Genomic DNA, 115343 nt, shown 5'->3' on the forward strand with positions numbered 1-115343 from the left:
AACATCGAAGAGGCCGAGGACGCCGACCCGGTGACCGAGGACATTCTGATCGGCCACGCCGCCGAGCTCGAGAAGTTCCAGTGGTTCGTCCGCGCACACCTGGAGAACGCCGGTGGCCAGCTGGCCAACGAGGGTGCGAGGACGGAGAAGTCGGCCGCCAGCCAGGCGAAGAAGAAGTCCTCGGGTAAGTAAGGCTTCCGGCGGAGGTGACCGGCGTCAGCCGGCACCGCGTTGCGCCCGCGCGGTTTCGCGGTCGAGACGCTGAGCCTGGTAGATCGACACGTCGGTGCGCGACACCAGCATGTAGGCGATTCCGACCGCCACCATCGCGCACGGGATCACCGAGAACGAGCCGGTCATCTCCGCCACCATGATCATCACAGCCAACGGGGCGTGCGAGACGCTGCCGAAACACGCCATCATGCCGACAACGACGAACGTGGCTGGGCTGTCGGGGATTCCGGGAGCGTCGACCAGATCGCCGAGTCGCCACAGAGCGGCGCCGACGAATGCGCCCACCACGACACCGGGTCCGAAGATACCGCCGGATCCGCCGGTGCCGATCGACAGCGACGTCGCCACGATCTTGGCCAGCGGCAGGATCAGTACGATCCACAGCGGTATCGCCATCAAAGTGTCGGTGGCCGTGGCCTTCTGTGCCCATCCGTACCCGCTGGCCAACACCTGCGGGATCGCGAGCGCCAGCAACCCCACCGCCAGCCCGCCCACCGCGGGTTTGAGCACCTTGTGACCCGGCAGTCGCGCGGTCAGCGCGACGGTGCCGTAGAAGATGCGCGCGTAGAGGTATCCGACGCCGGCCGCGACGACACCGAGCACGACGAACCAACTCAGATCCAGCGGGCTCTCGAACCGGTAGTCGGCGGCGACGAACCCGAACAGCGGGTCGAAGCCGAGGATCGAACCGAGCACCGAGTAGGCGGTCGCCGAGGTGATGAATCCCGGTATCAGCGCCTGATAGTCGAAGTCCCGGCGGTACACGATCGATGCCGCCAGCACCGCTCCGCCCAGCGGGGCGCCGAAGATCGCCCCGATGCCCGATCCGATGCCCAGCGACACCGCGATCCGTCCGTCCTCGTCGGACAGGTTCAGCCACTTCGTCAACAGGGATCCGAAGCCCGCGGAGATCTGCGCCGCGGGGCCCTCGCGCCCGCCCGAGCCGCCCGACCCGATGGTCAACGCGCTGGCGATGGTCTTGATCACGATGGCTCGTCCCCGGATGGCGCGGGGATCGGTGTGCACGGCCTCGATCGCGCTGTCGGTGCCGTGTCCTTCGGCCTCCGGAGCGAACTTCGCGACCAGCCATGCCGATACGAGTGCGCCGCCGCAGACCACCAGCGGGATGGCCCACGGCCGGTCGAAGCCGGCCGAACCGGGGTCGCCGCCGTCGCCGACCGGTTTGGGGATCCGGTAGCCGGCCAGGTCGCCGAGCAGGAAGTCGCCCGCATAGTCGAGCGCCAGATAGAACACCACCGCGCCGAGGCCGGCGATGACGCCGATCGCGATCCCGAGGATCAGCCACTTACGGATGTAACCGGAGCGCCGAATGAATCCGCCGAGGCCGCCGCCGGTTTCACGGGTCTCGGCCATGGTCTCCAGATGCTAGCGCGACTGTCAGCGGTACGCGGTCAGTCTGGCGATGATCGCCACACCGCCACCGGGCCCGACGGCTTGCCCCTCGGCAACACCCGTCCTGCGCCCGACACGCAAAGCGGTTCCCACATAACGGGATTCGGGTCCGCTGTGGAAGGGCCGCATGAAGTTGACCCGGAGCGACGCGGTCCGCAGCGGCCGGTCGGGGCCGTCGGTGTCGAGTGCGGCGGCCGCGACCAGTTCCAGCGCCATCGCCGTCACCCCGCCGTGCACGATGCCGATCGCGTTGTTCAGCACGGGGTCCTCGTCCTGCAGCAGGACCCGCCCCGCACCGCCGCTCTCGGCGACGCGAACCGCCATTCGGTCGGCGAGCGTCCCGGGCGGCAGCGGGCCGGATGGGCCGTCGGGGAACGGTGCGATGTCGGCGGGCGACTGGATGTAGAACGAGCGCACGGTGGCGGTGGCGAGCACGGTGCCGCGGTGGGTGAGTTCGCACAGCGCCAACGCCACGTCGCTCTTGGCGCCGAACGGCCGGGCGGTCGCGACCACCGATACATCGGGTGCACCGGCGATGATTTCGGCGGCGTGGGGATCTGCTTCAAGGGACAGCTCGCTGGACACGGTCCACTCGTCATCGGCGCGGCGCCGGTGGTTGACGAGGCCGCACGCGTGGTCGACGAGCATCGCCATGGGCGCGATGGTCGGGGCACCGGTCAGCGGGTTCACCATTCCGCCCACCGGTATCGAGGCCACACACTCACCGGGCGCGTCCACGGACGTCGCGATGCCGAACCGGCCCAACGGAGTGTTCAGTGGATGTGACATCGGGATACAGCGTGACCGAACAACCCCTGGCTATATACCCCTAGGGGGTATACGATGGCCGACATGACGCATACCGGCCATGGTGCACAACACCCGGACACGGCCGCGGAGGGTCATTCGGGCCACGACCATCCGGGCGGCCACTCGAACGGCCACTCGGGCGGTCATGACCACTCCGGCCATGTAGCCGAGTTCCGGCGCCTGTTCTGGACCATGCTCGTGCTCGCCGTACCGACGGTCGCGCTGTCCGGGATGTTCGCGATGATCCTCGGCTACTCGCTGCCCGACATCCCCGGGATCCGATGGGTTCCGCCGGTGCTCGGCACCGTGATGTACGTCTGGGGCGGGCGGCCCTTCCTGTCCGGGGCGGTCAGTGAAATCCGTTCCCGCGCACCGGGAATGATGCTGCTGATCGGTCTTGCGATCACGGTGGCGTTCCTGTCGTCCTGGGGCGCCAGCCTCGGCGTGCTGCACCACGAGCTGGACTTCTGGTGGGAACTGGCGCTGCTGATCGTGATCATGCTGCTCGGCCACTGGATCGAGATGCGCTCGCTCGCGCAGACCACGTCCGCGCTCGATTCGCTGGCTGCGCTGCTGCCCGACGAGGCCGAGCGGGTCGTCGACGGCGGCACGGAGACCGTCGCACCGGCGCAGCTGCGGGTCGGCGACGTCGTGCTGGTGCGTCCGGGAGGCAATATCCCCGCTGACGGCGAGATCGTCGACGGCGCCGCGGACGTCGACGAGTCGATGGTCACCGGCGAATCGCGTCCGGTCCGCCGTGAGGCCGGCGACCGCGTCGTGGCCGGCACCGTGGCCACCGACTCGGGATTGCGGGTGCGGGTCAGCGCGGTCGGCGACGACACGACGCTCGCCGGTATCCAGCGGTTGGTGACCGAGGCGCAGAACTCGTCGTCGCGGGCCCAGCGCCTGGCCGACAAGGCGGCGGGCTGGCTGTTCTGGTTCGCGTTGTCGGCGGCCGTCATCACCGCGGTGGTGTGGTCGTTTGCGGGGATGCCCGCAGCGGCCGTCGTCAGGACCATCACGGTGCTGGTGATCGCCTGCCCGCACGCGCTCGGGCTGGCGATACCGCTGGTCGTCTCGATCGCCACCGAACGCGCCGCGCGCGGGGGCGTTCTGGTCAAGGACCGGCTGGCGCTGGAGAGCATGCGGACCGTCGATGCCGTGCTCTTCGACAAGACCGGCACGCTGACCAAGGGGGAGCCGACGGTCACCGCGGTCGCGACCGCACCCGGACAGTCCGCCGAGGACGTGCTGACGTGGGCGGCGGCGGCCGAGGCGTACTCCGAGCATCCGCTGGCCAGGGCGATCGTCGCGGCCGCGCGCGACCGGTCGCTGACGCTGCCGCCGACCACCGACTTCAGCTCGTCTCCGGCGGTGGGCGTCAAGGCCACGGTCGGGGGCCGCAGCGTTCAGGTCGGTGGGCCGCGGATGCTGTCCGAAGCGGGGCTGACCGACCTCCCCGAAACGCGACAGTGGCGAGACGAAGGGGCGATCATCCTGCACGTCGTCGTCGACGGAGACGCCGTGGGTGCGATCAAGCTGGCCGACGAGGTGCGACCCGAGTCCGCGCAGGTGGTCGAGGCGCTGACGAAGCTGGGCATCGAAGTGGTGATGATCACCGGCGACGCGGAGGCCGTTGCGCGATCCGTGGCCGCCGACCTGGGGATCGGGCGCGTCTTCGCCGGCGTACGGCCGGAGGATAAGGCGGCGAAGGTGGCCGAGTTGCAGCGCGAAGGGCGCAAAGTGGCGATGGTCGGGGACGGGGTCAACGACGCGCCCGCACTCGCTGCGGCCGACGTCGGCATCGCGATCGGCGCCGGAACCGACGTGGCGATCGCCTCGGCCGGGGTGATCCTGGCCGGGTCGGATCCGCGCTCGGTGCTGTCGGTGCTGCTGCTGTCGCGGGCCGCGTACCGCAAGATGAAGCAAAACCTTTGGTGGGCAGCGGGATACAACTTGTTGTCGGTGCCATTGGCCGCGGGGGTGCTGGCGCCGATCGGCTTCATCCTGCCGATGTCCGTCGGCGCGATCTTGATGTCGGCGTCGACCGTCGTGGTGGCGCTCAATGCCCAGCTGCTGCGGCGGCTGGACCTCACCCCCGAAGCCAGCCTGAAGGCGGTTTCCTAAGAATCTGGCTAGGCTTTTCGCAAACTTCTATAACGCGGTCTAAGCTGGTAAAAGCGCCGAAACGGCGCGTTTCAGCAAACGTCAGGCGGCGTCGGGAGGGAAGTGTGATGTGTACCGCACTCCGCTGGGGGATCGCTGAATGCCTTGAAAATCCCAGGGCAACAACGGAATTGAGCACCAAACACCGCTGGCGGCGAGCGGCTCGGCCGCCCGTCCCGCCGATCTAGTTAGGTTCTACTAAGTTGGCATGTCACCCGGTGTTTGTCATATCGTTTTCTCCACTCGGGGCAAGTGGAAACAGGCCGGCGTTCGATGCTGCACGAAGGCACTCCATGGCCGGACCGGCTAACCGCCGCTGTCTACGGCTGTCATGCAGAAGCTTCGTAAGACGTGCAGGAAAAGGGTAGGTGGGAATGGCGCCCAGGATGCAAGGGCTGTACAACCCCGCGTTCGAGCACGACGCGTGCGGCGTCGCCATGGTGGCCGATATGCACGGTCGCCGCAGTCGCGACATCGTTGACAAGGCGATCACCGCTCTGGTGAACCTGGAGCACCGCGGTGCGCAGGGCGCCGAGCCGAACACCGGCGATGGTGCGGGCATCATGTTGCAGGTTCCCGACGCTTTCCTGCGCGAGGTGGTCGACTTCGACCTGCCGGAGCCGGGTAGCTACGCCACCGGAATCGCGTTCCTTCCGCAGTCCTCGAAGGATGCGGCGACCGCGTGCGAGGCCGTCGAGAAGATCGCCGAGGCCGAAGGGCTCGAGGTCCTGGGTTGGCGCGAGGTGCCGATCGACGATTCGGCGCTGGGCGCCCTGGCCCGCGACGCGATGCCCACATTCCGGCAGGTGTTCATCGGCGGTGCTTCGGGCATGGAGTTGGAGCGTCGCGCGTACGTGGTGCGCAAGCGCGCCGAACACGAGCTGGGCACCAAGGGGCCGGGCCAGGACGGGCCGGGTCGCGAAACCGTCTACTTCCCAAGTCTTTCCGGGCAGACGTTCGTCTACAAGGGCATGCTGACCACCCCGCAGCTCAAGGCGTTCTACCTCGATCTGCAGGACGACCGGCTCACCAGTGCGCTGGGCATCGTTCACTCGCGCTTCTCGACCAACACGTTCCCGTCCTGGCCGCTGGCCCACCCGTTCCGGCGCATCGCCCACAACGGCGAGATCAACACCGTCACCGGCAACGAGAACTGGATGCGCGCGCGAGAGGCGCTCATCAAGACCGACGTCTTCGGCCCGAATCAGGACCTCGACAAGATCACCCCGGTCTGCACGCCCGGGGCGTCGGACACCGCCAGGTTCGACGAGGTGCTCGAACTCCTGCACCTTGGCGGGCGAAGCCTGCCGCACGCGGTGCTGATGATGATTCCGGAGGCCTGGGAGCGGCACGAGAGTATGGACCCGGCCCGCCGGGCGTTCTATGAGTTCCACGACTCGCTCATGGAGCCGTGGGACGGTCCGGCGTCGGTGTGCTTCACCGACGGCACCATCGTCGGCGCGGTGCTCGACCGCAACGGTCTGCGCCCGTCGCGCATCTGGGTCACCAAGGACGGCCTGGTCGTGATGGCCTCGGAGGCCGGCGTGCTCGACCTCGACCCCTCGACGGTGGTCCGGAAGATGCGCCTGCAACCCGGCCGGATGTTCCTTGTCGACACCGCGCAGGGGCGCATCGTCGACGACGAGGAGATCAAGGCCGAACTGGCCGCCGAGCACCCGTACCAGGAATGGCTCGACGCCGGGTTGTTCGACCTCGACGAGCTTCCGCCCGGCGACTACGTCCGGATGCCGCACCACCGGGTGGTGTTGCGCCAGCAGATCTTCGGGTTCACCTACGAGGAACTCAACCTGCTGGTCGCGCCGATGGCCCGGACCGGCGCCGAGGCGCTCGGCTCGATGGGCACCGACACCCCGATCGCCGTGCTGTCGACCCGCCCGCGGATGCTCTACGACTACTTCCAGCAGCTGTTCGCGCAGGTCACCAACCCGCCGTTGGACGCCATTCGCGAAGAGGTGGTGACCAGCCTGCAGGGGGCCGTGGGGCCCGAGGGCGACCTGCTCAATCCAGGTCCCGATTCGTGTCGGCAGATCGTGCTGCCGCAGCCGATCCTGCGCAACGCGGAGCTGTCCAAGCTGATCTGCGTCGACCCCGACCACGAGATCCGCGGTCACAAGCACGGCATGCGCGCCGCGGTGATCCGCTGTCTTTATCCGGTGAACCGGGGCGGACAGGGCCTCAAGGAAGCCCTGGACAACGTGCGGGCCAAGGCGTCGGCGGCCATCCGCGAGGGCGCCCGCATCATCGTGCTCTCCGACCGCGAGTCCAACGAGCAGATGGCCCCGATCCCGTCGCTGCTGTCCGTGTCGGCCGTGCACCACCACCTGGTTCGCGAGCGGACGCGCACCAAAGTGGGCCTGGTAGTCGAGGCCGGCGACGCCCGCGAGGTGCACCACATGGCCACGCTGTGCGGGTTCGGCGCGGCGGCGATCAACCCGTACATGGCGTTCGAGTCGATCGAGGACATGGTCGACCGCGGTGTGATCACCGGAATCTCGAGCGACCAGGCCAAGGCCAACTACGTCAAGGCCGCCGGCAAGGGCGTGCTGAAGGTGATGTCGAAGATGGGCATCTCCACGCTGGCCTCCTACACCGGCGCCCAGCTGTTCCAGGCCATCGGCATCAACCAGCAGGTGCTCGACGAGTACTTCACCGGGTTGACCTGCCCGGTCGGCGGAATCGACCTCAACGACATCGCCGACGACGTCGCGGCGCGGCACTCGTTAGCCTATCTCGACCGGCCCGACGAGTGGGCGCACCGCGAACTCGAGGTCGGCGGCGAATACCAGTGGCGCCGCGAGGGTGAGTACCACCTGTTCAACCCGGACACGGTGTTCAAACTCCAGCACTCCACCCGCACCGGGCAGTACGAGGTCTTCAAGGAATACACCAAACTCGTCGACGATCAGAGCGAGCGGATGGCCTCGCTGCGCGGGCTGCTCAAGTTCCGCGACGGAGTGCGGCCGCCGGTGCCGCTCGAGGAGGTGGAGCCGGCCAGCGAGATCGTCAAGAGGTTCTCGACCGGCGCGATGAGCTACGGCTCGATCTCCGCCGAGGCACACGAGACGTTGGCCATCGCGATGAATCGCCTTGGCGGACGGTCGAATTCCGGTGAGGGCGGCGAGGACGTCAAACGCTTCGACCGCGACGAGAACGGCGACTGGCGGCGCAGCGCGATCAAGCAGGTGGCGTCGGGCCGGTTCGGCGTGACCAGCCATTACCTGAGCAATTGCACCGACATTCAGATCAAGATGGCCCAGGGCGCGAAACCCGGTGAGGGCGGCCAGCTTCCGGGCGGCAAGGTGTACCCGTGGGTCGCCGAGGTGCGGCACTCGACACCCGGCGTGGGTCTGATCTCACCGCCGCCGCACCACGACATCTACTCGATCGAGGATCTGGCGCAGCTGATTCACGATCTGAAGAACGCCAACCCGCAGGCCCGGGTGCACGTCAAGCTGGTCTCCGAGAACGGTGTGGGAACAGTTGCGGCAGGCGTGTCCAAGGCACATGCCGACGTCGTGCTCATCTCCGGTCACGACGGTGGGACGGGTGCGACACCGCTGACGTCGATGAAGCACGCGGGCGCGCCGTGGGAGCTCGGCCTGGCCGAGACTCAGCAGACGTTGCTGCTCAACGGCCTTCGCGATCGAATCGTGGTTCAGGTCGACGGTCAGCTCAAGACCGGCCGCGACGTGGTGATCGCCGCGCTGCTGGGTGCCGAGGAGTTCGGTTTCGCCACCGCGCCGCTGGTCGTCTCGGGCTGCATCATGATGCGCGTCTGCCACCTCGACACCTGCCCGGTGGGCGTCGCGACCCAGAACCCGGTGCTGCGCGAGCGGTTCACCGGCAAACCGGAATTCGTCGAGAACTTCTTCATGTTCATTGCCGAAGAAGTGCGGGAGACGATGGCCCAGTTGGGCTTCCGCACGGTCAACGAGATGGTCGGACAGGTCGGCGCGCTGGACACCACCAAGGCCGCCGAGCACTGGAAGGCCTACAAGCTGGATCTGGCGCCCGTGCTGCACGAGCCCGAGTCGGCCTTCATGAACCAGGACCTGTACTGCAGTTCGCGTCAGGACCACGGGCTGGACAAGGCGCTCGACCAGCAGTTGATCGTGATGTGCCGCGAAGCGCTGGATTCGGCGACGCCGGTGCGCTTCTCGACGACGATCGCCAACGTCAACCGCACCGTCGGCACGATGCTCGGCCATGAGGTGACCAAAGCTTATGGTGGGCAGGGCCTTCCGGACGGCACCATCGACATCACCTTCGACGGATCGGCGGGCAACAGCTTCGGGGCCTTCGTGCCGAAGGGCATCACGCTGCGGGTCTACGGCGACGCCAACGACTATGTCGGCAAGGGCCTCTCGGGCGGACGGATCGTGGTGCGCCCGTCCGACAGCGCGCCCGAGGACTACGTCGCCGAGGACAACATCATCGCGGGCAACGTGATCCTGTTCGGCGCGACCAGCGGCCAGGCGTTCCTCCGCGGCCAGGTCGGCGAGCGGTTCGCGGTGCGCAACTCCGGTGCGCACGCGGTGGTCGAGGGCGTGGGCGACCACGGTTGTGAGTACATGACCGGCGGCAAGATCGCGATCCTCGGTCCGACGGGGCGCAACTTCGCCGCGGGCATGTCCGGAGGGATCGCCTACGTCTACGACCCCGACGGCGCACTGCCGGACAACCTCAACGCCGAGATGGTGGAACTGGAGGACCTCGACGAGGAGGACCTCGAGTGGCTCGCGGGCATGATCCAGGCCCACGTCGACGCCACCGATTCCGCTGTCGGAGCACGCATCCTCAATGACTGGGACAACAACGTGAAGCACTTCACCAAGGTGATGCCCCGCGATTTCAAGCGGGTGCTCGAGGCGATCGCGGAGGCCGAACGAACCGGCGCCAACGTCGACGAGGCGATCATGGCGGCCGCCAGTGGCTGATCCCCGCGGTTTCCTCAGGTACACCCAGCGCGAGACCCCGCAACGGCGGCCCGTGCCGATTCGGCTGCGCGACTGGAAAGAGGTCTACGAGGACTTCTCCCATGACACCCTGCGCGAGCAGGCGACCCGGTGTATGGACTGCGGGATTCCGTTCTGCCACAACGGGTGTCCTCTCGGGAACCTGATCCCCGAGTGGAACGATTTGGTGCGCAACGACCGCTGGCGTGACGCCATCGAGCGGCTGCATGCGACGAACAACTTCCCCGAGTTCACCGGCCGGCTGTGCCCGGCGCCGTGCGAGGGCTCGTGTGTTCTGGGCATCAACCAGGACCCGGTCACGATCAAGCAGGTCGAGGTCGAAATCATCGACAAGGCGTTCGACGAGGGCTGGGTGACGCCGCTGCCGCCGACGGTCAAGACCGGCAAGAAGGTCGCCGTCGTCGGCTCCGGCCCCGCCGGGCTGGCCGCCGCCCAGCAGCTGACCCGCGCCGGGCACAGCGTCACCTTGTTCGAGCGCGACGATCGCATCGGCGGGCTGCTGCGCTACGGCATCCCCGAGTTCAAGATGGAAAAGCGCCACATCGACCGTCGTCTGGAACAGATGGCGGCCGAGGGCACCGAGTTTCGCACCGGGGTCAACGTCGGCGTCGACATCACCGCGCAGCAGCTGCGCAAGGAGTTCGACGCGGTGGTGCTCGCCGGCGGTGCGACCGAACGGCGCGACCTGCCGATCCCGGGTCGCGAGCTCGACGGTATCCACCAGGCGATGGAGTACCTGCCGTGGGCGAACCGCGTACAGCTCGGCGACCCCGTCACCGACGAAAACGGTCTGCCGCCGATCCACGCGAAGGACAAGAAGGTCATCATCATCGGCGGCGGTGACACCGGCGCCGACTGTCTGGGCACCGCGCACCGTCAGGGCGCCGCCAGCGTGCACCAGTTCGAGATCATGCCGCGCCCGCCGGACACGCGCGCCGACTCGACGCCGTGGCCGGTCTACCCGTTGATGTTCCGGGTGTCCTCGGCGCACGAGGAAGGCGGCGAGCGGGTCTACTCGGTCAACACCGAGGAGTTCATCGGTGAAGACGGGCATGTCACCGGGCTACGTGGCCACGAGGTCAAGATGAACGCGGGCAAGTTCGAGAAGGTCGAGGGCACCGAATTCGAGCTGGAAGCCGATCTCGTGCTGCTCGCGATGGGCTTCACCGGTCCCGAGCGCGAAGGCCTGCTGACCGACCTCGGCGTCGAGATCAACGAACGCGGCAACGTCAGCCGGGACGCAGACTTCGCCTCCTCGGTGCCCGGTGTCTTCGTCGCAGGCGACATGGGACGCGGGCAGTCGTTGATCGTGTGGGCGATCGCGGAGGGCCGCGCGGCCGCGGCGGGTGTGGACCGCTACCTGATGGGCCAGTCGGCGCTGCCCGCGCCGATCAAGCCGACCGCCGTTCCGCAGCGGTAGGTTCCGCCGCGACACGCGGCGCAATGTACGGCTTTTGCGCCTGAGCGCGCGACAGTAATGGCGGTGATCGGCCGCTACCAATCCGTCGGCGCCGGGCGAAGACTCAACCGGCGCAACTTCATCGCGGCGCTGTCCGTCGCCACCGTGGGCGCCGTGGGGCTGAGCCGGTGCGCGACCGGAGAGCAACCGCGAGTCGCCGGTGTAGCCGCCTCGCAAGTCCCGACCGCACCCTCGGCCGGCCTGTTGCCGCCGCCACCGGCGTCGGCGCGGATCGCTCTACCCAGCGGTGGCGTGCTGAGCAGCCTGCCCGGCGAGGGAGATCTGTTGGCGCTGACCGTCGACGACGGGGTGAGCAGTGACGTCGTGCGCGCCTACACCCAATTCGCCAAGGACTCCGGGCTACGGCTGACCTACTTCGTCAACGGGATCTACCGGTCGTGGACCGATCACGCCGACCTGTTGCGGCCGCTGGTCGACGACGGTCAGATCCAACTGGCCAACCACACGTGGTCGCACCCCGACCTCACGAAGCTTCCGCTGGTCGACGTCGCCGAACAGTTCCGGCGCAACCACGATTTCCTGTGGAAGACGTACGGCGTCGACGCACGTCCCTACTTCCGGCCGCCCTACGGCGCGACCAGCCCACACGTCGACAAGGTGTCGGCCGATCTCGGCTACACCGTCGACACGTTGTGGTCGGGCACGCTGGAGGACCACGTGTGGATCCCCCCGGCCGAGGTCGTCGCGATGGCCGAGCGGCACTTCACCGCACAGAAGATCGTGATCGGCCACCTCAATCACCCGCCCGTCACCGAGGTCTTCGGGCAGTTGGTCGACATCGTCCGGGCGCGGGGGCTGCGCACCGTGACGTTGGACGACGTGTTTCTGCGGCCGTGACCGGCGGCGAGCGTGCGGTCTCATACGGTAGGGCCGCGTGTTGCGTACGAAACCACACAATCGCGGATGGAGTGGAACGTCGAATTCGAGTCACATCTGTCACTCCAGCAACTCTAAAAACATCAGACGATTCACCGGCGCGCCTACCGCAGTTTGCCGACGGACGGGTTCTAATGACTTCATGGGGGCACTGCGGTAAGGTTGGGCCCCGGTCAGCTATCGGTTTCGACACAGGAGTCAGTTCCGTGTATGTCAACCCGCTATCCCGGTCTCGGGTGAGCCGAATCGCCTGGTCACTCCTCCGTCATCCGCTCAAGAGCCGTGAGTTCCCGGCCAAGGCAGAGCGCCTCATCACCGCCGACGAGCTCCGTTTGTACGGCGTCTAGCGAACTGGGAAGCGCGAAAACCCTTGCGCAGGCCCCCTTCGGCTATCCGTTTGCCAAATCGTTATATTTTCGTGACCGTCAGAAATGACGCCTAATTCCGTAGACCCGAAGCGGCGATCGCGTCGGCCAGCGGTTCGAGCACCGCGGGATCGTGCGGCGTCGGCAGATAGATGATCGCCAGATCCAGCCCCTCCTGTTCCAGGGCCGCGGCTTCGGACAGCGCCTTTTCGTAATTGCGGTCGGGGTCCAGTCGGACGTGGGCGGAGAGCATGATTTCCGATGGATCCCGCCCGATGTCGGCCAGTGGCGGGCCAGCACGTCGCGCTTGCGGGCGAACTCCTGCGGGGTTCCGCCGACGAAGTTCCAGTGCTGGGCATACCGGGCGGTGATCCGCAACGTGCGCTTTTCGCCGTTGCCGCCGATGCAGATCGGGGGGTGCGGACGCTGCGGGCCCTTCGGCTCGTTGCGGGCGTCCTTGAGTTGGTAGAACTTGCCGTCGAACGACGTGGTCTCTTGGCTGAGCAGGTTGGTGAGCACCTCGCATGCCTCCTCGAAGCGATCGAAGCGTTCACGGATGGACCCCAACTCGATTCCGTACGCCTCGGACTCCTCCTCGTTCCAGCCCGCGCCGATGCCGAGTTCGAGCCGGCCGTCGGACACGATGTCCAACGCGGAGGCCATATTGGCCAGCACCGCGGGGTGGCGGTAGTGGATGCCGGTGACGAGCACACCGACGCGCAACCGCTCGGTCGCCTGCGCGAGCGCGGTGAGCGTGACCCAGCCCTCCAGGCACGGGCCGGTGGAGTCGGAGAAGATCGGATAGAAGTGGTCGAACGTCCAGCCGGACTCGTACACGTCGATCTGGTCGGCCGCCTTCCATACCGCGAGCATGTCGGCCCACGTGGTGTTTTGCGGCGAGGTTTTGAAGGCGAACTTCACCGAACCGAGCTTAGTTCCAAGGGGCTGACAACGAGCTGTGAGCCGAGTCCGCCGCGCGATCAGTCGGTTTCGCCGCTCCGGTCGTCTATTCGGCTTCGCCGAATTCGTCGAACCAGTACGCGAGCTTGCCGCGGCGGCTCACCGCACGCAGCCGGCGTTCGGCCAGGGCGCGTGTCTTGGTGGTGGTGACAATCAGCAGCTCGTCACCGATCGCGATTCGGGTGTCGGGCTGCGGGACGAAGGTGCGCCCGTCGCGGATGATCAACGTGATCACGCACGGATCGGGTAGCCGCAATTCCAGCACGGTGACGTTGTGCAACCGCGACGGCGCCTGCACGGTCATGGTCAGAAGCTCTGCGTCCAGCACGTCGAGGGGAGCCGACTCCACCTGGATCTCCCGCGTCGCGTCCTTCGAGATCAGCCCCAGTCGATGCGCGACGAAGCGCAGGCTGGGACCCTGCACCAGCGTGAACACCACCACGAGGATGAACACGATGTTGAGAAGGCGGACGCTGTCGGGCACACCGCCCACGATGGGGAAGGTTGCCAGCACGATCGGCACGGCACCGCGTAACCCCGCCCAGGATACGAAAACCTGTTCGCGCCAAGGGATTCGGAACCACACCAAGGACAGGAACACGGATAGCGGCCTGGCGACGAGCAGCAACACCAGACCCGTCACGATGCCGGGCACCACCTCCATGGCCAGGTCGCTGGGGTCGACGAGCAAGCCGAGCAGGACGAACAGGCCGATCTGAGCGAGCCAGCCGAGACCCTCGGCGAACGAACGCGTGGCCGAACGGTGCGGCAGGCCGGTGTTGGCGAGCACGACCGCGGCCACGTAGGCGGCGAGGAACCCGCTGGCGTGTGCGGTGCCGCCCGCCGCGAACGCGACCATGCCGAGCCCGAAGGTGGCCAGCGGGTAGAGGCCCGACGCCGGAAGTGCGATGCGGCGCAGCGCCATCGAGCCCAGGTAGCCGACGCCGACGCCGATCACCGCACCGACCACCAGCTCGTAGACCAGTTCGGTGAGCGCGTGCACGGGCGACAGTTCGAGCGGGGCCACGCTGAACATCAGCACGAGGATGACGGCCGGGGCGTCGTTGAACCCGGACTCGGCCTCCAGCAGGCCCGCCACCCGGCGGGGCAGGGGCACCACGCGCAGCACCGAGAACACCGCCGCGGCGTCGGTGACCGAGACGACCGCGCCGAGCAGCAGCGACAACTGCCAGTTGATGCCCAGTAGCAGGTGCGCCCCCGCGGCGGTGATGAGCATGCTGACCGCGACACCGAGGGTCGCGAGAACGCCCGCGGGCGCGAGCACGCGGCGGATGTCGGAGAACCGGGTCGTCAGACCGCCTTCGACGAGGATCACGGCCAGCGCCACCGTGCCCAGATGGTCGGCGAGCAGATAGTTGTCGAAATTCAGGCCGAGCCCGTCTTCGCCGACGATGACGCCGACGAAGAGGAACAGCAGCAGGCTCGGCAGCCCGACCCGGCTGGCGGCCCTGGTGGCGACGATGCTCGCCAGCAGCACCACCCCAGCGATCAGCAGCACGAGATAGAGCTGCTCGAGCGTCATTGCATCCCCGTTCGGGACCGTATGGGCGGTGTGAAAGGCAGTAAAACACCTACCACGGGTGGTGGCCGGGCGCTCCGGGCCCCGAAGCTGCGCGCAAGGCCGCCGCGATGGGTAAGTATGAGTGCGTGATACGGCTGCGCTGGCGCGACTTCGACGCATCGCATCCCGTCGAGGAGCGGACGATGATGCGGGTCGGCATCGCCGGTGCCGGGGCGGTCGGCCGGTCGGTCGCGCAGGAACTGATCGACTATGGCCACAAGGTGTTGTTGATCGAACACGACGTGCGGCACTACGAACCGCGGACGGTCCCCGATGCGGAGTGGCTGCTCGCCGATGCGTGCGAGCTGTCCTCGCTCGAGGAATCCGGCCTGCAGATGTGCGACGTGGTGATCGCGGCGACCGGCGACGACAAGGTGAACCTGGCGGCCGCATTGTTGGCGAAGACGGAGTTCGGTGTCGCGCGCGTGGTGGCTCGGGTCAACGACCTGCGCAACGAGTGGTTGTTCACCGAGGCGTGGGGCGTCGACGTCGCGGTCTCCGCGCCGAGCGCGCTGGTGGCGGCGATCGAGGGCGCCATCGACATCGGTCACGTGGTGCGGTTGATGCAGTTGCGGCACGGGCAGGTGAGCTTGGCGAAACTGACGCTGCCCGAGGGTGATCCGCTGGTCGGTCAACGGATGGGAGACCTGCCGCTGCTGGAGAACACCGCGCTGGCGATCATCATCCGCGACAGCGGGATCGTCCTGCCCCGGCCCGACGACGTGCTGCAAGCCGGCGACGAGATGTTGTTTCTGGCCGGCGGCTCCACCCACGGCGAGGTCGCCGCGCTCGTGCACGGCGCGATCAACCCGGCGAGCGATCGGGTGTCAGGCGGGTGATGTGGGTCCGGGCATGGTCGATCGCCTCGTCGAGTGAGTCCATCAAGTGGTTCTCGTGGCGTAGTGAGTCGAATACGCCGACGTTGGAAAGCAAGCTCATGTGTTCCGGGCGAACACCTTTGATGATCACGGTGATGCCGCGCGCCTCCAGTTCGGTGGCGATCTGCGCCAACGAATTCGCGCCGGTGGCGTCGAGCATGCCCAGTTGACTGAGCCGGATGATCACCACCGACGTGTGCGGGTGGTCGGTATCGGTGATCTCGCTCGAGATGCGCTCGGCCACTCCGAAGAACATCGCTCCGTCCAGGCGCAGTAGCGCGATCCGCTCGTCACCGGGGCGGCGCGGCGCGGGGAGATCTTCTCGGGTCACGCTGCTGCGACGGGCCACTCCGCGCAGCGCGAAGAACGCCGCGACGACGACCCCGATCTGCACGGCTTCGATGAGGTCGAAGCACACCGTGATGGCGGCGGTCAGCGCAAACGTCACAGCATCCGAGCGCGTGGAGCGCAGGATCTTGCGAACGGTGGACAACGAGATCATCCGAAACGAGGTCACCATCAGAACGCCCGCCAATGCCGACAACGGTATTGCGGAAACGGGTCCGGTCGCCAGGTAGACGACTGCGAGCAGGACCAGCGAATGCACGATGGCCGAGACCCGGGTACGCGCGCCGGAACGAACGTTGACGGCGGTACGGGCGATGGCCCCGGTCGCGGGCATACCGCCGAAGGCGCCCGATGCGACCGAAGCGAGTCCCTGGCCCACCAGTTCGCGGTCGGGGTCGTACGGTCCCGTCGGCGCCATGGTGGCGGCGACTCGCGCCGACAGCAGGGACTCGATGGCGGCCAGTGCCGCGATCGCCAAAGCGGCACCGACGAGGGTCCGCATTGCGCCGACGTCCACGTCGGGAATGACGGGCGCGGGGAGGTGGGACGGTAGCTCACCGATGCTCGCTATCGAAATATCAAGAGCCACCACGACTATCGTCACGACTATCACGGCAGCGAGCGATTCCGGGATACCGCGGTGCAGGCGCGGCAGGGTCACCATCAGCGTCGCGACGACCGCCACCACGGCAAGCGTTTTCGCGGCTGATGACCAATCCGCTTGTCTGACAACGTTCCACGCGACCGACAAGGTGCGCCCGCCCGCCGGGCTGTCTTGGCCGAATGCAGCGGGCACCTGCTGAAGGAAGATGATTGCGGCGATGCCCAGGGTGAACCCCTCGATGACGGGCCAGGGGATGAATGTGACCGCACGGCCCAGGCCCGTGACGCCCGCGACGAGCACGAGCAGACCGGCCAGCACGGTGACGAGGGCGATGCTGCCGAGACCGTAGTGAGCCACGATCGGTGCGAGCACGACGGCCATCGCACCGGTAGGCCCGGACACCTGCACATGCGATCCGCCGAACACAGCGGCCACGAAACCCGCGACGACGGCGGTGGCAAGTCCGGCAGCGGCACCGACACCCGAACTGATGCCGAACGCCAGCGCCAGGGGTAGGGCGACGACGCCGACCGTGATTCCGGCCAGGATGTCACGCCGCCACGATCGGGGGAGTTCGCTGTAGTCCCGGCGGTTCGGGAGCAGTCGGGCGAGGTTCACTTGTCGTGCGCCAGCGGAGGCAGCGTCTTGAACGCCTCCAACCGGTCCCGGTTGGTTCCGAGGACGTCGGCGAGGAAGGTTCTGGCGATGACCAGGAGTTCGGAGATCTTCGGGTGGGCGAGTTCGTAGAGAACTGAGTTGCCGACTCGTTGTGCCGAGACCACCTGATGACGCTTGAGCACCGCCAAGTGCTGGGACAGCAGCGTGGGTTCGAGGTCGGTTTCGGCGAGGATCTCGCTGACCAAGGTCGGCTCGCCGTTGGCCGACAGAATTTCCAGGACACGGATGCGTGCCGGGTGAGCCAGCGCCTTGAACAGGTTGGCCTTGATCTCGTAGAGCGGTAGCTCAGGGCTACCGAGGAAGCGGTGGGGCATACATTCCAGCACTTGAGGGATTGAACAAATTCGCAATCCACTATATCGCCCCAGGTCTGGGCGTGCAAAACGGGCACACTGGAGTGATGGACCCCGTCAACGCCCTGCGGCAGATCGCTTACTACAAGGACCGTGCGCGCGAGGATCCGCGTCGGGTGATGGCCTACCGTAACGCCGCCGACATCGTCGAGGCCCTCTCCGACGCCGAACGCGACCGCCACGGCGCCGCCAACAGCTGGCAGTCGCTGCCCCGCATCGGCCCCAAGACCGCGAAGGTCATCGCGCAGGCATGGGCCGGTCGTGAGCCCGAGGTGCTGACCGAGCTACGTTCCAACGCAAAGGATCTCGGAGGCGGCGATATCCGCGCGGCGCTACGCGGAGACCTGCACGTGCATTCGAATTGGTCCGATGGTTCGGCCCCCATCGAGGAAATGATGTCCGCGGCAAGGGATCTGGGTCATGAGTACTGTGCGCTGACCGACCATTCGCCGCGGCTTCGGATCGCCAACGGCCTGTCGTCCGAGCGGCTGCGCCGGCAACTCGATGTCATCGACGAGTTGCGCGAGAAGGTCGCCCCGCTGCGAATTCTCACCGGTATCGAGGTCGACATCCTCGAGGACGGCTCCCTCGACCAGGAGGACGAACTGCTCGAACGGCTCGACATCGTGGTGGCCAGTGTGCATTCGAAGCTGGCGATGGATGCCCCGTCGATGACGCGTCGCATGCTCAAGGCCGTCGCCAACCCGCACACCGATGTGCTGGGCCACTGCACCGGCCGCCTGGTCACCGGGGGTCGTGGGATGCGGCCGGAATCGAAATTCGACGCCGAGAAGGTGTTCACGGCGTGTCGGGACCACGGAACGGCCGTCGAGATCAACTCCCGACCCGAGCGGCGCGATCCGCCGACCCGGCTGCTCAAGCTCGCGCTCGACATCGGTTGCCTGTTCTCGATCGACACCGATTCGCACGCGCCCGGGCAGTTGGAGTTTCTCGGCTACGGAGCGCAGCGTGCGCTCGACGCCGAGGTGCCGGTCGAGCGCATCGTCAACACCTGGCCCGCCGAGGAATTGTTGGTGTGGGCCGGTTCTTGAGAACAGTCCGCGGTTAACTGCCCCGAACGGGGTACAGGGTGACTGTGAGAAAAATTATCGGTGAGACGGCCGCGGCCCTGGGCGCGCGTGCTGCAGAGCTCGCGAACGCGGCGGGCGAGACCGCCGGTCGCCTCGTACGACGCGTCAGCGGCGAGCCCGAAGACCAGGCCGAGCACAGCAAACCGTCGTCGTCGGCGCCACCGAAGAAGGCACCAGCCAAGAAGGCGACCAAGGCTCCGGCGAAGAAGGCACCCGCCAAGAAGGTGACCAAGGTGCCCGCCAAGAAGGCGGCTGCCCAGGCGCCGGTGAAGAAGGCCCCCGCCAAGAAGACGACTGCCAAGAAGGCGGCCACCAAGGCGCCCGCCAAGAAGGCGCCCGCGAAAAAGGCTGTGCCGCCGATGAAGTCGGCGAAGACGGAAGCCGCCAACCCACCGCCGAAGCCGGTCCGGGCAGCCAAGAAGGCACAACCCGCCAAGCGGGCGAAGGCCCAGCCGCGCAAAGGCAAGCCCGGGTCAGTCGGGTAGCTGGGGCATTTCGAGACCGGGGTCGCGGCCAAGTAACACGCCGCGGGTCACCGCGGAATTGCCGTACCGCTGACGCACCTGATCAACGGCTTCGTCGACCGCGGTGGTGTCGTGGCTCTCCTCGAACGGCAGCTCGAGCTGTTGCGCGCCGTCGCGATCGATGTTGGACACTGCGAACCCGACAAGGGTGAGACCACGTTCGGCGATCAACGGCGCCGCCGCGGCCACGAGGCCCCGGGCGGTGTGCAGGATCACCTCGGTCGACGCGGTCGCGCGTGGCATCGTGTGCGACCGGGTGGCGCGGCCGAAGTCGTCGAAGCGCAGCCGCAGAACCACGGTGCGCCCGGTCCGCCCGGCCTTACGCATGCGCCGGGTGATGCGGTCGATCAGGTTGACGACGACGGCGTCGATCTCGCCCAGTGACATCGTGTTGCCGCGCCGGCCCAACGCACGCTGCGCACCGACCGAGCGCCGGCGCACACCGGTGACCACCCGGCGCCGATCGATGTTGCGCGACAACGCGAACAACCGGCTGCCCATCGCCGCGCCGACGAGGGATCCGAGAGTGGACTCGCTCAACTCGGCGACGTCGGCCACCGTCTCGATGCCGTAGGTGTGCAGCTTCTCGGCGGTCTTGGCGCCGACACCCCAGAGTCGGCGCACCGGCAACGGGTGCAGAAACGCCAGCTCGCGATCGGGTGGGACGAGTAGCAACCCGTCGGGTTTGGCTTCCTGGCTGGCGACCTTGGCCAGGAACTTGGTGCGCGCGATGCCGACGGTGATGGGCAGGCCGACCTCCTCACGGACCCGCGCCCGCAACCTGGCCGCGACCTCGACAGGGGTGCCCGAGACCCGCCGCAGCCCCGACACATCGAGAAACGCCTCGTCGACCGACAGCGGTTCGACCACCGGAGTTGTGTCGTGAAAAACCTCGAAGACCGCGCGGCTGGCCTGGGAGTACGCCGACATGCGTGGAGGCACGACGATCGCGTGCGGACAGAGGCGGCGTGCTTCTCGTCCGCCCATCGCGGTGCGCACACCGTATGCCTTGGCCTCGTAGCTGGCTGCCAGCACCACGCCTGCCCCGACGATGACGGGCCGGCCGCGCAGCGACGGCTCGTCACGCTGTTCGACCGAGGCGTAGAACGAATCGAGGTCGGCGTGCAGAATGCTGGCCGAGGCCGCCCCGGAACCAGTGGACACGAACATATGTTCGCATCGAGGACCGACTAGTGGCGAGTGGTGCCGTAGATGCTCGTGACCCAGATGTGGGCGAGGGTGTCGACGAGCTGCTCAGGGCTGACCGCAGGCTGCTCGGATGCGAAGGCTGCAAGCATCGTGCGCTCGTTCATCAGGTTCAGCGACGTCGCGAGATCCTGCGCCGGAATCGTCTCGGGCGCCTCGCCTCGAGCGCGTTCACTCTCGATCGACGCGGTGGTGTGGTCGATCCACTTCTGCATGAAGCGTGACCACAGCGCGCGAACGTCGGGATTGGTGGGCCGGGCGTCGGCCCCCGCGAGCGTGACCGCGCGGTGCGCACCGAATGTCCCGAACAGGGCGTTGATTGCCTTCCACACTCCGGCGGGATCCACCGCGGGATCCATGCCGCCCATCGCGTCGTCGGCATTGCGGTCGGCCTCGGCGATGACTTGCTCGACGAGCGCACGAAGCACCGCGTCCTTCGACGGGAAATAGAAGTAGAACGTCGGACGGGAGATTCCCGCGCCTTTGGCCAGGTCGTCCACCGAGATGTCGGCCAGCGATCGGTCCTCGAGCAGCGCCTCGAGTGTCGAGAGAATCGCCTGTTCACGGTCATCGCCGGAGGGGCGGCCGGAACGGCGTCCCCGCGGTCCGCGGGACTGGCTGACGGCGGTCACATCCAACGACTTTACACGCTGTCGAGATTATCGACACAGTGTTGACTAACTCGACACCCCGTTGATACGCTCCGGTACCATGAGCGAACACCTCGACGTCGTCATCGTGGGCGCCGGTATCTCCGGCATCAGCGCGGCCTGGCATCTGCAGGACCGCTGCCCGAACAAGAGCTACGCGATCCTGGAGCGCCGGGAGAACCTCGGCGGTACCTGGGACCTGTTCAAGTACCCCGGCATCCGCTCCGACTCCGACATGTTCACCCTGGGCTTCCGGTTCAAGCCGTGGACCTCGGAGAAGGCGATCGCCGACGGGCCGTCGATCATGGCGTACCTCGAGGAAACCGTTGCCGAGTACGGCATCGACAAGCACATCCGCTACCGCCATCGCGTGCTGTCGGCGGACTGGTCGGATGAGAACAACCGCTGGACCGTGCGCGTCGAGCGCGACGGACAGGAAGCCGAAATCACCGCGTCGTTCTTGTTCGCCGCGAGCGGTTACTACAACTACGACCAGGGCTACACTCCCGAATTCGTCGGCCGTGACGACTTCGAGGGCACGATCATCCATCCGCAGCACTGGCCCGAGGACCTCGATTACCAGGGCAAGAAGATCGTCGTGATCGGTAGCGGCGCGACCGCGGTCACCCTGATTCCGGCGCTGGCCAACTCCGGCGCCGGCCACGTCACGATGCTGCAGCGCTCACCGACCTATGTCGGTTCGCTGCCCGACGTGGATCCGTTCGCGGTTCGGACGAAGAAGACGCTGCCGGAGAAGCCGGCGTATGTACTGAACCGCTGGAAGAGCATCCTGTTCCAGTCCGCGCAGTATCAGATCAGCAGGCGCTTCCCGAACTTCATGCGCAAGCAGCTGATGACCATGGCGCAGCGCCGGCTGCCCCAAGGCTATGACGTCCAGAAGCACTTCGGGCCGCGCTACAACCCGTGGGACGAGCGGCTGTGCCTGGCACCCAACGGCGATCTGTTCAGGACGATTCGCCACGGCAAGGCCGACGTCGTCACCGACACGATCGAGCGGTTCACCAAGACGGGCATCAAGCTCGCCTCCGGTGAGGAGCTCGAGGCCGACATCATCATCACCGCAACGGGTTTGAACCTGCAGCTGTTCGGCGGTGCGGCGATCATGCGCAACGGCGAGCCGATCGAGCTGAACGAGACCATGGCCTACAAGGGCATGATGCTGACCCACATGCCGAACATGGCATTCACCATCGGCTACACGAACGCGTCATGGACGTTGAAGGCCGACCTGGTCTCGGAGTTCTTCTGCCGGGTGCTGAACTACATGGACGCCAATGGATTCGACCGTGTCGAACCGATGCATCCCGGCAACAGTGTCGACGAACGCCCGCTGATGGACTTCACCCCGGGATACGTCCTGCGCGCGCTGGACTATCTGCCGAAGGCCGGACATGTCGCGCCGTGGCGCCTCAAGCAGAACTATCTGCTCGACCTGCGGCTGATTCGTCGCGGCAAGGTCGACGATGAGGCGCTGGAGTTCACCAAACACCGTGCGTCGGTGAAGGCTTCGGCCTAACCGGCGTCTCGCGTCCGCGACTGTGCATTCTCATACGCCACGGCGGCGTGTCGCGTATGAACCCGCACAGTCGGGCGGGAATTACGGTTCGACCACCACGATGCCGTCGTCGTCGCTGTAGGCGATATGGCCGGGCGTGAAGACCACGCCACCGAACTCGACGTCGATATCGCGGTGGCCTTCACCGGTTTTCGTGCTCTTGCGCGGATTGGTGCCCAGCGCCTTGATGCCGATGTCGAGGGTGCGCAGTGTCGCGGAGTCGCGGACCGCGCCGTTGATGATCAAACCGGCCCAACCATTTTCGACGCCGAGCCCCGCGATGACGTCGCCGACCAACGCCGAGTGCAGGGACCCGTCGCCGTCGATCACGAGCACGCCGCCGTCACCCGGCTCGGACAGCACGGACTTCAGCAAGGCGTTGTCCTGGAAGCACTTCACCGTGACGATCGGCCCGGCGAACTGCGCACGCCCGCCGAATTGGCGGAGCTGCAGATCGCAGCTGCGCACGTCGGGGCCGATGTCGTCGACGAGGTCAGCGGTGGGGCGGGGCTCGATGCTCACCGGTCGATGGTAGGGGAGCCGGTTTCGACGACGGCCAGGGCGTAGGTGATCGCGTCGTCCATACCCATCTGTCTGCCCTCGGCATGAAGCTCTCGAGCGCGTCCATCACCCAGAGCTGCCGCGACGATCCGGCCGGTGTCGTGCATCGCGGTGACGACGAAGTTGGCGTTCGGGCCTGTGGGGGCCGCGGCGTGTCCGCCCGCGTTCCTCGATTCGGCCGCCGCGCGCTGGAAAGTCGCGTAGGCGGCGCCGAGAAGGACACCGGCTGCTTCGGGTTGGTGTTCGGCCAACGCGCGGGCGTATGTCGCGAGACAGGGAGCGACCTGCAACGGCGCCATCACCCAGCGCTCCAATTGCATCGAACGGGCACCGAGCCGCAATGCGAGATTCCAGTCGCCGAGTCGGCCGGCCGCCAACGACGCGGTGAGGACTCCTGATGGACTGGCCTCCCCCGGGTCGGCGCAACGCTCGACACTCTCCCTCAGAAGGGTTCTGGCCCGCGCCGGGTACGTGTCGGTCAGGGCGAGCGCGAGGGAGTTGAGAGCCATAACGATTGCCGCGTGCATCCCGGACCGCCGGGCCAACCGGAGTGCCTCTTCGGCCCGCGCGACTTCCTCGGTGCCGTCACAACCGCCGAGGAGCGCCGCGTTCACCGATACCGCGAGGGCGACGGCGGCCAGAGCTGGATACCCGTCCGCTTCAGCTATTTCGGCGGCCGAACGATATGCCGACACCGCACCCGAGTAGTCACCGGATGCGAGCGCAGCCATCGCGATGAGATTGAAGCCTTCCATCGCCACTCTCGGCCGATGGCTGGTATCCGGATGCGGCGCATCGGCTTCAACGGCCTGCCTGCGCCATTCGTCGGCGCGGTCGAAATCCCCGGATAGATAGGCGTGCCAGGCCGCCGCCATCAGCACGCGAGGATAGCCGGGCTGCTGGTCGGCGCCCGGGAGATCGATCACCCGGGCGGAGGGTCTGCGGATCTCGAAAACCTCGCCGGTTCCGCCGTAACCGTGATGATGCGGATGGTCGGCGACCAGTTGCACGGCCAATCGCGTGTGTCCTTTGTCGATCGCCGTGGCGAGCGCCGTGCGGATGTTCTCGCGTTCGAGATTGATCCTTCTGGACCAACGAATCTGTTCGGGCCCGTAGTAATGTTCTGCCGCCCTCGCGGACAGATCCCCATAGAAATGGGCGTGCTTGAGTAGCAGCGCGTCCGTCTCGCCCCACTCGGCCAGCTTCTCCTCTCCGTACTGACGAACCGTCTCGAGCATGCGGAAACGGGTTCCAGCCGAGCTGTCTTCGGTTACGACGAGTGACCGCGACACCAACGTCGTGACGAGGTCCAGCATGTCCTCGGAGCGCAACGGATCCTCACTGCACACCTCCTCGATCGCCTCCAGGGTGCACCCCGCCGAGAAGATGGCCATCCGGCCGAGCAGCCGCTGTTCATTCGAGTTCAACAGTTCGAAGGACCAGTCGATGGCCGCACGAAGTGTGGCATGCCTTTCGACGGCGCCACGCCTTCCTCCGGCAAGCAGCTGGAATCGGCGGTCGAGGCGCTGGGCGAGTTCTGCGGGGCTCAACGCGATGACTCGCGCCGCTGCCAATTCGATGGCCAGCGGAACCCCGTCGAGTCGCTGACAGATCTCCACCACCGCGCGAGAGTTGTGCTGGGACAGCGTGAAATCGGCGTTGACGGCACGTGCGCGCTCGACGAAAAGCTTGACGGCGTCGGTGTTCAACAGGGTCTCGAGGGCGTCGTCCGGCAGTCCGGCGTTCATCGGCGGTAACGCGATCAATTGCTCACCGTCGACCGCGAGACCTTCGCGGCTGGTGGCCAGTACGACGACATCGGGACAGTCCCGCTCGATCCGAGCCACCAGGCGGGCGGCCGCCCCGATCAGGTGCTCGCAGTTGTCGAGCACCAACAGCAGCCGCTTGTTCTCGAGCATTTCGAGCAACAGTTCGTCGAGCGGCTGTCCGGCCCGGCTGGACAGCCGGAACACCGCCGCTACGGCCGTTGAGATGCCGTCCGGGTCGCGGACCGCCGCCAGGTCGACAAGCCATGCCCCGTCGCGATAGCGGGGCAGTACGTCGGCCGCGACCTGCAACGCCAACCGTGTTTTTCCGACCCCACCCACACCCGTCACCGTCACGACGCGCGAGCCGGCGAGCGCGGCAGTCACGCGGGACACCTCCGTCTGGCGACCGATGAACGAACTGACCTGTGCGGGAAGGTTTCCGGGGAAGGCGTCCAGTGTTCGGAGCGGCGGAAATCCATGGTCGGCCGTATCGGCGGCCAGTTCGAAAATACGCATTGGCCGACCGAGGTCGCGCAGTCGATGCTCGCCGAGGTCGACGAGGTGGGATCCGTCGGGAAGTTCGTCGCGCACAAGCGGTTCGGTGGCACCCGACACCACGGTCTGCCCACCATGAGCGGCCGCCATCAACCGAGAGCAGCGATTGACCGGCTCGCTGACATAGTGGTTCTCGACCACGACCGCCTCGTCGGTGTGTAGTCCGATCCGGGCGCGAAGTGGTTTCGGCGTGTGCCATTCCTCCTCGAGGAGTGAGTTGCGAAATAGCGTCGCTGCGCGCACGGCGTCACCGGCCGTGGGGAACGCGGCGGCCATCCCGTCGCCCATTCGCGCGAACACGAACCCGTTGTGCTCGGCGATCGTCTGCTCCAACAGTTCGTCGTGGCGAACCATGGCGGCCTTCATCGCCTCGGGGTCCTGTTCCCACATGCGCGTGGACCCTTCGAGGTCGGTCATCAGGAACGTCACCGTGCCCGACGGCGGTTGCCCAGTCATGCTCCCCACCCCGTTGACGTCGGGTACCGGAAGCGTAACTTCGCGACGTTCGCGTCGGGTCCAGTTGATCAGCTATCGGCGCTGGCCGCGATGACGTCGTGCACAAATTGCGCGAGCCCCGGCTCGGCGTCGTCGTAGTAGCGCTTGAACCGCTCGTCGGCCAGATACATCTCGGCCAGGCGCACGTGCATCTCGTGATCGCAGTCGTAGAAGCGCTCGATGTTCGCGCGGTGCCAGGCGGCCAACTCGTCCGCACGCTGTGTGCCGGGAGCGACACCGTCGCGGTGAGCATCGGCCAGCGCCGCCAACAGCGCATCGTTGTCGGTCTTGAACTCGATCCAGTCCTGCTTGGTCATCCGCGCCGTCCGCTGCCGCGACTGAGTCCACGCGTCCGAACCGCCCCACCGCTGCTCGGATTCGGCGGCGTACTCGTCGAACACCGCGCTACCGAAGATCTCGACCTGCTCGTCGGCGGTCAGTTGTACGCCATTGCGGTGTGCGCTCATCAGTTCCTCCACTGCCTTGATCGTGTGCTGCAGGTAGTCCGCACGGTCCAGCAGCAGCCGGTGCTGCCGCTCGAGGTGGCCCAGCACATGCCCGTCCCCGTCCAGCAGTGCGCGGATCTCCTCGAGGGGCATGTCGACCGACCGGTACACCAGCACCAGGTGCAGCCGTTCGATATCGGCGTCGGTGTATCCGCGATAGCCCGCCTCGGTACGCACGCTCGGCACCACCAGACCGATGTGGTCGTAATGGTGCAAGGTGCGTACCGAGACACCCGTCAGGGTGGCCACCGCGCCAACGGTCATGGCGTCCATGACGCCACTATCGACCCTGACGCGGCGTGAGGGTCAAGCGATTTGTCAGTCCTCGTCGCTGCCCCGGCGGATCAGCAACACCACGATGATCGCCAGCACACCCGCCGCGATGGCCGCCGCAACCGGCAGCCGTGACGGTTCGGGCCCGATCAAAGGCGTCGGCGGCGGGCCGGCCACCGGATTGCTGGCGGCAGCAACCGTCGACTTTGCCTGTGCGGCAGTCACTTTCGCTGCAGACTCAACATCGTTGCCGGTAGCAGCCCGCTCGGCTGCGGGCGCCTTCTTGGCCGGCGTCTGCTTCGCCGGGCCCTTGGCAGGGGCTTTCTTGGCGGGCGTCTTCTTCGCCGGTGCGGCCTTCTTCACCGCTTTCTTCGCGGGGGTCTTCTTGGCGGCCTTCTTGGCGGGAGTCTTCTTGGCGGGCGTCTTCTTCGCCGGTGGGGGCGGGATCAGCGGGTCTGGCGAGACGCTCGCGGACTCCGCGGCGGCGGGCTGCGGGGTCGACTGATCCGCCGGTGGTGAGCTGTGCGGCTGTTCGTCGGGTCGGCCCTGCTGGTCTGCCATCGGGCTGCTCCTTTGCAGTGTCTCGTCGCCGGGGCCGCCGAGCGTGCGGCCGAAAGTCGATCGGTCCATCATGCCAGGTCGGATATGGCACTAACCCGTGACGGCCAGACCGGCCGCCAGGACCAGCGCGACGAGCATCAGTGCGGTTTCGACCCGCGCCCGCGTCCGGGACACCACCGCCGAGGCGGTATGTGACCGTGCGGCGGGGAGCCACATCGTGCGATTTCGCCAGCCGAGGACGACGAGCGCGACCGTCACCGCGATCTTGGCCGACACCAGCCGGCCGTAACCGGTCGCGTACAGGTCGGCCGGTGCGCCCAACCGGATCGCGGCGCCGACCACCCCGCCGACCAGCAGCACCACCACACAGGCCAGCGACAGCGCAGAGAAGCGCGGCAGCATCCTGGCCCACTGACCGCGGTGGTCGACGGTCAACACCAGCGCTGCCAGCGCACCGACCCACAACGCGGCGGCCAGGGTGTGCACGGTGACCGCCACACCACCCAGCGGGCTGTCCGCGAAGTGCCCCGTCAGTTGGCGTGCGACGACTCCGACCGCCGCCGCGCCGATCACGGCGACATTCCACGACGCCGTCCGCGGTGCGACGAGCGCCGCCACGGCGATGGCCGCCGCGGCGACCAACGCGAGCATGCCCGCCCGCCCCGCCGCGGTCGTCGTCGCGAAGTCGAGGGTGGTCTGCACGCCGAGCCGGAACACCGGCAGCGAGGCGGTCTGTGCCGCCGCGACGATCATCCGGCTCAGCTCGGCGAGCAGCCACAACACCGAGGCGGCCGCCAACGGTCGCGTCGAGCGGGCCAACAACTCGCCGCGGTGCCGTTCGCCGTCGAGCATCGGCACCACGGCCAAGCCCAGCGTGACGACACCCGCGCAGTCGGCCAGGACCCGCACCACTGTCGAACTCAGCGACCCGTGCGGGTAGGCCAGCGCCCAGGACAGGCCGGTCGCGGCGGCCGCGAGCACCGCCCCGACGACCACGGTGCGCTGACGGGTCACGCGCGCCGCCGCACCGCCCATATCGCGCCGATACCGACGATGGCGACCGCTCCCACGAAGAACGGCCACACCGGGATTCCGTCGTCGGCGGGGGTTTCGGCCGGTGCGGCCGCCGACGGCCCCGGTGTCCCGGTTCCCGGCACGCTCAGCTCGAACGTCCAGGACCCGTTGACCACGTGCCCGTCCGCCGACGTCGCCCGGTAGTTCACGGTGTAGAGCCCCGACGGTCCGAGCGGGCGAACGCCGACGCTCAGGACAGCGTCTTGGACCTGCGGTTCGCCGGTCGACCACAAATTGCCGTCGGGGCCGACGACGGTCATTGCCGCGAACTGTGGCTGCAGCGCCTCGCTGAACGTCGCGGACACCGTTTCGGGCGCCTCGGTCAGCCGGGCGTTCTCCGCCGGATCCGACGCGATGCGGGTTGCGTGCGCGGAGGCGGTGCCCGCGGTGGCCAGCACTGCGACCGTCAGCCAGAGGATCAGGGCCACGGTGGTGAGGGCGCGACGGGGCACCCTGGTGATGGTTCTCATCGAAACAAGTCTTTCTCTTGCCGTTGGTATGTCGATCAGCGTGCGGGGCTGACCGGCGGCCCACGATGAGACATGGAAGCGGCCAGAAGCAGCGCGGAGCGCAGCGGTTGTTCGGGCCGCCGCGCGATGGGGCGAGCATGCGGTGCGGGCGGCGGGCACACCACGCGTACCGCCACGCGCATCACGCGCGACACCACCCCGCACAGCCGGTCGCCCGCCGCGATCAGCACCGCACCGACGCCGACCGCCACCGCGTGCGCGGCCACCATCGCCGCGGCCCGCGGCGCGTGATCATGCCCGGAGGCGCCCAGCACGATGTGGCCGACGATCTGGCCGCACGCCAGAACCGCAAGCAACACAAGGGTTTTCGAAGCACCCGACAGCGTGGCCGTCAACGTGCCGACGGTCATCGCGACGATGCCCAGCGCCACGACCGCGGCACCGGTGGGCGGCTCGGCACCGCCGTAACCGTGCGCGGCCACGGCGAGCGCCGCCGTCAGCAGCCCCGACGCCGCGCCACGAAGGCGGGCCGCGAAGCCGGACGGCGACACTTGCGGCTCAGCTCACGCCGAGCCGAGCCATCAGGTCGGCGTCGATTCCGTCGAGTTGACGTTCGATGGCGGCGTGCGCAGAACGTCGCCTCGACGGCGGCATGTGCTCGGCGGCGGCGATCGCGGCGGACAGGTCCCCGAGACGCTCGGTGATCGCCCCGACGAACTGTTTGGTCTCGGCGTCCTTCGGCTTCTTCTCGGAGACCAACCGCAACGACTGCTCGGCGCCGGCTATGCGGGCCGACAACTGGGCGCCGTGGCCGTTGAACTGGCCGACCTGGCTGAGCGGAACCCCGAGCCGCTCCGCCCGGCGTTGGTCGGCATAGCCGCGCGCGGCGATGGCCGCGCGGTAGCCGACGGGCACCACGATCGGCGCGAGCAGTCGCGTCACGGTCAGCACACGACGAATTCGGCCCGGGGCGAACAGCTTGCCCTCGCGGGCGGCCTTCAGTTGCGTCTCCGCGACCTTGAGGGCGGCCCGGTCACTGTCGCGCTGAGCCTTGATCTGCGCCTTGAGCGCCCTGGCCTCGGCCCGATGGGCGGACTTGATGCGACGGGCTTCGTTCTTGGCGGCCAACTTGGCCTCCAGTTTCGCCTTCGCCTTGATCGCGCGGGCCTCGGCCCTGCGGGTGGCGCGGGTTTTGCGTCGCTTGAACGGGCTCATCCCGGCTGCCTCCCGGAGGTCTTTTCGGTTGCTGAGGTCATGGCTGTGCAGGTTGTCGGTGCAGCACAACCCTATCGTTCACGGTGTTGAGGCTGCGGGCGGCTCGGCGCCGGCGAAGCCGTGCCGGATGCGTCTTGGCTGCATGGCGTATTGAGGGCATGCTTATACGGACCGCAAAGTTCGCGAACTGACTGAAGAAGCCGCCCGTCAAGACGGCGGACAGCGCATAGTGGACTGGTCGGAAGGGGGATCCATGCCAGCTAACCGCCGTGTCACCCGCGCGGTCGGGGCCGTGCTCGAACTGGCTCCGCGGCACGGGGAGGTGTCACTTACCCGACTGGTCGAGGCCGTCAGCGAAGACCGCAAGCGACCCATCGAACTCAAGATGGCCGAGCTGCCGCCCGGCGTCTGTGGGCAATGGCGCCAGTACAACGACCACGACGTGTTCCTGATCCAGAAGGGGCTGCCCGCCTGGGACCGGACCCTGGCCCACGAGCTGGGGCATCTGGTGTTGGGCCACGACGGTATCCCTGTCGCGCAGGCCGCCGAACAGAGCACGGAGTTCGCCAGCTCCGATCTGATCAGCTACATGCTCAACCAGCGGACCGGATGTATGGGTCCCGCGGGTGAGGAGGCCGAGCAGGAGGCCGAGGACTTTGCGGCCCTGCTGCTGTACCGCCTGGGCCGGCTTCCGTCGGACCGGTCGTCGATCGTGCAGGTGCGGCTCGGAGAGGCGTTTGGTTGATCGTCTGGGTGATCGCCGGTCTGCTCGGACTGGCCACCGGACTACGCATCGGATGGGCGCTGGTCAACAAGCAGAGCCTGGTGAGCACTGCGATGATCGTCGCGCTGGCGAGCCTGGCGTTGATCGCCGCGCTGAATTGGCAACCCCTGACGCTGCTGATTGATCGGTTGCTGCGCTGGCCCAACATCTCCCTGGGCCTGTCGCAGGTGGCGCTCGTGGCCTGCGCTGCGGGCAGTTGCGTGATGATCACGACCGTGTCGTCGGTGCGTAAACCGGCGACCATCCGCAAAATCGCCTTCGCGCAGTACAGCGTCGCGGCCGTGATCGCCGTGGTGACCGGGGTGGCCTTCTTCTCCGCCGGCCGTCAGCCCGAGATGTCGCCCCAGGAGTATCTGCAGCGCAACCTCAGCGGCGGTGGAAACACGTTGCCGTGGTTGCTGCCGCTGCTCTACGTGCTGCTGGCGTTGTCGCTGGTCTCGTGGGCGGGGCTGCGCTATTCGAACCGCAGCCGCCGCGGGCGCGCGCTGTTCGTGTTCACGATCGGCATCGTGCTGATCGTGGTGGCGTCGGCCTTCTTCTTCCTGCGCGCCCTCGACCGCGACGGACCGGTCGGCGTCGGGGCCGCGGCGACGCTGCTGGGGTGCGCGATGCTGGTCGTGGCCGCGGGCTCGCTGCTGCCCAGCATCGAGGACTGGTTCGGCGCCAGACGCGAACTGCGGGCGATCCAGCCGATCCTCACCGAGCTCGGCCGCAGGCACCCTGACATCGGTATCGGCGTCCGGCCGCGCGGGCCGCTCGTCTTCCGGGTCGCGGAACGGATGTCGTTGATCTCCGACGCGCTCTACCTGGAAGCCACGGCCGCCGAGCACCGGCGCAGACTCCGGGTCGACCCGCGCGGTGCGGTGTCCGGCGATGACGCCGACGCCGACGAGACGGACCTCGAATCCCCACCCGTTCCGCCGCGGGAACAGGCCAGGGCGATCGCCCAGTGGATCCATTCCGGGACCGAGGGCGCTCCGGAGGACAGGCGCGTCGATTTTCCCGGACTGGGATGGTTGAACCAGCCGAGCGAGTACTCCGACCGCGAATGGATCTTGGAGATCGCGGAGCAGTACAGAGCGCTGACCCGTCGCGGCGGCGCGACGGGTCAAGCAGCGTAGCTGGTAGCGCGGCCCCGCTTCGCCAGCTGTGGCGCGGTGGGCCGTACCGGGCTAATCGTCGAGATGCTCGCGGCGACGCAGCTCGTCGACCTTTTGGACGATGTCCTGCTGGGCCTCCGGCGACAAGCCGACGGTGCGTGCGGCAATACGCCGGACACCCTCGTCACGCATGCTGGCGAGCCAGGTCAGTTCCTTGTCGAGCTTCTCGTAGTACTCGTCATCGGTGAAGTAGGCCGGCTTGATCCGGAAGAAGTTGGCAAGAGCGGCCATGGTGGTGGCAGAGGGGTTTGTGCGGTTGCCCGAGCGCAGCTGCGAGAGGTACGGAGCGGACATGGTGACGCCCTCGGCCTTCAGTGCCGCGATCACCTCAGCGGAGGTGTGCGGGCCGCGTCCCGGCGGGTAGACCGTGTCAAACAGCCGGTTCAGGCGAGCGGCGAACGTCGTGCTCATCGATATGACCTCCACATGCATTGGACGAGCGGTGTACAAGCGGCGTATTTGCTGATCATCGTAGCGAGTGTTGTGGCAACAACCAAGTGCAAACCCGGGAAAAGTTGATCCGCCCCCGCGCTCGACGCCCGCTACTGTGCCGGCCGCGACGCATTCCGCGTGCGCCGACGCCTCTACCATACGGTGCGACGAAGCAAACAAAGGCGACTTTGTCGAGCTAGTTTTGCTCGGAGACCGGACAGTGCGCCCACGGCACTCCCCGTGACCGCCGCCGGCAACATCGATTGCATGCATTCGGGCGCAAAGTGGCGTTTGCCAAATTCCGCACGGATGGTCGCGGAGCCGCTGCGAGTCGGGCGCCGAACACGCAGGTCGAGGTCAGGACACCTGGGTCGACGGCTGATCTGTGCCGTCCGGCGCGGCGGCCCGGCGACGGCGGATCAGCCAGACCACCAGCACCGAGACGGTGACGCAGGCCGTGACCGCCACGGCAACCCACCGCAACCCCAGCGCACCGTCGAACAGCAGCCACAGGCCGAAAAGCAGGAACAAGACGCTGGCCAGACCGTGCAGGAACCGCTCAGGCAATCGGCGGTGCATCAGCCTGCCCGCCGCGATCGCGGCGCCGTCGGCCAGGATCATGCCCGCGGTCGCGCCGATCCACACGCCTGTCCAGTTGTGTTCGCTGGCCAGGGCAACGGTGGCCAGCATCGTCTTGTCGCCGAGTTCGGCCAGGACGAACGACGACACGATCGCGGGCACGACGAACCGCGGCTCGGCGATCCGGATCTCGTCGTCGCCGCCGTTCTCGCGCCACGTCCACACGGCGAACAACAGGAAGGCGATGGCGGCGACGAACGCGATCGGGCGTTCGGGCAGCGTCATCCCGAGAAAGTGTCCGATCGCGACGGACAGGCCGTGCACCAGCATCGCGGCGATCCCAACGCCGGAGAGCACAACCCACCACCGGTAGCGCAGCGAGTAGGTCATGGTGATCAGCTGCGACTTGTCGCCGAGTTCAGCGACGAAGACCACGGCCAGACTGACCAGGATGGCGGGGAGCATTCGGACGACCCTTTCGACGCGTCGCCGACGAAGCGGTGCTCACGTCCGCCGGCTTCGGTCGAAGGTCTCGCCCACCACACGTCGGGTGTGGTTCGCCGGCCGGGCTTGCGCCAGTGTGTCGACACGACGATTGGGGGCTACTCCCCTTCGCTTACTGACCCGACCATAGCGCCGGTATCGCGGATGCGCCACTGCCACCTAGGGTTTCGGGGACCCGAAACCACTATTCAGGCGCCCGAATCGAATGCTTCGAAAGCCCTTATGCCGCAAGCAGCATCGCAAGGATCGCGGTGTCGGGATGGCTGATGGGGTCCACGCCGACGCGACTCACCATGGAGGTCACTGTCCCGTCGGATTCGGCTTCCACCCACGCCGCGCGGTGCTCGAGGCCGAGGTGGGGGAGGCCGGGCAGTAATACGCAACCGGAGGCCGCCCCGCTGCACTCCGGCAGCGAGGGTGTGGTTTCCGACGGAGGATGCAACATCAACAGAGCGGGTGGCTGGTGCTCGGCGAAATAGCCTGGCGGTACCGCTGATTCACCGACCACGGTGCCCTCGGCGACAACCAGGCCGACCGTGTTGGGTTCGGGTTCGTCGGGCAGTTCTTCGCGGGCCCCGAAAATGGTTGTCGTGGAGAGCAATCCGGGAAGTGATGCAACGCGCACGGCCACCATCAGCAACTGTGCCCATTCCTTGGTCGAGTCCGGCCAGCGGCCCGAGATGACGAAGCCCTTGAGTGAACCGCGTGAATGAAAGGGGGCGATCTCGATCGCCTTGCCCGACTCCCTCTCCATATCGCCTCCGCGCCATCGGTGTTCGGACGCCGGCCGCTGGCCGACTGATGGCCCGACACGCCAGTGGGTCGATTTTCCCAGCATGCGGCAGAACTTGCCTGGCACGCAAGTGGACACGACTGCTAATCGCCGGAATCTGCGCGGGCAGTCCACAGCACGCGGTACGACCCGGCCGCCGCAATCCAACCGAAGTCGTGGGAGTCGGCGGCACCGGGCGCGCCCGGATTGTCGGAGCGGGCTTCAAAGATCACGTCGCGACCGTCGGTGTAGACGTCGCCGACCCGCTTGACGAGCCACCGCGTCGAACGCCGCGGATCCTGGAACACCCGAAGCTGTCCACGCCGAATGCTCCCGCCCCGCATGGCCAATAGGCCGTCGCCGGGGCCGACCGTGGGGCGCATCGAGTCGTCGACCACGCGGAACAGCCGCAGCGGCCAGCGTCGCGGTGTCTGGTTGCGGCGCACCCCCAAAGGGTAAGTTAGGACCATGCTGCATCGATTGTTCAACAACGCGACCCCTGCCCATGCCCACTGCGATCTGTACTGCGGCGTCTACGACCCCGCGCAGGCCAAAATCGAGGCGCTCTCGTGCCTCAAGACGATCCAGAAGTATCACGACTCAGACGATGACCACTTCCGCGCGCGCGCCATCATCATCAAGGAGCGGCAGGCCGAGGAGGTCAAGCATCACCTGATGGTGCTGTGGGCCGACTTCTTCACCAAGGATCACTTCGAGCAGTTCCCCAACCTGCACCAGTTGTTCTGGGACGGCGTGCACGGTGCCGGCGACGTCAAGAAGTCACTCGATGTCGCCGTCGCCGAGAAGCTGCTCAAGACGATCGACGAGATCGCCGACATCTTTTGGCAGACCGACAAGGGCAAGCAGATGGGCGTCTATCCGCCCGCCTGAGAACCTTCTCGACATCGAAGAGCCGCCGCGTCATCGACCCGGCGGCTCTTTCGTATCCGCGCTCGCAGTAAGCGAGCGGCATGTCGTCAGTACAGGACGATCAGGGCCAGCACGACCAGGAGCACCAGGGCGATCACGCCAGCGCGCAGGCACGCCATCAACTGGCTGCGGGTGTAGGCGGCGGGCGTGGAGGACTGCCACTCCGTGGGGGGCATAGCCGAACCCGACCCCATCGAAGACGTCATGAACCCCTCCTGACCTGCATGTTCTAATCTTCCCCCCCGGTGAGATCTATCACAACCGCTGTATGTGACGCCGATCATAACCCCTCCGGTCGCGCGGCAAAAATCGGCTCGCGTTCACGACGGATACCGGCACCGCCGGCTCAGTCGGCGGTTAGCGGGACTAGGGATTTCGCTCGCCATCCGCCGGCCTGTTGATGGGAACGCCGAAAAGTTCGGCGCTTATCCACAGCAGTCCTCAGGAGAATCACAGATTCAGCGGCTCAAGGCAGGTTGTCCGATGTCGTTGCTTGTGGATGAACCTGTGGAAATTGTGGATAGGTGGGCATTGCTGTCGCCGCAAGCCGGCCGGCGGCATGTCAGCATTGAGGCATGAACGAGGCTGAATTCGGGCAGGTCGACATCGCCGACGTGCCGACCACCTTCGGCCCCGGGGCGATCCTGCTGGACGTACGGGAAGACGACGAGTGGGCACGCGGGCATGCCCCGGAGGCACGACACATCCCGATGGGACAGGTCCCGGCGCGGCTGGCGGAGATCGAGGTTGACGCCCAGGTGTTCGTGATCTGCGCGGCCGGTGGGCGGTCGCAGCGGGTGGCGCAGTATCTGGCCAGGAACGGCTATTCACCGATCAACGTCAACGGCGGCATGTTCGCCTGGGTCGGCGCCGGTCGGCCGGTGGTGACCGACGACGGCGGGCCGGGTGTCGTCTGACGGATCGTCGCTACCCTGGTCGAATGGTCGGGCGAGGAGCGAAGTGATTCCGCGCGCGAGGAGCGAAATGATTCAGGTGTGTTCGGCGTGCGGAACCCGGTGGAACGTGCGCGACCGGCGCCGGACGTGGTGTCCGCGGTGCAACGGTTCGTTGTTGCCGCCGTCGGCTCCCGCGCCGGACGCCGCGAACTCCCAGTGGAGCGCACGGTCCTCGGCCGCAGCGCCCGGTGCGCGGCCGCAACTGCCGCCGGGTTACCGCTGGATCGCCGTGCGGCCCGGCGCACCGCCGTACCCGCGGCGCCCGAAGCGCGCCCTCGGGCCGACGCCCCGTTACGCGACCATCCCGCGATGGGGCCTGGTCGATCAGATCGCGCCGGTCGACCAACAGCAGGAGGCGCCGCGCCGTGGGCCGTCGCCGGGCATGGTGACGGGCACGCTGCTGCTGACGATGGCGATGCTGGGTGCCGCGGCGCTGATTCACCTTGCGCGCTATGTGCTGCTGATCGTCAACCGTTCGGTGTTGCTGCCCCCGTGGATCGCCGCCATCGGGACCTGGTTCGGCGTCGTGCTCAGCGTCGTCGCCGCGTTCATGGTGGTGGCCAGCCTGGTCGTGCTGACCGCCTGGCTGATCGCCAGGCGGGCCGCCGCATACGCCTACCGGGGAACGACCGACCCCCGACCGTCCTGGGTTCTGCAGGCCGGTTGCCTGCTCCCGTTCGTGAACCTGTTCTGGGCGCCGGTGTTCGTCCTCGAACTGGCGGGGGTCGAGGAGCGGCTCAGCTATCTGCGCAGGCCGATCGCGGTGTGGTGGCTCGCGTGGGTGGCCAGCTACGCGGTGTCGATCTGGTCGATCGCGACCAGCTTCACCCGCGATGCGCAGGGAATCGCTGACAACACGATGACCACGATGATCGCCTATCTGCTGGCACTGGCCGCGCTGCTGCTCGCCATGAAGGTCGTTTCCGGCTTCGAACGGCAGCCCGTCGAGCGCCCCAGCAAGCGCTGGGTGATCGTCCCAGACGACGGCACGCCGGCACAGGATCGCGCCGAGTCCAAGGCTCCGGTTGAGTCACACGGGCAGGACCCGGCAGCATAGGCCGTATGACAGGCGACTCCGAAGCCGCCGAAAACGCGACGTCCGGACCGACGCCCGGGGGCCATCCGTTCGTCGTGGCCCACCGAGGTGCGTCGGCCGACCGTCCCGAGCACACGCTCGCGGCGTACGAGCTGGCGCTGCAGCAGGGTGCCGAGGGCGTCGAATGCGATGTGCGGCTCACCCGCGACGGCCACCTGGTGTGTGTGCACGACCGCAGGGTCGACCGCACATCGAACGGAACGGGGATCGTCAGCGACATGACGCTCGCCCAACTGCGGGAACTCGACTTCGGCGGGTGGCATCCCAGCCGGAACGCCCTTGAGCCGCAAGGTGATACAGGTCTGCTCACCCTCGAAGCCCTGATCTCGCTGGTGCTCGATTGGAACCGCCCGGTCAAGCTGTTCATCGAGACCAAGCATCCCGTCCGGTTCGGTGGGCTGGTGGAGAGCAAGGTACTGGCCCTTCTGCACCGGTTCGCAATCGCCTCTCCCGCATCGGCGGACCTGTCGCGAGCCGTGGTGATGTCGTTCTCAGCGGCCGCGGTGTGGCGCATCCGCCGCGCGGCGCCGATGCTGCCGACGGTGTTACTCGGCGAGACGGCGCGCTACCTCGGCGGTAGCGCCGCCACAACGGTGGGCGCCACCGCGGTCGGCCCGTCGATCGCCACACTGCGCGAGCGCCCCGAGTTGGTGGACCGGGCGGCCGCACAAGGCCGCGCGCTGTACTGCTGGACCGTCGACCATTTCGAGGACGTGCAGTACTGTCGCGACCTCGGCGTGGCGTGGGTCGCGACCAACCACCCCGGCCGCACCAAGGATTGGCTGCAGAACGGTTTGGCCGGCGCCGGGCGCGATTAGCCCCGAGTCAGCCCCGCGCGACGATCAGAGGCTTCCGCCCGCGACCTTCGGTGCGCCGTTGTCCTTCGGCGCCTTGCCCAGCTCGCGCGCGACGAAGTCCTCCAGATGGAAGAGGTCGTCGCCGGCCCGGTCGGCGATGCGCACCAACGTCGTCATCTGCGAGACCTCCTCGACCTGCTCACTGAGGAACCACTGCATGAACTGTTCGCCGAGGTAGTCACCCTCGTCGCGGGCGACGCCGGCCAACCGGCCGATCTGCTCGGTGACGGTGCGCTCCAGATCGAGCGCCAGGACGAGCGCGTCGCGCGGAGCGTCGAAGCTGTTGCGCACCGCATCGATCCCGGGAATCTCGCATTCGACGTCGCGGTCGAGCAGGTACTGGACCAGCATCATGGCGTGATTGCGCTCTTCGACGGCCTGGCGGTAGAAGAGCTTGGCCAGCTGCGGAAGGTCGGCTCCGTCGAAGTAAACGGCGATGGCGAGGTATTGCTGCGCAGCGCCGAACTCGTTGCGGATCTGCTCTTGCAGAAGGGCGTGGAATTTGGTGTCGGAAGCCTCAGCAGTGGTCATGAACGCCACGATAGTCCAGCTCAGAGCGCATTGTCAGCGAAGGACGACCTAACGCAGGCGAGGTTTACCTTAATGAGCACACCCTTTGTGACGGCGCTAACATCGGCGGGTAGATGTTTGCTGGAGTCGTGCTAGGGCTGAGCGTCGACGACGTCTTGCGGCACCGTTGAGTCGGTGCGCAGCGCCTCGAACAGTTGGCCGGCCAAGGTCTCGTCCCAGACGACGACCGAGCCGACGTCACCGCTGGAGTACTCACCGATCGGGACCGTGGTGGTGAGGACGTCTCCGTGCATGGCCCACGCGAGCCGGGCCAGATGCCACACGTGATCGTTCTCGTTGACGGTGAACGTCCGGCCGGCAGCCTGCGCCATCGGATACCAGCGCAGCGGGTTGAGCAACACCGACGGGCTGGTGGCGCGGTGCAGCAGCGCGGACATGAACTCCTGCTGGTGAACCATGCGGTCGAGATCTGCGCGCGGAGTGGCCCGGGTGCGGACGAATCCCAGCGCGCTGCGGCCGTCGAGTTTCTGGCACCCGGCAGGCAGGTCGATGCCGGCGAGGGGGTCGCTGATGGGCTCGGCCGGACACATCGTCACCCCGCCGACCGCGTCGACCATGGTGGCGAACCCGTCGAAGCCGATCTCGGCGTAGTGGTCGATCCGGAGGCCCGTCGCCTCCTCGACCGTCTGGGCGAGCAACTGCGGACCGCCCACCGAGTACGCGGCGTTGATCTTGTCGCTGCCGTAGCCCGGGATCGACACGTAGGAGTCCCGAGGTATCGAGACCATCGTCGCCTGGGCGCTCGAGGTGATTCCGGGGATGTGCACCAGCAGGATCGTGTCGGTGCGCCCGTCGCCCATGTCCCCACCGGTGGTCAGCTGCGCTTGTTGTTCGGGGGTCAGGTGCTGGCGGCTGTCGGATCCCACGAGCAGCCATGTGGTGCCCGCACCCGCTGCGGGCCGGTCCGGATAGTCGACCAGTGCGGGGATGCGCCGCAGCGACGAGTCCATCCAGAGCCCACCGGCCACGACTGCCGTCCCGGCCAGCAACAGCACGACCAGCAGCACCCGGCCCCAATGCCGTTTGCGGCGAGCGCGTTTCGGCCTCGTCGGAGCCTGCGGGGGCGGTGGGTGTTGGGGGCGTGGCGCCGGTCGGCGAGCGGCGGCCGGGCGGGGCCCTGCCGATGGCGGCGTAGTGCGGCGGGGCGGGGCGGGTGGCGGCGGAGGAGGTGGAGGTGGCACGCGGGGCGGAGGCATGCGGGGTGGAGGCGGGGCAGGCCGCCCGATCGGCGGGTTCGGTGGGGGCGGCCGGTAGTTGGGATCGCGGCGGATCACCTGTGACGGCTCCCGGTGCGGCCGCCGCGGCGGCTCGAACCCGCGGGGCGGTTGCCGGTTGTCGGTCACCTGAAGAAATGTACGTCGCCGACCCGCATGTTCAGCGCAACCAGCCCAGGTGGCCGGCGGCCAGCGCATAGCCGACGAAGGCCACGGCATCGATCAATGCGTGCGCGATGATCAGCGGCCACAGCCGGCCGGTCCGCAGGTAGACATAGCCGAACACCACGCCCATCGCCAGGTTCCCCAACCCCGCTCCGAAGCCCTGATAGAGGTGGTAGAGCCCGCGCAGGACGCTGGTGACGACGACGGCGGTCGCCGGGCTCACGCGTAGCTGGCGCAGCCTGGTGATCAGGTAGCCGACGACGATGACCTCCTCGGCCCAGCCGTTTGCCAGCGCCGTCAACAGCAGCACCGGTATCCGCCACCAGGTGTCGTACAACTCGGCCGGCTCGACGTCGGCGTTCATGCCGAGGAGCCGGGCAACCTGATACAGCGCCAGACCGGGCAGCCCGATCAGCGCGGCGAGGCCGAGCCCGCCGAGCAGGTCGGCCCGCCAACGGGGCGGCCCCAGGCCGATCGACTTGAGAGAGATTCCGCTGCGCCACAACAGGTATACGGCCAGCGCGCCCCATGCCGACAGTTGGAACACCCAGACGAGGTTGAGGCCGAGGTCGATGAGATCGAAAGGGGAGCGGCGCGGATTGAGCGCGACGACCTGACCGGAGAGGCCGAGGAGCACCGACTCGATCAGGTTCAGCAACGCGCTGTAGGCCGACAGTCCGAACGTCACCGCCAGGACGACGACGATCTCGATGCGCAGGGCCCGGCGGGCGGGATCGGTGAGCTCGTCGGGGGCGCCGGTCACCGGAGCTAGGGTAGTGCCGTCACAACTTCCGTGCGCGCAGCCCGTTGAGGAACGGGCAGCCCATCAGCACCCGGATCGCCTGGCTCAACCCGGTGACGTCGTCGACCGGGCGGGTGAACGGCAGCCGGACATCGTGGTCACCTTCGTCGGTTTCCACCCGCAGTTGCACGCCGTAGCGGTCCAAGCCCAGGGGCCGGACCCGGCCACGGCGCAGCGACATCGGGAGCCGGCTGGCCAGCCTCTCGACGACGTCGCGGTGCGCGGACTCCATGTGCTGCAGCCAGCACGACTCCATCGCGCAGAACGGGTCCGGTCGGGCGTCCAGCAGCGTGCTCACGGTGACCGATTCGGCGCCCGTGGAATCGGCGACGACCACGGAGTCGATCTCCAGCCGCAGAAGTGTGTGTCCCTTGTCGCCGTCGGCGGTCGCCGAGTTCACCTGAAGTAGCGCAGGATTGGGGTCTTCGGAGGCGATCAGATCGAGCAGGGCCGACACCTCACCGGCGGGCACGTCGTGCAGGCGGCCCTGGATCCACACCAGCGAACGCACCGGCTCGCGTAGGGGCAGCGGCGCGTAGTCCGTCATCTCCAGCACCGCCTGCACCCCGCCGGTGCCCGCGCTGACGGCCTTGGCCGCCACCGCGCTGTCGGCGGGAACGGTGATCGCGAACGAGCCGTCGCCGAGCAAGTGGTGGACGGGTGTCTCGGTGGGCGTCCCGTTGTCGCCGCCCTCCACCGCGAGCATCGCGCCGCCCGCCTTGGCGCATGCGCTGCGGATCCGCTCGGCCGTCGTCGGTGCCGTGACAGTTGTCGCCATCCCGCCTCCTCTGAGATAAGGTGAGCCTAACTTAACTAGGCCATGGCGGATCCCGCAAGGCTTTCGTGCAGCGGAACGGCATTACCGCAGTGACCCGATAGTGTTGATCCGTGCTGCGCATCGCCTATCTCGGCCCCGAGGGGACCTTCACCGAAGCGGCGCTGCTCAAAATGTCGAGCAGCGGCATGCTGCCCGGCGGGCCGGGCGCCCGAGAGGTGACACCGGTCGCGTGCGACAGCACCACAGGTGCGCTCGCCGCTGTGCGCGAAGCCACCGCCGACTACGCCTGCGTGCCGATCGAGAACTCGATCGAGGGCTCGGTGCTGCCCACCCTCGACGGCCTGGCCGGTGGCACACCGCTGCAGATCTTCGCCGAGCTCACGCTCGACGTCTCGTTCACGATCGCGGTCCGCGACGGCACGGCCCCCGACGACGTGAAGACCGTCGCCGCGTTCCCCGTCGCCGCCGCGCAGGTGCGGAACTGGCTGGCCGAACATCTGCCGTCGGCGCAGGTGGTGCCCGCCAACTCCAACGCCGCCGCGGCCGCCGACGTCGCCGAGGGCCGCGCCGACGCGGGGGTGAGTACCGCGCTCGCCACCAAGCGCTACGGCCTGGAGTCGCTGGCGTCAGACATCGTCGACGAACCCAACGCGCGCACCCGGTTCGTGCTCGTCGGAGCGCCTGCTCCGCCGCCGGGGCGCACGGGCGCCGACCGTACGTCGGTGGTCCTGCGACTCGACAACGTTCCCGGCGCTCTGGTGTCGGCGCTGACCGAGTTGGCCGTCCGCGACATCGACTTGACCCGGATCGAATCACGGCCCACCCGAACGGGTTTGGGCACCTACATCTTCTTCCTCGACTGCGTCGGGCACATCGACGACGATGCGGTGGCCGAGGCACTCAAGGCGCTGCACCGTCGTTGTTCGGATATGCGATTCCTTGGATCCTGGCCGACCGGAGCGGCCGCAGGCGCGGTCCCTCCCGGACTTGATGAAGCCTCCCGCTGGCTGGCGCGACTCCGGGAGGGACAGCGGTGAGCGGGCGTCTGGTGCTGGTGCGCCACGGACAGTCGCTGGCGAACGTCCACCGTCGCCTCGACACCCGCCCGCCCGGCGCACAACTGACCGACCTCGGCCGCGATCAGGCGCGCTCCTTCGCCAGGGGTCTGCCTGCCGCGCCCGCGATCCTTGCGCATTCGGTGGCCCACCGGGCCCGCCAGACCGCCGAGGAGATCGCCGGTTCGGTGCGGTTGCCGCCCGTGGAACTCGACGGGGTCCACGAGGTCCAGGTGGGCGATCTGGAGGACCGTAACGACGACGAGGCGATCGCGACGTTCGAATCCATCTACCAGAAGTGGCACGACGGTGATCTCGACGTGGCGATGCCCAACGGCGAAACCGGCCACGATGTGCTGGAGCGCTATGTGCCCACCATCACCCAACTGCGGATGCGTCATCTCGACGACGACACCTGGCACGGCGACATCGTGGTGGTCAGCCACGGCGCGGCGATCCGGTTGGTGTCCTCGGTGCTGGCCGGTGTCGAGAGCAGTTTCGCGCTCGACCACCATCTGGGCAACACGGAGGCCGTCGTGCTGGCACCGATCACCGACGGAAGGTGGAGTTGCCTGCAGTGGGGGTCGATGACGCCGCCGTTCTATCCGGAGCCCGACGTGCGCCCGGTCGAGGACGCCCTGCGCTCAGCCGACCCGATGGGCTGACACCACGACCGCGCAAGCGCAGTCGATCGCCTCACAGTCGATCACGAAGGCGTGCGCGACTTCCGGGGTGACGCAATCGGGTTCGGTGCACTCCGGCCGATACGCGGCGTGGTGAATGACGGTGCCGTGGCAGTGCTCGAGGCCCGCCACGCATTCTCGGCACTCGGTCATGGCCCCTTGATAGCACCCATGGGCGACAAAGCGCAGTTGCCGCGCGGTGTCTTCGCCCGCTAACCCCACCCGAGTTCGTGGAGGCGCTCATCGTCGATGCCGAAATGATGTGCGACTTCGTGAATCACCGTGATCGCCACCTCGTCGACGACCTCCTGCTCGCTGTCGCAGTGCTCCAGCAGTGCCTCGCGGTAGATCGTGATGGTGTCGGGCAGCGAACCGGCGTACCACGAATCGCGCTCGGTCAGGGCGACGCCGTGGTACAGGCCCAGCAGGTCGGGCTCTTCGTCGTTGCGGGCCTCGACCAGGACGACGACGTTGTCCAGCGCGTCGGCGAGCTTGGGCGGTATCAGATCGAGCGCCTCGGAGACCAGTTCGTCGAACCGTTGCGGGCTCATCCGTACGGCCACGCGGCTACGGTCCAGGCGGCGCCGGTGCGGGTGCCGGTGGTGGGGCCGGGGCCGGGGCCGGTGCGGGAGGCGGCGGAAGCGGCGCGGGTGCTGGTGGCGGCGGGGGCAGCGGCGCGCCCGGCGGCGGTGGCGGCGCACCCGGCGGTGGTGGCGGGGCGCCGGGAGGCGGCGGGGGCGCGCCGTTGATGAAGGTGTTGCCGGGCGCGGGCTCGGTCGGTGCGCCGCCCTGATGGACATCAGGCGACTGCTGGCCGTGCGTCGACTGCTGTTGGTCGCTGTCGTCGCTCGAGCTGCTGCTGCCGCTGCTGCTGCTGCTGGAGGACTGGCCGCTGGTGGACTGAGAGGTGTTGACGGGCTCGTTGTCGGTGATCGGGATCGGCGGGAAGTTCAGCCGCTCCTCGGGGATGTCCGGCGGCGGCACCGGCGGTTGACCGTTGATCAGCAGCGGGCCCTTGGCGCTGTTGAGCAGCGTCGACCAGCCGCCGTTGCCCAGCGTGGCGCCGATGCTGCAGGACACCTGACGACTGCCGGCCGCCCAGCTCGGCAGCGAAATGGTGCTGTAGATCAGCGTCAGCGTGGTGCTGCGCAACTCGATGGGCGCCAGGTAGGCATCCGTCATCCGGGTGCACGCGTCCTTGATGAAGCTGTCCTGCTCGGGCTCGGGCGGCAGCCCCCCGGGGAACCTCTCGGCGAGGTTCACCGCGCCGGTGACCTCCATCGCGTGCGGCGCAGCACAGTCGACAGGGATGTCGGTGGGCTGGTTGGTGGTGGGGTCGATACCCAGGCAGGTGCCCGGCGGCCACACCTTGGACTGGTCGACCTCGGCGACCTTGCCGGAGAACGGCAGCTGCTGGTTGTTGGGCCCGGGCAGCTGCAGCCCGCACAGCATGCGGCGCTCGCCGGATTGGCTCCAGGCCTTGTCTCCGGACCACAGCATGCTCACGGTGAAGCGGCTGTTCGGGTCGAAGCGCGGGCCCAGGTAGTTCTTCACGGCCGTGGCGCACTGCTCCTGGCTGATCTGCTGGATGCGCGCGCTCGACGGTGGCGCGGCGTCCGGTCCGTATTCGCTGCCGGGGAAGGTTCGCATGTCCACGGACTCGGCGACCTCGAACCGGTGCTCCTGGCCGCAGTCGACGATCTCGGCGGCGTCGGGTGTGCGGTCGGGCCAGTTGAGGCAGTCGCCGGCCTTGGCGTGTTCGAACGTCTCATTGCCCCGCGGGCCGAGGGAGATCGTGCTCGCGGTCAGCCCGCTGGCGCCGTCGGTCTGCGGCAGGGCGGTGATGAGGCCCGCGATCAGCAACCCGCCCAGAGCCGTCAGCACCAGCGCCCGGCGCGTCGGCGTGGCGTGCAGACTGGTCCACCACGCCACCCGCTCCGACGCCTGTGTGTCGCCTTGCTGCGGGTCGGCGGGGTCGTGCTCGCCGAATGGGCGATCGGGTGCCTCCAACATCTGCTCCATTGTGACAGGCGTGTCAGGTGCTGTGACAAGTGATGCAGTTGTAAAGTTATGCGGTTGTGCTGGCCTGGGGAATCGACCAGTAGGGTTGCGCCCGTGATCGACCTCAAGTTGCTGCGCGAAAACCCGGATGCGGTTCGTGCCTCGCAGCGCGCCCGCGGCGAAGACCCGAGCCTCGTCGACGCGTTGCTCTCCTCCGACTCCGCGCGCCGGGCCGCGGTGTCGGCGGCCGACAATCTGCGCGCCGAGCAGAAGGCCGCAAGCAAGAAGGTGGGCAAAGCTTCACCGGAGGAGCGGCCCGCGCTCCTCGAGCAGGCCAAGCAGCTCGCCGAGAAGGTCAAGGCCGCCGAGGCCGCGCAGGCCGACGCGGCGAAGGCGTTCACCGCGGCTCACATGGCGCTCTCGAACGTGATCATCGACGGGGTGCCCGCGGGCGGCGAGGACGACTTCGTCGTGCTCGACACGGTCGGTGAGCCGCCGCGTATCGACGACCCCAAGGATCACGTCGAGCTCGGCGAGTCGCTGGGCCTCATCGATCTCGAACGCGGGGCCAAGGTGTCCGGCGCGCGGTTCTATTTCCTCACCGGGGCAGGCGCTCTCCTGCAACTCGGCCTGCTCCAACTGGCGGTCAGGCTGGCCACCGAGAACGGGTTCACGATGATGATCCCGCCGGTGCTCGTGCGCCCAGAGGTCATGGCGGGCACCGGTTTCCTCGGCGCCCACAGCGAGGAGGTCTACCGGATCGAGTCCGACGACCTGTACCTGGTCGGCACCTCCGAGGTGCCACTTGCCGGATATCACGCCGACGAGATCCTCGACTTGTCCGGCGGACCGCTGCGTTACGCGGGCTGGTCGTCGTGCTTCCGGCGCGAAGCAGGCAGCCACGGCAAGGACACCCGCGGCATCATCCGCGTGCACCAGTTCGACAAGGTCGAAGGCTTCATCTACTGCAAGCCCGAGGACGCCGAGTCCGAACATGAGCGGCTGCTGGACTGGCAGCGCCAGATGTTGGCCGACATCGAGGTGCCGTACCGCGTCATCGACATCGCCGCGGGCGATCTCGGGGCCTCCGCGGCGCGCAAATTCGATTGTGAGGCTTGGGTTCCCACCCAGCAGACTTACCGTGAGCTGACCTCGACGTCGAACTGCACGACTTTTCAGGCGCGCCGGCTGGCGGTGCGGTACCGCGATGAGAACGGCCGCCCGCAGATCGCGGCGACGCTGAACGGAACCTTCGCTACGACGCGGTGGCTGGTGGCGATCCTGGAGAACCATCAGCAGCCCGACGGCAGCGTCCGGGTACCACAGGCGTTGAGGCCCTATGTCGGTACGGACGTGTTGACGCCGGTGCACTAGGGCCGGCGGCCGGATCGGATTTGTTTCGCGCGCGCACACCGGGGTAAAGCATCGCAACCCAACCCTAGGAGGCGCCGTGAAGGCGATGGTTTACCGCGGCCCGTACAAGATACGGGTGGAAGAAAAAGACGTTCCGCCGATCGAGCATCCGAACGACGCGATCGTGCGGGTGACGCTCGCGGCGATCTGCGGTTCGGACCTGCACCTCTATCACGGGATGATGCCCGACACCCGGGTCGGGATGACCTTTGGACACGAATTCATCGGCGTGGTCGAGCAGGTTGGGCCGTCGGTCCAGAACCTCCAGGTCGGCGACCGGGTCATGGTGCCGTTCAACATCTTCTGCGGCTCGTGCTGGTACTGCGCGCGTGGACTGTACTCCAACTGCCACAACGTGAATCCGAACGCGACCGCGGTCGGGGGCATCTACGGGTACTCCCACACGTGCGGCGGATACGACGGCGGGCAGGCCGAATTCGTACGGGTTCCGTTCGCCGACGTCGGCCCGGCGATCATTCCGGACTGGATGGCCGACGAGGACGCGCTGATGTGCACCGACGCGCTGGCCACCGGTTACTTCGGCGCGCAACTGGGCGACATCGTCGAGGGTGACGTCGTGGTGGTGTTCGGCGCCGGTCCGGTCGGGTTGTATGCGGCCAAATCCGCGTGGCTGTTGGGTGCCGGCCGAGTGCTCGTGGTCGACCACCTCGAATACCGGCTGGAGAAGGCCCGCGCCTTCGCCCATGCGGAGACCTTCAACTTCGTCGAGTACGACGACATTGTCGTTGAGATGAAGAAGACCACCGGCTATCTCGGCGCCGACGTCGCAATCGACGCGGTGGGCGCCGAGGCCGACGGCAACCTGCTCCAACACGTGACCGGCGCCAAGCTCAAGATGCAGGGCGGTTCTCCGGTCGCGCTGAACTGGGCGATCGACTCGGTGCGCAAGGGCGGCACGATCTCGGTGGTGGGGGCCTACGGGCCGATCTTCTCCGCGGTCAAGTTCGGCGACGCCTTGAACAAGGGGCTGACGCTGCGGATGAACCAGTGCCCCGTCAAACGGCAGTGGCCGCGGCTGTTCTCCCACATCCAGAACGGCTATCTCAAGCCCAATGACATTGTCACGCACCGTATCCCACTCGAGCACATCGCCGAGGGATACCACATCTTCTCCGCCAAGCTCGACGACTGCATCAAGCCGGTCATCGTGCCCGACGCCGCCTGAGGGGGATCAACATGACCTATACCGCCGACCATCCACCCGTCCCGGCTTCCGACGATCTGCGCGCCCGCATCCCGGGTTGGGGCGCCGACCTCGACCCGGCCGACAGGCCCTCGGTGCCCAAGCTGAAGCCGGTCGAGACCGGAGCCCACTGGGATTTCCCCGAGCGCCAACCCGAGAAGTGGCCGAGGGAGCGGTCCATCGAGCACCAGTTCCTCACACCGGTGTTCGGCACGTCCACGCCGCCGCGGGGGCTCTCGGGTGCGATCCGGCGCTACTCGTATCGCACGTACAGCGAGGGCCGCGCCGCGCACTGGCTGCTGCTGATCCTCGCCGACCGTGTGGACGCCGTCGAGCACCACCTGCGATCGCTGCTCAGCCTGCGCCCGGACAACCCGATCACCGAGACCGGCGTCAAAACCGAGTTCACCCACAACGGCATGGCCGCGCGCGCGAAAAGCAAACGGGCCGACGCCAATCACATGTGGTTGGATCCGCTGATCGTGGGCGGCCCGTGGGTGGCGACGGCAGGGGTGGGGCTGCTGGCGGCGCGCCGGCTGCGCCGCAACCGCGGCTAAGGCTTCAGCAGCTCGTCGAGGACCTCGATGAGCTGGTCGGGGTGTTCGGGCGTGAACGCCGGGCGCCACCGGTTGCCGTCGACGTCGAGGGTGACGAGCGTGTCTTTCAGCGGCCTACGCACGTCCAGCGGCAGCCAGCGGCGCAGATCCGAACTGCCCCAGAACCGGTAGCGGTGCACCCAGTTCAGCGGCGATACGGTGTACCCGCGAATCAACCTCAGCGGAATGATCTTCGACGTGCCCGAGGGGAAGTGGTACCGGCGCAGCGTGACCGCCTCCCGGTCGACCTGGATCATGCCGTCGTCGTAAAGTTGTTGCGGAACCGTCACTTTCGCTTACTCCGCAACTCGTGGCCCTTGGTGGTCAGACACCGCCCGTTCTGCAGATTCCACTGCCACCCGTGCAGGTTGCAGGTCAGCGTCGAACCCTCCACGACGCCGAACTTCGACAGGTCGGCCTTCAGGTGCGGACACCTGCGCTGAATCTCCCAGCCGTCCAGGGTGATCGATGTCGAGTCGTCGTGCGCCTCGGCGAACCAGCCGTCGGCGTATGCGATCCGCTCGTCGGTCAGGCACTTGAAGAAGGTGTACAGGTACTCGTTGTATCCGCCGACCCGCCATGCCCGGAACCGCGTGGACAGGAAGATGGTGTTGACCCAGTCCGGCTCGTTGTCGCGCAACACCGTGCGCACCAACTCCGGCGGAATCGCGAAACCGTAGCGGAACTTCTCTGCGGCAACGGCTTCGCGCACAATGCGTTTGGGGAAGTCGAGGACCACCGTTTCGGAGCCGAGCCTCAACTCGACCGGGTAGCCGATACCGTCGCAGATCTGATCGCTCTGGATCATGATCGGCTCGAATGCCGTGCGCAGCGGCTCCAGTAACGACTCGCCCGCCGCGTCGGCCCAGCTCGCCTTCTCCGCGGCCAGCACCGGCGCCATCCGCTCGGCATAGTCGGCGATGTAGTCGGCCTTGCCGGTGGTGAAGATCGCCTCCACCTCGGCCTCTGGCAGCGGGTGGTTCAGCGAATCCAGTTGTGAGCCGGTGAATTCGGCCGTCGAGCCAGGAATCAGCAGCAGCCCGCCGTCGTGGCCGTGCGTGCGCATCTGGTCCAGGAACACCATCTGGTCGGGGAAGATGTTGGCCGGATCGTCGTGGTCGTCGTTGAGGTCGCGCAACTCCGGATCGAGAAAGCACGGCGGGCCCGCGGACGGGATGACCCAGCTCGCCCCGACCTGCGCGATGTACTGCCGGCAGCGGTCCATCTGACGCTGACGTTTCTGGATCCCGAACGCCTCCTTGGCCCGCGCGGGCATGTCGTAGACCATCGGGTACCAGATGGCGCCCGAGTACTGGAGCATGTGCACATCGACGTGGCCGAAGTCGGCGTGCACGACATCGAGATCGACGGGCCGGGCGTCGTTCATGTTGAACGCCACCGTCTCTGAATCATCGACGATGAGCCCGGAGTCACCGATCGGGCCGTCGGCGGGGGCGCGCAGCGCGATGATCATCACACCCAGATCGCCCTTGGGCCCGGACACGGTGTGGCGCACCGAGTCGGTCGTCTCGAAGAACCGGTGAAAGCCCAGCTTCTCGAGTTCGCGCCGCAGATCGGGCACCGGATAGTCCGGTAGCAGCACAACGGCGTCCTTGTTGACGTGCTCGCGCAGCAGCTTGGGGTCGAAGTGGTCGCGGTGCAGGTGCGACACGTACAGGTAGTCGCAGTCGCCGAGCGCGTCCCAGTCCAGGGCGCTGTTGTCGGGGAACGGGAACCACGATGCGAAGTACGCCGGATTCACCCACGGGTCACACAGGATGCTCCCGGCCGCGGTGTCGATGCGGAAACCCGCGTGGCCGATGCTGGTGACCTGCACAAATACCCTTCCTGCCAAGGTGGCTGCTTGCGGCGATTCTAGCCGCCGCAAGCCCCTGCTCGTCCCACGCGGGGCGGCTCCGGTTCCGAGCGCCGCGTGCGGAGCGCCGTGCAGGTGCAACGTCGACGGGACTCGGCACCGCCGACCTCGAAGGTCGCCCCGCCGCGCGACTAGGCTGCCTGATGTGGAACCGGTATACGGCACCGTCATTGCGCTGGCGCGACTGATCTGGCGCGTGCAGGGGCTCAAATTCACGGTCACCGGTGTGGAGAACCTGCCGAGGACCGGCGGCGCGGTCATCGCCATCAATCACACCAGCTATTTCGACTTCACCTTCGCGGGGCTCCCCGCCTACCGGCAGGGCCTCGGGCGCAAGGTGCGGTTCATGGCGAAGAAAGAGGTCTTCGACCACAAGATCTCCGGGCCGCTCATGCGCAGCCTGCGCCACATCGAGGTGGACCGCGACAGCGGCGCCGACTCGTTCGCCCAGGCGTGCCAGAAGCTCAAGGAGGGTGAGCTGGTCGGCGTCTACCCCGAGGCGACGATCAGCCGAAGCTTCGAGATCAAGGAGTTCAAGTCCGGCGCGGCCCGCATGGCCATCGCCGCCGACGTGCCGATCGTCCCGCACATCGTCTGGGGCGCCCAGCGGATCTGGACCAAGGGACATCCCAAGAAGATGTGGCGGCCCAAGGTGCCGATCACAGTGGCCGTCGGGGAACCGATCCCGCCGACACTGCCGGCCCCGGAGTTGACCGCGCTGCTGCATTCGCGCATGCAACACCTGCTGGAGCAGGTGCAGGACGAGTACGGTGCGCATCCGGCCGGCGAGTTCTGGGTCCCGCACCGGTTGGGCGGTGGCGCGCCGACGCTCGCCGAGGCCAACCGGATGGATACGGAGGAGGCGGCCGAGAAGGCGGCCAGGCGCGCCCAGCGTCCCGACCCCAGCGGAGCGACCGGGTAGCCGCCATGGAGCCGGTCTTCTACACGCTTGAGGTTCTGGTCAAGTCGGCGGTCAGGATCAATGGCTACAAGATCAGCTACCGGGGCCTGGAGAACATCCCCGCCGCCGGGGGTGCGGTGATCGCGATCAACCACACGAGCTACGTCGACTGGCTGCCCGCCGCGCTGGCGGTGCATTACCGCAAGCGGCGCCTGCGGTTCATGATCAAAGAAGAGATGCAGGACGTGAAGGTCGTCAGCTTCCTGATCCGCCACACCGGCACGATCCCGGTGGATCGCCGTGCCGGGGCCGGGGCCTACGCCGTGGCTGTCGAACGCCTGCGCGCCGGTGAGCTCGTCGGCGTCTATCCGGAGGCCACCATCAGCCGAAGCTTCGAGCTCAAGGACTTCAAGACCGGTGCGGCCCGGATGGCCCGCGAAGCCGACGTGCCGATCGTCCCGCTCATCGTGTGGGGCGCGCAGCGGCTGTGGACCAAGGATCATCCCCGGCGTCTGCGTCGCAACAGGATTCCGATCACGGTGCAGGTGGGTAACCCCGTACGGGCCAACGAGACGATGGAGCAGACGTTGCAGGATTTGCGTTCGGCGATGACCGAACTGTTGCACGAGGCGCAGCGCGACTACCCCCACCCCGAAGGGGCGCACTGGGTGCCGCGCCGACTCGGGGGCTCCGCACCCACCCTGGACGAGGCGAAGGCGCTCGACGAGGCCGAACTGGCCGAGCGCGCCCGCAAGCGTGCCCTGCGCGAAGCCAAGAGTCGCCGGTGATCCCCGGCCCGCGGTGGTCAGCACCATGAACACGCCCCTGCTGATCGCCTCCGACGTCGACGGGACGTTGCTCGACGACGACGAGAAGGTCTCTGCGCGCACCAGGGCCGCGGTCACCGCCGCGGTGGAGTCGGGCACGGAGTTCGTGATCGCCACGGGACGGCCGCCGCGATGGGTGCAACCGGTCGTCGACGCGTTGGGCTTCGCCCCGATGGCGGTGTGCGCCAACGGTGCGGTGCTCTACGACCCGGCGAACGACCGCATCGTGTCCGCGCGCACGCTGACCACCGACGTGCTCGCCGAGCTCGCCGAGATCGCGACGCAGGCAATCCCGGGGGCGGGCCTTGCCGTCGAGCGGGTTGGCAACAGCGCCCACGACGCCGCGACCCCGCAATTCGTCAGCTCGCCCGGGTACGAACACGCGTGGCTCAATCCGGACAACACCGAGGTGTCGTTCGAGGACCTGCTCAGCGCGCCTGCGGTCAAACTGCTCATTCGTAAGGCCGGTGCGCGCAGCTCTGACATGGCGGCCACTCTCACCGATCACATCGGCCACGTTGCCGATATCACGTACTCGACCAACAACGGCCTGATCGAGGTCATGCCGGTCGGCATCAGCAAGGCCACCGGGGTCGCCGAAGTGGCTGACCCGCTGGGCATCAGCGCCGACGCGATCGTCACATTCGGCGACATGCCCAACGATGTACCGATGCTGCGCTGGGCCGGCCTGGGGGTCGCCATGGGACACGGCCATCCGGCGGCGCTGGCCGCGGCCGACGAGGTCACCTCGACCAACAACGACGACGGCGTCGCGCGTGTGCTCGAGCGCTGGTGGGCCTAGGTCTCAGGTGCTGATCGGCGGGGTGAATCGCTCGAGTTGCACAGGCGGGGTGTCGAAGTCGGGCTTGGGCAGCTCCACGGGGATCCCATCGAAAACCCTTGTCACCGTGCCCTTCTCGCGGTCGAAGTTCAGCGTGCCGTGCTGGAAGTTCTGCACGATCCACAACGGCTCCTGAATTTCGCCGCTGGTGGGCAGTCCGAGCGCACCGCGTTCGAAACCCAGTGCGCCCCAAGCCTTGTAGATCTCGCCGGTGACAGGCTCGGCGCCGCTCTCCGGTGACCAGTAGATCGCACCGCGTTCGAACGTGACATAGCGCGCGCCGTTCTCGCCGGAGGCCTCCAGCGACGTGGGCCTGCCCAGCGGGCTCTTCATCGCGCCCATGGCTTCCCACTTCGCGAATATCGCGCCCCCGCGCAATGATTCGGACAGGTCGTCGGGCCCCGGCGGCTGGTTGAAGCGTGCGGCGATGTCGCGGATGTGGTCCATCAGCGCGTACGCAGCGTTACCGGGGCACTCGGTGGCGCCGACGTCGCGGTGGGTGAAGATCGCGGGCAGCAGCGGTGTCGCTCCGGTCGGGAACTTCGAGAACGAGCCGCCGCCTGAGGCCAGCACCACGGTGCCGCGGGGGTCGACGTGGTCCAGGCCGAGTCGCCATCCCAGCAGCCGGGCCGTGGTGCGCAGCTGAATCGGGGTCGGGGGCACCATCTCGAAGTTGCCCATCATCGCCACACCCCAGGTGTCGCGGTTGAAGCCTCCGGTGTGCGCACCCTCGACGGGTCGGGTGATACCGCCGGCGCGTCCCTCGAAGACCTGTCCGAACTTGTCGACCAGTGCGTTGTATGCGATGTCGCACCAACCCAACGTGCGGGTGTGGTACTCGTAAATCGAGCGGATGATGCCCGCCGAGTCCTGCGGGGCGTATTCGTTGCTTCCCGCGGTGTGGTGCACCACCCCCGCCCGGACTCCGAAGTCGAGCCGGGGATCTCCACACCGCATCGATTCGTCGGCGCCCCACTGCGCGCGGTTGATGATGTTGGGCGGGACCCCGGGCGCGCTCACCGCCGACGGGGGAGGCAGCGTGTCGATCGGCGGCGCCTGCGGAGGGCTGATCAGCACCGCATTGAGGTTCTGCCCGAAGGAGTGCTCGGTGTTCGCCGGGACGTAACCCAGCTCCGGGGTCGTGGGCGCTGCATCCGGGGTCTTGGGCGCGTCGGGCGGGCGGGTCACCGCGATCTGCACCGTGGTGGTGCGGCCCACGAACACGGGCTCGGTGCCGACAGGCCCCTCGGTCGGAGTGTCCGGCCCGACACCTTCGAGGGGTTCGGCGTCGTACCAGGGGCCCCAGGTGCCGTCGGCCTTCTTGGCGCGCACCCGTGCGGTCGTTCCGGTGAAGTCCTGTGCGGTCAGTGCCACCAAGGAGAACGGTGTGTCCTGGTGGATCTCGCGAATCGTCTCCCCGCCGCCGAGCCCGGTCAGCGGTTGCTGCGCCAGTTGCGGCGCCTCGGCGATCGCTTCGTCGTCACCGTCGCCGGGCAGACCGAATAGCGCCATCGGCAACATCACGACCGTCGCCGCAAGCGCGGTGAACAGCAGCGATGGCGTGGGACGGCGAGTCGGCACGGACTGATGTTACGTATGTGCCAGGTGATGCTGGTGGTGCGACACGGTTCGGAGCAGAACTAATCGACTGCCAAACCTGCACCGGCACCGCAGAGCCGAAGCGGCTTCTGCGGTGCCGTCTGGTGACAGGTATTTAAGCGCCGGGTGCGGGTGCCGGCACGGGGGCCGGAACCGGGGGCACCGCAGGTGCGCCGGGCGGCTTGGCCGCCGACATGATCGCCGGCATCACCATGCCCTTGAGCAGGTCGATCGCCTGCCCCGCGCCGAGCTGATCGGCCATGCTGGACAGCTCGCCGATGATTCCGCCGCTGCCGGAGGTGCCGGTGGCCGCGGGCATCGTCGCCAGCGAGGGATCGCCGAGGATCGGATAGGTGCCTGCGGCCGGATCCAGCCCGATCGGCGCCGCGATCGGCACCTCGCTGGGAGCCGGCAACCCGGTGGCCGACGAGATCGGCGTGGCGCCGAGCGCCGGATCGGTCAGCGCCGGCGGCGTCGACAGTCCGGGCGTGGTCAGTCCCGGCGTGGTCAGGCCGGCGTCACCGGTCGGGCTGGTCAGTGCCGGGCTGGTCAGCGCGGGGTTGGTCAACGCCGGATCGGTCAGTGAAGGTGCGGTCGCGGTGACACCGGGAACCGTCGCGCTCGGGGCCGTCAGGCTCGGAGCCGTCAGGCCGGGCGTGCTGAGCCCGGGCGCGGTCAGGCTGGGCGACGTCAACTCGGGCGTGGTCAGCGCCGGTGTGGTCAGCCCCGGAGACGTCAGCGTGGTGGGCGAACTCGATCCCGTCCCGGTCAGCATTCCGGTCGGCATCGGCGGAAGGTTGATGCCGAACTGCGAGAGGCCCTGGGACAGGGCGGACATCAGCTCGTTCGGAAGATCGGTGATCGTTGCCGCCTGGACGAATTCGCGGTGCTGGGGGGCCGGCTTGGTGGCCTCCGACAGCTCGGTCACGGCGACTACTGCAGCGGGACTCGCGACTGCCAAGGCCAGGACTGCGCTCGTGGCTGTCGACAGCCTGCGTCGACGTCGGTTCGGCACGGAAGTCTCCTCAATACATGGGCTACGACTATTAGTGGTCGCTTTGTGGTTCGGCTAGGCGATTCAGGTGAACAGCCCAGGTCGTGCGCTGTCGGTAGTCGGAACCGACGTGATCGACGGTACTGGTGTGACTTCTGAGGCGAAAGTGACGATATGTAATCGTGAGCCGATCGCAATATTCGGCTCCTGTCGGATTCGGGCGCGACGGTCGCGGTCGGATACCCTTGCTGCCGATGACCACGCCTGTTTCCCCGGTCGTCCCCGGCGCTTCGCGCGGGGGCCCAGCGCTCCAGCCCTCCGGAGCCCGTTTCGACCTCTTTGTCGTCGGCTCCGGATTCTTCGGCCTGACGATTGCCGAGCGCGTGGCAACCCAGCTGGACAAGCGGGTTCTCGTCATCGAGCGCCGCCCGCACATCGGCGGTAACGCCTACTCCGAGGCCGAGCCGCAGACCGGTATCGAGGTGCACAAGTACGGGGCGCACCTGTTCCACACCTCCAACACGCGGGTCTGGGACTACGTGCGTCAGTTCACCGAGTTCACCGGATACCAGCACCGGGTGTACGCCATGCACGGCGGGCAGGCCTACCAGTTCCCGATGGGGCTGGGGCTGGTGTCGCAGTTCTTCGGCAAGTACTTCACTCCCGATGAGGCGCGACAACTGATCAGGGAGCAGGCCGCCGAGATCAAGACCGAGGACGCGCAGAACCTCGAGGAGAAGGCCATCTCGCTGATCGGGCGTCCGCTCTACGAGGCGTTCGTCAAGGGTTATACGGCCAAACAGTGGCAGACCGATCCCAAAGATCTGCCTGCGGCCAACATCACCCGGCTTCCGGTGCGTTACACGTTCGACAACCGCTACTTCAACGACACCTACGAGGGGTTGCCGGTCGACGGCTACACCAAGTGGTTGGAGAACATGGCCGCCGACGACCGCATCGAGGTCCGGTTGGACACCGACTGGTTCGACGTCCGCGACGAACTGCGCGCCCAGAACCCCGATGCGCCGGTCGTTTACACCGGCCCCCTCGACCGGTACTTCGACTATGTCGACGGCCGGCTGGGGTGGCGCACCTTGGACTTCGAGATGGAGGTGCTCGACACCGGGGACTTCCAGGGCACGCCGGTGATGAACTACAACGACCTCGATGTGCCCTACACCCGGATCCACGAGTTTCGCCACTTCCACCCCGAGCGCACGTACCCGACCGACAAGACGGTCATCATGCGCGAGTTCTCCCGGTTCGCCGACAACGACGACGAGCCCTACTATCCGATCAACACTGAAGCCGACCGCGCGTTGCTGGCCGCTTACCGGGCCCGGGCCAAGGCCGAAACCGCTTCTGCGAAGGTGTTGTTCGGGGGCAGGCTGGGGACCTACCAGTACTTGGACATGCACATGGCGATCGCCAGCGCGCTGAGCATGTACGACAACACACTCGCACCGCACCTGCGCGACGGTGCGCCACTGACCGAACCGGGCCCAGAAAGCAGTAGCGCATGAGCGAGATCCCCTCCGGCGCATTGGAATCCGCAGAATCCAAGGCGGTCAGCCTGCTGGCCCGCGTGATTCTGCCGCGTCCAGGCGAACCCCATGACGTCCGCAAGCTCTACATCGAGGAAGCGGAAACCAACGCCAAGCGCGCACACGCGCCCTCGCGCACCGAACTCGAGATCGGCACCGAGTCGCAAGTGTCGTTCGCGACCTATTTCAACGCGTTTCCGGCGAGCTACTGGCGGCGTTGGTCGATCCTGCAATCGGTGGTGCTGCGGGTCGAGCTGACCGGCAGTGCGCGCGTCGACGTCTACCGGTCCAAGGCCACCGGCGCGCGGATCACCGTCGGCGGTGCCCCGATCGTCAGCGAGCGCGACGGCGAACCCGCCCATGTCGAGTTCGAGGTCGAGCTGGGACCGTTCGAGGACGGGGGTTGGATCTGGTTCGACATCGCCACCGACGCCGCCTCGACATTGCACCACGCCGGCTGGTACGCGCCGGTGCCCGCACCGGGCCGGGCCAACATTGCCGTCGGCATTCCGACCTTCAACCGCCCCGCGGACTGTGTCAACGCACTGGCGGCGCTGACGTCGGATCCGTTGGTGGACGAGGTGATCAGTGCCGTGATTGTCTCCGATCAGGGAAACAACAAGGCCAAGGACCATCCGAATTTCGGCGAGGTGGCGGCCGCCCTGGGGAACCGGTTGACCATCCACAATCAGCCCAACCTCGGCGGCTCCGGCGGCTACAGCCGGGTGATGTATGAGGCGCTGAAGAACACCGACTGCGAACAGATCCTGTTCATGGACGACGACATCCGCGTCGAGCCCGACTCGATCCTGCGGGCGTTGGCGATGAACCGATTCGCAAAGACACCGACGCTGGTCGGCGGCCAGATGCTCAACCTGCAGGAGCCCTCGCACCTGCACGTCATGGGCGAGATGGTCGACTCCGAGAACTTCATGTGGACCAACGCGGTCAACACCGAGTACGACCACAACTTCGCCAGACACGCTCTGGCGGACGAGGATTCAGAACGCAGCAAGTTGCTGCACCGGCGCATCGACGTGGACTACAACGGCTGGTGGATGTGCATGATCCCGCGCCAGGTCGCCGAGGAACTCGGCCAGCCGCTGCCGCTGTTCATCAAGTGGGACGACGCCGACTACGGCCTGCGCGCCGGTGAGCACGGCTATCCGACGGTCACGCTTCCCGGCGCGGCGATCTGGCACATGGCGTGGAGCGACAAAGACGACGCGATCGACTGGCAGGCGTACTTCCACTTGCGCAACCGGCTGGTCGTCGCTGCGCTGCACTGGGACGGCAACGTCAGCGGGCTGATCGCAAGCCACCTCAAGGCGACACTCAAACACCTACTGTGCCTTGAGTATTCGACCGTCGCGATTCAGAACAAGGCGATGGACGATTTCCTGGCCGGGCCCGAGCACCTGTTCTCGATCCTGGAGTCGGCGCTGCCCGAGGTGCGCAAGATGCGCCAGGAGTATCCGGATGCGGTGGTACTGCCGAGCGCGGCTGAGCTTCCGACCCCCTCGGACAAGCGCTGGCGCAAAAAGGTGCGGATCCCCACCAATGCGCTGGCCATCTCGACGCGGTTGTCACGCGGCGTCATTCACCAGCTGCGGCCGCATGACCCCGAACACCATCGGCGGCCCCAGATCAACGTCGCCACCCAGGATGCCCGGTGGTTCTCGCTGTGCCGGGTGGACGGCGTCACCGTGACGACCGCCGACGGCCGCGGTGTCGTGTACCGCCAGCGCGACCGCGAGAAGATGTTCGAACTGCTGCGGGAATCGCTCAAGCGCCAGGCGCGGCTCGCGCGCAAGTTCAACCGGATGCGCAAGGTGTATCGCGAGGCGCTGCCGACTCTGACTAGCAAGCAGAAGTGGGAGACGGTCCTTCTGGAGTCGTCTGCACATGGATGAGAGCTCGCTCCTGCGCCCTGCGGGCGAGGACCCGGCTCTTCGCCCGCGAGACCAGCGCGGCGAGGAGGCCGCTCTGGTCGCGGTGCAGTCCGCGCTCGGTGACCGCCCCGCGGTCCTGTCGGTCGCGCGCGCACTGTCCCATTTCGGCGAGCACAGCCTGGGGTGGTTGGCAATCTCCCTGTTGGGAGCGCTCTTTCAGGCCGACCGTCGGCGTGGGTGGCTGACCGCGGGCGCCGGTGCGTTCGCCGCACACGCCGCCGCGGTGCTGATCAAGCGGGTGGTCCGCCGCGAACGACCGCACCACCCCGCGATCTCGGTCAACGTGGGCACGCCGAGCCGATTGAGCTTCCCGTCCGCGCACGCGACGTCGACCACGGCGGCGTCGGTGCTGATGGCCAGGGTCACCGGGCTGCCGCTGCCGGCGCTGCTGGTGCCACCGATGGCGTTGTCGCGGTTGGTGCTCGGCGTGCATTACCCCAGCGACGTGCTCACCGGCATCGCGGTCGGGGCCGTCGTCGCCAAGGCCGTCGGCACGGCGGCCGACCGCGCCGAAGGGAACGCATGAGCATCTCCAGTGACAGCAGCGCAGAGAGCGTACGGCCTATGAGCGAACAACCGGCACCGCAGAAGGGGCCGCCGCGCAACGTCGCGACGGGTCTTATCAAGGCGATCCGCCCACGGCAGTGGGTGAAGAACCTGCTCGTTCTGGCCGCGCCGATCGCCTCCCTCGGCGGCGACGTCCAATACGACTACGGCGGCGTCGCGGTCAACATTCTCATCGCGTTCGTGTCGTTCTCGTTGGCGGCCTCTTCGATCTATCTCGTCAACGACGCGCGCGACGTGGAGGCCGACCGTCAGCATCCCACGAAGCGGTTCCGGCCGATCGCGGCCGGCGTGGTGCCGGAATGGTTGGCCTACACCGCATCTGTTGTGTTGGCGGCTGCGGCGCTCGGTATCTCCGTTCTCGCGTCGCTGAACCTGACGGTGGTCATCGCGGTCTACATCGCGATGCAGTTGGCGTACTGCTTCGGGCTCAAGCACCAGGCGGTGCTCGACATCTGCATCGTGTCGTCGGCATACCTGATCCGCGCCATCGCCGGCGGCGCCGCGGCGGGCATCCCGCTGTCGCAGTGGTTCCTGCTCGTGATGACGTTCGGTTCGCTGTTCATGGTGGCCGGCAAGCGGTACGCCGAACTGCAACTCGCCGAACGCACAGGCGCCAAGATCCGAAAGTCTCTGGAGAGTTATACGGCGTCGTATCTGCGCTTCGTGTGGACGTTGTCGGCCACCGCGATGGTGCTCTGTTACGGCCTGTGGGCCTTCGAACGCGACGGGTCCACCGCGTCGTGGTATGCGGTCACGATCATTCCGATCACCATCGCCATCCTTCGGTACGCGGTCGACGTCGACGGCGGATTGGCCGGGGAGCCCGAGGAGATCGCGCTCAAAGACCGGGTTCTGCAGCTGCTGCTGCTGGCGTGGATCGGGACCATCGGTGCCGCCGTCTTCCTCAGCTGAGACCCTCCGCCCGCCGGCGCCGGGCGGATGGGTCGGTGAGATCGAACGCAGCCTCGCCCGCTGGCCCGCGTTCCGGTACGACAACACGGTCCGGATCAGCCTGTGGCTCAGCGTGCTGGTGGTCGTGGTGCTGTTCGGTTGGGGGGCGTGGCAGCGGCGCTGGATCGCCGACGACGGCCTGATCGTGCTGCGCACCGTCCGAAACCTGTTGGCAGGCAACGGCCCGGTGTTCAACGCCGGTGAGCGCGTCGAGGCCAACACCTCGACCGTGTGGACCTACCTGGTCTACCTCGGCGCGCTGGTCGGCGGCTCCGTGCGGTTGGAGTACGTCGTGCTCGTTTTGGCGCTGGTGCTCAGCCTGGCGGGCGTGGCCCTGGTGATGTTGGGCACCGGACGGTTGTACGCGCCGAGCCTGCAAGGCAGGCGTGCGTTGATGCTGCCTGCCGGCGTACTGGTCTACATCGCGCTTCCGCCCGCGCGCGACTTCGCCACCTCCGGTCTCGAAAACGGTTTGGTGCTGGCGTATCTGGGTCTGCTGTGGTGGATGATGGTGTGCTGGTCCCAGCAGCCGCGCGGCCACCGCACCACCGCGCCTCTCCCGCGCGCAGGCGCACCGACGATCCGCCGACAACCCCTGGCAACCCAGACGTCACGCCCGGACAGTCGAACCTTCGACGTCGCACTGGCTTTCGTTGCCGGCCTGAGCGTGCTGATCCGGCCCGAGCTGGCGTTGATCGGCGGGTCCGCCCTCGTGATGATGCTGATCGCGGCACGCGATTGGCGTCGCCGCGCGGTGATCGTCGTCGCCGGCGGCCTGCTTCCGGTGGCCTACCAGATTTTCCGGATGGGCTACTACGGCCTGGTGGTTCCCAACACCGCGGTGGCCAAGGACGCGAGTGGCGCGAAGTGGTCGCAGGGCTTCGTCTACTTGGCGAACTTCAACCAGCCCTACCTGTTGTGGGCGCCGGCGATCCTGCTCGCCGGGCTCGCTGGGGTCGTGTGGGTCATCCGCGGCCGTCCCCGTCCGAACCGCGGTGCGTTGGCCGCTGGCTCCGGGCGCATGGCGCGGATGGTGCAGAGCCCCGCCGCGGTGGTGATCTTCTTCCTCGTCAGCGGTCTGCTGCAGGCGATCTACTGGATCCGTCAGGGTGGGGACTTCATGCACGGCAGGGTGCTTCTCACACCGCTGTTCGTCATGCTGGCGCCGATCGCGGTGATCCCTGTGGTACTTCCCGACGAGACCCGGATGGCGCGCGGCGCGGGCTATCTGTTCGTCGGCGCCACCGCCGTGTTGTGGCTGGCGGTCGCGGGATGGGCGCTGTGGGCGGCCAATTCGCCGGGAATGGGCCGCGACGCCACCCGCGTCACGTACTCCGGAATCGTCGACGAGCGGCGGTTCTACTCCCAGGCCACCGGCCATGCCCACCCGCTGACCGCCGCGGACTACCTCGACTATCCGCGGATGCGCGCCGTGCTCCAGGCGTTGGAGAACACCCCCGACGGTGCGCTGTTGCTGCCGTCGGGCAACTACGACCAGTGGGACGTGGTGCCCGCGCTGCCGCCGCCACCGGATGCGCCGGACGATTACCGAGGCCCGCACACGGTCTTCTTCACCAATCTCGGCATGCTGGGCATGAACGTCGGGCTCGACGTCCGGGTCATCGACCAGATCGGGCTGGCCAATCCGTTGGCCGCACACACCGAGCGCCTCGAGGACGGCCGAATCGGCCACGACAAGAACTTGTTCCCCGACTGGGCGATCGCGGAGGGGCCGTTTCTCAAAGAGCCGCCGTTCATTCCGGGTTACATCGACGAGGACTGGGTCAGGCAGGCCGAGGTGGCGCTGGAATGCCCGGAGACCGACGCGATGCTGAACTCTGTGCGCGGCCCGATGACGCCGCGGCGGTTCCTGTCCAACCTCGTGCACGCCTACCAGTTCACGCAGTACCGGATCGACCGCGTCCCTCTCTACGAGCTCGCACGCTGCGGGTTGCCGGTGCCGGAACCGGTATCCGAGCCGTACACGGGGATGCCCGCCACGGGTCCGTAACGCCGCGACCCCTCTGCGCCGATAGACAGACGCGAACTGCTCCTTCGCGGGGCCCGAGATACGAACGGATGGACCGACCTGTGCGAACCTGGCTTCGCCGCGCGCTGGCGGTCGGTGCGGTGCCGCACGCCGGCGCGTTCTCCTGTGCGGGACTTCCCAACGAGTACCTGGCGGCCCACCACCCGCATCAGTTCGCTTATGCGGAGTCACTTTCGGGGTTCCTGAACGCGTCGGCGCCGTCGATGCCGCAGGTGATCCGGGACAGGTTGGCGGCCAACAACACTCGGCTGTGGATTCACTGTGCGCCAGGCGGATCCGCGCCACCGGACGCGGGTGCCGACAGCCTGGAATCGATGGCGGTCAAGACCAACAAAGACTTCCAGACGGCCTACCTGACGGGCCGGAGGAAACCACGCCACGTTCGAATTCCCTTCCGGGGGAAAACACGCGTGGCCGTACTGGGGTGCGCAACTGCAAGCCCTGAAACCCGACCTGGTCACCACACTCCGAGGCGGAGCGGCGTGACCAGGGTCGACATCTCTCGAATGGGAAGATCACGCCGACGTGTGGTTGACTGCACGGGTTACGCGGCTTGCCTGAGGGGCGGTTCCGCGTGCGGCATACAACAGATGGGATAGATGAAGCATGAAGTTCGTTGGCAAGATCCGGGGTGCCTGGGTCCGCCGGCTGGCCGGAGCGGCGATGGTCGCCGCCGTGCTGCCCGGCTTGATCAGCGCCATCGGAGGCTCGGCGACTGCGGGGGCTTTCTCTCGTCCGGGTCTGCCGGTCGAGTACCTCATGGTTCCGTCCGCCGGGATGGGCCGTGACATCAAAGTTCAGTTCCAGAATGGCGGTCCGAACGCACCGGGCGTGTATCTGCTCGACGGTCTTCGTGCACGCGATGACTTCAACGGCTGGGACATCGAGACCGCGGCCTTCGAGTGGTACCTGGACTCCGGGCTCGCGGTGATCATGCCGGTGGGTGGCCAGTCCAGCTTCTACAGCGACTGGTACAAGCCGGCCTGCGGTAAGGCCGGATGCCAGACGTACAAGTGGGAGACGTTCCTGACCCAGGAACTGCCCGCGTACCTGGCGGCCAACAAGGGCGTGAACCCGAACCGCAATGCGGCGGTCGGGCTGTCGATGGCCGGTTCGGCCGCGATGACGCTGGCGATCTACTACCCGCAGCAGTTCCAGTACGCCGCTTCGCTGTCGGGCTTCCTGAACCTCTCGGAGGGTTGGTGGCCGATGCTGGTCGGTCTGTCGATGGGCGACGCGGGCGGCTATGAGTCCGAGGACATGTGGGGCCCGTCGAGCGATCCGGCGTGGAAGCGCAACGATCCGATGGTCAATATCGGTCAGCTGGTCGCCAACGGCACCCGGATCTGGGTCTATGCCGGTAACGGCAAGCCGGCCGAGATCAACGGTCGCGTCGCCGGTGACAACTTCAACGCGAAGTTCCTGGAGAGCTTCACGCTGCGCACGAACGAGACGTTCCAGGAGCAGTACCTCGCCGCGGGCGGCAAGAACGGTGTGTTCAACTTCCCGCAGGGCGGTACGCACGACTGGCCGTACTGGGGCCAGCAGCTCCAGCAGATGAAGCCGGACATCCAGCGCGTGCTCGGCGCCACGCCGCAGCCGTCGACCCCGATCGCGACCGAGGCTTCGGTCACGACGACGGACGCCGGTAACTGACGGCAATAGGTTCATAGTTGGCGGCGGCGATCCTGCGGGGTCGCCGCCGTCGGCTTTTTCGGACCACGCCCGCGCCGGTGTGTGATTGACTACCTCGCGCGGGGACAGCAGACCAATGTGAGGTGGGCGAGCCGATGCAGGGGATCTTCCGGGCGATCTTGACCGTGGCGCTGGCCGCCGGCTTGTGGACCGCGGGTACGGCGCTCGCGCCGAAGGCCGAGGCGCAAGTCGAGATGCTGATGGTGCCGTCGGCGGCGATGGGACGCGACATCCCCGTCGCCTTCCAAGGCGGAGGCCCGCACGCGGTCGTGCTGCTCGACGCGTTCAATGCCGCGCCCGACGTCAGCAACTGGGTCACCGCGGGCAACGCGATGAACACCCTCGCGGGTAAGGGCATCTCGGTGGCCGCACCCGCGGGCGGCGCGTGGAGTATGTACACCAACTGGGAGCTCGACGGCAGCAAGCAGTGGGAGACGTTCCTGGCCGACGAGCTGCCGAACTGGTTGGCCGCCAACAAGGGCCTGGCGCCGTCGGGGCACGGCATCGTCGGTGCGGCGCAGGGCGGCTACGGCGCGATGGCGATGGCGACCTTCCATCCGGACCGCTACCGCTTCGCCGGCTCCCTGTCCGGCTTCCTGACCCCCGAACGCACCGGCGTCGACGGCGCCATCACCGCCGGGCTGGCGCAGTTCGGCGGAGTCGAGACCCGCAACATGTGGGGACTGCCACAGCTGGGACGGTGGAAGTGGCATTCGCCCAACGTCCATGTGCAGTTGCTGGCCGACAACAACACCCGGCTGTGGGTGTGGAGCGCGCCGGCCGGCGGGTGCACCGATCCCCCCGCGATGATCGGCTACTGCGACATCGCACAGGGCACCAATCGCGAGTTCTACCAGCACTACCGCTCGGTCGGCGGCAAGAACGGACACTTCGACTTCCCGACCAGCGGGACCCACGACTGGGGTTCGTGGAGCGGTCAGCTCGCGGCCATGAGCGGCGAATTGGCGGCGACGATCGCTTAGCCGGCGACCCGCTGTTCAGAACCGGGCCCGCACGTCGGCAGCCGGTACCTTGGAGGAGTGCAACGCTCGGTACGGACGACTGCGGCAGGGTCGCTGCTGATAGCTTCGGCGACGGCGTTGTTGACCGGTTGTTCGGGTCCCGACGTCATGGCTGCCATGGGTTTGCCGACGTCGGAGGCGGCGCCCGCACCCGGCCAGCCGAGCGAGCCGACGGCCCCACCGTCGGCCACCGGGCACTCCAACACGCTCGTGCTGACCGATCGGCAAAAGGGCTATCTCGACGCGCTCACGTCGGCCGGGGTGACGCCGTCCAGCGATCTGCTTGCGCTGCGCATCGGGTCGTACGTGTGCCAGGCCCGCGCCGCCAGGCACGACGACCAGAAGGTCTGGGATTCGATCTATCCGCTTGTGCGCGGCGATGCGATGGATCACATCTCCGGTAGGAAGCCGACCGTCAACGTGCACGCGGCGACCGCCGATTACATTCGCATCGCAACCGAACGACTCTGCTAGCAGGAGCCCAACCGATACATGGCCACTACCAACCGGCGGAAACGCCACCGTATCCTCGCGCTCGTCGCGGCCGGCGCGATGGCGCTCGTGGTGGTGTTGCTCATCATCATCGTCGTGGTGATCCTGAGGAAGCCCGAGGGCCCGACCGGGGTCCCGCCCACGGCCGTGCCGCCGACCGGGATCAGCCCGACCAAGAAGCCGCGGCCGGAGTTCCAGGATGCGAGCTGCCCCGATGTGCAGATGATCTCGGTTCCGGGCACGTGGGAGTCCTCACCGCAACTCGACCCGTTCAACCCGACTCAGTTCCCGATCGCGCTGCTGCTGGGGGTCACCAACCCGATCCGCGGGCAGTTCGCGACCGACCGGCTCGAGGTGTTCACCGTCCCGTACACGGCGCAGTTTCACAATCCGTTCTCGCAGGACGGCCAGATGACCTACAACGACAGCCGCGCCGAGGGCTTCAACGCGACGGTCAAGGCCATGACGGAGATGAACGAGCGCTGCCCGCTGACCAGTTATGTGATCGTCGGGTTCTCCCAGGGCGCCGTCATCGCCGGTGACATCGCCAGCGATATCGGCAACGGGCGCGGCCCCGTCGACGAGGACCTGGTGCTGGGTGTGACGTTGATCGCCGACGGCCGCCGGCAGACCGGCGTCGGGGTGGACGTGGGACCCAGTCCGCCGGGTCAGGGCGCCGAGATCACGCTGCGCGATGTGCCCATGCTCGACGGTATGGGCCTGGCCATGACGGGCCCGCGGCCCGGCGGGTTCGGCATGCTCAACGATCGCGTCAAGGAGATCTGCGCGCCCGGCGACCTGATCTGCTCGGCGCCGCCGGAGGCGTTCAACATCATGAACCTGCCCAAGACCATCGACATCCTGCTCGGCGGTGCGGGGCAACCGATTCACGCGATGTACGCCACCACGCAGTTCTGGAATCTCGACGGGCTGTCGGCCACCCAGTGGACCCAGCGCTGGGCGCAGGAATTGATCGATAACGCCCCGCAGCCGAAACATGGCTGACCTGTGACCAGACCTGATTTGGACGGCGACAGCACGTCCCCTAACATTAAGAAAAAACTAAGAGCATTTAGTGGATAGCCGACCGGTACGATTTTGCGGGGGTTGGGGGCGGCTCGGGGATCATGCGATTCGGCATCCAGAAGTGTGTGCCGTTGACAGGAGAGTGCGATGGGGTTCCATAACCCGTTCATCAAGGACGGACTGATCAAGTTTCCCGACAACGGGAGCCTGGTCAAACACGTCGAACGATGGGCGAAGGTGCGTGGAGACAAGCTCGCCTACCGGTTCATCGACTTCTCCACCGAGCGTGACGGCGTCGCGTGCGACCTGCGCTGGGCCGACTTCGGCGCCCGCAACCGGGCCGTCGGCGCCCGCCTGCAACAGGTCACCCAGCCCGGCGACCGCGTCGCGATTCTGTGCCCGCAGAACCTCGACTATCTCGTCGCGTTCTTCGGCACGCTGTACTCGGGCCGTATCGCGGTGCCGCTGTTCGACCCGAACGAACCCGGCCACGTTGGCCGCCTGCACGCCGTGCTCGACGATTGCCATCCCTCGGCGATCCTGACCACCACTGCGGCCGCCGAGGGGGTTCGCAAGTTCTTCCGCACCCGCCCGGCCAACCAGCGGCCGCGCGTGATCGCCGTCGATGCGGTGCCCAACGAGGTCGGCGCCACCTGGGAGCCCGTCGATGTCGACGAGCACACCATCGCCTACCTGCAGTACACCTCGGGTTCCACGCGGATCCCGACCGGCGTGCAGATCACCCACCTGAACCTGGCCACCAACGTGGTGCAGGTGATCGAGGCGCTCGACGGCCAGGAAGGCGACCGCGGTGTGTCCTGGCTGCCGTTCTTCCACGACATGGGCCTGATCACCGTGCTGCTGTCACCGATGCTCGGCCACTACATCACGTTCATGACCCCGGCCGCGTTCGTGCGCCGCCCCGGTCGCTGGATCCGTGAAATGGCCCGCAAGGAAGGCGACACCGGCGGCACCATCTCGGTGGCCCCGAACTTCGCGTTCGACCATGCCGCGGCCCGCGGCGTGCCCAAGGACGGCGAACCGCCGCTGGACCTGTCCAACGTCAAGTGCATCCTCAACGGCAGCGAGCCGATCTCGGCGGCAACCGTGCGGCGGTTCAACGAGGCCTTCGGCCCGTTCGGCTTCCAGCCCAAGGCGATCAAGCCCTCCTACGGCCTGGCCGAGGCCACGCTGTTCGTGTCGACGACGCCGATGGACGCCGAACCGACGATCACCCCGGTGGACCGTGACGAGCTCAACGTCGGCCGCTTCGTTCCGGTGTCCGAGGATTCGCCCAAGGCCGTTCCGCAGGCCGGCGCCGGCAAGATCGGCATCGCCGAGTGGGCGGTCATCGTCGACAACGACACCGCCACCGAGCTGCCCGACGGGCAGATCGGCGAGGTTTGGATCAGCGGCCAGAACATGGGCACCGGGTACTGGGGCAAGCCCGAGGAGACGATCGCGACGTTCCAGAACATCCTCAAGTCGCGGACCAACCCGTCACACGCCGAAGGGAACACCGACGACGCGACCTGGGTGCGCACCGGCGACCTCGGCGCCTATTACGACGGCGAGCTCTACATCACCGGCCGCGTCAAGGATCTGGTGATCATCGACGGACGCAACCACTACCCGCAGGACCTGGAGTACTCCGCGCAGGAGGCCACCAAGGCGCTGCGCACCGGCTTCGTCGCGGCGTTCTCGGTGCCCGCCAACCAGTTGCCCGACGAGGTGTTCGAGAACGCCCACTCCGGACTCAAGCGGGATCCCGACGACACCTCCGAACAGCTGGTCATCGTCGGTGAGCGCGCTCCGGGCGCCCACAAGCTCGACATGGGTCCCATCGCCGACGACATCCGCGCGGCGATCGCCGTGCGCCACGGCGTCACCGTGCGCGACGTGCTGCTGACCCCCGCCGGCGCGATCCCGCGCACCTCGAGCGGCAAGATCGGCCGTCGCGCGTGCCGCTCGGCGTACCTGGACGGCAGTCTGCGCAGCGGGAAGATCGCCAACGCGTTCCCCGACGAGACAGACTGAGACTTTCCCCGAATATGGCTGATACACAAGACGATTCGCAGCAACCCGAGATGCCTTCCGGCGACGAGATCCAGCTGGCGCCCGAAAAGCCGCTGGCCGCCCCCAGGACCGATATGACGGTCAACGAGATGCGGGAATGGCTGCGCAACTGGATCGGCAACGCCACCGGGCAATCACCCGACTCGATCAGCGAGAGCGCGCCGATGGTCGAACTCGGGTTGTCCTCGCGCGACGCCGTCGCGATGGCCAGCGACATCGAGGACCTGACCGGCGTCACGTTGACCGCCACCGTGGCGTTCCGCCACCCCACCATCGAATCGCTGGCCACGGTGATCGTCGAGGGCGAGCCGGAACCCGAGGACGCCGGCGATGACGACGAGGACTGGACGCGCACGCGCGACGTCGAGGACATCGCGATCGTGGGCCTGGCCACCCGCTTCCCCGGGGACATGAACACCCCCGACGAGACGTGGCAGGCGCTCATGGAGGGGCGCGACGCGATCACCGATCTGCCGGAGGGCCGCTGGGAGGAGTTCCTCGGTGAGCCCCGCATCGCCGAGCGCGTGGCCAAGGCCCGCACCCGCGGCGGCTACCTCACCGACATCAAGGGGTTTGACGCCGAGTTCTTCGCGCTGTCGAAGATGGAGGCCGACAACATCGATCCGCAGCAGCGGATGGCGCTCGAATTGACCTGGGAGGCACTGGAGAACGCCCGTATCCCCGCGTCGAGCCTGCGCGGCGGCAACGTCGCTGTCTACATCGGCAGCTCGCTGAACGATTACAGCTTCCTGGCGATGTCGGACCCGTCGATCGCGCACCCGTACGCGATCACCGGCACGGCGAGTTCGATCATCGCCAACCGGGTTTCGTACTTCTACGACTTCCGCGGCCCGTCGGTGGCCGTCGACACCGCCTGCTCGAGTTCGCTGGTCGCCGCGCACCAGGGTGTGCAGGCGCTGCGCTCGGGTGAGGCCGACGTCGCCGTCGTGGGTGGGGTCAACGCGTTGATCACCCCGCTGGTGACGGTCGGTTTCGACGAGGTCGGCGGGGTGCTCGCGCCGGACGGCCGCATCAAGTCGTTCTCGCAGGACGCCGACGGTTACGCCCGTTCCGAGGGCGGCGGAATGCTTGTGCTCAAGCGGGTTTCGGATGCCCGCCGCGACGGTGACGAGATCTTGGCCGTGATCGCGGGCAGCGCGGTCAACCATGACGGCCGGTCCAACGGTCTGCTCGCGCCGAACCCGGACGCGCAGGCCGAGGTGCTGCGCAAGGCGTACAAGGACGCCGGCATCAACCCGCGCCTCGTCGACTACATCGAGGCGCACGGCACCGGCACCATCCTCGGTGACCCGATCGAGGCCGACGCACTCGGCCGCGTCGTCGGCAGGGGCCGCGCGGCCGACAAGCCCGCGCTGCTGGGCGCGATCAAATCCAATGTGGGACACCTGGAGTCGGCGGCCGGCGCGGCGAGCCTGGCGAAGATGACGCTGGCCCTGCGCAACGACAAAATCCCGCCGTCGATCAACTACACCGGTCCCAACCCCTACATCGACTTCGACGGTGTGCACCTCAAGGTCGCCGACACCGTCACCGACTGGCCGCGCTACAGCGGCTACGCGATCACCGGCGTCTCGGGGTTCGGTTTCGGCGGCGCCAACGCCCACCTCGTCCTGCGCGAGGTGCTGCCATCGGACCTCGTCGAACCCGAACCGGAGCCCGAACCCGAAACTGCACAAGATGATTCGTCGGATGCGAACGCCGTCTACATCGGCGGGGTGCGGATGGACGAGTACGGCGAATTCGTCGACGAGGACGATGACGACGCTCTGGACCGGCCCGCCCACGCGCAGGTCGACGAGCCCGAGCTGCCTGGGCTGACCGACAAGGCGCTACAGCTGCTCGAGGCCGCGCGCGAGGAGATGGAGGCCGGTGAACAGCCGGCACCGGTTGTGCCGCTGGCGGTTTCGGGCTTTCTGACCTCGCGGAAGAAGGCCACGGCCGCCGAACTGGCCGACTGGATCGACAGCCCCGAGGGACGCGCGTCGTCGCTGGAGTCGATCGGCCGCGCGCTGTCGCGGCGCAACCACGGGCGCTCGCGCGCTGTGGTGCTGGCCCACGATCACGACGAGGCCATCAAGGGATTGCGCGCGGTGGCCGAGGGCAAGCAGCACCCGAGCGTGTTCAGCGCCGACGGCCCGGTGACGAACGGACCCGTCTGGGTGCTCGCGGGTTTCGGTGCGCAGCACCGCAAGATGGGCAAGAACCTGTATCTGCGCAACGAGGTGTTCGCCGAGTGGATCAATAAGGTTGACGCGCTCATCCAGGATGAGCGGGGCTATTCGATCCTCGAGCTGATCCTCGATGATGCCGTCGACTACACCAACGAGACCTGCGAGTACCCCATCGAGGTCGTCCAGACGGTGATCTTCGCCCTGCAGATCGCGCTCGGCGAGTTGCTCAAGCACCACGGCGCCAAACCCGCTGCGGTGGTGGGCCAGTCGCTCGGCGAGGCCGCCGCCGCGTACATCGCGGGCGGCCTGTCTCTTCAGGACGCCACTCGGGCCATCTGTTCGCGTGCTCACCTCATGGGTGAGGGCGAGGCCATGCTGTTCGGCGAATGGATCCGGTTGATGGCGCTCGTCGAGTACTCGGCCGACGAGATCGACACGGTTTTCGCCGATTTCAAGGATCTCGAGGTGTGTGTGTACGCCGCGCCGACGCAGACCGTCATCGGCGGTCCGCCCGATCAGGTCGACGCGATCATCGAGCGCTGCGAGCAAGAGGGCAAATTCGCCCGCAAGATGCAGACCAAGGGCGCCAGCCACACCTCGCAGATGGACCCGCTGCTCGGCGAGCTGGCCGCCGAACTCGTCGGCATCGAACCGCATCCCACCAAGATCGGTTACTTCTCGACGGTGCACGAGGGCCGCTACATCCGGCCCGGTGAGACCATCCACGACGTCGACTACTGGAAGAAGGGGCTGCGCCACAGCGTCTACTTCACCCACGGCATCGGCAACGCCGTCGACAACGGCCACACCACCTTCCTGGAGTTGGCGCCGAATCCCGTGGCGCTCATGCAGGTCGGCTTGACGACGGCGGCGAAAGGACTGCACGACGCCCAACTGATCGCGACGCTGGCGCGCAAGCAGGACGAGGTCGACTCGATGACCGCGGCGATGGCCCAGCTGTTCGTGCACGGTCACGATCTGGACTTCCGCACGCTGTTCCCCCGCCGCTCCAAGGGGTTGGCCGGAGCGCTGGATTTCGCGAACATCCCGCCGACCCGTTTCAAGCGCAAACCGCACTGGCTCGATGCGCGGTTCACCGGCGACAGCTCGGTGATGATGCCCGGCAACCACGTCGCCACCCCGGACGGCAGGCACGTCTGGGAGTACGCACCCAAGGGCGAGCCCGATCTGGCCGGCTTGGTGAAAGCCGCGGCAGCGCAGGTCATTCCCGACGCCAAGCTGGTCGCCTCCGAACAGCGCGCGGTGCCCGGTGAGGGCGCACGGCTGGTGACGACGCTGACCCGCCATCCCGGTGGCGCCAGCGTACAGGTGCACGCACGCATCGACGAGTCCTTCACCCTGGTGTACGACGCCGTGGTGAGCCGCACCGGCACCGCGGCAGCGTTGCCCGTCGCGGTGGCAACCGGAGCGGCCGTCGCCGAACAGGTTTCGGCCGCACCGGCAGACGAGCCCGAGGAAGACGCTCCGGAGATCCTGCAGGACAACCTGACCGCAGGCGCGGGCCTGGCGGCCGGCTTCGCGAAGTGGTCGCCGGACTCCGGTGAGTCGATCCGCGACCGCCTCGGCGCGATCGTCGGTGGGGCGATGGGTTACGAGCCCGAGGACCTGCCGTGGGAGGTGCCGCTGATCGAGCTCGGCCTGGACTCGTTGATGGCCGTGCGGATCAAGAACCGCGTCGAGTACGACTTCGACCTGCCGCCGATCCAGCTGACCGCGGTGCGCGACGCCAACCTGTACGCGGTCGAGAAGCTGATCCAATACGCGATCGAGCACCGCGACGAGGTCGACCAGCTCGCCGAGCACCAGAAGACCAAGACCGCTGAGGAGATCGCGGCCGAACAGGCCGAGCTGATGGGCGGTGCGACCACCGTCGCCGAACTCGAGCAGGTGCTGGCCGAGAAGACCGGCATCGCCTCCGAGGTGACCAGTGCGGGCACCGCAACGGAATCCGACATACCGCCCCCACCCACCGACCCGTCCGGTCCGGCGGCCGACATACCGCCGCCGCCGACCGACCCGTCAGGCCCGGCGATTCCGCCGCCGCCGACCGATCCGAGCGGCCCGTCCCAGTCCACCGTCGCGGCCGCCAGCAAGCTCCTCACCCAGGAGGCGGTCACCGAGGCGCTGGGCTCCGACGTGCCGCCGCGCGACGCCGCGGAACGCGTCACGTTCGCGACCTGGGCGATCGTCACCGGCAAGTCGCCGGGCGGCATCTTCAACGACCTGCCCGATGTCGATGACGCGACCGCGACGAAGATCGCCGAACGGCTGACCGAGCGCGTCGACGAGGGCACCATCACCGTCGAGGACGTCCGCTCCGCTAAAACCATCGAGGAGCTGTCCACCACCGTCCGCGACTACCTCGAGGGCGGCAAGGTCGACGGCTTCGTACGGACGCTGCGGGCCGGCGACGACGCGGACCGGATCCCGGTCTTCGTCTTCCACGCCGCCGGCGGTTCGACGGTGGTCTACGAGCCGCTGCTCAAGCGGTTGCCCCCCGGCACGCCGATGTACGGCATCGAGCGCGTGGAGGGGTCCATCGAGGAGCGCGCCGCGGAGTACGTGCCGAAACTGTTGGAGCTCAACGGCTGGACCGACGGCAAGCGGGGCAAGCCGTTCTTGCTCGCCGGTTGGTCGCTGGGTGGGGTGCTCGCCTACGCGTGCGCGATCGGGCTCAAGCAGGCCGGTGCCGACGTGCGGTTCGTCGGTCTGATCGACGCGGTCCGTCCGAGTGAGGAGATTCCCCAGACGAAGGAGGAGACCCGCGCCCGTTGGGACCGCTACGCCCGCTTTGCCGAGCGCACGTTCAACGTCGAGATCCCCGAGATCCCCTACGAGGAACTCGAGGCGCTCGACGACGAGGGCCAGATCAAGTACGTCCTCGACGTGGTGAGCCAGAGCGGCGTGCAGATTCCTGGCGGCATCATCGAGCACCAGCGCACGTCGTACCTGGATCAGCGGGCCATCGACACCGCCGAGATCAAGCCGTACGACGGCAAGGTCACGCTGTACATGGCCGACCGCTACCACGATGACGCGATCTACTTCGAACCGCGCTACGCCACCCGCCAACCCGACGGCGGCTGGAGTGAGTTCGTCTCGGAGCTCGAGGTTGTGCCGGTCGGGGGTGAGCACATCCAGGTGATCGACGAGCCGTACATTGCGAAGGTCGGCGCGCACATGAGCGAGGCGATCAGCCAGATCGAGGCAGACAACACCGATCAGGAGAAGCAGGGCAAGTGACGACGGAATCTCTCCCGCCCACCCGCACCAAGACCACCGCGGAACTGCTCGCCGAACTCCGCGAGAAGCTGGAGCAGGCGAAGGAGCCCGGTGGGGAGAAGGCGGTCGCCAAGCGGGAGAGGAAGGGCATCCCGAGCGCCCGCGCGCGAATCCACGCCCTGGTCGATCCCGGCAGCTTCCTGGAGATCGGCGCGCTGGCCAAGACGCCCGGCGATCCGAACGCGTTGTTCGGCGACGGGGTGGTGACCGGGCACGCCAGGATCAACGGCAGGCCGGTCGGCGTGTTCAGCCACGACCAGACGGTGTTCCAGGGCTCGGTCGGTGAGATCTTCGGCCGCAAGGTGGCCAAGCTGATGGAGTGGGTGGCCATGGTCGGCTGCCCGATCATCGGTATCAACGATTCGGCGGGCGCGCGGATCCAGGACGCCGTGACGTCGCTGGCGTGGTACGCCGAGCTGGGGCGCCGCCACGAACTGCTTCGCGGGCTGGTTCCCGAGATCTCGATCATCCTCGGCAAATGCGCGGGGGGAGCGGTGTATTCGCCGATCCAGACCGATCTGGTGGTGGCCGTCCGCGACCAGGGCTACATGTTCGTCACCGGACCGGACGTGATCAAGGACGTCACCGGCGAGGACGTCTCGCTCGACGAGCTCGGCGGAGCCGATGCCCAGGCCCGGTACGGCAACATCCACCAGGTGGTGGAGAGCGAGGCCGCGGCCTTCCAGTACGTGCGCGATTACCTGGAGTTCCTGCCCCCCAACACATTCGACGATCCGCCCATCGTCAACCCCGGGCTGGAGCCCGAGCTCACACCGCACGACTACGAGCTCGACTCGATCGTGCCGGACAGCGACAACATGGCCTACGACATGCACGAGATCCTGCTGCGGATCTTCGACGACGGGGACGTGTTCGATGTGGCCGAGCAGCAGGGCCCGGCGATCATCACCGCGTTCGCGCGGGTCGACGGCCGCCCGGTCGGAGTGGTCGCCAACCAGCCGATGCACTTGTCCGGGTCGATCGACAACGAGGCTTCCGACAAGGCGGCGCGGTTCATCCGGTTCTGCGACTCCTACAACCTGCCTTTGGTTTTCGTCGTCGATACGCCGGGCTTCATGCCGGGTGTCCAGCAGGAGAAGGGCGGCATCATCAAGCGCGGTGGCCGCTTCCTGAACGCCGTCGTCGAGGCCGACGTGCCGAAGGTGACCATCACCATCCGCAAGTCCTACGGTGGGGCATACGCGGTGATGGGATCCAAGCAGCTGTCGGCGGACCTGAACTTCGCCTGGCCGACCGCGCGCATCGCGGTGATCGGTGCCGAGGGCGCGGCCCAGCTGCTGGTGAAGCGGTTCCCGGATCCGACGGCGCCGGAGGTGCAGAAGATCCGCGCTGACTTCATCGAGGGTTACAACCTCAACATGGCCACACCGTGGATCGCCGCCGAGCGAGGCTTCATCGACGCGGTGATCCAGCCGCACGAGACCCGGCTGCTACTGCGTAAATCGCTGAACCTGTTGCGCGACAAGCAGATCACCCGTGTGCAACGCAAGCACGGCCTGACCCCCATTTAAATTTGTGCGAGCGTGCGTGTTTGCACACGACACGCCGCAAAATTTCGACGCTTAGCGCACGTTCGTCGCCGCGCGAGCGTGCAGTCAGCGCCGAACCCATCGGACGATGACGGTGCCGTCGTCACCGAGCAGTACATCGCTGCGCCGCATACGGAGCTCGACATGCGCGGGTGTGGCGGCGATCCGGCGCGCAGGACCCGCCACCACCATCGGGCTGGTGGTGAGGCACAACTCGTCGATCTCGTCGTCTGCGACCAGGTGGGAGAACAGCGTCGGCCCGCCCTCCACCAGCACCCGGTGCAGACCCAGATCGCCAAGGGCGCGACGTATTGCGCCAGAGTCGATTCGGCCCTCCGCTATCTCGCACACGACCGCCCCCGACGCTTCCAGCGCTCGCCGCGCTGAACTCGGGGCACTCGCAGAGACCAACACGATGGGCGGAACCGTCGCCGTAAGCAGATGAGGCGGGATCACGCCTCGACTGGAGACGACGACCAACCGCAATACCGACGCCAGCCCGTGGGCGAGCCGCCACCCCAGCGAGTCCGCATCGACACGGAGATCGGCATAGGGTTTGGACGCTGCGGTGGTCGCACCCACCAGGATCACGTCGGCGACTTCACGCAACCGGGCGAAGACGCGTCGGTCTGTCGGCGTACCCAGCTTGCGGCCGGCGCCGTCGAGCGTCACGGCGCCGTCGATGCTCGCGATGAAATTCGCCCGAAGCCTCGGAGCGGTCGGGGTTTCGGGATAGGCGAGCAGGTCGCGCAGCGCGTCATCGGTGAGCGTGTCCACCTCGTGCAGAGTCGACGGTGGCCTCGCGGCGACAGCGGTCATGGCGCAGTGCTCACATTTCTCTCGGAGTGGCTCACGGCTTGGACGGCTCGCGGGGTAAGGCCGGTGAAGAAGAACGCCGCGATCGCACCGATCCCCGCCGCCGCCGCGGGCAACAGCATCGAGTGCGACATCGCCTCGATGGCGGCGGTTGTGGACAACGTCGGCGCCGGTTCTGCAGCATCATGGGACTCGACGTCGGCCACGGCTGCCAACAATGCGGCGATGCTCGCGCTGCCGAGCGCGGCCCCGACTTGTCGAATTGTGTTGAAGGCGGCCGACCCCGCGCCGGCCAGATCGTCGGGCAGCGTCCTGGATGCGATGACAGCCAACGGTTCCCACGTGAGCGCACCCGCGGCACCGATGAGCATGAGCGGCAACGTCATTCGCCATACCGGTGCCGACTGGTTCATCTCCAGCGCGAGCCAGATCAACGCGACGGCCGTGAGCGTGAAGCCGGGGCACACGATGGACCGTGGTGCGACGCGATCGACGAGCCTTCCGACGATCGGCGCCCCGACACCGGTCGCGACTGCCATCGGGGCCGTCACCAGGCCCGCATGTGTTGCGGACATACCGCGCACGTCCTGCAGATAGAACATCAGCGGAACCGCGAACGCGACGATCGTGAAACTGATCAGCGCGATGCCGAGATTCGACAGGGCGAAGTCTCGGTGGCGGAACAGGTCCAGGGGTACCAACGGCTCTGAACGCTGAACTGCCTGCCACACAACGAAAACCGCCAGGAATCCGCATCCGCCGGCGATCGCGACCCATGTCGTCGGCCCCCACTCGTGATGACGGCCCTCCTGCAGGGCGAAGACGATCAGGCAGATACCGATCCCGGACAGCAGCACGCCGAGCGCGTCGAGTCGATGCGGTCGCGCGGGCAGGGCGGGAATCAGTCGAAGCGCCAGCACAAGTCCCGCGGCGCCGATCGGAATGTTGACAAGGAAGATCCAGCGCCAGCCCAGCGTATCCACCAGCAGTCCGCCGGCCACCGGACCGATCAGTAGGCCGACAGCCGCTGTCGCACCCCAGAGGCTCATGGGAATGCCGCGGTGCTGGGGCGGGAAGATGCGGGTGACCGCGGACAGCGTCTGCGGTGTCATCAGCGCCGCGCCAATGCCCTGGGCGACCCGCCCCGCGATCAGCATCCCGATCGACTCGGACACCCCGCACCACAGCGACGCCAGCGTGAACACCGCAAGGCCGGCGACGTACAGGCTCTTCGGGCCGAAGCGGTCGCCGAGACGGCCACCCACGGGCAGCAGGGCCGCGAACACCAGCAGGTAGGCACTGGTCACCCAGATGACGGCATGGTAATGCGCCGCGAAATCCGCTTTGATGACCGGATTGGCGACGGCGACGATCGTGGAGTCGACGATGATCAGCAAGAAGCCGATCATCATGGCCCACACCGCGCGCAGCGACGGCCTTTCGGTCGGCGCGTTCGGCGTGGACACCGCGATCACCTTCGTAAGAGGAGATGCAGCGCCTCTGCCCGGGACGCCGGATCGGTCTGGAACTGCCCGCGCACCGCGGACGTCGTCGTGACAGCGCCCGGCTTTCGCACACCGCGCATTGCCATACACAGGTGCTCAGCCTCGACGACGACAATTACGCCCCGAGGATGCAATTTGTTCATGACCGCCTCGGCTATTTGCCCGGTCAGTCGTTCCTGCACCTGTGGGCGCCTGGCATACAGGTCGACCAGACGCGCTATTTTCGACAGGCCGGTGACGCGGCCGTCCTCGCCGGGAAGGTAGCCGACATGGGCGACTCCGTGGAAAGAAACCAGGTGATGTTCGCATGTGGAGTACATCGGAATTTGCTTGATGAGCACGAGTTCGCCATGGTGCTCATCGAACATCGTCGTGAGAACGTCGTCGGGATCGGCATACAGACCTGCAAAAGTCTCCTGATATGCCCGCGCGACCCGTGCAGGAGTGTCGCGCAGCCCGTCGCGGTGAGGATCTTCACCAATGGCGACGAGCAGATCGAAAATGGCCGCTTCGACTGCCTCTTGATCGAATACACGGGCCCGCGGTAGTTGACCGTTTCCGGTCTGCGGCGCTTCGGGAGTCTGCAACATCAATGCCTCCTCGCCGCATACAGAAAGCGCCACAATGTAATTTGCTACCGAAGCATTTCGAGCAGCTTCAAATTACTACTAGCAGAGGCTTTACCTCGCCGTCAGTTGATTTGTGAAATTCAGATCGACGGAAACGGCAGCCAGTCGTCGAACATGAACGCGTCACCCCGGGCGACGACGGTGGCGCCGCCGTGCCCGGGATAGTGCGCGGGCACCACCGCGGCGCGCCGCCGCGACGCCTCGGTGAGGATGCGCTTGCGTGTTGTCGCGGCCCCCGTGAAGTCCTCGTCCCAGGCGCAGGGATCCTCCGGTCGCAGAACCTGGATCGGGCAGTGCGTCAGATCGCCGACGAACACCGCGGGCCGGCCGGCGTCGAGCCACACCACCGACGATCCCGGGGTGTGACCCGGCGCGGGGCGCAGCCACAGCGATTCGCTGAGCTGATGATCCCCTGACCACAGTTCCATCTGCTCCTGCACCGGGGAAACACTGTCCTCGAACACCGTTCGGACGTGTCGCTGAACGGATTCCTCGTCCTCTGTACGCGGCGTGGTCGAGTACGCGGGGCCGTCGGGCCCGAAATGACGGTAGTCGGCCTCGGGTACGAGATAGCGGGCGTTGGGAAACGTCGGCACCCAGGAACCGTTGCTCCGCAGAGTATTCCAGCCGACGTGGTCGAAATGCAGGTGCGTGTTGACGACCACATCCACGTCGGCGGGGTCGAATCCCGCGGCGGACAACGCGGAAAGGAACTCGGTCTGCAGGCCGGAGAGCACTGTCATCCGCGGCCGGCTCTTGCCGTTGCCCGCACCGGTGTCGATCAGCACCGTCAGGCCGTCGACCTGGATCACCCAGATCTGCAGGGCGATGCGCCATCCGGCGTCGGTCCAGTAGGTCGGCGAGAGGTCGTCGGCATGGTCGTCCCAGGCCTGCGCGGGAGTGTGCGGAAAGATCGCCCTCGGGAGGCTGTCGACCTGCCACTCCACCGCACGTGTGAGTGTCGCGCCGCCCCACCGGATCCGGTCCACGGCCTACAGGCTAGAGGACCGGTCTGCGGTGGGGCACGCTCGCGGCTCTGCGAATGTGCGCGATGCGTTGCAGATCTGTGGCGTGTCGTGTGCAGACTCGCACGCTCGCGCCCACCCGACGACGGCCCGGCGCTACGGCTTGATGCGGATATGGCCCGGGCTGTACAGGCCGCTGTGGGTGGCCGTGCCGAAGTCCAACGTCGCCAGCGTCGCTCCTTGCGCCTCAGGGGTCATCTCGAACCGGCGCAGCGAGCCCCAGTCCCGGCCCCAGTCCTCCGACAGATACGTCGCCATCACGTGCGCGCGCATCAGCAGATCCGTGATCCCCAGCAGACCGCCGTTGAGGCCGTCCTGCCACGTGTCGGTGTCCTTGCGCTTGGCGTTGTAGTCCGGAGTGATGCGGAACTTCGGAATCTCGGTGACGCCGTTGGCGTGCAGCATCGGCTGCTGGCACGGGAACGCCAGTCCGACGGCCCAGTCCATCAGCACCGGCTGCTCCGAGCCGACGTACTCCTGTACCGACCGCAGTTCGGGCACCCGGGGTGGAGTCACCGCGAGCCAGTCGCCCGGCGTGAGCGAAAGGTCCTCGGCGACAACGCGAACGGCGACCGCGTCGGCGGGGATGTCGGCGCGGGGGAAGCGCAGGTTGCGCCACGACGGGATCGGGCCCAGGTCGTAGGGCACCATCCGGCCGGCGGGTACCAGGGCGCCGTCGGGAGCGCGGCGCGCGTACTCCAACTCGACCGTCTCGCCCTCGGTGCGCCCGTTGAACACGCTGTCGCCGGTGATGGTTCCGGCGGCGGTGACGACGACGAGCGGGTGCGCATCGTCGGGGGCCGGCAGTTCGTACCAGGCCGACGTCAACCGGCTCTGCTGCTGGGGTCCCTCGACGTAGGTGCCCGCCAGCGGCACCCGGTTCGGGTCGAGCCCATAGGGCAGCGGCACCGTGGATCCATTGACCCCGGGCTCCTCGAGCTCGGTGGGCTGGTCCCAGTCGTAGTCGGTGCCCGGCATCGGCAGGTTCATCCGGATGGCCTCGGCGACAATCTTTTCCGGCACACCATCGGCGGTGAACCCGACGGGCCGGTCTCCGCCCAGCGGGCCCAACGGCCCGTACTGTCCGGGCAGCGCTGTCAGAAATCCTTGGTTGGCGTCGGGTTCGACGAGTACATCGTCGGCCAGGCCGCAGCCACCGGCGAAGGCGCGCAGGTTGGCCCACGCGTTCGAGTAGGTGGGGTACTGGCGAACCGCGCCGACGAGCATCGAACCGACGAACACCACCACCATGAAGCCCGCGACAACTGGGATCGGCGCCGCGGTCAGCGCCCGGGCGATGCGGCCTTCGCCGCGGGTCCGCGACGAGAAGTGCAGCCAGGCCGCCCATATCGCCGCGATCGCGAACAGCCCGAAGAAGATCGTGCTGACGGTGACGCCGCCGATCGCGGGTTCGTCGTTGTTGAATGGCACGCCGTAACTGGAGACGTACCACCAGCCGTTGGTGGTCGCGAAACACAGTGCGAGGACGAACAACACGGCGGCCAGGAACGCCATCCGGTTGCGTGACCACCTCAGCACCGCCGGCGACACCAGCACGGTCGCGAGCGCCGCCATCGCGGCGCCCACCGCGGCGAACAGACCGAAGTGATGCACCCACTTGGTTGGGGTGAACATCAGGAAGAACACCGTGCCGAGGATGATCCCGATCAGCCGCCACGCGGGGCCCCGTGCCACACCGGGCACGCGTCCGCGCCGCAACAGTATGAACATCGAGGCGAACAGCGACAGCGCGGTGATCAGGAAGCCGAAGCGACGCGACAGCGATCCGTCGACGGTCGGCAGGATCAGGTAGTAGTAGCGCAGGTTCTCGGTGTACCACTCCTGGTTCGGGCCGATGGCGGTGCGAATCCTGGTGGCCTCCAACACCGTTGCGATGGTCTGATCGAAGAAGACCACCGTCAGGATCACCGTTCCGGCGGCAAGCAGCGGCAACACCAGCGGCCAGACGCCCACCACCTGCCGTCGACGCACCAGGATGCGCAACAGCGGTCGGCCGCCTGCCAGCAGCGCGGCGACCGCGATCAGGCCCGTCGGCTGGATACCGAGCGTGAACGCCGCCGTGATGATCGCGAACGCCGCGGGAGTGAGCCGTCCGGAGGTGATGGCCCGCTCGATCAGCACGTAGGTGATCAGCGCGCCGGTGGCGATCTGGCCCTCGGGGCGCAGGCCGTTGTTGAACGGCATCCACGCCGCGAGCAGCACCAGACCCGCCGCCCACAGCGCGGGCTTGCTCGCGGCGACGGCCGGACCGAGTCGCGGCAGCACCTCGCGAGAAAGCAACAGCCAGCACACGATTCCGCACACCAGGTCCGGCAGTCGCATCCAGATGCTCGCGTCGCTGACGCTCGTCATCATCGCCAGCAGGTTGTAGTACCAGCCGAACGGGTCCTCGGGGCTGCCGAACCATCGGAAGTAGTTCGACATGTACCCGGCGTGTCCGGCCACCCGGGCCATCCCCAGGATGTAGCCGTCGTCAGAGGAGTTGGCCCCGATCACGTGCCAGAGGGCGAAGCCGCCGACCACCACCACATCGGTGGGGGTGAACGTCCGCCACCGCTGCGGTATCAACCGCCGCATCCGCCTGCCGTCCATGCGGTCCAGGCGCCACAACGCCAGCAGTGCGATCGCCGTCGACACGATGGCCAGCACCATCGCGGTCAGCTTCAACGGCGTCGGCTCGGTGGTGAACCGGGTGTCGATCTCTGCCGACAGGCTCAACCCCGGCGGGGCGGGGCCGGTCAGATCGGTGAACACCCCGACGATCGCTGGGCGCAGGTTCGGGTCCGGGAAACCGGTGTACTGCGGGGAGCCGTCGGCCCTCGTCAGGCCGACGAACGTCGCGAACGTGCCCTCCTCGGAGGAGGTGATCTCGATTCGTGAGCACCCCGGGGAGTCCCCGGTGCCGACCACCCGGGCCCGGGGGACGCTGGCCACCACCACGTTTCGGTCGGTGATGTCGACGCGTTGCGGGTTGACCGTCACGAACAGGCCCTGCAGCGCGGCCTGCTTACCGTCCTTGGGCGCGGTGCCGAGCACCATTCCGCCGCGCGGCGGCATCGTGCGGATCACCTCGCACGGCACTGTCACCGTCATCCGCACCGGCGTCTGCGTGATCAACGGCGCGGTGACGCTGTTCAACTCCCCCTGCTGCGGCCAGTTCAGCGTCGCCGTGGTCTGTTCCACCGGCAGCAGCGGCGTGGCCACCGACAGCACGAAGCCGATCAGCCCCGCGATCGCCGCCACCCAGCGGGCGATCCGCACTTCAGAACTCGACGTCCGGCTCATGGCAGCGCCCTGATGGGTCCGTTACGGCTCCAACCGAATACGCGCACCGCTCCTTGTTCGACGACGGCGTCGGGGGCCTCGGATTCGGGCACCACGCGCAGGTAGCGCTCGATCGAACCCCAGTCGCGGTACCAGTCGTCGCGCAGGTAAGTGGGCACGGTCGAGGTGCGCAACAGCGCCTGAATGAACAGGAACGGACCGCCGTCCTCGGCCGACTGCCACTGGTTCGAGGACACGACCACCTGCTTGAGATTCGGAAGGATGCGGTATTCCGGCAGTTCGGCGATGCCGAGATGTTCGGAGAACGGGTTCTGGCAGGGGAAGTTCGCGGCCGTCGCAATGTCCATCAGCACCGGCGTCTGCGAGCCGAGGAATTGCTGCGCCGTCACCAGCACCGGCACCCGCGGCGGGGTGAACGCGAACCACTGGTCGGTGGACAGGTTGGGGTCATCGGCGACGATGCGCGCGACATTGGCCTCCGGCGGTGCCGACGTGAGCGGGAATCGCAGGTTACGCCAGGCCTTTTGGGGCCCCGGCCCGATGTCGATCGGCTGCACCTCGGTCAGCGGCGCATAGCTGCCGTCGGGGCGGTGCACACCCCACTGCAGCTTCAGCGACTGCCCGTAGTTGAACGAGCCGTCCTCTTCGTAGAACCAGATCGCCCCCGCGGCCGCGACGGTGACCAGCGGCCGGTCCGGGGTGCGTGGCGGCAGTTGGTACCACGCCGACGTCACCTTGGCCGCGACGGTATTTTCGTCGTAACTGCCCATCACCGGCGTGCGTTCGGGGTCGAGTCCGAACGGCAGGAACACGTTCGAGCCGTTCACGCCCACGGGTCCGTAGCCGCCGCCGGTACCCGCGGCGAAGCCGATGCCGATGTTCGGTTCATTGGGCGATCCGTCGGAGTTGACCGTGCCGGGGTTGGCGGTGATCGGTTCGGGCGGTTCGAGGGTGTCGCTGACGCCGTTGGGGTTGAAGCCGACCGGGTCCTCCCCGCCGAGCGGGCCGTACTCACCGAAGCGTTGTCCCGGAACCGGTTGCAGCATCCCGGCATTCGCGTCCGGTTCGACGAGCACGTCGTCGGCCATCGCGCAGCTGGTGTCCGAGAGCCCGGACTTCAATGCCGAGACGTTGGCCTTGGCTGTGGTGTAGACGGGGTAGCGCTGCACGGCACCCTTGGCCATGGAGCCGACCTCGAGCACCACCATGATCGTCGCCACCACCAGCAGCGGCGTCGAGGCGAGCACGCGGTTGCGCTTGGTGTTGGCGACCTCCGTGTGTCCCGCGTAGTCCATGCGGAAGTGCAGCCACCCGGCAAGCAGTCCGGTCACGATCGCCAAGGCCAGGAAGATCCCGGTCACCGGGATACCGGCGATCACCGGCTGCTTGTCGAACCACGGCACACCGTAGTTGCCGACGTAGAACCAGCCGTTGATACCAGATGTGGCCCAGGCCAATACGAACAGCAGCGCGGTGACGTAGAGCGCGAGGTTTCGCCGGCTGTGCAACCCGACGCGGCTGAACGCGAACGCCGTCACCGCCCCGAGCGCACCGGCCAGCCCGGCGAAGGCACCGAACTGCACGGCCCACTTGGTGGGCGTGAACGTCAGCAGCAGAAGGCCGATCGCGGTCGACCCGATGAGCCGCCACACCGGCCCGCGCGCCATGCCGACGACACCGCCGCGCCGCAGCAGCACCGCGAGCATCCCGAACAGGCACAGCAACAGCACCAGCACCGCGAAGCGTCGGGTCAGCGACGAATCGACGCTGTCCTCGACGGTGAGGAAGTAGTAGCGCAGGAACTCCTGGTACCACGCGATGGTCGGGCCGACGACGTACTTGATGCGGGCCGACTCGGCCACCGTGGCCAGAGTCTGGTCGCGGAACACCACCACGAAGATCAGCGCGAGCGCACCCAGAAGCGCGGCCAGTGGTGCCAGGACACCGTCGACCGGACGGCGCGCGCGAATGGTGCGCACGATCGCGCGGGCCCCGACCAACAGCGGCGCGATCGCGATCAGTCCCTGCGGCGCCAGCGTCACGCTGAACACCGCGACGACGACGGCCAGCGCGGCCGGCCACGTCCGCCGGGTCGCGACGGCGTTCTCCACCAGCACCCAGACGGCGACCGTTCCGAACGCGATGAGCGGTTCGGGTCGCAGGCCGTTGTTGAACGGCAGCCACGCCGCCAGGAACACCGCTCCGGCCGTCCACACCGTCACCCGGTTGGCGGCGAGGCGGCGGCCGAGGCGGGGCAGGATGCAGCGGCTGACGATCAACCAGGCGCCGATCGCCGCCAGCGTCGCGGGCACCCGCATCCACACGCTCGCGGTGCTGACCGAGGCGAACGCCGCCAGCAGGGACTGGTACCAGTCGAACGGGGCCTCCGTGGCGCCGAAGAAGCGGTAGTAGTTCGCGGTGTAGCCGGCGTCGGCGGAGACCCGGGCGATGGTGAGGTTGTAGCCGTCGTCCGACGACAGTGCGCCGATGACGTGCCACAGCAGCAAAGTGCCCACGACGGCGAGGTCGGCCACCCAGTGCCAGAAGCCGACGCGCCAGAACCGCCGCCATGCGCGCGCCACGCGGCGACCGCTGTGGCGGTCCAACACCGCCAACGCGACGATCGACGCGATCACGCACAAAACCCCCAGCACCATCACGGCGAGCTTGAGCGCGGTGGGCGAGGTGATGAACCGGGTGTCGACGTCGACGCGCGCCGACAGCCCCTCCTGTGGCGCGACCTCCATATCCGTGAAGACGCCCGCGACCTGAGGCTTCTCCTCGGCGGGCAGGGTCCCCGCGGCCCCGGGCAGACCGATGAAGTCGGCGCCGGCCTCGCCTGGGTTGGCCCAGATGTGCAGCGTGCTGCAGGCGCCGCCCTCCACGGCCGGGCGCGGTGCGACGGCCGCGACGGAATCGCGGAACGCCACGACGACGACGTCGGAGGTGGCGCGCACGAACAGCCCGTTACGGCTGGCATCGATTCCGCCCGGCGGGACCGTCGACAACACCAGGCCGCCGTCATCGGGCAGCGTGGCGACGGCCCGGCAGGGGATTGAGATGTCGAGGGCCTGCGGCGCGCCGGAGACCAGCGGGGCGGTGATGTCGCTGACGAACCCGTCGGGCCCGGTGCCCTGCGGCCACAGGATGGTGGCGGTGGTCTGGTTGACCGGCAGCAGCGGGACCAGCCCGCACAGCAGCACCCCGGCGATGCCTGCGACGACGGCGATCAATCGCGCGATTCGATGGGCAGGCACGAGCGTCGATGGTAGGCGACGAAATCGCCGGAGTCGGCGACGCCAGGCCAATATACCTAGAGCTGCTAGGGTGTGACCTAGCTGTTCTAGGTATAGGAGGCTCGGGCGTGCACATCGAGAAAGATCTGGTGGCTGCCTCCGCCACCCCGCTGGTCCTCGGGATTCTGGCAGACGGCGAGTCCTACGGTTACGCGCTCATCAAACGGGTCAACGAGCTGTCGGGCGGCCGGATGCAGTGGACCGACGGCATGCTCTATCCGCTTCTGCACCGGCTGGAACGACTGGGCTACGTGTCGGCGCACTGGCGGGTCTCCGAGGGCGGCCGCCGACGTAAGCATTACGCGATCACCCCCGCCGGCCTTCAGACGCTCGCCGAACGGCACCGGCAGTGGACCGTCGTCGCCGAGGCGCTGGAGCGGGTCTGGAAGGGCATGCCCACCGATGCGGCTCCGGGGTGGGCGTGATGCAGGCCGACAGCGAACTGGAATCGCAGATCGCCCACTGGCGTGGTTACGTCCAGCGACACCGCGCCATCGCGGCGGCCGATGTCGACGAGATGGAGGATCACCTCCGCGAGCAGATCGCCGATCTGTCGCGGGCCGGACTCTCCGGAGACGAGTCGTTCCTGGTCGCGGTCAAGCGGATGGGCAACGTCGACGCGATCTCGCGGGAGTTCGCCCGCGAGCACTCCGACCGGTTGTGGAAGCAGCTGGTGCTCGTGTCAGAGGAGACGGTCGAGGACTCGGCCCGGCCTCATCGGGAACTGCTCGTCGTGCTCACGCTCGGGCTCGGTGCGGGCATCGCGGTCAGGTTGGGCTTCGCGTGGCTCGGCGACGACCTCACCTTCGTGCGCAACGCGGGGTTCTTCGTATTCCCGTTCCTGGTGGGCTATTTCGCCTGGAAGCGCCGACTGCGCTTGCGGCAGTGGGCGTTGTTCATGGTGCCCGCCGCCGTGTTGGCCCTCGCGCTGAACACCTACCCGTTCGGCGACGACTTCCGGGACCACCGCGACACCGAGGTGCTGGCCGCGATCCATACGCCGATCGTGCTGTGGCTGCTCGTCGGCCTGGCCTACGTCGGCGGGCGGTGGCGCTCCCATTCGCGCCGAATGGATTTCATCCGCTTCACCGGAGAATTCGTCGTCTACTTCACGCTGCTGATGATCGGCGTCGGGGTGTTGATGCTGTTGACCGCGGGCGCCTTCGATGCCATCGGCGTGGACCTGGAGGACTTCGTCAGCCTGTGGGCGCTGCCGATCATCGTGCCGACGGCGATCATCGTCGCGGCGTGGCTGGTCGAAGCCAAGCAGAACGTCATCGAGAACATCGCGCCGGTCCTGACGCGGGTGTTCACTCCGCTGACGATCGCCATGCTGCTCGCGTTGCTGGTGGCGTTCTCGTCGGCCGGCAGCGTCATCGGTGTGGATCGCAACCTGCTGATCCTGATGGACCTCATCCTGGTCCTGGTGCTCGGTCTGCTGCTGTATGCGATCTCCGCCCGCGACCCGCTGGCTCCGCCTGCCGTGTTCGACTGGCTGCAACTGGTTCTGGTGCTCAGCGCGCTGGCCGTCGACATCCTGATGCTCGCCGCGATGCTCATCCGCATCGCCGAGTTCGGCTACAGCCCGAACAAGGTCGCCGCGCTCGGGCTGAACCTGGTGTTGCTGGTCAACCTGATCTGGTCGGCTTGGCTCGTGCTCGGCTTCCTGCGGCGACGACGGCCGTTCGGCGACGTCGAGCGCTGGCAGACCCGCTACCTCCCGGTCTACGGCGCGTGGGCCGCGCTTGTGGTGGTCGCGCTGCCGCCGCTGTTCGGGTTCATCTAACGGGTTGATTCCACGCACCACGTGCGTGCGATCCACCCCTTAAGCGGTTATCCACAGCCGGGCCGGCATCAGCTGGTAGTGGTTCGGTGGCTGGTTCACGCTTATCCGCGTGACGCGATGGCATCTCGGGCAGGTCGCGGACTTCACCGTCGCGCAGGACGGAGTCGTCGCACGCCGCCAAATGGTCTCGGCCGGAGCCACTGATTTCGACATCGCGCGACTGGTACGCCGCCGCGATTTGATACCGCTCGAGCGCGGTGTCTACGTCAATCACAGTGGGCGCCTCACCCAGACGCAGCGGCACTGGGCCGCGGTGCTGGCGTTCTGGCCGGCGGCGCTGGCACATGCATCGGCACTGCCCAATCCGCCACCGACTGTTGTACACATCGCGATCGACTCGTCGCGCAATCTGCGGACGCTGCCGGGCATCGTGCTGCACCGGACGCCCGACTTCGCGCACCGTGCCGACCTCTTTCGCAACCCTCCGGCAATTCGAGTGGAGCACGCGCTGATCGACGTGGTCGGCGGCAAGCTCCGGGAGGAGGACGTCGCGGCGGCGTTCGCAGAATTGGCGCGAGTGTGTGCAACGTGGCGCACCACCCCGCAGCGGATACTGCAGACGTTGGAAACTCGCCGACGTGTCCCGGGGCGGCGCACCGTGGAGGCGATGCTCACCGACCTTCGCGACGGCGCGTGTTCGGTGCTGGAGCGCGGCTACCTGCTTCGGGTCGAACGAGCGCACGGGTTGCCCAGAGGAAAGCGGCAGGCGCGCAGCACCGCGACCGGCCGGGCCACCTACCAGGATGTGCGCTACGGGCGCCAAGGGGTCGTCGTCGAGCTCGACGGTCGCGCGTTTCACGATTCGCCGCGCGACCGCGACCGCGATGCACTGCGTGATCTCGCGGAGTTGAGCCGGTCGGATCTGGTCACCATTCGGCTTACCTACGGACTGGTCTTCGGCGATACATGCCGCACCGCCCAGCTGATCGGCGGCGTGCTCAGGCGTCGCGGCTGGACCGGTCGCGTGCGCACGTGCCCGGTATGCGGTCCCGCGGTCGCACTAACGGGTTGATTTCGCGCACCACGTGCGTGCGATCAACCAGCTAAGGGCAATCGAGCAACAAAGTCAGGACAGGCGCAGCGGCGCTGGGCTCCACAACCCGCTGCGCGTCGCCGTGCCGAGGTCGAGGCGGGCCTCCGCGGCGTTCGGGTACCACGGAGTGAGCTGCTGCAGTGAGCCCCAGTCCCGGAACCAGTCGTCCTGCAGATACGTCGGCACCGTCGTGGCCCGCACCAGCAGTTCGGTGATACCGAGCGGCCCGCCACCGAGGTAGTCCATCACCGGCGAGTTCGCCTCTGCCCCGAAGCGGTCGGGCAGGATCCGCCACTTGGGCACCTCGACGACGCCGTTCTGATGACCGAACGGCCGCTGACAGGGGAACGCCAACCCGACCAGCCAGTCGAGCAGCACCGGATCCGACGATCCAACGACGTCCTGCAGCGTACGCAACTCCGGGATCCGCGGCGGCGTCACCGCGATCCAATGCTGCGGGTCGAGGTCGTCGTCGGAGGCCACCAACCGGATCTGGGTGGCCTCGGGCGGTATCGCGGCCAGCGGCGCCCGCAGGTTGCGCCACGCGGGGGAGGCGCCGACGTCGGCGAACCCGATCGCACCACCCGGCTCGTCGGCGGCGGCCTGCTCGTCGGTCGCCCACTGCACCGTGACCTCACCCGCGTCGAACCGGCCGGCGGCCGAGATGACCAGCAGCGGGCCGGCGTCGTCGCGGTCCGGCAGCCGGTACCAGGCCGAGCGCAACTGCGCGGGCTGCTGCGTGCCGGCACGCCAGCTGCCCATCACCGGCGTGGTGGCCGGATCGAGTTTGTAGGGCAGCCGGGCCCGTGAACCGTTGACACCGGCGGCGGCTGTCGTGCCGCCCTCGGTGCCGCCGTTGCCCGCCTGGTCGTCTTCGCTGTCGGTGTCGGCGAAGTTGGTGGAGGTGCCCTGCCCGCTCATGGTCTCGTCGGCGGAGACGTCACTGGGAATCCCGTTCGGGTTGAACCCTTGTGCGGTGCCGGCGCCGAGTGCCTCACCGACGGGCGTGTCGATCGGCGTCAGCATGCCGACGTTGGGGTCTTCCTCGACGAGCACATCCTGGGCCATCCCGCACGTCTTGCCGGTCACGGCTTCGAGGTTGGACCGGCCCACACTCCACGCCGGGTACTGGTCGATCATGGCCAGCGTCAGCGAGAGCACTTCGAAAACCACCAACAGCCATGTGGCGATGGCCAACGGCGCCTGCAGCATTCGTTGCCAGTGCCGTTGCGGGCCGGGCGGTGACGAGTCGCGCCCGGAGAAGTGGAACCACGCGGCGGCGAGCAGGGCCAGCACGGCCAGCCCGAGCAGCATCGTCGAGAAGCCGAACTTCCACTCCGGCATGGCATTCGACCACGGCACACCGAAGTTCGACACGTACCACCAGCCGTTGACGGTGGCGAACGACAGCGCCATCGCGAACAGCACCGCGGCGCCGAACACGGAGCGGTTGCGGCGCGAGCGCATCGCCGCGGCGGTGACGGCGACCGCGGCCAGCGCGCCCAGAGAGCCGGCCAGCCCGGCGAACACGCCGAAGTGGTGGGTCCACTTGGTCGGGGTGAACATCATCGCCAGAAACGAGATGACCGTGATGCCGATGATGCGGCGGCTGGGTCCCAACGCCGTACCGGGAATCTTGAACTTGCGCAACGACATCGCGACGGCAACGGCCAGCGCCAGCAACAGCGTGAGCACCGCGAACCGGCGCGCCACCGAACCGTCGGGGCTCAGCGTGAACAACCGCTCGTAGCGGATGTGCTCGTCGAACCAGCTCAGGCTCGGCCCCACCGCGGATTTGAAGGCGCTGGCCTGCAGTTCGGAGGCCAGCGTCTGGTCCCGGAAGATCAGGATGATCGTGACGGTGGCCGCGGCCAGGATCGGCGCCAGCAGCGCCAGGTAGCCGAATCGCGAGACATGCGCGGCGACAATGGTTTTCAGTGGCCCGACGGCCACCAGCAGCGCGCCCACGGCGGCGATGCCCGTCGGGCCGGAGAACAGCGTGAGCGCACCGATGATGATCGCGATCGCCACGGGCAGCAGCCTGCTGGTGGCCACCCCCCGCTCGACCGAGCACCAGGTGAGAAGGATGCCCAGCGCGATGATCGGTTCGGGGCGCAGCCCGTTGTTCAGCGGCAGCCAGAACGCCAGGAACAGACCCGCCGCCGTCCACGCCGCCGCTGGTGTCTGCTTCACCGCGTGGCCAAGGCGCGGGATCACCTCACGGCTGATGACCCACCAGCACGCCAGCGCCATCACCAACGTCGGTAGCCGCATCCACACGCTGTTCGTGCTGACGTGCGCCCACAACGCCAGCAGGTCGTAGTACCAGCCGAACGGCGCCTCCGGCGTGCCGAACCACCGGTAGTAGTTCGCCATGTAGCCGGCGTGCTCGGAGACCCGCGCCATCGTCAGGATGTAGCCGTCGTCGGCGGTGTTGGCGCCGACGAAGTGCCACCACACCAGCACCGCGGTGACGACGCCGTCGAGCGGGCGCAGCGTCCACCACCGCGGGGGCAGGAACCGTCTGACACCGCGGCCGTCGGCGGTGTCGAGAAGGTGAAGGGCGACCAGGGCGATGACGGTCATCGCCACCCCGATGATCATCGCCAGCGTCTTGAGCAGCGTCGGCGATGTGCTGTAGCGGGTGTCGAGCGTCGCGGAGAATTCCAGCCCCGGTGGTGCCGGACCGCTGAGGTCGGTGAAGACGCCGACGATCTGGGGGCGGAAGTCGTAGCCGCCGCGCTCACCGCGCAGCGGTTCGCCGGGGTCCTCGCTCGGAATCCGTCCCGGGCCCTGAACGAGACCGACGAACTCGCCGGTCACCTTGTCGGCGTGTGCGGTGAACGTCAACCGCTGGCATTGCGGGCTGAGCACCTGAATCAACGGTGCGCTGACCACCGGGGTGTTGCGCACGATCACCAGCAGGTCGTCGTTGACTCGCTCGATGAGAAGACCGCGGTCGATGGCCTTGGGCGCCTGTTTGGGCACGGTCGACAACAGCACCGTGCGGCCCTGATCGCCGGGCCCGGCCAACCCGGCCGCCGCGCGACACGGCACCGAGATCTCGAGGTCGGTCGCGACGTAGCCGATGAGCGGGGCGTCAACGCTTTGCAGGACGCCGTTCTGCGGCCAGTTCAGCTGGGCGGTCGTCTGCGTGACCGGCATCAACGGCGTCGCGATCGCCAGGAGCGCGCCGAGCAACCCGGCGACGATGGCAATGAGGCGCACCGTTCGATGGTTCGACCCGACCCCGGCTTCACCGACCACGGCGTTCGATCCTAATTGGGCTTGCGGATCGCCAACACGAACGGGCCGATGCTGGAGACCTCGAAGCGGGGGTCGTCGAACAATGTCTCGTCCAGGGCGACGTGGTAGCGGCGCACGTTGGGCTGGTTCGGGTAGACGTCGGAGGCCAGGCGCAACGTGTAGGTGTCGTCAGCGCCGCGGCGCATCAGAAACACCGTCGGCGGCTCCCACGGCAGCGCGTCGAGCGCGTCGATGAACTCATCGGCGTCGGTCAGCGTCGCCCAGCTTTCGATGGCTTCGGCACGCTTCTCGAACTGCGCGAGCGGATTCGCGTAGTGCGAGGTCAATCCCTGGAAGCCGTAGTAGGGGTAATAGGACAGGAAGCTGTAGTCGGCGGTCAGCACGACGGTCTCGTCGCGCGGTCGACCGGTCACCTCGGTGATCCTGTCGTCGATCTCGCGGTAGTAGCGCTCGGCACCGGGCGGTCGCCGGTCGGCGCGCTGACCGTATCCGTCGGTGTCGGTATAGGCGACGACGATGTCGGACCGCAGCACGTCGGGGATGTCCTGGCTGTAGGTGACGGCGCCGATCGCGCCCAGCGTGGTGGCCGCCGCGACGACGCGTCGCGCGTTCTCGGGTCGCACCCGCGCCGCGACGGCACGCGTGACCTCGATGAAGCCGAAGGCGCCTGCCGCTGTCAGCAGCACGGTCAGCGTCGGGTTCAGTCGGAACGACAACAGCGTGGTGCCCGCCAGCGTGGTCAGCATCGACAGCAGCGACCAGGCGTAGACGGCGAGCACGGCGATCGCCAGAGCGCCGGCCCGGGTGGACGAGCGCGCACGCCAGACCAGCCACAGCGTGCCGAGCATGCACAGCGCTCCGAGCAGCGTGAAGTGCAGCATGGGGAACTCCAGTTGCGCGCCGTCGGTCGGCAGATAGTGCTGCGCGGTTCCCGAGTCGGCGGGCTCACCCCTGGCGGCGGCCAGCAGCCACGGCGCCCAGCCGATCAGCGCGATGGCACCCGAGATGACGGCGATGACCACCAGCCGTAGCAGCGGGTCGATCCGTTTGCGCGCGACGGCCAGCAGCACGCCCATGATCGCCAACGTGAACGCGGCGTAGGCGAACAGCAGTGTGTACGACAGCGCGGCGACGCCGAGGAAGAGCCCGGTGCCGATGACGGCGGGCCAGCCGCCGTTACGCGTCGCCCCGCGCAGACCCGACCACGCCAGCACGAACACAGGTGGCAGCAGGACGCAGACGATCGCGGCGTAGGGCTCGGCCGGGGAGTACGCCAGCGTGGCCGCGGCGGTGGCGGTGGTGACGACGAGCGCGTACTCGAAGCGAATCATGGCCGCCCACAACACGAACGCCACCGCGATCGCGACGGTGATCGACGTGATCGCCCACGGTTTGAACATCTCCCACGCGGGAGTCCCGGTCAGCGCGGCCAGGCGGCCGCCGATCCAGAACCAGCCCGGCGGGTAGAACGGCGGCAGACCCATGTAGGTCATATCCCGCAGCGCTGCGCTGTCGGCCAGCCGGGTGAGGTACTCGGTGCGGAACTGCTGATCGACCGAGATGCCGTACAGGTAGAGCCGGGTCGCGCCGAGGGGCATCGCGAGCGTCACCACCGAGAAGGCGGACAGGAACAGCACCGCCCCGGTCCTCGCGAGCAGTCGGCGACCGCGCCGCCAGATCCATCCGCTGCCCAATAGCCCGACCAGACAGGCGAACTGGCCCACCGTGGTCAGCGCGTGCAGCTGATTGGACGAGTTGTACGCGGGCCACTCCACCCGCGCGATCGCAGCCAGTGAAACGACCGCGACGACGATCGCCACCGCGGCGGCCGCCACCATCTGGCCGGCGACCTTGATCGGCAGGGCCCGTGCGCCGCCTGGCATCAGATGGGTAGCTTGCGGAAGATCGGCCGCGGGATGTGGCGCAACACCATCATCACGTACCGGAACGCTCCCGGCGCCCATACCAGTTCCTTGCCTTTGGCGGCGGCCGTGACGGCCAGTTCGGCGACGTCTTCCTTGTCGACGGTGAACGGCGCCTCCTTTGCGCCGGTGGCCTTCCAGTGCTCGATGGTGGTCGTGGTGCGGACCTGGCCGGGCCGGATCACCAGCACGCGAACTCCATGCTCCCGCAACGCCTCTCCCAGGCCGAGGTAGAAACCGTCGAGGCCGGCTTTGGTCGACCCGTACACGAAGTTGGACCGCCGCACCCGTTCACCGGCCGCCGAGCTCATCGCGATGATCTGCCCGAAGCCCTGGGCCCGCATCTTTTCGCCGATCAGCACGCCGACCGAAACCGCTGCGGTGTAGTTGATCTGGGCCACCTGCACGGCCTTGGACTGGTCCTGCCACAGTTCCTCGGCGTTGCCGAGCAGCCCGAAGGCCACGATCGCGACGTCAACGTCACCGTCGCTCCAGGCCTTGTCGATCACGGCGCGGTGACCGGCGGTGTCGGTGCCGTCGAAGTCGATCCATTCGACGGACTTGGCCCCCGCGGCCGTCATTGCGGCGATCGCTTCGTCCTTGCGGGGGTGGTTCGGCAAGTCGGCCAGGATGATGCGGGCGTGCGCGTTGCGCAGGTAGCGCTCGCAGATCGCCAGGCCGATCTCCGATGTCCCGCCGAGCAGCAGGATGGTCTGGGGGTTACCTACGGCATCAAGAACCATCTACAGAAGCTCCAAGCGTCGGGCCATGTCGGATGCGAAGACGCCGTTCGGGTCGGCCTTGCGGCGCACGGCGATCCACTCGTCGATCCGCGGATACATCTTGTGGAACCGCTCGGCGCTGACCCGGGAGTCCTTCGCGGTGTAGACCCGGCCGCCGAATTCCATGACGCGTTCGTCGAGCTCGTTGAGGAATTCGTTGATTCCGGGCTTGTTCGGGAAGTCCATCGCCACGTTCCATCCCGCCATCGGGAAGCTCAGCGGCGCGCGGTTACCGGGCCCGAACAGTTTGAACACGTTCAGCGCCGAGTAATGCCCGCGGGTCTGGATCCAGCGGATGATGGCCTTGAACTCCTCGAGCGCATCGGGCGGCACCAGAAACTGGTGCTGCGCGAAACCCGCTGGGCCATAAGCGTTGTTCCACCCGCTGACCAGGTCGAGCATGTGGTAGAACTGCGACAAGTTCATGATCTTGCCGGTGTAGGTTCCGCCGAGGCGGTAGTACACCTCGCCGATCGCCATGAACGAGAGTTTGTTCATGGCGCTGACGGGGAAGATGTCGGGCACCGAAAGTAGCTGAGGCGCATCGAATTTCAGCGGGTCCCTGGCCAGCTTCGGCGGCAGCTGATCCAGCGTCGCGAGGCTGCCGCGGCTGATCGCGGCCCTTCCGAGTTTTGGCGGCGGGCTGATCAGGTCGAACCACGCGCTGGAGTAGGTGTAGCGGTCCTCGCTGCCGTCGAGGTGCACGGCGATGGTCTCATCCAGGTCGCCGGTGGACACACCGTCGGCGATGAAGTACGCGGTTTCGGTGCGGGTCATCGCGATTCGGGCGCGCACCACGATCCCGGTGAGGCCGTTACCGCCGACCGTCGCCCAGAACAGTTCGGCGTCCGGCCCGTCGGGTGCGAGGGTGTGAACCTCGCCGTCGGCCATCAGCAGGTCCATCGACAGGACGTGATTGCCGAAGCTGCCTGCGCTGTGGTGGTTCTTGCCGTGGATGTCGGAGGCGATCGCCCCGCCGACGGTGACCTGCCGGGTGCCCGGCAGCACGGGCACCCACAGCCCGAACGGCAACGCCGCCTTCATCAGCTGGTCGAGGCTGACGCCCGCGTCGACGTCGGCCACCGCCGTGTCCGCGCTGATCGAGTGGATTCTGTGCAGCGCGGTCATGTCCACGACCAGGCCACCGCCGTTGCACGCCTGATCGCCGTAGGAGCGGCCCAGCCCGCGGGCGAGGACACCGCGGTGCAGGAACGACGGGCTGGATGCGCCGCGGTCGGCGGTCTCGCGGACCGCACGGGCGATCACGTCGACGTCCGGCGTGGTCAGCACCTGCGCGACCGACGGTGCCGTGCGGCCGAAGCCGGTCAGGGCACGCGAGGTCGTCGGCAGGTTCTCGGACATCGTGACGAGGGTACCGTGCGCTCACCGGCGCCCCGTCCAGCCGAACACAGGTCCCACGGTCGCGCCCAGTGTGGGGTTGTGTCACGCAACCTGGCCGGCGGCGTGACACAAGTCCACGCTCGCCACACGCCGCGTCAGCGCAGCCGGAAGATGACCGCACGCTGGACGACGAAGTTGATCACCGTCGCCGTGCCCTGGGCGATGACGAACGCGACCGGCACCCGCCACGCCTTGTCGTCCCACGCCATGTACAGCGCGTAGTTGATGCCGACCTGCGCGGCGTAGGTCACCGCGTAGAGCACACACACCGCGACGAACCGCGCGGTGCTTGGCGGCGCCTGGAAGGTCCACCGGCGGTTGATCAGATACGCCGTGGTGGTGCCCGCGATGAAGCTCAGCGTCTTGGCCACGTTGACGTGTAGACCGGCTGCGAGCATGGCCACGTACAGACCGAAGTCGACGATCGCCGAGAAACCACCGGTGACGATGAACCGCCAGATCTGAGTGCCCAGGCTCAGGGTGGGCTGCATCGGGGGCTCGGCCACCCGGGCAGCTTACGTGGGCGCGAACTCACCGACACCCGGCGCGCGCGTGAATGCGTCTCCACCTGCAGCCGGCACGTCGCTAGGTTTCAGGTGTGCAAACCCGGTCCGGTGCGGAGATCGTCGTCGACGGTGACGTCGTCTCCAAGCTGCATCGGCCGGGTACCGATCCGCGGGCGTTGACGGTCCGGTTGGGTATCGCCGCCCGGTCGGACTGCCTGCTCTCACCGTTGTCGGCGGTTCCCGAGCCGGTTGCGGGCCGATGGCGAACCCGGTGGCCGCGCGTGGAAACCCTTGCGCTGCAACCGGAGTCGGTGCCATGGGCGCAAGCCGGACAACTGCTGGCCCGACTGCACCGGGAGCCACTGCCGCATCGAGTACCCCCGCACGGCTGGCCGCAACGCCTGCGGCGGGGCGTCGACGCGCTTCGCGGCGGCGAGCCGACACTGCGCCGCGCCGCGGCCGGCCTTCCCGACGCGGTCTGGCGCGCGGGTTCTGCCGACCGCCCAACCACACTCGTGCACGGCGACTTCCATTTGGGTCAGCTTGGCCGTCGCGACTCACGGTGGATTCTTCTCGACGTCGACGACCTGGGTGCCGGCGATCCGGCGTGGGATCTGGCTCGACCGGCCGGATTCTGGGCGGCGGGGCTCATCCCGGACGCCGACTGGACCCGCTTCGTCGACGCCTACCGCGCCGCCGGCGGTCCCGCACTGCCCGACGGAGACCCCTGGCCGGTGCTCGACGCGTTCGCGCGCGCGGCCGTCGTACAGGCCGCGGCCCACCATCGCGACGACGAACTGCTGATGGCCGCCTGCGCGCGGATGCTCTAGTACGCCTTAGCTGGAGAAGAACAGCCGGCCGAACCCCTGTTTGCGGTAGTACTTGTTGCCCCGATGGCCCCAACCCGGGCCGTATCCGTATCCCGGCTGGGCGGGCGGCGGGGGCGGCGCGGTCTGCACGAACCGGTTCTCCATCTGCGTCAGCGATTCGAGTTCGCCGAAGTCCAGGAAGATGCCGCGGCAGGTGTCGCACTGCTCCAAGTGGATGCCGTTGCGCTCGTATGTCCGCATCGAGCCCGCACACTTCGGGCAGGTCAACGTGCCCGTCGGTGCGGACGGCGGAGACGACGGCGGCTGATATGGCGGGATGCTCATATCCGCATAACGGCCGCGGGCGACGCCGAAGTTCCGCGCGCTTACACCCAGTACGCGACGCGGCCGCGGTACTGCCGCATGGCGAACGCCGCGAAGATCCACCCGACCACGGTCAGCACGATCACCACCACCCAGTGGCGCAGTTCCTGGTCGGCGCCGAGCAGGGGGGCCCGCACGATGTCGAGATAGTGCAGCAGCGGATTGAGCTCGACGATCTTGGTGTACTGCTCGGCGCCCTGCTGTCGCAGGGTGGACTCGTTCCAGATGATCGGGGTCATGAAGAACAACAGCTGCACCAGGCTGACCAGCAGCGGGCTGATGTCGCGGTAGCGGGTGGCCAGGATGCCGAAACACAACGCCACCCAAATGCAGTTGAGCACGATCAGACCCAGCGCCGGAATGACCGCCAGGTCCGTCCAACTCCACGGCTTGGGGTAGATGATCGCGATGATCACGAAGATGATCATGTTGTGGGCGAACAGGATCATCTGCCGCCACACCAGCCGGTAGACGTGTACCGACAGCGGTGTCGGCAGCTGTTTGATCAAACCCTCGTTGGCGACGAACACGTCGGCGCCCTCCAGGATGGCTGCGTTGATCAGGTTCCATACGATCAGCCCGAGGGTGACATACGGAAGATGTTCGGAGAGCTCGAGTTTGAACAGCTTCGAGTAGAGCAGGCCCATGGCGACCGCTGTCGCGCCGGTGGCGATTGTGATCCAGAACGGGCCGAGAACCGAGCGGCGGTAACGCTGTTTGATGTCTTGCCAGCCGAGGTGCAACCACAGTTCGTGCTTGCCGAAGCCGGCGACCAGGTCGCCCCAGGCCCGGCTCATGGTCTTCGACTGCGCAGCGGCGTCGGTGAACGTCACGGCTGAAGCCTCCCGAACCTCTCCTTGCGGCCCATGCGCCGCAACCGGATCCACTCCATCAGCCCAGCCGGGTCGCGGCGGGACACCAGGAAGAACCAACCGAAGCGCGCCCATTCCTGTAACTGCAGTCGACGCAATCCCGGCTGGGACAACAGATAGCCGCGATTGCGGTAGGTATAGAAACGTTTGGCCGTGTTGTCCGGATATTGCGTGTGCATCCGGCCGCCGAGGATCGGTTTGAACTCGTCACCGCCCTGCGGGTGCAGATACACCGCGTCGAGGCAGGTGCCGAACGGCAGCCCGGATCGGACCAGCCTGCGATGCAGTTCGGTCTCGTCGCCGCGCACGAACAGGCGCAGATCAGGCACGCCGGTCGCCTCCAGCGTCGAAGCGGCGAACAGCGCGCCGTTGAACAGCGATGCGATGCCCGGCAACAATCCCCCGCAAGCGGGAGGTGCCCCCACCTCAGTCGATTCGGTGCGTAACTCGTCGACGCGGCGACGCCACACCAGCCCACGACGCAGGGGAAACGCCAGTCGCCCGGGATCGGTCATGTCACAGACCATCGGCGACACCTCGGCGAGTCCGTGGCGGGCGGCACAGTCGATCAGCGTGCCCAGCACCTCGGAGTCGGCGGGCCGGCCGTCGTCGTCGGCCAACCACACCCAGTCCGCGCCGAGAGCCAGCGCATGCAGCATGCCCAACGCGAAACCGCCTGCGCCGCCCAGGTTCCGGCGGGATCCGAGATAGGTCGATGGGAGGGGTTGCGCGGCGACCAGCTCGGCGACGCGGGGATCGTCGTCGTTGTCGACGACAATCAGGTGGTCGGGGGCGCGGGTCTGGGCCGACACCGACTCCAGTGACTTCGCCAACTCGTCGGGGCGACGGTGGGTGACCACCACCGCGCATATGACGGGGCCGGTTGGCTCGTCGGGCAAGCCCGCGTCGGCGGTCATCCCTGGCGCGTCTCTTCGAGTACTTCCCGGACATGCCGGGCGGCGTCCTCGCCCTCATAGGCACGCACGACGTCCTCGATGCCGCCGGTCATCTTGATCGTGCCGTGGTCGATCCACATCGCGGTGTTGCACAGCCGGGCCAGGAACTCGTTGGAGTGGCTGGCGAACACCAGGATGCCCGAGCGCGCGACGAGTTCGGCCAACCGGGTCTGCGCCTTCTTCAGAAACTCGGCATCCACCGCGCCGATACCCTCGTCGAGCAACAGGATCTCGGGGTCGATGCTGGTCACCACGCCCATCGCCAGACGCACCCGCATACCGGTGGAATAGGTGCGCAACGGCATCGACAGGTAATCCCCCAGCTCGGTGAACTCGGCGATCTCGTCGATCTTGGCCAGCATCTGCTTGCGCGTCTGCCCCAGGAACAGGCCGCGGATGATGATGTTCTCGAAGCCGGAGATCTCCGGGTCCATCCCGACGCCGAGGTCGAACACCGGCGCCACTCGGCCGCTGACGGTCGCCACCCCCCGGGTGGGCTCGTAGATACCCGACAGCAGCCGCAGCAGGGTCGATTTGCCCGCACCGTTGTGCCCCACCAGACCCACCCGGTCGCCGAGTTCCAACGACATGGTGATGTCCCGCAGCGCCTCGATGACCACGACGTTGGAATCGTTGCGTCCGATCGCGCCGCCGGCCTTACCGAGGAACGCCTTCTTCAGCGAGCGTGACTTCGCATCGAAGATCGGGAACTCCACCCACGCGTTGCGGGTCTCGATGTGTGGGACCAACGCATGCCCCTACAGGTACTGCCCGGTCCCCGGATGCGACGGACCGCCGCGCACCGCGATCCCCGGTGGCAACGCACCCTGGCCTCGCATCTGCTCCAGCTGCTGACGTGCGGCCATCTGCTGGGCGAACAGCGCGGTCTGGATGCCGTGGAACAGGCCCTCGAGCCAGCCCACCAGCTGGGCCTGCGCGATACGCAGCTCGGCGTCCGACGGCACAGCCTCCTCGGTGAACGGCAGCGTGAGCCGCTCGAGCTCGTCGCGCAGCTCGGGAGCCAGCCCGTCCTCGAGTTCGGTGATGCTCGTGCGGTGGATCTCCCGGAGCCGGTTGCGGCTGGCGTCGTCGAGCGGCGCTGCGCGCACCTCCTCGAGCAGCTGTTTGATCATGGTGCCGATCCGCATCACCTTGGCCGGCTGCTCGACGAGGTCGGTCAGCGACTTGCCGTCTTTTTCCTCGTCGTTGTCGGCGCCGCTGTCGGCACCGCTGATGATCTCGATGTTGTCGTCCTCGGTCATACTCCCTGCGTTCCCTCTAATCTCCACGGCATTCGTCGCTGCGCCCCGCGATCCCGAGCCAACTAGCGACACTAGTCCGGTCGTGGGCGAGGCGGTCCCCACGTCTGGGACGGGCAAAGTCCGGTAGGTGACCGCAAACCGGCCCGTCGATTGTCCTCGGCGGTCGAGCAAACGGCGTCACCGAATGTCACCACCGCTGATGCGGCCATACGTTAACTCAATGTCGCGTCCTGGCCGGCGCGCGGGGGTGACCAGCAACGACAACGGGTTTAGCACCCCGAACGCCAAGATCACTGGACTAGTATGGCTGCCCAGCAGACCCAGTCCGACATGGCGGGTCGGGGCCGAGTATCGGCCGGAATCGTGTGGGTTCGCGAACTCACGGACGCTCGAAGGTGGGCTGACATGGCATACGACGTCGCCCGGGTGCGCGGTTTGCACCCCTCCCTGGGCGACGGGTGGGTGCGTTTCGACGCCCAGCACGGCATGTTGTTGCCTGACACCGTCGGCCGCGCGGTGTCCACGGCGTTCCGCGGGTCGATGCCCACCCCGGTGGGTCCGCATCCGTCGGCACGGCGGAGCGCCGCGGTGTTGGAGGCCGCCCGACTGGCCGTGGCCGATCTGGTCAACGCCGATCCGCGCGGTGTGGTGCTGGGCGCCGACCGCGCAATCCTGTTGACCTCGCTGGCGGACGCCTCGTCGTCGCGTGTCGGTCTCGGTTACGAAGTGGTGGTCACCCGTCTTGATGACGAGGCGAACATCGCACCGTGGCTGCGTGCCGCGAATCGCTATGGCGCCAAGGTGAAGTGGGCCGAGGTCGACATCGAGACCGGCGAACTGCCCAGCTGGCAGTGGGAGAGCCTGGTGACCAAGCCGACGCGCTTGGTCGCAATCACTTCGGCCTCATCGACTTTGGGCACCGTGACCGACCTGCGCGCGGTGACGAAGCTGGCACACGATCAGGGTGCACTGGTGGTCGTCGACCACTCCGCGGCCGCGCCCTACCAGTTGATGGACATCGACGAGATCGACGCGGACGTGGTCGCGGTCAACGCGTTGGGGTGGGGTGGTCCGCCCATCGGAGCCTTGGTCTTTCGTGATCCGGCGCTCATCGACTCCTTCGGATCGGTGTCGTTGGATCCGGATGCGACCGGAGCGGCGCGGCTCGAAGTCGGCGCGCATCAGTTCGGTCTGCTCGCCGGAGTGGTGGCCAGCATCGAGTATCTGGCCTCCCTGGACGAGAACGCGCGTGGCACGCGCCGCGAACGCCTCGCGATCTCAATGCATTCCGCGAATGCCTATATGAGCCGGCTGTTCGACTATCTGCTGATTTCGCTGCGGTCGTTGTCGACGGTGATGGTCATCGGTCAGCCCGAATCGCGCATCCCCGTGCTCAGTTTCGCGGTCAACGGCGTACCCGCCGAACGGGTGGTTCAGCGCCTGGCCGACAACGGCATCCTGGCGATATCGAATGCGAGTTCGCGCGTGCTGGATGTGATCGGCGTCAACGACGTCGGCGGCGCGGTGACGGTGGGACTGGCGCACTACACCACCACCGCCGAAGTCGATCAGCTGGTGCGCGCGCTCGCCTCGCTGGGCTGACCGTTGCGCTAATCCGCTACGCGCAGAAGCACTTTCCCCGACACCTCACCTGACTGCAGCAGCTCATGCGCCGCGGCGGCTTCCTGAACCGGGTATTCGGCGCCGATGATCGGCCGCACCTGACCGCGCTCGATCATCGGCCAGACGTTGGCCACCACCTCGGCGACGACCTCACTCTTGCTTGCCCGGCCGCTGACCGGGCGCGCGCGAAGAGCGGTGGCGATGACGCCCGCGCGCTTGCCGAGCAGTTTGCCGATGTTGAGCTCGGCCTTCACGCCGCCCTGCATCCCGATGATCACCAGTCGCCCGTCGTGGGCGAGCGCGTCGATGTTGCGATCGAGGTAGGCCGCGCCGATGATGTCGAGGATCACGTCGGCGCCACCCTCGGCCCTGACGCGTTCGACGAAGTCCTCGTCGCGGTAGTTGATCGTCACCTCGGCCCCGAGTTCGGCGCACAGGTCCAGCTTGTAGGCCGACCCGGCGGTCACTGCCACGCGGCATCCGAGCGCGCGGCCCACCTGGACGGCGTGGGTGCCGATGCCGCTGGCACCCCCATGGATGAGAACGAGCTGCCCGGCCGTCAACCCCGCCGTCATCACCAGGTTCGACCACACGGTGCAGGCCACCTCGGGCAGGCCGGCGGCCTCGTGCAGGGACACCGAGTCCGGAAGCGCCATCACCTGCCCGGCCGGTACAGCCACGTACTCGGCGTAGCCCCCGCCCGCCAGCAACGCGCAGACCTGTTGTCCGACTGCCCAATCGGAGGCCTGCTCACCGACCGCCTCGACCGTTCCTGACACCTCGAGTCCGAGGATTTCGCTGGCGCCCGGCGGCGGCGGATACTTGCCCGCGGCCTGCAACAGGTCGGCCCGATTGACGCCGGCAGAGGCCACCTTGATCAGAATTTCGCCCTTGTTCGGCGCGATGTCGGGAACCTCTTGCCAGCTCAATCGGCCTTCCGGGCCGGCCACGATTGCATGCATTCCGATAACGCTACTAGCCTGCGACAACAGTCTTGAGAATTGGTCGCCAGCAATGTCAGGGCCGTTTACTATGACCGCATGGAGGGGATAATTGCGGGTCGTACCGCGGGGGACATGCCGGGGCTGGACATCGCGGAGCAGCGGTCCTGGCAAAACTTTTTGGATGCCGCGCTCCGGCTGTATGCGACCTTGAACCGGTCGCTGGTGGATAAGCATCATCTGACGCTCAACGACGTCAGGCTGCTCGACATCCTGGACAAGTCGCCGACGGGATCGGCCCGAATGGGTGATCTCGCCGAGAATTTGATGTCGTTGCCGAGCCGGGTCACCCGGCAGATCCGTCGCCTGGAGATGGCAGGCCTGGTGTGTCGCGGGGCCAGTCCCGACGACGGCCGTGGTGTGCTCGCCAGCATCACCGACGACGGGCGCACCGCGGTACGCGACGCGATGATCACCTACGGCGAGAGCGTGCGCGCGCACTTTCTCGACCGGTTGTCGCGGCCCCAGGTCGCGGCGATGGGTGAGAACTGCAGGCGGATCAGCGTCGGGCTCAAGAACGGGTCGATGAACGCCAAGCTCGGCCGGGTCTGAGGGGATCGCCCGTCGCGATGGTGTGGGCCGGCCCGTACTCTTGTCGGCGGTGGCGTGGCAGAGCGGCCTAATGCACTCGCCTTGAAAGCGAGAGACGGCTAACACCGTCCGGGGGTTCAAATCCCTCCGCCACCGCTCACTTGCTTCATTGCGATTGGGTCAGGCGTCGGGCTTCGGTGAAGTCACAGGACCCCGACTCGGGGACCCGCACACTGTGCCGGAAAACGCGACCGGAGTGCCGAAGCCATAGCCCTTTTCGGCAATTACTTGTCGATGGCGAGTGTGTACCGCACAGCCTGATCAACATCATCATGCCCGCCGGCCGGCCCGTGCTGCGAACGCGTCGAGTGCGGCCAACACCTCGGGCGAACGCCACACCCGATTGCGGGGTCCGCTGGTGGTCTCGACGAGAATCCCGGCCTCAGCGAGCGGGTTGAGGTAGCGGTGCGCGTTGGTCGACTCGATACCCAACTCTTGCGCGAGCAGCGCTGCGCTCACGACAGGGCGTCGGGTCAACAGGTCGGCGACCTTCCATACCGCGGAGTCCGATCGGGCGGTGATCCTGTCGTTCCAGCTGGCGCGGATCGACTCCAGGTCGGCGACCAGCTGCCGCCCGTTGGCTATCGACCGGACACTGGCCTCCGAGAACCGCTCGACGATCGGGACGGCATCGCCGTCGCGGTACGCGGTAAGCGCGGCGAAGTAGGCATCGGTCTCGGCCAGCAGCCCGGCCGATATCGGAACCGTCACCCGGCGAGTCAGCCCTTTGTGGCGCAGCATCGCCTGCACGAGGGCTCGGCCCGTGCGCCCGTTGCCATCTGTGAAGGGGTGGATGGTCTCGAATTGCGCATGGGCAACGGCGATTTGAGGCAAAGCCGGAACGTCACCCCGTTGCGCAAAGGCGATCAGGTCGTCGATCGCGCCGGGGACCAGCTCGTGACGTGGTCCTACGAAAGTCGCACCGATAGGAGTGGAGCCGCCGCCGATCCACACCGGTTCAGTACGAAACTCACCTGCAGTGTGCTGCGGGTCTCCTGCCATCAGCGTCGCATGCATCGCCAGGATCGCATCGGCATCGATAGCCTCGGACAGTGCAATCGCCGCCGTCATCGCCCTCGTGTTGGCGACGACCAGTTCCGCGTTGCGTTTACGGCGGCCGCCGGGCAGTTCGGCTTCGGCGATAGCGCGCGCCGAGGCGGTCAGGTTCTCGATCTGCGAACTGGCGGCAGATTCCGATCGCAGCAGCACCGCGGCGAACGGCGCGATTTCGCCTCCGAGTTCAGCGTCGAACCGCGTTATCTCCCGGCTGGCGGCTTCGGCCTCCGCGAGGACCGCCGGTGGCAGTTCCAGGGCAAGGTCCGCAATGGCGGCCGGCAGCGCCGGGTGGTAGGTGCCGTACTTCGGGCGCGTAGAACTTGCATACCGCGAGACGTGCGGTTCCCAGCGCACGCTCTCCCACGTGACCGGAGTAAGTGAAGTCACCGATCCAGTATAACTTCACTAAGACAACTAAGTGAAGTTAGGAACATCGCTTGACTTCACTCAGCGAGGCTGGCCATTTCGCTTGACTCCCGGCCTCACCTCAGTTTTGAGCTGGTCACTGCGGCGGCGGCTGCGGTGGTGGTGGCGGCTGCGGTGGCGGCGGTTGTGGCGGCGGCGGAGCCTGAGGTATCGCGTCAGCCAATATCCGCACGCCCGAATAGATTTGTGTCTCAGTGAGGTTCGCGTATCCCAGGAGCAGACCCGGCGGGGCGGACGACGGATCGGCGTAACACGGTGCGAGCGGTTTGACCCGCACCCGCCGCTTCTCGGCACGCCGGACCAGCTCCTCGATCGGGAACCCGTCGGGGAAGCGCACCGTCAGGTGAACGCCGGCCGCGGCCCCGAGCACGGTCGCTTGCGGCAGGTGCCTGCCCAGTGCCCCCAGCAGGGCATTGCGGCGGGTCAGGTATCGGCGACGCATCTGGCGCAGATGCCTGTCGTATCCTCCCGATCGCAGCAGCTGCGCGAACGCCAACTGGTCCATCACCGAACTTCCGGTGTCCGCGAGACCTTTGGCCAGTTTGACCGCGCCAACGAGATGTGCGGGCAGCGCCATCCAGCCGATGCGAAGACCGGGCGCCAGGGTCTTGCTCGTCGAGCCGACGTAGACGACGCGGTCGGGCGCGATTCCCTGCAGCGCGCCGACGGGTGCACGGTCGTAGCGGTATTCAGCGTCGTAGTCGTCCTCGATGACCAGATGGCCGGCTCGAACCCAGTCCATCAGATCGGTCCGCCGCGCGGCCGACAGCACGACCCCGGTCGGGGACTGGTGCGCGGGGGTGGTGAGCACTGCATCGGCACCGCTGGCCGCCAATGCGCCGACATCGAGCCCGTCCTCGTCCACCGGAACTGGTACGGGTTCAATCCCGTTGTTCCGCAGCACCATCCGGTGCAACCAGAAGCCCGGGTCCTCCATGGCCAGCGAGGATGTCGGCAGTGACCGGGCGAGCAACGCGATGGCCTGTGTCGCTCCGGAGCACAGCACAATGTGTTGCGGTTCGGCGAGCACACCGCGCACGCGACGCAGATAGTCGGCCAGAGCGACGCGCGTGGTGAACAGACCCTGGGGCGCCACGTAACCGAGCGCATCCGGCCCGATATCGGCCAGGCCCTGCTTCAACGCCCGCAGCCAGGCGTCGCGCGGGAAACTCCGCAGATCCGGTGACCCCGGCAGGAAGTCGACGTCGTAGCGAGCGGCCGGCCCCGTCTCGCGCCGGGAGGGCCGGTCGATGGTGTCGACCGTGGCGACCACCGTGCCCGACCCGTGCCTGCTGAGCAGGAACCCTTCGGCAACGAGCTGACTGTAGGCATCGACCACGAGCCGACGGGACACTGCCAGGTCGGCGGCGAGCAGGCGACTGGACGGCAGGCGGGTTCCCGGTGCGAGGCGGCCCGTCCTGATGGCGGTCCGCAGCCCGTCGGCCAGTTGGCGGTGCAGCGGATCGGTGGCGTCGCGGTCGAGTTCCAGCAGCAGCTCCGGACCGGAAGTGGTACCCGATTTCGCTGTCAAAGTGGTGCCTATCTTGAGGCCAGTGGCGAACTAGCGTGACCGTATGACATCGACACCGACGCGCACAAGGGCCGGGTTCGTCGAGGTGACGCTCATCGTGTTCGGGCTCTACGCCTTGGCCGTGGGGCTGTTCATGATGTTCGCCCCCGGCGCGTTCTTCGACACGCTCGGTACCTTCGGCACGCGCAATGACCACTACATCTTCGACAACGCCACCTTCGAGATTCCGCAGGGGCTCATGCTGCTCGCCGCCGTGCGGTGGCCGCGTTGGCGCACTCCGGCGCTGGCATTCGCGACGCTGCACTGGGCACTGCACTCGCTCAGCCACATCATCGATCCGCACCACGGCGCGGGTGACTGGATCGGGTGGTTGGAGGCCGGCGGCTTGGTGTTGACCACCGCGATACTGGCGATCGCACTGCGCACCAGCGTCATTGCCGATCGGAGGCCGTGATGCGGGTCCTGGTTGCCGGCGCGACCAGCGTGCCCGGCCTTCCGCTGCTGCGTGAGCTCAATGCCCGCGGCCACGAGGTCATCGGGCTGACGCGCTCACCGAACAAGACCGGCGCGCTCGCCGCCGCGGGTGCCAGACCCGTTGTCGCCGATGTGTTCGACGCCGACGATATCGACAAGGCGGTCGCCGATATCGGTCCTGAGGTGGTGGTGTCGCTGCTGACCACGCTGCCGAAGCGGGGACCCATGCGGGTCAGGGACTTCGAGCCCGCGAGAAAGTTGTGGGGGACCGGTGCGCCGAACCTGCTGGCCGCGGCTCAGCGTGCCGGTGTCCGCCGCGTCGTTGCCGAATCGGTGATGTTCGCGTACGGCTATCCGACCACCGGCCCGGCGCTGATGGACGAGAGTGACCCCTATCCCGGCCCGGCTCCGATTGGTGGGGAGGCGATGCTGGCGGCCCTGCGGGGGATGGAGCAGAAGGTCCTGACCTCCGGGGAACACAGTGACACAGAAGGAATTGTGTTGCGCTACGGCGCTTTCTACGGACCGGGTGTGCCGCACGACGAGTTGTTCGCTCGGATGGCGAGATGGCGGCTGGCCCTGGACATGGGTGGTGGCGGCATCGTGTCCTGGATCCACATCGATGACGTCGCGAAGGCCACGGCGGCCGCGCTCGACCGCGGACGGGGCGGTCAGATCTACAACATCGTCGACGACCGGCCGCAGTCCTTCAACGGCTACATCCGCGAGTTGGGCGACAAGCTCGGGCGGCCTCGACAATTACGCATTCCGCGTGCGGCGGTCAAGCTCGCCGCACCCTACGGTGTCACCGCGTTCGGCGACACCTGGCTTCCGCTGTCGAATGCCAAGGCCAAAGCCGAACTCGGTTGGACGCCGGTGCCCAGGGCGCGACGTCCCAGACCTGCTCACGCGTAACCGAGCGCGGCGTTCTCGGCCCGGATGCGGACGGTGAGCACCAACGCGTTGGCCACCGTGAAGACCATCGCGGTCAGCCACGCCGAATGGACCAGAGGTAGGGCCGCCACCTCGATGACCACCGCCGTGTAGTTCGGGTGGTGCAGCCACCGATAGGGACCGCGGTGCACGAGGGGTGCTCCCGGGATCACGATGAGCCGGGGGTTCCACCGTTTACCCAGAGTCGCCACGCACCACCAACGCAACGCCGTGCTCGCGCACACGACGGCCACCATCGCCCAGCCGAGTGCCGGGATGAACGGCCTGTGCAGCGCCGCCACCTCGACGGCGCACGACATCAGAAGCAGCGTGTGCATGGACACCATCACCGGATAGTGGCCCTGCCCGAACTCCTTGCCGCCGTTGGCAAGAGACCATCGCGTGTGACGTCGCGACACCGCCAGTTCGACCAGCCGCTCGAGGCCGATCGCGACGATGAACAAGTAGTACGCCATATCCGTTCTCACCACTTCAGCAGCAGCATCTCGAAACTGAACCCTGGACCCATGGCGAGTAACACGCCGAACGATCCCGGGCCGGGCGGTGAGGCCAGCGTGCGGTGCAGCACGTCGAGCACCGATGCAGATGAGAAGTTTCCGTTGTCCCGCAACGAATTGCGGCTGTGGATGTTAGCCTCGGGCGGCAATCGCAGTGCAGTGTCGATCGCGTCGAGCACCTTGGGCCCGCCGGGGTGACAGACCCATGTGGAGATGTCCGCCACCGTCAACCCGTGGTCGCCGAGGAACGCGGTGACTTCTTCTTCCAGATAGTTCGCGGCCATGTGCGGAACCTCGCGAGACATCACCAACCCGAAACCATTCGAAGTGACGTTCCACCCCATCACGTCGAGCGTGTCCGGGAAGAGTCGGCTCCTGGTCGCGAGTACAGCGGGCGCGTTCGCGATCGTCGGCGGAACCCGGTCGGCGCCCGAGACCACCACTGCGGCCGCACCGTCACCGAACAAGCAGGCGCCGATCAACGCTGGAATCGACGTGTCGTTGCGCTGCAAGGTAAGTGAACACAGTTCCACCGAAAGCAGGACCGCGACGTCAGAGCGAAAGCCGGTCAGGTAATCGTGTACGCGTGACATCCCGGCTGCGCCTGCGACACAACCCAGACCGAACAAGGGGATGCGTTTGACGTCAGGCCGCAGCCCGATCCGAGAGGCCACTCGCGCGTCGATCGTGGGCACTGCGACTCCCGTGCTCGACACGAACACGATGGCGTCGACGTCCTGTGCGGTGACGTGAGCCGCCTCGAGCGCGGACCGCACAGCCCGTTCCCCGAGGTCGACGGCCACCTCGATGTAGGCGTCGTTCGCCTCTGTGAAGCCCGACAATTCCGGGTAGCGGGACAACGGAAGCGAGAGACTGCGACTTTGCACGCCACTCGTCGCAGCGAAGCGGACGAATTCCGGTCCGCCAACGCTGGTGAGCATCGCCGCGACGTCGGCCTGCCCGTAGCGATTCGAGGTGAATGCCACCGCTGTGCCCCCGATGCGGGGTGCACCGATTCGTTGAAGCGCGTCGCGATCAAACGACGCCAAGTGAGTTGTATCTGTCATGTCGTGCAGAACGCCGCCGCAGCCCGGAACGGTACCCAAGGTGACGCATAGCACATCAGATTCGTTGAAATCCGTTGTGACCGAAGGGATTCGGTACTACCGATTCCTGTCGGTAAGCCGGGAATCCGGTGGGAATACGCTGGGAATCAACGTTATTCGCCGGTGAACTTGGGCGGTCGCTTCTCGAACATCGCGGTCACCGCTTCGCCCAGATCCTTTGACGGCAGGAACGCCGAATTCCACGCGGCCACATAGCGCAAGCTCTCGGAAACCCGGGCGATGCGCTGCTGGTCGAGCACGTCCTTGATGCCGTGCACCGTCAGTGGCGGGTTGGCGGCGATCTCGGCGGCGGTCGCGTGCGCGGCGGCCAGTGCGGCCTCGGCGTCGTCGTACACGTCGTTGACCAGACCGATCTTCTCGGCGCGGGCGGCATCGATGTCCTTGCCCGTCAGTGTCAGCTCGCGCAGGTGCCCGTCGGACAGGATCAGCGGCAGTCGGGCCAGTGAGCCCACGTCGGCGACGATCGCCAGCTTCACCTCGCGGACGGAGAACTTCGCGTCGGCGCTGGCGTAGCGGATGTCCACCGCGCTGATCAGATCCACGCCGCCGCCGATGCACCAGCCGTGCACCGAGGCGATGGTGGGGGTGCGGCAGTCGGCGACCGCGTTGATCGCGCCCTGCATCTTGGTCAGGGTGCGGCGGAATCCGAGGCGGGCCTTCGCGCCGGCATCGAGGCCGGGCATGCTGCCGCCCATCGCCGCGAGGTCGAGTCCGTAGCTGAAGTTCTTGCCCGAACCGGTCAGCACGATGGCGCGCACCTCTGGGTCGGCGTCGAGCGTGCCGAAGACCTCGGGCATCTCGGCCCAGAACGCCGGGCCCATGGCGTTGCCCTTGCCGGGTCCGATCAGCGTCACCCGCGCGACGTGGTCGGAGATGTCAATAGTGACGGATTCGTAGGTCTCGCCCATGGGCAAGACGCTAGTTGGTCACGACACCGGTCACGGCGGCGGCTTGCCCAGGAGCACCTCGTTGACGGTGGCGCTGGGCAGGAACTGGCAGGCGGCGTCGACGAGCATCTGGCCGATGCCCTCTCCGTCGGGCCCGAGCGGGTTGCCCTCCTGGTTGAGGATCTCGCGGATCACGGCGACCTGGGTCGGCTCGTCGAGCCCGTTGTACTCCGAGCACTGCATGGACAAGGCGTTCGGCGGCGCGGGAACAACCGGGACATCGGTGTTGCGCGTGGGCAGCGGGATGTCGGGAAGTCCGATGTCGGGCAGTCCGGGAATCGACGGCGACGTCGGCCGTGCCGGCGAGGTGGTCAACGGCGGCCCCGGCTCGGTCGTCATCGCGACGGATCCCTCGGTGGTGCGCGAGCATCCCGCCGCGACACCGGCGAAGACCAGTACCGCCGCCGCCACTCGCACGTGCGTCCTCATCTCGGCAACGATAACGCCCGTCGGCGACGTAGCGTGGCGTCATGCCCGACGACTTGCGCGCAGGACCCGATTCACCGCCGACCGACGAACTGCGCAGTGCGGAGAAATCCTTCGCTGTCCTGCAGCACGTGCTGCACGGCATCGCGGCCGACGATCTGCACAAGCAGACACCGTGTCGGGAGTTCGACGTGGCGGGGCTGACCGACCACCTGCTCCACTCGATCACGACGCTCGGTGCGATGGCGGGTGCGCAGTTCGGGGAGCGCGACCAGGATGCGCCGATCGAGCAGCAGGTGGTGTTCGCGGCGCGGGCAGCGCTGGACGCCTGGCGGCGTCGCGGGTTGGACGGCACCGTGGAGTTCGGTGGGAACGAGGTGCCGGCCCGGGTGATGGTCGGAATCCTGTCGCTCGAGTTCCTGGTGCACGCGTGGGACTACGCCGCCGCTGTCGGCCGCGAGGTCAACGCTCCCGAATCGCTGTCCGACTACGTGCTGGGGCTGGCCCGCAAGATCATCACGCCGGACGGCCGGGTGAACGCCGGCTTCGATGACGCGATCGACGTCGCCGACGACGCGGATGCGCTGACGCGGTTGCTCGCCTACACCGGTCGGCGGGCCTAGGACTTCGCGAGGCTTATCCACTTCGCGAGGCTTAGCGACTTCGCGAGGCGTACACCAGGGTCGTGGATCCGCCGCCCCCACGACCCTGGTGTTCATCTCGCGAGCGCTCAAACCCGCTCGAGGAAGAAGTAGAGGTGCCGGGTGCCGTCCAGCGCGCCCTTGCCGTTCATGATGCCGACGACGGCGTTCTCGTCGACGACCTTGAAGTGGTCATGCACCGGCGCGCCGTCGTAGACCATCGACGCCGTCACCTCCCCGCGGAACTCCTCCATCCAGAGGCTGGCCTCGCCCTTCATCGCCTCGGTGTTGGAGAACTTGTTGCCGTCGGAGTCCAGGCACACCAGGGGCTTGGCGTCGGTTGCCGAGTGGAACGTCTTGCCGAACCAGTTGAGGCGTTCCATGAACCCGTTGGCCTTGTGACCGGTGTGGAACTCGCCGCCCTTCCACTCCCCGATCATGAAGTCGATGGTGGCGGGCGTCAGCGTCGCCCAGAACTCGTCGAGTTCGGCGTCGGAGATGGTGTCGGTGCGCGCCACCAACTCGTCGAAGGTCTCGCGTGCGTCGCTCATGGCTGTCCTATCCATCGGCGGGCGAAGTCGAGGAACGCATCGTTCTCGTGGGTCGCGGCGACGGTGACGCGTACTCCGTCGTCGCCGTAGGGCCGCACGATGATGCGGTTGTCGGCCGACGCCTCGGCGAACTGTTGGGCCCGCCCTGGCAAGGGGAGCCAGACGAAGTTGGCCTGCGAGTCGGGCACGGTGTAGCCGGCTGCGCGCAGTTCCGCGGTGACGCGGGCTCGTTCGGCGACGACCGTGTCGGTGCGCTCGAGCAGTTCGTCGGCGGCGTCCAGCGACGCGATCGCCGCGGCCTGCGACACGCTGGTCGCGGTGAACGGCACGTACACCTTGCCAAGCGCGGTGATGAGATCCGGGTCGCCCACCGCGTAGCCGACCCGCAGACCCGCCAGCCCGTAGGCCTTCGAAAACGTCCGCAGCACAACGAGGTTGGGATGTGCACGGACCAGACCCAGGCTGTCGGGAACCATCGGCTCGCGAATGTACTCGACGTAGGCCTCGTCGAGTGCGATCGCGATGTGCGGCGGCACGGCGGCGACGAAGCGGGCGAGCGCATCGGGTGCGACCACCGTGCCCGTGGGGTTGTTCGGATTGCACACGAAGATCAGCCGGGTGCGATCGGTGATCGCGGCCAGCATCGCGTCGAGGTCGTGCGTGTGTTCGGTCAGCGGCACCGGCACGGGTGTGGCCCCCGCCGTTCGCACCTGCAGCGGGTAGATCTCGAAGCTGCGCCAGCCGAACAGCACCTCGTCGCCGACGGTCGAGGTGATCTGGATCAACTGCTGACACAGGCTGACTGAGCCGCAGCCCACGGAGATGTGCTCGGGGGCGAAGTTGACGTGCTTGGCGAGCCGCTCGCGGAGCTCGACGTAGCCGTTGTCCGGGTAGCGGTTGATGTTGCCGACGGCGTCCTCGATTGCCGCGCGCACGCTCGGCAGCGGGGGATGCACCGTCTCGTTGCTGGCGATCTTGATGGCGCCGGGAACCGTCCTGCCGGGGGTGTAGGCGGGCAGATCGGCCAGTTCGGGACGCAGCCGGACGGTCACCGCACCAGTTTATGGGTCGGTCGAATGCGCTTTGCCTCGCCCGGTGGCCCATGTGTACGCTGTCGGATCGGCGGTAATCGTCGGGAGGCGTGCCAGAGCGGCCGAATGGGGCTCACTGCTAATGAGTTGTCGCCCTCAAAGGCGACCGGAGGTTCAAATCCTCTCGCCTCCGCCACGGCTGACCCGTCAGCCGGACAACTGAACACTGAAGATCGACCATGCGCCCGTAGCTCAACGGATAGAGCATCTGACTACGGATCAGAAGGTTGGGAGTTCGAGTCTCTCCGGGCGCGCTCACACTGTGCCGCCGAATCTGAAGCTGTGTTCGACCTCCGGGCCGGATGTGACGCATAACCTCAGTTTCGGCGGCGCCGTCGGCCGCCACTAGATTGGGAACAGTGCGGCTGTTGTTGATCGCCGATACTCACGTTCCCAAACGCGCCAAGGACCTGCCCGCACGGGTTTGGGACGAAGTGACGAAGGCAGACGTGGTGGTGCACGCCGGCGACTGGGTGGAGCCGACGTTGCT

The 115343-nt window shown here is 67.4% G+C and carries 101 protein-coding genes, 3 tRNA genes and 2 pseudogenes (2 of these 106 only partly in view); 49 read left to right on the forward strand and 57 right to left on the reverse strand.

The features are described 5' to 3' along the window. On the forward strand, positions 1 to 192 hold the final stretch of the coding sequence (locus RMCN_RS09220; RefSeq protein ID WP_064413089.1) for a Dps family protein. 372 nt of this gene lie to the left of the window's left edge; the window shows 192 of its 564 coding nt (coding positions 373-564); its start codon lies beyond the left edge, outside the window; its stop codon occupies positions 190 to 192. A gap of 24 nt (positions 193 to 216) precedes the next feature. Here the strand turns inward: RMCN_RS09220 and RMCN_RS09225 are convergent, their stop codons facing one another. Further along, positions 217 to 1608 (reverse strand): chloride channel protein, encoded by a 1392-nt coding sequence (locus RMCN_RS09225; RefSeq protein ID WP_067388551.1) that lies wholly within the window; start codon positions 1606 to 1608, stop codon positions 217 to 219. A gap of 24 nt (positions 1609 to 1632) precedes the next feature. Continuing rightward, positions 1633 to 2436 carry a PaaI family thioesterase gene (locus tag RMCN_RS09230; protein WP_067388552.1) on the reverse strand — a complete coding sequence of 268 codons (804 nt, stop codon included), beginning with the start codon at positions 2434 to 2436 and terminating at the stop codon, positions 1633 to 1635. 54 nt (positions 2437 to 2490) lie between these two features. Between RMCN_RS09230 and RMCN_RS09235 the strand changes: the two genes are divergently transcribed. The 4 genes from RMCN_RS09235 to RMCN_RS09250 all read left to right on the forward strand — a co-directional run bounded on the left by RMCN_RS09235 (position 2491) and on the right by RMCN_RS09250 (position 11937). Then, on the forward strand, positions 2491 to 4584 hold the full coding sequence (locus tag RMCN_RS09235; protein WP_067388553.1) for a heavy metal translocating P-type ATPase: 2094 nt from the start codon (positions 2491 to 2493) through the stop codon (positions 4582 to 4584). A gap of 413 nt (positions 4585 to 4997) precedes the next feature. Then, the gene (gltB, locus tag RMCN_RS09240) at positions 4998 to 9581 is read left to right on the forward strand and encodes a glutamate synthase large subunit (RefSeq protein ID WP_067388555.1); all 4584 of its coding nucleotides are present in this window, start codon (positions 4998 to 5000) and stop codon (positions 9579 to 9581) included. Then, a complete protein-coding gene (locus tag RMCN_RS09245; RefSeq protein WP_064413093.1) occupies positions 9574 to 11040 on the forward strand; it encodes a glutamate synthase subunit beta in 1467 nt (488 codons plus the stop codon). Before gltB ends, RMCN_RS09245 begins: the two co-directional genes overlap by 8 nt. A gap of 63 nt (positions 11041 to 11103) precedes the next feature. Further along, positions 11104 to 11937 (forward strand): polysaccharide deacetylase family protein, encoded by an 834-nt coding sequence (locus RMCN_RS09250; protein ID WP_234787623.1) that lies wholly within the window; start codon positions 11104 to 11106, stop codon positions 11935 to 11937. A gap of 477 nt (positions 11938 to 12414) precedes the next feature. Here RMCN_RS09250 and RMCN_RS09260 read toward each other — a convergent pair. Both RMCN_RS09260 and RMCN_RS09265 read right to left on the reverse strand, forming a co-directional pair. Further along, positions 12415 to 13262, reverse strand: a pseudogene (locus RMCN_RS09260) (LLM class F420-dependent oxidoreductase). An 85-nt stretch (positions 13263 to 13347) separates the two neighbouring features. After that, on the reverse strand, positions 13348 to 14844 hold the full coding sequence (locus RMCN_RS09265; protein WP_067388557.1) for a potassium/proton antiporter: 1497 nt from the start codon (positions 14842 to 14844) through the stop codon (positions 13348 to 13350). A 185-nt stretch (positions 14845 to 15029) separates the two neighbouring features. Between RMCN_RS09265 and RMCN_RS09270 the strand changes: the two genes are divergently transcribed. Continuing rightward, positions 15030 to 15722: a potassium channel family protein gene (locus tag RMCN_RS09270; RefSeq protein WP_067388797.1), complete on the forward strand. Its 693-nt coding sequence runs from the start codon at positions 15030 to 15032 to the stop codon at positions 15720 to 15722. On the opposite strand, the gene RMCN_RS09275 is transcribed toward RMCN_RS09270, so the two are convergent. After that, positions 15688 to 17331 carry a SulP family inorganic anion transporter gene (locus RMCN_RS09275; protein ID WP_067388559.1) on the reverse strand — a complete coding sequence of 548 codons (1644 nt, stop codon included), beginning with the start codon at positions 17329 to 17331 and terminating at the stop codon, positions 15688 to 15690. The two genes, RMCN_RS09270 and RMCN_RS09275, sit on opposite strands and share 35 nt — an antisense overlap. Next, positions 17328 to 17705 carry an ArsR/SmtB family transcription factor gene (locus tag RMCN_RS09280; protein WP_067388561.1) on the reverse strand — a complete coding sequence of 126 codons (378 nt, stop codon included), beginning with the start codon at positions 17703 to 17705 and terminating at the stop codon, positions 17328 to 17330. Before RMCN_RS09280 ends, RMCN_RS09275 begins: the two co-directional genes overlap by 4 nt. An 86-nt stretch (positions 17706 to 17791) precedes the next feature. Here RMCN_RS09280 and RMCN_RS09285 point away from each other — a divergent pair, with 86 nt between their 5' ends. Then, a complete protein-coding gene (locus tag RMCN_RS09285; RefSeq protein ID WP_067388800.1) occupies positions 17792 to 18796 on the forward strand; it encodes a PHP domain-containing protein in 1005 nt (334 codons plus the stop codon). A 44-nt stretch (positions 18797 to 18840) separates the two neighbouring features. Further along, complete coding sequence (locus RMCN_RS09290; protein ID WP_067388563.1) at positions 18841 to 19320, forward strand: hypothetical protein; 480 nt, start codon at positions 18841 to 18843, stop codon at positions 19318 to 19320. Here the strand turns inward: RMCN_RS09290 and dinB are convergent. Further along, positions 19309 to 20529: a DNA polymerase IV gene (gene dinB / locus RMCN_RS09295; RefSeq protein ID WP_067388565.1), complete on the reverse strand. Its 1221-nt coding sequence runs from the start codon at positions 20527 to 20529 to the stop codon at positions 19309 to 19311. The two genes, RMCN_RS09290 and dinB, sit on opposite strands and share 12 nt — an antisense overlap. A gap of 20 nt (positions 20530 to 20549) precedes the next feature. Beyond that, on the reverse strand, positions 20550 to 21197 hold the full coding sequence (locus RMCN_RS09300; RefSeq protein WP_067388567.1) for a TetR/AcrR family transcriptional regulator: 648 nt from the start codon (positions 21195 to 21197) through the stop codon (positions 20550 to 20552). A gap of 79 nt (positions 21198 to 21276) precedes the next feature. Between RMCN_RS09300 and RMCN_RS09305 the strand changes: the two genes are divergently transcribed. Continuing rightward, on the forward strand, positions 21277 to 22752 hold the full coding sequence (locus RMCN_RS09305; protein ID WP_067388569.1) for a flavin-containing monooxygenase: 1476 nt from the start codon (positions 21277 to 21279) through the stop codon (positions 22750 to 22752). An 81-nt stretch (positions 22753 to 22833) separates the two neighbouring features. On the opposite strand, the gene rraA is transcribed toward RMCN_RS09305, so the two are convergent. The 8 genes from rraA to RMCN_RS09350 all read right to left on the reverse strand — a co-directional run bounded on the left by rraA (position 22834) and on the right by RMCN_RS09350 (position 30270). After that, positions 22834 to 23313 (reverse strand): ribonuclease E activity regulator RraA, encoded by a 480-nt coding sequence (gene rraA / locus RMCN_RS09310; protein WP_064413103.1) that lies wholly within the window; start codon positions 23311 to 23313, stop codon positions 22834 to 22836. Further along, complete coding sequence (locus RMCN_RS09315; protein ID WP_067388571.1) at positions 23310 to 26132, reverse strand: ATP-binding protein; 2823 nt, start codon at positions 26130 to 26132, stop codon at positions 23310 to 23312. The genes rraA and RMCN_RS09315 overlap by 4 nt, the downstream gene beginning before the upstream one ends. 68 nt (positions 26133 to 26200) lie before the next feature. Beyond that, on the reverse strand, positions 26201 to 26950 hold the full coding sequence (locus tag RMCN_RS09320; protein ID WP_067388574.1) for a MerR family transcriptional regulator: 750 nt from the start codon (positions 26948 to 26950) through the stop codon (positions 26201 to 26203). Positions 26951 to 26995: 45 nt separating this feature from the next. Beyond that, the gene (locus RMCN_RS30830; protein ID WP_067388803.1) at positions 26996 to 27511 is read right to left on the reverse strand and encodes a hypothetical protein; all 516 of its coding nucleotides are present in this window, start codon (positions 27509 to 27511) and stop codon (positions 26996 to 26998) included. 90 nt (positions 27512 to 27601) lie between these two features. Continuing rightward, positions 27602 to 28546: a CopD family protein gene (locus RMCN_RS09335; protein ID WP_067388576.1), complete on the reverse strand. Its 945-nt coding sequence runs from the start codon at positions 28544 to 28546 to the stop codon at positions 27602 to 27604. Then, positions 28522 to 29055 carry a copper resistance CopC family protein gene (locus tag RMCN_RS09340; protein ID WP_067388578.1) on the reverse strand — a complete coding sequence of 178 codons (534 nt, stop codon included), beginning with the start codon at positions 29053 to 29055 and terminating at the stop codon, positions 28522 to 28524. Before RMCN_RS09340 ends, RMCN_RS09335 begins: the two co-directional genes overlap by 25 nt. Positions 29056 to 29090: 35 nt before the next feature. After that, positions 29091 to 29606 (reverse strand): hypothetical protein, encoded by a 516-nt coding sequence (locus tag RMCN_RS09345; RefSeq protein ID WP_067388580.1) that lies wholly within the window; start codon positions 29604 to 29606, stop codon positions 29091 to 29093. A gap of 7 nt (positions 29607 to 29613) precedes the next feature. Next, a complete protein-coding gene (locus RMCN_RS09350) occupies positions 29614 to 30270 on the reverse strand; it encodes a DUF6474 family protein (protein ID WP_064401167.1) in 657 nt (218 codons plus the stop codon). Positions 30271 to 30523: 253 nt separating this feature from the next. Here RMCN_RS09350 and RMCN_RS09355 point away from each other — a divergent pair, with 253 nt between their 5' ends. Both RMCN_RS09355 and RMCN_RS09360 read left to right on the forward strand, forming a co-directional pair. Further along, positions 30524 to 31015, forward strand: coding sequence for an ImmA/IrrE family metallo-endopeptidase (locus RMCN_RS09355; protein ID WP_064395089.1), 492 nt, complete (start codon positions 30524 to 30526; stop codon positions 31013 to 31015). Continuing rightward, on the forward strand, positions 31012 to 32175 hold the full coding sequence (locus RMCN_RS09360; RefSeq protein ID WP_064413107.1) for a hypothetical protein: 1164 nt from the start codon (positions 31012 to 31014) through the stop codon (positions 32173 to 32175). The genes RMCN_RS09355 and RMCN_RS09360 overlap by 4 nt, the downstream gene beginning before the upstream one ends. 51 nt (positions 32176 to 32226) lie before the next feature. Here RMCN_RS09360 and RMCN_RS09365 read toward each other — a convergent pair whose 3' ends face one another. The 4 genes from RMCN_RS09365 to RMCN_RS09380 form a co-directional block, all read right to left on the reverse strand. Then, positions 32227 to 32625 carry a helix-turn-helix domain-containing protein gene (locus RMCN_RS09365; protein ID WP_064348517.1) on the reverse strand — a complete coding sequence of 133 codons (399 nt, stop codon included), beginning with the start codon at positions 32623 to 32625 and terminating at the stop codon, positions 32227 to 32229. A 378-nt stretch (positions 32626 to 33003) separates the two neighbouring features. After that, positions 33004 to 33690: a TMEM165/GDT1 family protein gene (locus RMCN_RS09370; protein ID WP_067388582.1), complete on the reverse strand. Its 687-nt coding sequence runs from the start codon at positions 33688 to 33690 to the stop codon at positions 33004 to 33006. A 259-nt stretch (positions 33691 to 33949) separates the two neighbouring features. Further along, a complete protein-coding gene (locus RMCN_RS09375) occupies positions 33950 to 34483 on the reverse strand; it encodes a hypothetical protein (protein WP_064348444.1) in 534 nt (177 codons plus the stop codon). Between the two features lie 122 nt (positions 34484 to 34605). Further along, a complete protein-coding gene (locus tag RMCN_RS09380) occupies positions 34606 to 34884 on the reverse strand; it encodes a S24/S26 family peptidase (RefSeq protein WP_231744661.1) in 279 nt (92 codons plus the stop codon). Positions 34885 to 34969: 85 nt separating this feature from the next. On the opposite strand from RMCN_RS09380, the gene sodN reads away from it, so the two are divergent. Beyond that, positions 34970 to 35392 carry a superoxide dismutase, Ni gene (sodN, locus tag RMCN_RS09385; protein ID WP_064413109.1) on the forward strand — a complete coding sequence of 141 codons (423 nt, stop codon included), beginning with the start codon at positions 34970 to 34972 and terminating at the stop codon, positions 35390 to 35392. Between the two features lie 86 nt (positions 35393 to 35478). Here the strand turns inward: sodN and RMCN_RS31015 are convergent, their stop codons facing one another. Beyond that, the gene (locus tag RMCN_RS31015) at positions 35479 to 35637 is read right to left on the reverse strand and encodes a hypothetical protein (RefSeq protein WP_165595589.1); all 159 of its coding nucleotides are present in this window, start codon (positions 35635 to 35637) and stop codon (positions 35479 to 35481) included. A 369-nt stretch (positions 35638 to 36006) separates the two neighbouring features. Here RMCN_RS31015 and RMCN_RS09390 point away from each other — a divergent pair, with 369 nt between their 5' ends. The 3 genes from RMCN_RS09390 (at position 36007) to RMCN_RS09400 (ending at position 38301) form a co-directional block, all read left to right on the forward strand. Next, positions 36007 to 36348, forward strand: a complete 342-nt coding sequence (locus RMCN_RS09390; protein WP_067388584.1) for a rhodanese-like domain-containing protein — start codon at positions 36007 to 36009, stop codon at positions 36346 to 36348. A gap of 67 nt (positions 36349 to 36415) precedes the next feature. After that, positions 36416 to 37444, forward strand: coding sequence for a DUF4328 domain-containing protein (locus tag RMCN_RS09395; protein ID WP_067388586.1), 1029 nt, complete (start codon positions 36416 to 36418; stop codon positions 37442 to 37444). 5 nt (positions 37445 to 37449) lie between these two features. Continuing rightward, on the forward strand, positions 37450 to 38301 hold the full coding sequence (locus RMCN_RS09400; protein ID WP_064413113.1) for a glycerophosphodiester phosphodiesterase: 852 nt from the start codon (positions 37450 to 37452) through the stop codon (positions 38299 to 38301). 24 nt (positions 38302 to 38325) lie between these two features. Here the strand turns inward: RMCN_RS09400 and RMCN_RS09405 are convergent, their stop codons facing one another. From RMCN_RS09405 to RMCN_RS09420, 4 genes are all read right to left on the reverse strand, one after another. Further along, the gene (locus RMCN_RS09405; RefSeq protein ID WP_067388805.1) at positions 38326 to 38871 is read right to left on the reverse strand and encodes a ferritin; all 546 of its coding nucleotides are present in this window, start codon (positions 38869 to 38871) and stop codon (positions 38326 to 38328) included. A 131-nt stretch (positions 38872 to 39002) separates the two neighbouring features. Further along, positions 39003 to 40127 (reverse strand): LCP family protein, encoded by a 1125-nt coding sequence (locus tag RMCN_RS09410; protein WP_276019726.1) that lies wholly within the window; start codon positions 40125 to 40127, stop codon positions 39003 to 39005. 178 nt (positions 40128 to 40305) lie between these two features. Next, complete coding sequence (locus tag RMCN_RS09415) at positions 40306 to 41073, reverse strand: CPBP family intramembrane glutamic endopeptidase (protein WP_067388588.1); 768 nt, start codon at positions 41071 to 41073, stop codon at positions 40306 to 40308. Positions 41074 to 41092: 19 nt separating this feature from the next. Beyond that, positions 41093 to 41890, reverse strand: a complete 798-nt coding sequence (locus tag RMCN_RS09420; RefSeq protein ID WP_064415938.1) for a DUF2470 domain-containing protein — start codon at positions 41888 to 41890, stop codon at positions 41093 to 41095. 110 nt (positions 41891 to 42000) lie between these two features. On the opposite strand from RMCN_RS09420, the gene pheA reads away from it, so the two are divergent. Together pheA and RMCN_RS09430 are read left to right on the forward strand one after the other, a co-directional pair. After that, entirely contained in the window at positions 42001 to 42927 is a 927-nt protein-coding gene (gene pheA / locus RMCN_RS09425; RefSeq protein WP_067388590.1) for a prephenate dehydratase, read from the forward strand. Next, complete coding sequence (locus tag RMCN_RS09430) at positions 42924 to 43610, forward strand: histidine phosphatase family protein (protein WP_064415936.1); 687 nt, start codon at positions 42924 to 42926, stop codon at positions 43608 to 43610. The genes pheA and RMCN_RS09430 overlap by 4 nt, the downstream gene beginning before the upstream one ends. Here RMCN_RS09430 and RMCN_RS09435 read toward each other — a convergent pair. The 3 genes from RMCN_RS09435 to RMCN_RS09445 are packed head-to-tail and all read right to left on the reverse strand — an operon-like array spanning position 43590 to position 45650. Beyond that, positions 43590 to 43781 carry a hypothetical protein gene (locus RMCN_RS09435; RefSeq protein WP_064415935.1) on the reverse strand — a complete coding sequence of 64 codons (192 nt, stop codon included), beginning with the start codon at positions 43779 to 43781 and terminating at the stop codon, positions 43590 to 43592. The genes RMCN_RS09430 and RMCN_RS09435 overlap by 21 nt on opposite strands. A gap of 59 nt (positions 43782 to 43840) precedes the next feature. After that, positions 43841 to 44191: a metallopeptidase family protein gene (locus tag RMCN_RS09440; RefSeq protein ID WP_064415940.1), complete on the reverse strand. Its 351-nt coding sequence runs from the start codon at positions 44189 to 44191 to the stop codon at positions 43841 to 43843. Between the two features lie 4 nt (positions 44192 to 44195). Next, positions 44196 to 45650 carry a septum formation family protein gene (locus tag RMCN_RS09445; protein ID WP_067388592.1) on the reverse strand — a complete coding sequence of 485 codons (1455 nt, stop codon included), beginning with the start codon at positions 45648 to 45650 and terminating at the stop codon, positions 44196 to 44198. 93 nt (positions 45651 to 45743) lie between these two features. On the opposite strand from RMCN_RS09445, the gene serS reads away from it, so the two are divergent. From serS to RMCN_RS09460, 3 genes are all read left to right on the forward strand, one after another. Further along, positions 45744 to 47003: a serine--tRNA ligase gene (serS, locus tag RMCN_RS09450; protein ID WP_067388594.1), complete on the forward strand. Its 1260-nt coding sequence runs from the start codon at positions 45744 to 45746 to the stop codon at positions 47001 to 47003. 76 nt (positions 47004 to 47079) lie between these two features. Then, positions 47080 to 48228 carry a zinc-dependent alcohol dehydrogenase gene (locus tag RMCN_RS09455; RefSeq protein ID WP_067388596.1) on the forward strand — a complete coding sequence of 383 codons (1149 nt, stop codon included), beginning with the start codon at positions 47080 to 47082 and terminating at the stop codon, positions 48226 to 48228. 11 nt (positions 48229 to 48239) lie between these two features. Continuing rightward, on the forward strand, positions 48240 to 48803 hold the full coding sequence (locus RMCN_RS09460) for a hypothetical protein (RefSeq protein WP_067388598.1): 564 nt from the start codon (positions 48240 to 48242) through the stop codon (positions 48801 to 48803). On the opposite strand, the gene RMCN_RS09465 is transcribed toward RMCN_RS09460, so the two are convergent. Together RMCN_RS09465 and RMCN_RS09470 are read right to left on the reverse strand one after the other, a co-directional pair. Then, complete coding sequence (locus tag RMCN_RS09465; RefSeq protein ID WP_067388600.1) at positions 48800 to 49132, reverse strand: hypothetical protein; 333 nt, start codon at positions 49130 to 49132, stop codon at positions 48800 to 48802. The genes RMCN_RS09460 and RMCN_RS09465 overlap by 4 nt on opposite strands. Continuing rightward, on the reverse strand, positions 49129 to 50679 hold the full coding sequence (locus tag RMCN_RS09470; protein ID WP_067388602.1) for an MBL fold metallo-hydrolase: 1551 nt from the start codon (positions 50677 to 50679) through the stop codon (positions 49129 to 49131). The genes RMCN_RS09465 and RMCN_RS09470 overlap by 4 nt, the downstream gene beginning before the upstream one ends. Positions 50680 to 50863: 184 nt before the next feature. Between RMCN_RS09470 and RMCN_RS09475 the strand changes: the two genes are divergently transcribed. The 3 genes from RMCN_RS09475 to RMCN_RS09485 are packed head-to-tail and all read left to right on the forward strand — an operon-like array spanning position 50864 to position 53248. Next, on the forward strand, positions 50864 to 51640 hold the full coding sequence (locus RMCN_RS09475; protein ID WP_064416112.1) for a lysophospholipid acyltransferase family protein: 777 nt from the start codon (positions 50864 to 50866) through the stop codon (positions 51638 to 51640). Between the two features lie 5 nt (positions 51641 to 51645). Next, on the forward strand, positions 51646 to 52407 hold the full coding sequence (locus RMCN_RS09480; RefSeq protein WP_067388604.1) for a lysophospholipid acyltransferase family protein: 762 nt from the start codon (positions 51646 to 51648) through the stop codon (positions 52405 to 52407). 25 nt (positions 52408 to 52432) lie between these two features. Then, positions 52433 to 53248: a Cof-type HAD-IIB family hydrolase gene (locus RMCN_RS09485; protein ID WP_067388809.1), complete on the forward strand. Its 816-nt coding sequence runs from the start codon at positions 52433 to 52435 to the stop codon at positions 53246 to 53248. A 3-nt stretch (positions 53249 to 53251) separates the two neighbouring features. On the opposite strand, the gene RMCN_RS09490 is transcribed toward RMCN_RS09485, so the two are convergent. Both RMCN_RS09490 and RMCN_RS09495 read right to left on the reverse strand, forming a co-directional pair. Beyond that, positions 53252 to 54808 carry an N-acetylmuramoyl-L-alanine amidase gene (locus tag RMCN_RS09490; RefSeq protein WP_276019517.1) on the reverse strand — a complete coding sequence of 519 codons (1557 nt, stop codon included), beginning with the start codon at positions 54806 to 54808 and terminating at the stop codon, positions 53252 to 53254. A gap of 193 nt (positions 54809 to 55001) precedes the next feature. Next, positions 55002 to 55901, reverse strand: coding sequence for a hypothetical protein (locus RMCN_RS09495; protein ID WP_067388608.1), 900 nt, complete (start codon positions 55899 to 55901; stop codon positions 55002 to 55004). Positions 55902 to 56134: 233 nt separating this feature from the next. On the opposite strand from RMCN_RS09495, the gene glf reads away from it, so the two are divergent. From glf to RMCN_RS09560, 13 genes and pseudogenes are all read left to right on the forward strand, one after another. Beyond that, a complete protein-coding gene (gene glf / locus RMCN_RS09500) occupies positions 56135 to 57403 on the forward strand; it encodes a UDP-galactopyranose mutase (RefSeq protein ID WP_201028813.1) in 1269 nt (422 codons plus the stop codon). After that, complete coding sequence (locus tag RMCN_RS09505; RefSeq protein ID WP_067388610.1) at positions 57400 to 59337, forward strand: glycosyltransferase; 1938 nt, start codon at positions 57400 to 57402, stop codon at positions 59335 to 59337. Before glf ends, RMCN_RS09505 begins: the two co-directional genes overlap by 4 nt. Continuing rightward, the gene (locus RMCN_RS09510; RefSeq protein ID WP_067388612.1) at positions 59330 to 59902 is read left to right on the forward strand and encodes a phosphatase PAP2 family protein; all 573 of its coding nucleotides are present in this window, start codon (positions 59330 to 59332) and stop codon (positions 59900 to 59902) included. Before RMCN_RS09505 ends, RMCN_RS09510 begins: the two co-directional genes overlap by 8 nt. A gap of 38 nt (positions 59903 to 59940) precedes the next feature. Further along, positions 59941 to 60855, forward strand: a complete 915-nt coding sequence (locus RMCN_RS09515) for a decaprenyl-phosphate phosphoribosyltransferase (RefSeq protein ID WP_064416105.1) — start codon at positions 59941 to 59943, stop codon at positions 60853 to 60855. Beyond that, entirely contained in the window at positions 60833 to 62905 is a 2073-nt protein-coding gene (gene zomB, locus RMCN_RS09520; RefSeq protein ID WP_067388614.1) for a terminal beta-(1->2)-arabinofuranosyltransferase, read from the forward strand. The genes RMCN_RS09515 and zomB overlap by 23 nt, the downstream gene beginning before the upstream one ends. 167 nt (positions 62906 to 63072) lie before the next feature. Continuing rightward, positions 63073 to 63430, forward strand: a pseudogene (locus tag RMCN_RS31445) (alpha/beta hydrolase-fold protein); the annotation flags it as partial. Positions 63431 to 63550: 120 nt separating this feature from the next. Continuing rightward, positions 63551 to 64600 carry an esterase family protein gene (locus RMCN_RS09530; protein WP_067388615.1) on the forward strand — a complete coding sequence of 350 codons (1050 nt, stop codon included), beginning with the start codon at positions 63551 to 63553 and terminating at the stop codon, positions 64598 to 64600. A gap of 134 nt (positions 64601 to 64734) precedes the next feature. Further along, positions 64735 to 65622, forward strand: coding sequence for an alpha/beta hydrolase-fold protein (locus RMCN_RS09535; protein ID WP_064416155.1), 888 nt, complete (start codon positions 64735 to 64737; stop codon positions 65620 to 65622). Positions 65623 to 65679: 57 nt separating this feature from the next. Continuing rightward, positions 65680 to 66135, forward strand: a complete 456-nt coding sequence (locus RMCN_RS09540; RefSeq protein ID WP_064416101.1) for a DUF732 domain-containing protein — start codon at positions 65680 to 65682, stop codon at positions 66133 to 66135. 18 nt (positions 66136 to 66153) lie between these two features. After that, a complete protein-coding gene (gene culp6 / locus RMCN_RS09545; protein WP_067388617.1) occupies positions 66154 to 67158 on the forward strand; it encodes a carboxylesterase Culp6 in 1005 nt (334 codons plus the stop codon). A 168-nt stretch (positions 67159 to 67326) separates the two neighbouring features. Beyond that, entirely contained in the window at positions 67327 to 69216 is a 1890-nt protein-coding gene (gene fadD32 / locus RMCN_RS09550; protein ID WP_067388619.1) for a long-chain-fatty-acid--AMP ligase FadD32, read from the forward strand. A 14-nt stretch (positions 69217 to 69230) separates the two neighbouring features. Next, positions 69231 to 74711, forward strand: coding sequence for a polyketide synthase Pks13 (gene pks13, locus RMCN_RS09555; protein ID WP_067388621.1), 5481 nt, complete (start codon positions 69231 to 69233; stop codon positions 74709 to 74711). Continuing rightward, positions 74708 to 76282 (forward strand): acyl-CoA carboxylase subunit beta, encoded by a 1575-nt coding sequence (locus tag RMCN_RS09560; RefSeq protein WP_064416097.1) that lies wholly within the window; start codon positions 74708 to 74710, stop codon positions 76280 to 76282. The genes pks13 and RMCN_RS09560 overlap by 4 nt, the downstream gene beginning before the upstream one ends. 84 nt (positions 76283 to 76366) lie before the next feature. Here RMCN_RS09560 and RMCN_RS09565 read toward each other — a convergent pair whose 3' ends face one another. The 6 genes from RMCN_RS09565 to RMCN_RS09590 form a co-directional block, all read right to left on the reverse strand. Then, a complete protein-coding gene (locus RMCN_RS09565; RefSeq protein WP_067388622.1) occupies positions 76367 to 77119 on the reverse strand; it encodes a dihydrofolate reductase family protein in 753 nt (250 codons plus the stop codon). Continuing rightward, positions 77116 to 78582, reverse strand: coding sequence for a DHA2 family efflux MFS transporter permease subunit (locus RMCN_RS09570; protein ID WP_234787625.1), 1467 nt, complete (start codon positions 78580 to 78582; stop codon positions 77116 to 77118). The genes RMCN_RS09565 and RMCN_RS09570 overlap by 4 nt, the downstream gene beginning before the upstream one ends. A gap of 5 nt (positions 78583 to 78587) precedes the next feature. After that, positions 78588 to 79211 carry a GTP cyclohydrolase I FolE gene (gene folE, locus RMCN_RS09575; RefSeq protein WP_082681007.1) on the reverse strand — a complete coding sequence of 208 codons (624 nt, stop codon included), beginning with the start codon at positions 79209 to 79211 and terminating at the stop codon, positions 78588 to 78590. Between the two features lie 119 nt (positions 79212 to 79330). After that, positions 79331 to 80239, reverse strand: a complete 909-nt coding sequence (locus RMCN_RS09580) for an MBL fold metallo-hydrolase (protein ID WP_067388626.1) — start codon at positions 80237 to 80239, stop codon at positions 79331 to 79333. Between the two features lie 132 nt (positions 80240 to 80371). Continuing rightward, positions 80372 to 83581 carry an arabinosyltransferase domain-containing protein gene (locus RMCN_RS09585; protein WP_067388628.1) on the reverse strand — a complete coding sequence of 1070 codons (3210 nt, stop codon included), beginning with the start codon at positions 83579 to 83581 and terminating at the stop codon, positions 80372 to 80374. Then, positions 83578 to 86838 (reverse strand): arabinosyltransferase domain-containing protein, encoded by a 3261-nt coding sequence (locus RMCN_RS09590; RefSeq protein ID WP_067388629.1) that lies wholly within the window; start codon positions 86836 to 86838, stop codon positions 83578 to 83580. Before RMCN_RS09590 ends, RMCN_RS09585 begins: the two co-directional genes overlap by 4 nt. A 107-nt stretch (positions 86839 to 86945) precedes the next feature. Between RMCN_RS09590 and RMCN_RS09595 the strand changes: the two genes are divergently transcribed. The 3 genes from RMCN_RS09595 (at position 86946) to RMCN_RS09605 (ending at position 89735) form a co-directional block, all read left to right on the forward strand. Then, a complete protein-coding gene (locus RMCN_RS09595; protein WP_064416090.1) occupies positions 86946 to 87302 on the forward strand; it encodes a PadR family transcriptional regulator in 357 nt (118 codons plus the stop codon). Further along, positions 87302 to 88663, forward strand: a complete 1362-nt coding sequence (locus RMCN_RS09600) for a permease prefix domain 1-containing protein (RefSeq protein WP_067388817.1) — start codon at positions 87302 to 87304, stop codon at positions 88661 to 88663. The genes RMCN_RS09595 and RMCN_RS09600 overlap by 1 nt, the downstream gene beginning before the upstream one ends. Positions 88664 to 88772: 109 nt before the next feature. Then, entirely contained in the window at positions 88773 to 89735 is a 963-nt protein-coding gene (locus RMCN_RS09605) for a hypothetical protein (RefSeq protein ID WP_084377300.1), read from the forward strand. 54 nt (positions 89736 to 89789) lie between these two features. Here the strand turns inward: RMCN_RS09605 and RMCN_RS09610 are convergent, their stop codons facing one another. The 5 genes from RMCN_RS09610 to RMCN_RS09630 form a co-directional block, all read right to left on the reverse strand. Beyond that, positions 89790 to 93023 (reverse strand): arabinosyltransferase domain-containing protein, encoded by a 3234-nt coding sequence (locus RMCN_RS09610; protein ID WP_067388633.1) that lies wholly within the window; start codon positions 93021 to 93023, stop codon positions 89790 to 89792. 11 nt (positions 93024 to 93034) lie between these two features. Further along, positions 93035 to 94906, reverse strand: a complete 1872-nt coding sequence (locus RMCN_RS09615) for a galactan 5-O-arabinofuranosyltransferase (RefSeq protein ID WP_084377302.1) — start codon at positions 94904 to 94906, stop codon at positions 93035 to 93037. Beyond that, the gene (locus tag RMCN_RS09620) at positions 94906 to 95688 is read right to left on the reverse strand and encodes a decaprenylphospho-beta-D-erythro-pentofuranosid-2-ulose 2-reductase (protein ID WP_064416088.1); all 783 of its coding nucleotides are present in this window, start codon (positions 95686 to 95688) and stop codon (positions 94906 to 94908) included. The genes RMCN_RS09615 and RMCN_RS09620 overlap by 1 nt, the downstream gene beginning before the upstream one ends. Further along, on the reverse strand, positions 95689 to 97089 hold the full coding sequence (locus RMCN_RS09625; protein ID WP_067388635.1) for a decaprenylphosphoryl-beta-D-ribose oxidase: 1401 nt from the start codon (positions 97087 to 97089) through the stop codon (positions 95689 to 95691). It abuts the gene before it with no gap. A gap of 134 nt (positions 97090 to 97223) precedes the next feature. Then, positions 97224 to 97619, reverse strand: a complete 396-nt coding sequence (locus RMCN_RS09630) for a GtrA family protein (RefSeq protein WP_067388821.1) — start codon at positions 97617 to 97619, stop codon at positions 97224 to 97226. Positions 97620 to 97726: 107 nt separating this feature from the next. On the opposite strand from RMCN_RS09630, the gene RMCN_RS09635 reads away from it, so the two are divergent. Then, a complete protein-coding gene (locus RMCN_RS09635; RefSeq protein WP_067388637.1) occupies positions 97727 to 98464 on the forward strand; it encodes a phosphotransferase family protein in 738 nt (245 codons plus the stop codon). 6 nt (positions 98465 to 98470) lie between these two features. Here the strand turns inward: RMCN_RS09635 and RMCN_RS09640 are convergent, their stop codons facing one another. The 5 genes from RMCN_RS09640 to RMCN_RS09660 are packed head-to-tail and all read right to left on the reverse strand — an operon-like array spanning position 98471 to position 101917. After that, positions 98471 to 98788 (reverse strand): TFIIB-type zinc ribbon-containing protein, encoded by a 318-nt coding sequence (locus RMCN_RS09640; RefSeq protein WP_082680997.1) that lies wholly within the window; start codon positions 98786 to 98788, stop codon positions 98471 to 98473. Positions 98789 to 98829: 41 nt separating this feature from the next. Next, on the reverse strand, positions 98830 to 99660 hold the full coding sequence (gene wzm / locus RMCN_RS09645) for a galactan export ABC transporter permease subunit Wzm/RfbD (protein ID WP_064416084.1): 831 nt from the start codon (positions 99658 to 99660) through the stop codon (positions 98830 to 98832). Beyond that, entirely contained in the window at positions 99657 to 100616 is a 960-nt protein-coding gene (gene glfT1 / locus RMCN_RS09650; RefSeq protein ID WP_067388639.1) for a galactofuranosyltransferase GlfT1, read from the reverse strand. The genes wzm and glfT1 overlap by 4 nt, the downstream gene beginning before the upstream one ends. Continuing rightward, entirely contained in the window at positions 100613 to 101404 is a 792-nt protein-coding gene (wzt, locus tag RMCN_RS09655; protein ID WP_064416082.1) for a galactan export ABC transporter ATP-binding subunit Wzt/RfbE, read from the reverse strand. The genes glfT1 and wzt overlap by 4 nt, the downstream gene beginning before the upstream one ends. A 9-nt stretch (positions 101405 to 101413) precedes the next feature. Further along, complete coding sequence (locus RMCN_RS09660; protein WP_064416081.1) at positions 101414 to 101917, reverse strand: bacterial proteasome activator family protein; 504 nt, start codon at positions 101915 to 101917, stop codon at positions 101414 to 101416. Positions 101918 to 102322: 405 nt separating this feature from the next. Between RMCN_RS09660 and RMCN_RS09665 the strand changes: the two genes are divergently transcribed. Continuing rightward, positions 102323 to 103519 carry a cysteine desulfurase-like protein gene (locus tag RMCN_RS09665; RefSeq protein ID WP_067388641.1) on the forward strand — a complete coding sequence of 399 codons (1197 nt, stop codon included), beginning with the start codon at positions 102323 to 102325 and terminating at the stop codon, positions 103517 to 103519. 8 nt (positions 103520 to 103527) lie between these two features. Here RMCN_RS09665 and RMCN_RS09670 read toward each other — a convergent pair whose 3' ends face one another. After that, complete coding sequence (locus RMCN_RS09670; RefSeq protein WP_067388643.1) at positions 103528 to 104502, reverse strand: NAD(P)H-quinone oxidoreductase; 975 nt, start codon at positions 104500 to 104502, stop codon at positions 103528 to 103530. Positions 104503 to 104580: 78 nt separating this feature from the next. Here RMCN_RS09670 and RMCN_RS09675 point away from each other — a divergent pair, with 78 nt between their 5' ends. Both RMCN_RS09675 and RMCN_RS09680 read left to right on the forward strand, forming a co-directional pair. Continuing rightward, the gene (locus RMCN_RS09675; protein ID WP_064416078.1) at positions 104581 to 105093 is read left to right on the forward strand and encodes a MarR family winged helix-turn-helix transcriptional regulator; all 513 of its coding nucleotides are present in this window, start codon (positions 104581 to 104583) and stop codon (positions 105091 to 105093) included. 48 nt (positions 105094 to 105141) lie between these two features. Next, positions 105142 to 105228: transfer RNA gene (locus RMCN_RS09680), tRNA-Ser, on the forward strand. Between the two features lie 174 nt (positions 105229 to 105402). Here RMCN_RS09680 and RMCN_RS09685 read toward each other — a convergent pair. Together RMCN_RS09685 and pdxR are read right to left on the reverse strand one after the other, a co-directional pair. Continuing rightward, complete coding sequence (locus tag RMCN_RS09685) at positions 105403 to 106575, reverse strand: Fic family protein (protein ID WP_067388645.1); 1173 nt, start codon at positions 106573 to 106575, stop codon at positions 105403 to 105405. A gap of 115 nt (positions 106576 to 106690) precedes the next feature. After that, positions 106691 to 108145, reverse strand: a complete 1455-nt coding sequence (pdxR, locus tag RMCN_RS09690; protein ID WP_067388647.1) for a MocR-like pyridoxine biosynthesis transcription factor PdxR — start codon at positions 108143 to 108145, stop codon at positions 106691 to 106693. A gap of 43 nt (positions 108146 to 108188) precedes the next feature. Here pdxR and RMCN_RS09695 point away from each other — a divergent pair, with 43 nt between their 5' ends. Together RMCN_RS09695 and RMCN_RS09700 are read left to right on the forward strand one after the other, a co-directional pair. Further along, a complete protein-coding gene (locus RMCN_RS09695) occupies positions 108189 to 108599 on the forward strand; it encodes a DUF4345 family protein (protein ID WP_067388649.1) in 411 nt (136 codons plus the stop codon). Further along, complete coding sequence (locus tag RMCN_RS09700; protein WP_067388651.1) at positions 108599 to 109534, forward strand: NAD-dependent epimerase/dehydratase family protein; 936 nt, start codon at positions 108599 to 108601, stop codon at positions 109532 to 109534. Before RMCN_RS09695 ends, RMCN_RS09700 begins: the two co-directional genes overlap by 1 nt. Here the strand turns inward: RMCN_RS09700 and RMCN_RS09705 are convergent. The 4 genes from RMCN_RS09705 to RMCN_RS09720 form a co-directional block, all read right to left on the reverse strand. Then, on the reverse strand, positions 109525 to 110028 hold the full coding sequence (locus tag RMCN_RS09705) for an isoprenylcysteine carboxyl methyltransferase family protein (RefSeq protein WP_067388653.1): 504 nt from the start codon (positions 110026 to 110028) through the stop codon (positions 109525 to 109527). The two genes, RMCN_RS09700 and RMCN_RS09705, sit on opposite strands and share 10 nt — an antisense overlap. A gap of 8 nt (positions 110029 to 110036) precedes the next feature. After that, entirely contained in the window at positions 110037 to 111137 is a 1101-nt protein-coding gene (locus RMCN_RS09710; protein ID WP_276019509.1) for a type III polyketide synthase, read from the reverse strand. A 152-nt stretch (positions 111138 to 111289) separates the two neighbouring features. Next, positions 111290 to 112105, reverse strand: a complete 816-nt coding sequence (locus RMCN_RS09715) for a crotonase/enoyl-CoA hydratase family protein (protein WP_067388655.1) — start codon at positions 112103 to 112105, stop codon at positions 111290 to 111292. Between the two features lie 30 nt (positions 112106 to 112135). Then, positions 112136 to 112573 (reverse strand): hypothetical protein, encoded by a 438-nt coding sequence (locus tag RMCN_RS09720; RefSeq protein ID WP_064416072.1) that lies wholly within the window; start codon positions 112571 to 112573, stop codon positions 112136 to 112138. A 41-nt stretch (positions 112574 to 112614) separates the two neighbouring features. Between RMCN_RS09720 and RMCN_RS09725 the strand changes: the two genes are divergently transcribed. Next, positions 112615 to 113193, forward strand: a complete 579-nt coding sequence (locus RMCN_RS09725; protein ID WP_064416071.1) for a TIGR03086 family metal-binding protein — start codon at positions 112615 to 112617, stop codon at positions 113191 to 113193. Positions 113194 to 113300: 107 nt separating this feature from the next. On the opposite strand, the gene RMCN_RS09730 is transcribed toward RMCN_RS09725, so the two are convergent. Together RMCN_RS09730 and hisC are read right to left on the reverse strand one after the other, a co-directional pair. Further along, positions 113301 to 113762 (reverse strand): DUF4334 domain-containing protein, encoded by a 462-nt coding sequence (locus RMCN_RS09730; RefSeq protein ID WP_067388657.1) that lies wholly within the window; start codon positions 113760 to 113762, stop codon positions 113301 to 113303. Continuing rightward, on the reverse strand, positions 113759 to 114814 hold the full coding sequence (gene hisC, locus RMCN_RS09735) for a histidinol-phosphate transaminase (RefSeq protein ID WP_067388659.1): 1056 nt from the start codon (positions 114812 to 114814) through the stop codon (positions 113759 to 113761). The genes RMCN_RS09730 and hisC overlap by 4 nt, the downstream gene beginning before the upstream one ends. 83 nt (positions 114815 to 114897) lie before the next feature. On the opposite strand from hisC, the gene RMCN_RS09740 reads away from it, so the two are divergent. From RMCN_RS09740 to RMCN_RS09750, 3 genes are all read left to right on the forward strand, one after another. Further along, positions 114898 to 114989 (forward strand) — tRNA-Ser (locus RMCN_RS09740). A gap of 45 nt (positions 114990 to 115034) precedes the next feature. After that, a tRNA-Arg gene (locus RMCN_RS09745) sits at positions 115035 to 115107 on the forward strand. Between the two features lie 105 nt (positions 115108 to 115212). Beyond that, positions 115213 to 115343: the 5' end (the start) of a metallophosphoesterase family protein gene (locus tag RMCN_RS09750; protein ID WP_067388660.1), read on the forward strand. The gene runs 373 nt beyond the window's last position; 131 of the gene's 504 nt are visible here — the first part of the coding sequence; the start codon lies at positions 115213 to 115215; the stop codon falls past the right edge of the window.

Origin of the sequence: Mycolicibacterium novocastrense (assembly GCF_001570485.1) — a bacterium.
GTDB lineage: Bacteria > Actinomycetota > Actinomycetes > Mycobacteriales > Mycobacteriaceae > Mycobacterium > Mycobacterium novocastrense.

Excerpts from the sequence above, each read along its gene's own strand:
- RMCN_RS09675 (WP_064416078.1), top strand. The coding sequence starts at position 104,581 with ATGGAGGGGATAATTGCGGGTCGTACCGCGGGGGACATGCCGGGGCTG.
- RMCN_RS09320 (WP_067388574.1), bottom strand. The coding sequence starts at position 26,950 with ATGGACGCCATGACCGTTGGCGCGGTGGCCACCCTGACGGGTGTCTCG.
- RMCN_RS09530 (WP_067388615.1), top strand. The coding sequence starts at position 63,551 with ATGAAGTTCGTTGGCAAGATCCGGGGTGCCTGGGTCCGCCGGCTGGCC.
- fadD32 (WP_067388619.1), top strand. The coding sequence starts at position 67,327 with ATGGGGTTCCATAACCCGTTCATCAAGGACGGACTGATCAAGTTTCCC.
- RMCN_RS09395 (WP_067388586.1), top strand. The coding sequence starts at position 36,416 with ATGATTCAGGTGTGTTCGGCGTGCGGAACCCGGTGGAACGTGCGCGAC.
- RMCN_RS09460 (WP_067388598.1), top strand. The coding sequence starts at position 48,240 with ATGACCTATACCGCCGACCATCCACCCGTCCCGGCTTCCGACGATCTG.
- RMCN_RS09270 (WP_067388797.1), top strand. The coding sequence starts at position 15,030 with ATGCGGGTCGGCATCGCCGGTGCCGGGGCGGTCGGCCGGTCGGTCGCG.
- RMCN_RS09365 (WP_064348517.1), bottom strand. The coding sequence starts at position 32,625 with ATGAGCACGACGTTCGCCGCTCGCCTGAACCGGCTGTTTGACACGGTC.
- RMCN_RS09705 (WP_067388653.1), bottom strand. The coding sequence starts at position 110,028 with ATGGCGTACTACTTGTTCATCGTCGCGATCGGCCTCGAGCGGCTGGTC.
- RMCN_RS09230 (WP_067388552.1), bottom strand. The coding sequence starts at position 2,436 with ATGTCACATCCACTGAACACTCCGTTGGGCCGGTTCGGCATCGCGACG.
- RMCN_RS09730 (WP_067388657.1), bottom strand. The coding sequence starts at position 113,762 with ATGAGCGACGCACGCGAGACCTTCGACGAGTTGGTGGCGCGCACCGAC.
- RMCN_RS09505 (WP_067388610.1), top strand. The coding sequence starts at position 57,400 with ATGAGCGAGATCCCCTCCGGCGCATTGGAATCCGCAGAATCCAAGGCG.
- dinB (WP_067388565.1), bottom strand. The coding sequence starts at position 20,529 with ATGTTCGTGTCCACTGGTTCCGGGGCGGCCTCGGCCAGCATTCTGCAC.
- RMCN_RS09625 (WP_067388635.1), bottom strand. The coding sequence starts at position 97,089 with ATGTCCGAGAACCTGCCGACGACCTCGCGTGCCCTGACCGGCTTCGGC.
- RMCN_RS09305 (WP_067388569.1), top strand. The coding sequence starts at position 21,277 with ATGAGCGAACACCTCGACGTCGTCATCGTGGGCGCCGGTATCTCCGGC.
- RMCN_RS09225 (WP_067388551.1), bottom strand. The coding sequence starts at position 1,608 with ATGGCCGAGACCCGTGAAACCGGCGGCGGCCTCGGCGGATTCATTCGG.
- RMCN_RS09640 (WP_082680997.1), bottom strand. The coding sequence starts at position 98,788 with ATGAGCATCCCGCCATATCAGCCGCCGTCGTCTCCGCCGTCCGCACCG.
- RMCN_RS30830 (WP_067388803.1), bottom strand. The coding sequence starts at position 27,511 with ATGGCAGACCAGCAGGGCCGACCCGACGAACAGCCGCACAGCTCACCA.
- RMCN_RS09420 (WP_064415938.1), bottom strand. The coding sequence starts at position 41,890 with ATGGCGACAACTGTCACGGCACCGACGACGGCCGAGCGGATCCGCAGC.
- RMCN_RS09665 (WP_067388641.1), top strand. The coding sequence starts at position 102,323 with ATGGCATACGACGTCGCCCGGGTGCGCGGTTTGCACCCCTCCCTGGGC.
- RMCN_RS09485 (WP_067388809.1), top strand. The coding sequence starts at position 52,433 with ATGAACACGCCCCTGCTGATCGCCTCCGACGTCGACGGGACGTTGCTC.
- RMCN_RS09410 (WP_276019726.1), bottom strand. The coding sequence starts at position 40,127 with ATGCCTCCGCCCCGCGTGCCACCTCCACCTCCTCCGCCGCCACCCGCC.
- RMCN_RS09400 (WP_064413113.1), top strand. The coding sequence starts at position 37,450 with ATGACAGGCGACTCCGAAGCCGCCGAAAACGCGACGTCCGGACCGACG.
- folE (WP_082681007.1), bottom strand. The coding sequence starts at position 79,211 with ATGTTGCAGACTCCCGAAGCGCCGCAGACCGGAAACGGTCAACTACCG.
- RMCN_RS09510 (WP_067388612.1), top strand. The coding sequence starts at position 59,330 with ATGGATGAGAGCTCGCTCCTGCGCCCTGCGGGCGAGGACCCGGCTCTT.
- pks13 (WP_067388621.1), top strand. The coding sequence starts at position 69,231 with ATGGCTGATACACAAGACGATTCGCAGCAACCCGAGATGCCTTCCGGC.
- RMCN_RS09700 (WP_067388651.1), top strand. The coding sequence starts at position 108,599 with ATGCGGGTCCTGGTTGCCGGCGCGACCAGCGTGCCCGGCCTTCCGCTG.
- RMCN_RS09335 (WP_067388576.1), bottom strand. The coding sequence starts at position 28,546 with ATGGGCGGTGCGGCGGCGCGCGTGACCCGTCAGCGCACCGTGGTCGTC.
- RMCN_RS09515 (WP_064416105.1), top strand. The coding sequence starts at position 59,941 with ATGAGCGAACAACCGGCACCGCAGAAGGGGCCGCCGCGCAACGTCGCG.
- gltB (WP_067388555.1), top strand. The coding sequence starts at position 4,998 with ATGGCGCCCAGGATGCAAGGGCTGTACAACCCCGCGTTCGAGCACGAC.
- RMCN_RS09435 (WP_064415935.1), bottom strand. The coding sequence starts at position 43,781 with ATGACCGAGTGCCGAGAATGCGTGGCGGGCCTCGAGCACTGCCACGGC.
- RMCN_RS09620 (WP_064416088.1), bottom strand. The coding sequence starts at position 95,688 with ATGGTTCTTGATGCCGTAGGTAACCCCCAGACCATCCTGCTGCTCGGC.
- RMCN_RS09445 (WP_067388592.1), bottom strand. The coding sequence starts at position 45,650 with ATGGAGCAGATGTTGGAGGCACCCGATCGCCCATTCGGCGAGCACGAC.
- RMCN_RS09670 (WP_067388643.1), bottom strand. The coding sequence starts at position 104,502 with ATGCATGCAATCGTGGCCGGCCCGGAAGGCCGATTGAGCTGGCAAGAG.
- RMCN_RS09615 (WP_084377302.1), bottom strand. The coding sequence starts at position 94,906 with ATGCCAGGCGGCGCACGGGCCCTGCCGATCAAGGTCGCCGGCCAGATG.
- RMCN_RS09235 (WP_067388553.1), top strand. The coding sequence starts at position 2,491 with ATGGCCGACATGACGCATACCGGCCATGGTGCACAACACCCGGACACG.
- RMCN_RS09710 (WP_276019509.1), bottom strand. The coding sequence starts at position 111,137 with ATGACAGATACAACTCACTTGGCGTCGTTTGATCGCGACGCGCTTCAA.
- RMCN_RS09695 (WP_067388649.1), top strand. The coding sequence starts at position 108,189 with ATGACATCGACACCGACGCGCACAAGGGCCGGGTTCGTCGAGGTGACG.
- RMCN_RS09350 (WP_064401167.1), bottom strand. The coding sequence starts at position 30,270 with ATGAGCCCGTTCAAGCGACGCAAAACCCGCGCCACCCGCAGGGCCGAG.
- RMCN_RS09600 (WP_067388817.1), top strand. The coding sequence starts at position 87,302 with ATGCAGGCCGACAGCGAACTGGAATCGCAGATCGCCCACTGGCGTGGT.
- RMCN_RS09370 (WP_067388582.1), bottom strand. The coding sequence starts at position 33,690 with ATGCTCCCCGCCATCCTGGTCAGTCTGGCCGTGGTCTTCGTCGCTGAA.
- RMCN_RS09660 (WP_064416081.1), bottom strand. The coding sequence starts at position 101,917 with ATGACCGAGGACGACAACATCGAGATCATCAGCGGTGCCGACAGCGGC.
- RMCN_RS09405 (WP_067388805.1), bottom strand. The coding sequence starts at position 38,871 with ATGACCACTGCTGAGGCTTCCGACACCAAATTCCACGCCCTTCTGCAA.
- RMCN_RS31015 (WP_165595589.1), bottom strand. The coding sequence starts at position 35,637 with ATGACGTCTTCGATGGGGTCGGGTTCGGCTATGCCCCCCACGGAGTGG.
- RMCN_RS09390 (WP_067388584.1), top strand. The coding sequence starts at position 36,007 with ATGAACGAGGCTGAATTCGGGCAGGTCGACATCGCCGACGTGCCGACC.
- RMCN_RS09340 (WP_067388578.1), bottom strand. The coding sequence starts at position 29,055 with ATGAGAACCATCACCAGGGTGCCCCGTCGCGCCCTCACCACCGTGGCC.
- RMCN_RS09280 (WP_067388561.1), bottom strand. The coding sequence starts at position 17,705 with ATGCCCCACCGCTTCCTCGGTAGCCCTGAGCTACCGCTCTACGAGATC.
- RMCN_RS09630 (WP_067388821.1), bottom strand. The coding sequence starts at position 97,619 with ATGCAGCCCACCCTGAGCCTGGGCACTCAGATCTGGCGGTTCATCGTC.
- RMCN_RS09355 (WP_064395089.1), top strand. The coding sequence starts at position 30,524 with ATGCCAGCTAACCGCCGTGTCACCCGCGCGGTCGGGGCCGTGCTCGAA.
- glf (WP_201028813.1), top strand. The coding sequence starts at position 56,135 with ATGACCACGCCTGTTTCCCCGGTCGTCCCCGGCGCTTCGCGCGGGGGC.
- sodN (WP_064413109.1), top strand. The coding sequence starts at position 34,970 with ATGCTGCATCGATTGTTCAACAACGCGACCCCTGCCCATGCCCACTGC.
- RMCN_RS09315 (WP_067388571.1), bottom strand. The coding sequence starts at position 26,132 with ATGACTGGGCAACCGCCGTCGGGCACGGTGACGTTCCTGATGACCGAC.
- glfT1 (WP_067388639.1), bottom strand. The coding sequence starts at position 100,616 with ATGACCGCCGACGCGGGCTTGCCCGACGAGCCAACCGGCCCCGTCATA.
- RMCN_RS09480 (WP_067388604.1), top strand. The coding sequence starts at position 51,646 with ATGGAGCCGGTCTTCTACACGCTTGAGGTTCTGGTCAAGTCGGCGGTC.
- RMCN_RS09565 (WP_067388622.1), bottom strand. The coding sequence starts at position 77,119 with ATGACCGCTGTCGCCGCGAGGCCACCGTCGACTCTGCACGAGGTGGAC.
- RMCN_RS09720 (WP_064416072.1), bottom strand. The coding sequence starts at position 112,573 with ATGAGGACGCACGTGCGAGTGGCGGCGGCGGTACTGGTCTTCGCCGGT.
- RMCN_RS09375 (WP_064348444.1), bottom strand. The coding sequence starts at position 34,483 with ATGGAGAGGGAGTCGGGCAAGGCGATCGAGATCGCCCCCTTTCATTCA.
- RMCN_RS09715 (WP_067388655.1), bottom strand. The coding sequence starts at position 112,105 with ATGGGCGAGACCTACGAATCCGTCACTATTGACATCTCCGACCACGTC.
- RMCN_RS09585 (WP_067388628.1), bottom strand. The coding sequence starts at position 83,581 with ATGAGCCGGACGTCGAGTTCTGAAGTGCGGATCGCCCGCTGGGTGGCG.
- culp6 (WP_067388617.1), top strand. The coding sequence starts at position 66,154 with ATGGCCACTACCAACCGGCGGAAACGCCACCGTATCCTCGCGCTCGTC.
- RMCN_RS09265 (WP_067388557.1), bottom strand. The coding sequence starts at position 14,844 with ATGACGCTCGAGCAGCTCTATCTCGTGCTGCTGATCGCTGGGGTGGTG.
- RMCN_RS09725 (WP_064416071.1), top strand. The coding sequence starts at position 112,615 with ATGCCCGACGACTTGCGCGCAGGACCCGATTCACCGCCGACCGACGAA.
- RMCN_RS09380 (WP_231744661.1), bottom strand. The coding sequence starts at position 34,884 with ATGCGCCCCACGGTCGGCCCCGGCGACGGCCTATTGGCCATGCGGGGC.
- RMCN_RS09535 (WP_064416155.1), top strand. The coding sequence starts at position 64,735 with ATGCAGGGGATCTTCCGGGCGATCTTGACCGTGGCGCTGGCCGCCGGC.
- RMCN_RS09285 (WP_067388800.1), top strand. The coding sequence starts at position 17,792 with ATGGACCCCGTCAACGCCCTGCGGCAGATCGCTTACTACAAGGACCGT.
- RMCN_RS09490 (WP_276019517.1), bottom strand. The coding sequence starts at position 54,808 with ATGTTGCCGATGGCGCTATTCGGTCTGCCCGGCGACGGTGACGACGAA.